Here is a 114725-nt window from a genome sequence, read left to right as displayed (position 1 = left end):
GCGTGTGCCAGGTGACGCAGCACGGCGGGAAAGTACGCCACGGGCACGAGCAGGCCGCCGAGCACCGACAGGCCGAGAAAGACGAGGAAGTTGACCGACTGGGCGAACTGCGGGGTGAGGCCGTACCCGATGGCGAGCCCCAGCAGCGCGAACGGCACCGTGCCCACCCACATCAGCAGCAGCAGCGCCGCCCACCGGCCGGCGCCCAGCTCGACGTGGTGCTGGATCCGTCCGGCGCAGCCGACCGCCAGCACCGACGGCACGCCGCTGAGCGTGCAGACCAGGGCCTTCGCGGTCACCGCCTGCCAGGCGGGCAGCGGGGTGACACGCAGCTGGCGCAGCCAACCCGACGCGCGCTCGTGGGCGACCGACGCGCCCACCGAGAGCACACCCGCCACCGCGCCGTAGCCGGCCAGGCCGACCATGAGGGCGGCGGCGGCGTCGACGCCCTCCAGCCGGTCGTCGCCGGGGCCCACCGACGAGAAGATGACGTACGTGACCACCGGTGCGAGGACGGTGAACAGCAGCAGCCGTGGGTCGCGGGCCAGCCGGCGCAGCTCGAATCGCAGGTACGCGCGCATGTCAGTGCTCCGTCGAGGTGGTGGTGAGGGTGAGGAAGGCGGCTTCCAGGGCGACGGCGGTGACCTCCAGGCCCCGGAAGCCGCGGGTGCCGGCCAGTGCGAGCACCGTGGCGTCGGCGTCGTCGGTGGTGAGCACGACCCGCTCGCCCCGGAGCTGCACCGACCGGACTCCGGGGAGCGCGTCGAGGCCGTCGACCGGCCCGCCGGCGAGGTCGAAGGAGACGGTACGGCCGCCGGCCAGCGTCCGGATCTGCGCCGGCGGTCCGTCGGCCACCACCCGCCCCGCGGCGAGCACCACGACGCGGTCGGCGAACTCGTCCGCCTCGTGCAGGTGGTGGGTGCTGAACAGGACGGTGTGCCCGTCGGCGGTGTACCTGTGGATGGCCGCCCAGAACGCCTGCCGGGCGGCGACGTCCAGCGCGGCCGTGGGTTCGTCGAGGACCAGCAGGTCCGGGTCGCCGGCCAGCGCGAAGGCGAACCGCGCCCGTTGCGCCTCACCGCCGGAGAGCTTGTCGAGGCGGCGGTCGGCGCGTTCGGTCAACCCGGCCAGAGCCAGTACGCGGTCGGTGGCCACCGCTCGGGGGTAGAGCGCCCGGGCGAGGTCGACGACCTCCCGGATCGTCGCGCTCGGCACCCAGCCGGCGTCCTGGAGCATCGCGCCGACCCGTCCCGCCCGGACCGCTTCGGCGGGGGGCCGACCGAACAGGGTCACGGTGCCGCTGTCGGGCCGGTCCAGACCCAGCAGGAGCGAGAGGGCGGTGGTCTTGCCGGCGCCGTTGGGGCCGAGCAGGGCCACCGTGCTGCCCCGCGCGATGCTCAGGTCGAGCCCGTCGACGGCCCGGACGGGACCGAACCGCCGGGTGAGGCCGCTGAGGCGTACGGCTGTGTCATCCATGCCCGTCACGCTATGCACGCTCCGGCGGCGCGGGCAGAGCCACCGGTACGCGGTCGGCCAGGACATTTGTCCCGCGGATGGCCGTCCGTCCACTGTGCGGGCCGGGTCGGGCCACGGATCCCGGGGGACCGCGGGCCCGGCCCCGGACGGATTCCGGGGCCGGGCCGCACCGTCGCCGGTGGGCTACCGCGTCAGCTTCTGGTCCACCGCTGGCTGGTCCCGCCGTTGCAGGTGGAGAGGACCACCGGGCTGCCGTTGGCGGTGCCGGCGGAGTTCGGGGTGAGGCACAGACCCGACTGGACCCCGGTGACCGTGCCGTCGGATCCGAGGTTCCACTGCTGGTTGGCGCCACCGTTGCAGTCCCAGATGATCACCCGGGTGCCCGAGGTCGTCCCGGCGCCCTCGGCGTCCAGGCACTTGGTGCCGTACACCTGGAGTTGCCGACCGGCCGTCGACGTCCACTGCTGGTTGGTGCCGCCGTTGCAGTCCCACAACGCCACGTGGGTGCCGTTCGTCTGCGAGCGGGACGGGACGTCCAGACACCGGCCGGCGTTGACGTTGCGCAGGGGCGCGGCCGTGCCGCCCGGCGGCGGGCTGCTGGGGGTGGTGGTGTCGAAGCCGAGGAAGCGGATGGCCTGGGCGGCGTCGAACGGGATCGAGTGGCCGTAGCCCTGGAAGCTGATCGCCTCGACCGGGGCGGTCGGGCCGGTGCCTCCGTAGCGGGTGCGGGTGGCGCTGGTCTGCGGGTAGTCGGTGTAGCTGGGGGTCTGCGAGACGCCCAGCACGTTGGTCCACTGTTTGATCTGTTCGCCGAAGTTGACGTAGCTCAGCGTGGTGTCCGTGGTGCCGTGCCAGATCTGGACGCGGGGGCGGGCGCCGGTGTAGCCGGGGTAGGCGTTGCGGACCAGGTCACCCCACTGCTGGGGGGTGCGGGTGATCCGTCCGCCGGAGCATTCGCTGTTCCATTCCGCGCCGTTGGTGGTGGCGAAGCAGCCGAACGGGACTCCGGAGGAGCTGAAGCCGGCGCTGAACACGTCCGGATAGAGGCCGAGCATGACGTTGGTCATCATGGCGCCGGAGGAGAAGCCGCCCACCGCGATCCGGGTCGGGTCGACCGGGTAGCGGGCGCGGACGTAGTCGAGCATGGACTTGAGGCCGACGGGGTCGCTGCCGCCGTCGCGGCGCAGGGCCTGCGGGGAGGAGACGTCCCAGCACTTGCTGCTGCGGGTCACCGACGGGTAGATCACGATGAAGCCGTAGCGGTCGGCCAGGGCGCTGAGGCCGAAGCCGGTGTGCACGGCCGGGCCGCTGCCCGTGCAGTAGTGCAGGGCGAGCAGCAGCGCCGGGCGGGCCGCGACCCGGTCCGGCACGTACAGGTGCATCTGCAGGTTCGTCGGGTTGGTGCCGAAGTTGCTCACCTGGGTGAGCGTCGCGGCCGACGCCGGCGTGGCGAGCGTGACCACTGCCGTCATCGTCGCCAGGGCCGTCGCCAACCCGGCGGCCAGCAGCGCGAGCCTTGTTCTCATCGGCGGTTCCTTCACAGTGTGCGTGCGGCGGTGGCGGTGAAGCGTGCGGAAAGAAGGCCCGGACGCATCGACTGTGAGCGATAACATTCGGTTCGTCAAGGCGTGCCGTATGACGTCAATTCACCCGTGCGAGCGGGTCCACTTGAGATCCCCGATTCGACCATGACATTCTTGGCCGTCGATAACTCGCTGCGCGCGGGGCTGACGCCCGTCCACTGGGCAGCCGGGACCGGACCACGGATCCCGGGGGACGGAGCACGAGCGATGGGGCGCCGGGGCCTGTCCGTCCACGAGTCCGCCCGCCGCCGCGTCGCTGCATGCCGGCCGGGTGACCCACTGTCGTTCACGCAAAGGAACCCGACCATGCGCAAACCGATCCGCCGTGCGGCGCTCCTGGCGGGCGTGCTGCTCGCCGCGACCGCACTCCCCGGCATCGACCCACCCAACGCCAGCGCGGCAGCCGACCCCGACACCGTCGCCGTGACCGTGAACGCCCGCGCCGGGCTGGCGCGGGTGTCCGACACCGCGTTGGGCGTCAACCACGCCATCTGGGACCAGAACCTGGGCACCGCCGAGACGTCCGACCTGCTGCGCGACGCCGGTGTGCAGATGATGCGCTATCCCGGCGGCTCGTACGCCGACATCTACCACTGGAAGGACCACAGCGCGCCCGGTGGGTACGTCGCCCCGGACACCGACTTCGACACGTTCATGGCGGCGGTCAGGCGGGTCGGCGCCCAACCGATGATCATCGCGAACTACGGCACCGGTACGCCGGCCGAGGCCGCCGACTGGGTGCGCTACGCCAACGTGACCAAGGGCTACGGCGCGAAGTACTGGACGGTCGGCAACGAGAACTACGGCAACGGGCACTACGGGTCGGCGTGGGAGGCGGACGACCACCCGGACAAGAGCGCCAGCCAGTACGCGCGGCTGGTCGTCGAGTACGCCGACGCGATGAAGGCGGTCGACCCGAGCATCAGGGTGGGCGCGGTGCTCACGATGCCGGGGAACTGGCCGGACGGGATCACCGCCGGCAGCGACCCCGGCTCCTGGAACCAGACGGTGCTCTCAATCGCCGGCCCGAAGATCGACTTCGTGGACGTGCACTGGTACCCGGGTGGCACCGCCGCCGAGTCGCTGACCCGCACCAACCAGCTACCGGACGCGACGTACCTGCTCCGGCAGCAGCTCAGCAGGTACGCGGGCCCGAACGCCGACCGGATCGGCATCAGCTTCACCGAGCTGAACGTCGGCGCCGGCCAGAACACCCAGCCCGGGGCGCTGTTCCTGGCCGACGCGTACAGCGGGCTGCTGGAGAACGGCGTCTTCACCGCCCAGTGGTGGAACGTGCACAACGGCATCGGCACCGTGAGCGAGGTGGCGGGCCAGACCGACTACGGCGACTTCGGGATGCTGTCCAGCGGCGGCTGCACGGCGGACGGCTCGGTGTGCGAGCCGCCGTTGAACACGCCGTTCGCGCCGTACCACGCTCTGACGATGATGAAGCTCTTCGCGAAGACCGGCGACCAGTTCGTGCGCGCCGGCACCGACGAGCCACTGGTCAGCGCGCACGCCGTCCGGCGGGGCAACGGCGACCTGGCCGTGCTGCTGATCAACAAGGACCCGGAGGCGGCCCACGACGTCGCCATCGACTACGCCGGGTTCACGCCGTCGACGGCCGCGCCGACGGTGTCCACCCTCACCAACGGCGCGACGGGCATCGCCACCGACCAGTCCGGCTCGGCGACCAGCAGGACGCTTCCGCCGTACTCGCTGACGACGCTCGTGCTGCGCCCGGCCGGCACGACCGCCGGACGGCCGTCGGCCCCGGGCCAGCCCACCGCCAGCGGCGTCACCGACCGGGGCGCGACGATCACCTGGCCGGCGGCCACCGCCGGCAGCAGCCCGATCGCCAAGTACGAGGTGTACCGGCAGAACGGCGCGGTCAGCGAGCAGCTCGGCGAGACGGCGACGACGTCGTTCACGGTCGGCAACCTGGTGCCGGGCAGCAGGTACACCGTCAACGTGCTGGCCCGTGACACGGCCGGCCGGGTGTCCTGGGCCTCACCGCCGTTGACGTTCGCCACCGGCAGCCCGGCGACCAGCGCGTGCACGGTCCGCTTCACCGCCGCCAACGACTGGGGCAACGGCTACATCGGGGGCGTCGAGATCACCAACAACGGGACGAAGCCGATCACCGGCTGGACGCTCACCTGGACCTGGCCGACCGGCTGGCAGCAGGTGAGCAGCGGCTGGAGCGCCGGCTGGGAGCAGGTCGGCACGGCAGTGCGCGTCACGCCGACCGACGACAACCGGCAGATCGCTCCGGGCGCGAGCGTGAGCGCCGGCTTCGTCGGCGCCTACAGCGGGCCGAACGTGCTGCCCACGGCGTTCACCCTCAACGGCACCGTCTGCACGAGCGGCTGACACCGCCGCGATGAGCGTGATGCCTGTGCGTCATCTAGATGACGCACAGGCATCACGCTCGTCAGGACAGGAACTGCCCGCCGTGGTCAGCCCGCCTGTCGTACGGTCACCGTGGCCGTCCCGGTGTCGTCCGCCCACGGGTCGAGAACCAGGGTGTACGTGCCCTTCTTCGGCAGCGGGCCCGCCTCGAACCTGCCGCTGCCGCCGATCACACAACCGGTGGCCACCGTCGCACCGTCCGGACCGTTCAGCAGCAGGATTCCGCACCTGTCGGACAGGCTGGCGCCGGTCACCTCGACGGTGACGCGGCGACCGGCGTCGGCGGGGAACCGCAGCCGGCTCACCGCGCCCGGCCGGCCGACGGTCAACGTGACGGCCCGCCCGTCCGCCACGGTGTCGGCCTGCTCGTCGTGCGCGTCGCGCAGCCGCACGTCCGCCCAGCCGGTGTCGGTGGAGGTCCCGTCGACCTCCAGGACGTAGCGGCCCGTGGCCGGTAGGACGAACCCGTCCACGTTGCCCTGGCCGCCGATCACGCAGCCGGTGGCCACCTCCACTCCCGCCGGGTCGCGCAGGCCCAGCACGCCGCACCGGTCCGGCAGGGTCGCGGCGGTGACCTGGAGGAAGACCTTCTGGCCGGCACGCCCGTCGAACGCCAGGCGGCTCACCGCCCCCGGTTGGGCGAGCGTCGCCCGCACCGCCGGCCCGTCCAGCGTGAGTGTCTTCTCCTCGTCGGTGACGGTGACGACCCGTACCGTCGCGCGGCCCAGGTCGGCGTCGGCCGGGTCGAGCACCACCTGGTGGTCGCCGGTCTCGGTGAGCGTGGTGGTGTCGATGAAGCCGACACCGGAGATGACGCAGCCGGTCGCCAGTTGACGCCCCTGCGGGTCGAGCAGCAGCAGGATGCCGCACCGGTCCGGCGTGGTGGCGGCCGGCACCTCGACGAAGATCTTCTGACCGGCGCGGCCGGGCACCTTCAGGGCGGCGGTGGCACCGGGTCGGGTGACCTCCAGGGTGACGTCGCCGACGCCGGGGACGTCCCGCTGGGCCCGCGCGGCGTCGGTGGCGAACGCGACCTGTCCGGTGAGGGCGACGTCGAGTGTGCAGTCGGCGAGGGTCCGCGGGTCGGTGACGCCGGCCCGCCGGCAGATGAGTTCGGCGGTGGCCCGGTTGGGAAGGTCGCCGACGGTGAGCAGCCGGTCGGGGAAGCGCCGGTCGGTGAATGTGCCGGTGTCCTGACCCGGTTCGTAGTCGAACAGCGACCGGGGGGCCTCGACGCGCCAACTGTCGGCGAAGCCGGGGTAGAGCGCCTCGAACGTGGGCGGCTGGGCCACCCGCTTACCGTCGCGGACGGTCAGATCGTCGCCCGGGTCACCGTCGTGGTCACCGAGCAGACCCTCCAGCGTCCCGGCCCGGGCGTCCGGCGCGCTGACGCTCACGCTCAGCCCCCACACGCCGAGGGGGTGCGCGGTGAGCCGGGTACCGTCCGGCCAGTCCACCGTCACCGTGCCGTCCCACCAGGTGGTGACCGTGCCGCCGTGCGGCAGCTTCGTCCCGGTCGGCGCGACGGTCGCCGGTGCGCCGTTCACCCGGACGACCGGGCCGCCGGGCGTCGCGTACACGGCGACCCGGTCGCCGCGCACCCGTGCCGCGACCGCGGAGTTGACGGCCACCGTCGAGCTGGCCGGGAACATCGTCTGTCGGGTCTGGACCTCGAAGTCGTCGGTCGTCGAGCGGCTGAGCACGAACTCGCCGGCGGCCTGGAAGTCGTACCGGAGGCCGTCGTAGGTCAGCAGGTGCGGGTCGCCGTTGCTGTTCGCGCAGCGGTAACCCTTGCCGATCACGGAGATCGAACAACCCCCGCCCGAGGGCGGGCGCGGCGCGGGCGGATCGCAGTCCTTGCCGTTCGCCGGCAGCTTCATGCCGCTGTACGTCGTGCGAAGCGGCAACCCGGCGCCTGCGCGGTACGCGTTCTCCGCCAGGACCGCGTGCACCTCGCCGGGATCCACGCCGCTGGCGAACTGGCCGCCCTGGGTGCAGAACTGACCCCGATCGGTGTCGTTGGCCAGGTCTAGGGCGTGGTTCATCTCGTGGATGAGGGTGGCGCACTGGTCCTCGGTGAAGTCCTTCCCCTCGCCCGGCAACGCGCGCCCGTCGTTCTCCGGCACCCAGTTGATCTGCACGTCGCTGCCCGGGACGTACGTCGTCGTGTCGCTCTCGTTGCCGACGATGGGCCGGCGCACCTTGATCGTCTTCTTGTGGGCCTGCAACGCGTCGAGCACCGCGCCGTTGCCCGAGCCGCGGATCTGCCCGACGCAGCCCGCGTACTCCGTCTGCACGTCGGAGTTGACGCTGATCACGGCGGACGCCGACTGGGGGGCCAGCAGCACCAGCACCCCGGCCAGGACCACGCCCAGACGGATCGCGCGCACGCCGGTCACCCGCCCCTCACCTCGAAGTCGACAGGGCCCTGCTCGGCCGTCGCGGCGCAGGCGTCCGCCGGCACGTCCGGCAGGGGTGCCCGCAGGTAGCCCACCACCAGCCGGTACGCCCCCGGCTGGTCCACCGGCCACCACGTCACCGTTGCGCCGCCGCGCCCGTCGGAGGCGGAGGTGGTCAGCGCCGCCCCGACGGGGCTCTGCGGGTCACTGCCGAGGGTCAGCTCCACCGAACCGCGCGGTGGCACCGGGACCAGGTTCTCGATGAGGTACGCCGTGAAGTCCCGGTAGTAGGCGGCAGCACCGATGGCGGGGGCGACCGGCGCTCCGTCGCGCGTGAGCGACAGCACCGTCACCGCCCCGTCCGGCACCCGGCTCAGCCGGCACTCGGCGTCCCGGTTGTTGACCAGCTTGAGCCGCAGGTTGACCTGTTCACCCACCCGGTATGCGGGCTGCGACGCCGTGACGGTGAGGCCGACAGTCGCCGTACCGCCGGAGGGGGCCGGCGCGGGACGCGACCGGCGGCATCCGACAGTCGTGGCCAGTAGCAGCACGGCGAGGCAGCCGGCGAGCGCCGCCCGCCCTGCCGACCCTGCCCGGGGTACGCCCATGGGCCGCGCGCCTCCTCGGACCGACGTCCGTCGTCGGCGATACCGGCCAGCCTGCGCCGCAGGTGCGGGTGAGCGCTGTCGTCATCCGGCCCGGCGGATGTCCAGTAGCCGACGCGCCCGACGGCCGGGCGCGGCCGTCAGGGGCGCCAGATCGCGGCCGCGCCGGCCAGTGCGGCTTCGTGGTACGGCGTCCGCGTTGAGCCGTCGGCGATGACCTCGACCGGCCACTTCTGCCGCAGCGTCGTCCACAACTGCGCCATCACTCTCGAGTACGTCGCCAGCTCGTCGGCGCCCTCGGCCACCTGCAACACGTACAGCCAGGCTGCGTTGTCCGGTGCGCCGTCGAGCGGCGCCCGCCAGACGCGGTGCAGGCTGCGGCCACCCCGACGCGGGGCATCGGTGGACAGAAGGTCGTCGGCCGGTGTCGGGTCGGGGGCGTCCGCCGGGCCGGTGGGGCTGAACCGGTAGGGCGGGGCCGGCACCTCGGCGATGATCGGCACCTCGGCCAGGTCGCTGCCGTCCGGGTCACCGAGGAAGGAGCGCATCAGGGCCTGCTCCTCGGCGGTGATGCCGACCCCGTGGTACGCGAGGTTCAGCAGCAGCGTGTCGTCGGCCAGGTCCAGTTCACCTGCGGAGTAGTGCTCCCGCACGGTGCCGAGGGTGTCGTCGGCCAGCCGCCCCGCGAGGCGGCGGCACACCTCGGCGACCGCCGCGTACGACTTCACATCCATGGTGTTCATCTCTTGTTGTAGGGGCCGAGATCGGTCGTCGTGACGTTCCCCTGGGCGTCCTGGACAACCCTGACAATCCTTCTGCCCTTCGGGCCTTCCCAGGTCCAACTGCCGTCGCCGCCGACAGCGGGATTACTGTAACGAGGCGCGACGCTGCCCGGGACTCCCCGGGGAGCGGGGGTCGGCGCATTCGGGTTCTTGATGACGCCCGGGTCGCTCGGGTCCACCGGGTAGGACGTGCGTATCTCGCCGTCGGCGAGCACCGTCGTCTTGACCTTGACGCCGTCTACAGCGCCTTCGTAGTCGTACGCCCACCGCCGATTGCCGTCCGCGTCCTTGGTCAGGTACGGCCCTTTCACCGGTGGGCCCTGCTGCGTCACCTGAATCGCGGCGTCGCGAATCTTCGACTCGTCCCAGGTCTTCGGGAACTCCGTCTTGTCGCGCAAGCCGGTGCCCGCGAGGTGGCCGCCCTGCCGGCCGCCGTCACCCTCGATGATGTGCTTCTTGGACGCATCGGTGTACCGGATGTCGCCCGGGTTCGGCGGCCGCGTCGGCTTGGCTGGCTGGGTGGGCTGCGTCGACGCGGGCGGCGTGCGCGGGGCGCTGCGCTGCGTCGGGGCGGAGTTGGTGGCGCCCGAGCCGCTCGACCCGGCCCGGGGCCGCTGCTGCGACATCCGCACCGTCGTCGGGGGGCCACTGGAGATCGGCGAACCTCCGGGCTGCGGACGGCCGAGGGGCGCCAGCGCCGCGCGGATCGCGGTGGCGCAGCGAGCCGCCGCGGCCTGATAGAGGCTCTTCGCCGCAAGCGCGGAAGCCCGAGCCTGCTCGCGTTCCGCCTCGCACAACCGCGCGGCCTGCCCGATGCGGACGACCATCGTGAAGACCGGCTCTCGTTGCCCCGCCGCGTACGACTCGTTGAGCCCGCGCCAGACACCCGGCCCGTAGGTGCGCCGACCGGTCAGGCCGCAGAACTGACCGAGCAGGTTCCGGTACTGACTGTCCGCGGCCATCGCGAGGCGCAGCGCGGCCCGGGACTGTGCCTGGGCACGCGCCAGCTCGTTCGCGAAGGCGGACAGGGCCTGTGCGCCGGCGAGGTAGGCGTCGGCCAGGGCCTTCGCCTGGTCGGGCAGTTGCGCGAGTTCGCGGTCCACGGTCGCGGCGAAGTCGCCCCGCAGGGCCAGCGCGCCGCTGCTCGCCGCGATGGACCGCAGTCGGACGTGGTGCCCGTTGGCCGCCGCGGCCCGGCGCTGGAGATCGGCCGCCATGGCCTGGATCGAGGCTGGTTCGCCGGGGGTCGGATCACCGTCGTAGAGGTCGAGGACCTGCCAGTCGTCCATGTCGGCAGGTGCTCAGCCGTTGATGCCCCCGGCCAGCCGGGCGTCCAGCTCCTGGTGCTCGCGGACGACCCCCACCAGGAACGACGACATGCCCTCCAGCCCACCGATCATGTTCTGGGCGCCGGTGGTCCACTGCTGGTAGGAGTCCTGGAAACGGCCCGACGCCAGCTGGGTGCGGAACTCGCTGTTGACCAGTTGGTCGATCATCGCCTTCAGGGCGTTCAGCTTCTGGGTCATCTCCTCCTGCCCGCTGGTCAGGCTCCGGGCCGCCGACTGGAGACCCTCGTAGCCGACGCTGACGTCACTCATGAGTCTTCCCCTTCGAAGGTTGGTTGGTTGGCAACTGACTGCCGAGTGCGCTGTCGAGCTGGGCGTGGCCCGCGACCACACCGTCGAGCCGGGCCGCGGCCGCCGCCACGGCAGCCAGCAGGCCGGCCCGGTGCCGCGTCGCCGCCGTCGTGAAGTCCGTGAGGGCGACGTCGACGTCTCGCGAACCGGTGGCCGCGAGGCGCGGGGTCTGCTGCCCGGTCGACTCCAGATCCGAGCGTACGTGCGTCAACTGTCGGGCGGCGTCGACGACCGCGTCTCGATCAAAACCGAACCCGGTTGCCATCGCCCCGTGACCCTTTCGGGAAGCCGTGTCTCCGGCGATCGGAGTCGGCCTCGCGGACCACTGGCGACGGACCCACCGGGCGGGTCGGTCTGTTGTGGACGGACACCGGCCCGTGACCGGGCGGAGTATCGTACGCGCCGACTGTAGTGCTCGACGGCAAGGAGCGCGAGGGTGTCAGATCCCCAGCCGGCGCAGCGGCTCGTCGCGGGTCGCTACCGGTTGGAGAGCGTGCTCGGCCGGGGTGGCATGGGGGTCGTGTGGCGCGCGACCGACGAGCTGATCGGGCGCGTCGTCGCGGTCAAGGAGGTCCGCGCACCGGCCGGCCTGACCGGTGAGGAACGCCTGCTGTTCGGCGAGCGGGCGCTGCGGGAGGCGCGGACCGCCGGGCAGATCAACCATCCGGCGGTCGTGGCGATCCACGACCTGGTGCCGGCCGGCGGTGACGACGAGGCCGTCTACATCGTGACGGAGCTGGTGGACGCCCCCACGCTGGCCGACCTCCTCGAACGGGAGGGGGCGTTGCCGCCGGCCCGGGTGACGGCGATCGCCGTACGCATGCTGGACGCGCTGGACGCCGCGCACTCGGTCGGTGTCGTGCACCGTGACGTCAAGCCCGGCAACATCATGGTGCTCCCCGGTGACGCGGTGAAGTTGCTCGACTTCGGCATCGCGCAGGCGGTGGGGGACGCGCGCCTGACCCGGCACGGCATGATGGGCTCGACCGGGTACCTCGCACCGGAGCTGTTCCACGGCAGCGATCCCACGCCGGCGGCCGATCTCTGGTCGGCGGGCGTGACGCTCGCCCAGGCTGTCACCGGTGAGCTGCCGTTCGAGCGGGCGTCCACCGCGGCCACCCTGCACGCCGTCCTGTACGACGACATCCCGGCCATGACGTGTGGGAATCCGCTGGCCACGGTGATCAGTGGCCTGCTCACGCGGGATGTGGCGCACCGGCTCACCGTCCAGCGGGCCCGCGATCTGCTCGCCGTTCCGGTCGACGCCGGAGCGACCGGCCGCCGGGACACCACCGCCTCCACGGCGGCCGCCGACCCGGACCCACCCGCCTCGGTCGACGCCGACGCCGACGCCGACGCCGACGCCGACGCCGACGGTGAGCCGGTGGGCGAGTCCTGGGAGCGGCAGGCCACGACCGTGCACCCGGACCGGTCCACGCCACCTCGCCAGCGGCAGAGCGCGGCGTCACCACCACCGTCGACCGGGGCGGTGGCGACCACGTTCCCGGTCGAGGTGCCGGAGAAGACCCGGGGCGCCCTCGTCCTGGCTCAGCTGGCCCTGATCGTCCTCACGATCTGGGCGGTTGTCCTGTTCGTCGAGGTGGTGACGGCAAGCGTCCTACCCGAGTGGATGCCGATCCCCGCCGCCCTCACCATCGGAGTGCTGGCGTTTTGGACGGCTGCGGAGGCGATCGTCGACCCGTGGCACGGCACGCTGCGGTTCGGCCCGGATTCCCTCCGCTTCCAGGGCGCGCGCGGATCACCGCCCGACCTGCCTTTCGAGCATGTCGCCAGCATCGCGGTGTGGCCCGGCGCCGGGTCGTCGACCGGCACCTCGCGGCTGGGGATCGAGCTGTCGGCGCGTACGCCCGCGCCGGCGCACGGGAGGGTGTTCCAGGGGCCCCCGCAGCGGGACGGCCGAGGGCCGATGTGGATCGTCGGGGACATCGGCATAGGCCCGAGAACGATGGCAGCCAGACTGGGCACCCTCGTCCCTGAGGACGTCCGGATCGATCAGTCCCGGGAGGTGCCGGTCTGGTCGGCTCGGGCGTTCCAACCGCTCGGCCCCCGGCGGCCGGGGCTGCTGCTGCGGTTCGTGGTGGTCGCCAGCCTCATCCTGTGCGGTCATCTCCTTGTGCACCAGCGGAATTCCACGATGGTGACGCTCGACGACGCCGAGGTCAGCGCGGTGGCGTTCAGCCCGGACGGCGTCACGCTCGCCAGCGCGGACGCCGGGACCTTCGCGATCACGTTCTGGGATGTGGCGACGCGCAAGACGGCAGCCGTCGCCGCGGGGCACCGCGAGGAGATCAAGGTGCTCGTCTTCAGCCCCGACGGCAAGACCCTCGCCAGTGGTGGGCGGGACGGTGTCGTCAAGCTCTGGGATGTCGCCAGCCGGCAGGTCCGGGCGACACTCGTCTTCGGCGAGTACGACACGGTGACCCGGCTGCTGTTCTCTCCCGGTGGGGACAGCATCGCGGCCGTCGGTTCCGGCGACGTCAAGGTGTGGCCGATGGCGTCGTTGGGCAAGCCGGTCGACCTGTCGGCGGGGGACATGGGGGTGCAGACGATTCGCTTCACTCCGGACGGACGTGTTCTCGTGGGCATCGACGGGCAGGGCGGGGTGCGTGCCTGGGAGGTGGCCAGCGGCCGCAGCGCCGCCCGGATCACCGGGCCCATCGCGCCGTGGGCGGAATTCAGGTCCGACGGTGACACGGTGATCCGTGCCTCCGGCACCGGCGCCGTCGTGGCGACCCTGGACGGCGGGACGACGCCTCCCGACGCGGCCGCGTTCGGGCCGGGCGACCTCTTCGTCACGGCTGAGCGGGGCGAGGTGCGGATCTGGCACACCACCACCGCCCGGACAGTCCACAGGTACAAGGAGGGCTTCCTGGACTCCGACGTCCTGCCGTCCGAGGCGGTGGTGATGGCGCCGCGCGGCGAGGTCGTCGCCCTCGGCGGCGACGAGGGGCTGCGGCTGTGGACGTACGGCCCGTCCCGGTGAGGACTCGGCGATGATCCTGCGAATGACCGTGCGGGACGCCGACACGGGGGCGACGCACGACATCGAGGTGAGCGCCGCACCGGCCACCAGCGTGCGATCCCTGCTGGCCGCGCTGCCCATCGCGGCCACCGGCCGGCGCTGCTTCGCCGGGGCCGTCGCGCTGGATCCGGCCGCGCGTCTGGCGGACACCCCGCTGCTGGCCGGCTCGGTGCTCAGTGTGGGTGGCCCCGGACCGGCCGGTCGTCTCGTCACCGACGGCGCGGTGGGCGTACTCGAGGTGGTTGCCGGACCGGACGCGGGCCTGGCTGTCGCGTTGCGGCCCGGAACCCACCCGATTGCTCGCACGTCCTCGGCGGCGCTGCCGCTGCGCGACCCGGACGTCTCGCGCCGCACGCACGCCCTGCTGGAGGTGTCGGCGGACGGCACGGCCACCCTCACCGATGGCGGATCGAGCAACGGCACGTTCGTCGACGGTGCCCGGATCACGCACCTGACCGCCGTGGCGCCGACCAGCGCACTCCAGATCGGCGGGAACGAGCTGCGGTGGACACCCCTGCCCGCCGAGGCGCGGCGGACGGTCCGGGCCGCGGATGGTCGGGTCGACTTCGACCGCGCCTTCGCCCGCGCACCGGTGATCGGAGTCGTCGAGGTGTCCATGCCGGTGCGACCGATCGTCGCCCGGGGGCCGGTGGCCGCCGGGATCCTGCTGGGCGGCGCGGGGTCCGTGGCGGCCGCCCTGTTCACCCACACGCCGATCCTGCTGCTCGGCGCGGCGATCTCCGTCGGCGCTCTCCTGCTCAACCAGTCGGCGCAGGAGAAGCAGGACGCCGAACGCCAGGCCGAGTTCACCAAGGCGAAGAAGGCAGTCGAATCGGCTGTCGCCGCCCAGGTCGAGGCCGAGCAGCGGGTACGCCGGACGCTCGCGCCGAGCCCCGCCGAGATCGTCGAGATCGCCGGCGGTGTGCGGTCCGGCCTGTGGACCCGCCGCGCCGGGGCACCGCACGCGCTGGCGCTGCGGGTTGGCGTCGCCGACGAGCCGGCGTCGGTGACGGTCCGCGGCGAGCCCTGGCCGGAGTTCCGCACCCCGAAACTGTCGGCGGTCCCGATCACCGTGGACCTGGGCGTCGTCGGTGTGCTCGGCGTGACCGGCGCGGACGAGGCGGTCCACGACGTCCTGCGCTGGCTGCTGCTGCAACTGGCCACCCTGCGCGCCCCCGACGATCTGCGGATGGTGCTGCTCAGCGCCGCGGAGGTCGGCGGCCTGACCTGGGCGCGCTGGCTGCCGCACGTCGACGCGGGTGACGCGGCGGCGTACTCGTGCCGGATCGGCAACACCGCCGCCACCCGCGCCGAGCGGGTACGGGAGCTGCGTACCCTCGTCGCGTCCCGGCGTGCCGAACGCGACCCGCAGCGGTTCGTGGACGTGGTCGTCGTCCTCGACGGCGCGCTGGCGCTGCGCGACCTGCCCGGGATGGACGAGGTGCTGCGGGACGGGCCGGCGGTCGGGGTGTACCTGATCTGCGCCGACCGGCACAGCATGAACGAGTGCCGGGGGCTGATCGAGACGTCGGGCGACCCGACGCGCCTCACCGCCAGCCCGGACGGCCAGGCGGTGACTGTCGACGCCGACGGGGTCGACGCGACGACCGCCGAGCGGCTGGCGCGGGCGCTGGCGCCGATGCGGGACCGGGCGACCCGCGGGGCGGCCCAGAACGCCATCCCACGGTCGGTACGCCTGCTGGATCTCCTCGGCCTCGGCACGCCCACCGCCGCCGACGTGCTGGAGCTGTGGGAGCGGGGTCGGGGTCCGCGGACCCGTGTGCTCCTCGGCGCGGATGCGACCGGGCCGGTGGCCGTCGACCTCGCCGGCCAGGGCCCACACACCATGCTGGGTGGCGCGACGGGCGCCGGAAAGAGCATCCTGCTGCAAACCCTGGTCACGTCGTTGCTGCTGGCCAACCGGCCGGACGAGCTCAACCTGGTGCTCGTCGACTTCAAGGGTGGCAGCGCCTTCCTGCCGTTCGAACACTGCCCGCACGTCGTCGCCCTCATCCGGTCCACCGGTGAGACCCCCGCCGACGTGTTCGACGACGCGGCGGCGGCCCGGGTCCTCGCCTCGCTCCGGGCGGAGGTGAGCCGGCGCGAGTCCCTGCTGGCCCGCCACGACGGCGAGATCGACAGGTACTGGCAGAAACGCCTGGGCGGGACGGCCCTGCCGCCGCTGCCCCGACTGGTGCTGATCTTCGACGAGTTCGGCCGGGTGCTGGACGCCTCTCCCGACTTCGTCAAGGAACTGGTGAACGTCGCCGCGAAGGGCCGCTCGCTCGGCATGCACCTCGTGCTGGCCACGCAGTCGTTGCAGGGCAAGCTGTCGCCGGAATTGAAGAACAACGTGTCCCTGCGGATCAGCCTGCGGCAGAACGAACCTGCCGACAGCACCGAGGTCCTCGGCGTGCCGGACGCCGCCAGCATCCCGGGCGTGCTGCGCGGACGCGGCATGATCCTGTGCACCACCGCCGAAAGCCGCGTCCCGCAACCGTTCCAGTCCGGCTATCTCGGCGACCCGCCGCCGGCGGGCGGGGCCACCCCGGCTCTGGTCCGGGTCCTGAGCCCGACGGACCTCGGCGCCGCGCGACCCACCGCCGCGCCGACGGCCGGCAGCGGGCCCACCGACCAGGAACTCGCCATCGCGGCGATCGAGGAGGCCGCACAGCGGTCCGGGCTACCGGCCCCCTTCCGACCGGTGCTGCCCCCGCTGCCCGCCACGCTGACGGCGGACGAGCTTCCCGCACAGTGGACCTCCGCCGCGCCGAGGACAGCCGTACCATTCGGCCTCGCCGACGACCCGGCACGCCAGGCGCAGCCGGCCGACTTCCTCGACCTCGCCGGGGTCGACCGGCTCCTCGTCGCCGGTGGCCCGCAGTCCGGGCGGACGACCTTCGCCCGGACCCTGATCACCGGCCTGGTCGGCCGCTTCCAGCCCGACCAGGCCCACCTGTACGTCGTGGAACGGCACCCGGCGGGCCTGGCCGAGTACGCGGCGCTGCCGCACTGCGGCGGGGTCTTCTCGCCCGCCGAGCCCGACCGGATCCGTCGCCTGGTCACCTGGCTCGACGAGGAGATCCAGCGCCGCTCCGGCAGCGCGTCCCCGCCGGACGCGGCGCGACCGTACATCGTGGTCGTCATCGACGGCTGGGAGCACTTCGAGGACCACGGCGACCCGACCTTCGTCGAGACGTCCCTGGTCGCCACCCTGCGCGGCGTCATCAGCGCCGGCACGCCGCTCGGAGTGCACGTCGTGCCGATCGGTGGTCAGGACATGCTCACCCACCGGTTGCCGACCCTCTACAACCGTCGGCTGCTCCTGCCGTTTCCCAAGGAGGAGACCCGACGGATGCAGCTGCTGACCAGCATGACCAGTCCGCCCGTCCTCTCCGGGAGGGCCATCGACGCCGGCAGCGGACGGCACGTGCAGATCTGCCTACCGACCCGGTCGGTAGCGGACCTCGCCGCCGAGCCGCACGACACGCCTGCGCACCGGCGGCCCCGGCGGTTCCCCGCCCTGCCGTCCCGCGTCGACCTCGCCGCGCTCGACACCACCGCGGCGGCCCAGGGCCGGTCGACGTGGATACCGCTGGGTGTCGGTGGGCCCGACACGACCACCATCGGCGTCGACCTGTTCGAGGCCGGGCCGCACCTGATGCTGATCTCCGGGACCGGCGGGACCGGCCGTACGACGGCCGCCGCCACTGTGGTCCACGCGCTGCGCCGACGCGGCATCGGCGTACTCGCCATCGCGCCGCCACAGTCCCCGCTGCCGGGGCTGCTCTCCGACGACCCCGGGCTCCGGCTGGTCACCGGCGTCGCGATCAGGGACACCGACCTCCGCGAGGCCGTCGTGGCCTTCGGCGACAGGCCGTACGCGGTGGTCGTCGACGACGTCGACCGGATCACCGTGCTGCCCACCGAACAGGGCTTCGCGAGCAGCCCCACGCTCCTCGACGACATCGTCCAACCGGCGGCTCGCGGCCGGCGGGCATTGATCGTCAGCGCCGACGCCGCGCCCCTGTTGACCGGTTTCCCCAGCCCGCTCACCCGCCTGGTCAACGCCGTCATGCTGGCCGGGACACGCCTCGTGCTGGCCCCGGGCAACCGGACGACGGCAGTGGCCCACAACATCACCCTGGAACCCGACCAGTACCTCACCGGCCCACCCGGGCGCGGCTACCTCTCCACCGGTCGTACCCCGGTGTTGGTGCAGGTGGCAGCACCCTGAGCCGCGCCGGACCGCGCCGGGCCGGGTGGTGTCGATCTGGCGTCGACCGCAGCGGCGGGCGGGCGTAGTCGCCCGGTCCGTTCGGGATCAGCGGGTACGTCGCGCCGGCCGTACCTCGGAGTGCGTTGAGGTTGGGGTCCAGCCGCCCGCGACGAGAGCCCGGCGGACGGCTTCGGCGACCTCCTCGGGGCGGGCGCGGACCAGCCAGGCCGGGAAGCGCAGGATCCGGTCGCCGCTGGTCCAGACGTCGTTCTGCCGACGCATGTCGGCCGCCCACTGCCGGGCGTCCATGTGGTGCGCGCCGTCGATCTCCACCTGCACCCGCCATTGTTTCCAGTACGCGTCCAGCCAGCGGTTGCGGCCCGCCGCGTCGACCCGGTGTTGTTGCAGGTCCGGTGCGGGCAGCCGATGCTGTCGGCACAGCCGCACAAAGTTGATCTCGGACAGCGCCTGCGCGCCGCCGCTGATGTCGCCGACGGTCTGCCGGATCAGTCGTCGGCGGGGTGCCCGGGGCAGGACGTCGAGCACGGCATCCAGCTCCGCGGGCAGCACGCGGCGCTGTTGGCAACCGGCGGCCAGCACCCCCTGCGCCTCGTCCACACCGGCCGCCCATCCGGCGGCGTCCACGAGGGCGCGTGCGGTCGTCGTGCGCGGCGGGCGGGCGAGCTGGAGATGAGCGTCGGGGAGGACCGTGGTGCGATGGACCAGCACGGCGGGCATGTCGATCGGAAGCCGCCGCAGGCTGGTCCGCGCGGCGCGACGGTCGGCGGGCACCAGCACGTGCAGGGGTTCACGCCGCAGTCCCCGTACCCCGGCCTCGGCGGCGGCGGTTGCCCCGGCCAGGACTGCTCCCGCGCCCGCCGCCAGCACGGCCACCCACAGTTGCTGGTCGCGGGTCAGCCGGCCGTTGCCGGTCAACAGGACCCCTCGGCACATCGACCGCCAGCGGCCGGTGCGGATCCGGCTCCGCACCACCCCCTCGCCGAGCAGTCGCGCGGCTTGCGCGGTCGTCAGCACGCCCGCCTGCTCGAAGGCGAGCCATTCGAGAGCGTCAGCGTCATCGGCGGGCAGCATGTCGTCGAGCGTTGCGGTTGGTTGGTCCCCGCGCCACCAGATCTTGGACAGTTACCGTCCGCAGAGGACGGTAACTGTCCAAGATCTGCGCGGACGCTGTGAGGGGAGCCCCAGGCGGTGAAGCGTTCGGTCAGTTTGGCGGGTGGGGGTGGGGTGCTCGGGTTGAGTGCGGCGAGGTGGGCGGCGGCCTCGGCCTGAAGCGCCGCCAGGTGGGCCAGTCGGGCCGGGCGATCCAGCCGGTATGTCGCGAGGAGGCGGAGCTTGGCGGGCGAGCAGGGCCACGCGATGCCGCACGTGCCGCAGCGCCACGTCGGACGGGCCGGCTGGTGGTTGGGAGCGCGACGGGGCATCAGCCGACCCGTACCGGGCCGCGCCGGATCGGTCGCCGAGCACCGGGCGGGGCGGGCGCGGCGGGTCCCGAGGACGTGGGCCGGGTGGGTGCGGAGGGCCGGGAGGGCGCGGTGGGCGGGGAGGTGAGCCAGCATCAGGTACAGCTCGCGGCGGGCGATGGCGTCGCCGTTTGGGCCGAGCTGGTAGGCGTCTATCCACAACAAACCGTGGTACGTGTGCCGGTCGGTGAGGGCGCGGATCACGCGAACGGTGATGGGGCGGGTGAACTGCGGGCTCGCGGCGCGGGTCAGGTACAGAAGGTCACCGGACCGCACCTGCGGTGGCTGGTCGATGGGCATGGTCATCCCCCTGGCAGGCGTTGGGAGGGGCCGCCCCTTGAGTGCTCGCCCAGAGGGCGGCCCCGGTACGAACGCGTCCGCCGGGTCTCGGGTCCTCCACCGGCCGCGCCGCTGGTGACACTCTGCTGTGGAGTCCATTACGCTCGGAAGGTGGTTCGCCGGCTCGGGCTGAGCTGGCGAAACATTCCACGCCGGGCAGTGGCGTGAGTAATTGATCTTCCGGCTTGGGGAGCTTTGAATGGCTGATCTGCCGCACCCGCTCGCCGCGTTCATCGTGGGCGAGATCCGTCGCGCCCGAGGAGCCGCCGGGATGACGCAGGAGGCGTTCGGTCGGGGTGCCGGCTTCAGTGCCTCGCATGTCAGTGCCGTCGAGGGCGAGACCCGGGCGCTCACGATGGACTTCATCAAGGGCGCCGACCGCGCCTTCAAGAACGGCGGCCTGTTCGAACGCATGGTCGCGAAGCTCGGGGCGCCGTCCTGGTTCCTGCCGTGGTTGGACGCCGAACGCGTCGCGACTCAGCTCCGGTCCTGGCAGCCGTCCCTGGTACCCGGCCTGCTCCAGACCGAGCAGTACGCCCGAGCGGTCATTCGCTGCGACGACACACTCAGCGATGAGGAGGTCGATAAGCGGCTTGCTGCTCGGCTCGACCGGCAATCGATCCTCACTCAGCCGAACGCACCGCAACTTGTCGCGGTCATCGGGGAGGAGGTGCTGCGGCGCGCGGGCGAGGACTTTCGAGGAATCATGGCAGGGCAGATCACGCACCTGACGGCCATGGCGGAACGCCCAAACGTCAGTGTCCACATCGTGCCGGGCGATGTGAGCATGCACGCCGGGCTGACTGGTCCGTTCATCCTGGCTCGGGCCGCCGATGGCAAATGGGTCGGCCAACTGGAGAATCAGCTTGGCGGGCTGGTCATCAGCAACGACGATGACGTGGCTACGCTTCTGTCGAAGTGGGAGACCGTACGGAACGAGGCCCTACCTCGGCGGCAGTCAACCGACCTGATGAAGGAAGTGGTGACGTCATGGACCTGATTGGCGCTACGTGGCGCAAGTCCACTCGCAGCGGCTCCAGCGGGGGCGATTGCGTCGAGGTTGCGGACAACCTGCCGGGCATCGTCGGTGTGCGGGACTCCAAGGACCCCGACGGGCCGGCCCTGGTCTTCGGGCAGGCGTCGTGGCAAGCGTTCGTCACCCAGGTCGCCGGGCGGTCGTAGCCGGCGGGCGGAGGACCGCCCCGGTACGGGAGGGCGGCGCCATCCAATGAACGCCGTGGAGCTGATGTCGCGCCTGATTCGTCGACGACATCAGCTCCACAGCCTCCATTGCCGCCCCGGGTGCCAACGCGGGGCGACGTGGTCGACATCCTCGGTGCTGGCGAGCGCCTTTCGTCAGCCGTCGATGCTGCGGAAGGTGTTGGAGGCGCAGGAGTAACCCGAGTAGTCCTGAGGACCGTTCGCCCCGCAGATCTCCATCCGGACCACGTCGTTCGCGTAGACCTGAGCCGGGTCCCAGATGACCGAACTCCCGGAGCCGCCGCCGTTGTACCTGGTGCCCCTCAGAACGCCGTTGACGTAGACCCGACCCAGGACTCCGTCGCCGTTGGCGCAGGTGTCCCGCACGACGAAATAGTCGTCGTTCATGCCGCCGCCGGGCGCACCCTCGCCGTAGTCGACGAAGTCGAGCCGACCGCCCTCGCACATCGCGTAGTCGTCCCAATAGGTCACGTCATGGTCGTCGTTGCCGGCCGCGGAGGCCGGGGAGGCGCCGACGACCAGGGCACCGGCGACCGCCGCGATCGCCATCGACATTGTGAGCGCGAGACGCTGGACCTGCATGTGCGACCTCCACGAGTGGTGCTGTCTGGCCGACGGATCCGCCGGCCCGACCCCACGGTATTGGCGCGCTTTGGCACGTTTCCAGAGGCGACGTCTGTTCCGCACGGGCCGCGTCTGTCCGCCCCGGTCAGGGGTGAGTTCGGTCCTGTCCCGAACAGGTCGTTCGGGACAGGACGTCGCTCGGCGGATCGTCGTGCGGGTCAGTCAGGCGACCACCGACCGCAGTGGCACTCCGGCGGCGCGCAGCGCGCGTACCAGATCGTTCGTGAAGGGGTGTTCGTCGGCCTGGAGGCCCTGCGGGTTGGGGAGCACGACGTACGCCGAGGTGCCCTTCGCGGACGTCCGGGCGTCGGTGGTGAAGCGTTCGACGATGGCCCTCGTGCGGGCCAGGTCCGTCGCCGCGACCTCGATGGTGATCGGCCGCCATCCGCCGCCCAGGTCCGCCGCGACCGGCGCTGCGGCGGCGCTGGCGCGCGCCGCGTCGGTGCCGGGCGTGCGTCGGGCGTCGGGTGCGCCCGGCGGGTAGAGCAGCGCGTTGGCCACCAGGTGCAGACCATTCTCGTTGTACGCGCGGAAGAGCGGGTTGAACGCGAACAGCACCGACCTGCCGGTGCCGGTCGGCTCGTCGACGACCGCCGCCGTGCCCTTGAGGATGTCCGCGCCGACGGTGTAGCCGTTGGCCCAGAACGTGTCGCCGGCCGGGTAGGTGAGCACGTTCGTCCCGGTGGTGCTGGGGTTGAGGATCGGATCGCTGTTGTTGAACTCGAAGTCCTCGGCGGGGCGGCCGAGAGCGACCGGGTTGTCGGTTTCGACGTCGACCCGCAGGTGCGAGCCGATCACCAGGTAGTCGGCCGGTTTGGTCTTCTCCGTGGTGGAGGTGAGCCCGGCGGCGCGGGCCAGCCGGGTGCCCTCGTTGCGCAGCCCGACGTAGGTGTGGCCCTGGGTGATCCAGTCGCGCAGGTTGGCCTGCCCGGCGGCGGTCAGTCCGCCGGTGGCGCTGCTGCCGTCGGGGACCAGCAGCACCGTACGCCCGGTGAACGCCGCGGTGTTGTCGTTGATGTCGGCAGTGGTGACCGGTGTGAGGTCAAGTCCCCACCGCTTGCCGAGGACGTACCGGGCCTCGCCGTGCGAGCCGGACGTGGTGGAGATGCCGGTGCCCTGGAACAGCCCGACGTCGGGCAGGTCGAGGCGCGTCCCGGTGGGGCGCCCACCGGGGGTGAGGGTGACCCCGGCGGCCTCGGCCAGGTCGTCGACCGTACGGCTCAGCCGGCTCGCCGGGATCGCGACGCGGCTGGTGGCCAGGTCGCGCACGAGCGGCACGCCGCGGCCGAGCAGGGTGAAGGTGAACTCCGCGGCGGCTGCCGAGTCCAGCGGGTACGTGTAGGAGCCCCACGGCCACGCCAGGCCGCTCCGGCCGCCGGTGATCTCCCGGACGAGCTGGGCGTTCGGCCGGACGTCGTCGCCCGTGTAGATCGTGGACACGCCCATCAGCAGCGGGTTGCTCCAGGAGGACACGTCGTAGAAGTACGGGAACGGCACGTACGGGTCCTCGCCCATGATCGCCTGGATCCAGTGTTTCTGCGGCTGGTCCATCGGGATCCAGTACGCCCCCTTGGGCACCGTCACGTTTGTGGCGCTGCGGCCGCCGAAGACCCGGGCGGTGGGCACGCGGGTGGGCTTGCGCACCTCGTACACCTCGACGTCCATGCGGCGTAGCCGCTCGACGAGCCGGCGGACGTCGGCGAGCTGCCGGTCCGGCAGCAGGAAGTACGAGCGGATCGTGATGTCGGGCACCGGGAACTGGACCTCGTTGGTGGGCTGCACCACCTCGTTCGGCTCGAGGGCGCCCGCCCGGCCCTCGGCGAGCGCGTCGGTCCAGATGTCGAAGTAGCCGTCCAGCACCTCCCGCTTGTTGGCGGCGGCCCAGCCGAGCGTCGACCACTGGGTGTGGAACTGCTGCTGCACCCGGTCGGCGACGGCCGAGGCGCTGCCCTTCTCGTACGTCATGCCGGCCGCGCCGAAACCGGTGGTCGGCACGGTGTCGCCGTACCCCATGAAGAACATGTCGTACGTGTCGTAGTTGAAGTAGCACTCGGTCGTGACGGTGTCGTCGCACGCGCCGTTGTAGCCGAAGCCGGCCTTGTTGGCCTCGCCGATCCGGTTGATCCAGTCCACCGCCTCGCCGGCGATCTCGTGGTGGATCGGGTCGGCGTTGGGCGGGAAGAAGTACTCCCGGCCGCCCATCTCGTGCGCGTCGATGAAGACTTGCGGCGGGTAGCGGCGCAGCAGTTCGAGTTTGCCGTCCGTCTCCTGCTGGGTGCGGGCGAACCAGTCCCGGTTCAGGTCGAAGCCGTACTCGTTCTGCCGCCGGGTCGCGTCGCGGCCGTCCGGGTTCTGGGTCGGGACGATGATGGTGACCAGGTTGTCGTTGCGGCGCGCGACCTCGCAGGACAGGCCGGCGGCCAACTCGTACAGTGTCTTGAGGGCCGCGTCGGTGCCGCTCTTCTCACCGCCGTGCACGTTCGCGGTGACCCAGACGATGGCGGGGCTGTCCTTAGCCGTCCGCGCGGCGGTCCGTGCGCTCGTCCGGCGGGGGTCACGCAGGTCGCGTACGTCGTCGGCGATCTTTCGCAGCGCGGACGGCCGCACGTGGCGCTCGTTGGACACCACCGCGTACGGCAGGGGCTGGCCGAGCACGCTGGTGGCCGTCACGCCCGTGACGACGCGGTCGGAGGCCCGGTCCACGGCCCCGAGGTAGGTGCGGACCTCGTCGTTGGTGACGACCCGCTCCTGTCCCGTTCCGAGGGGGAAGCCGAGCACGGCCTCCGGGGTGGGTACGCCGCCCAGCCGTGCGCCCGGGTCGGTGCTGCATCGCGACGGTGGGGCGGCGCTCGCCGATGGTGTGCCGCCGAGCAGGGGAGTCGTGCCGAGAAGGAGCGCGATCGCGGCGACGCCTGCCAGCCGCCTGGGAGGGACAGTCCAGAACGGACGCGATGATGGGGCCATGTCTCGGGTTCCCTTCTTGGGGGAAAGCCTCGCAGTGGCCGGAGCCTATGAACGGGCCGACGCGGCGGTCAAGGTCTGATCGACACCGATGACTGCATGGGATGCCGGCTCCGGGAGCGACTGGCAGGATGGTGGTGTGACTCAGCGTCGTCCTGGAGGGAGCAGAACGTGCCGGAGGCGATAACGATCGCGGTTCGTCCGGATCTTCCGTCCGCCGATGTCCAGCGCTCGTTGGCGTCCTGGCTGCGCGCCGACGACCGCCTCCGTGACGGGGTCGCCCTGACGCCACCGGAGGGGACATCCGAGGGCGGCGCGGACGTGCTGCGGGTGGCGGTCGAGGACGCCGGCACCGCCATGGTGCTCGTCCAGGCGGTCGCCGGGTGGCTCACCCACCGCCGCGACGACGTGTCGGTGGGGTTCAGCCGGCGGGACGGCTGGTCGGCCGACCTGGACGTGTCCCGCGCGCGGGACATGACCCAGGTGACCGCGCTCATCGAGGCCACCGTGCGCGCGGTGACGCCGGAGGCACGACGCCCGTGACCCCGTGCGGCGCGGGCCGCACGTGATCACGGGCGTCGGGTACGCCTACCAGGTGGTCAGGCCGAGGTCGATCGTCCTGGTCAGGGTGGCGTTGTCGTCGTCGCCGTCGAGTGACCAGACCATCGCGCCGGCCAGGCCGGCCCGCCGGATGTAGAGCGTCTTCTGCAACACGACCGCCGGGTCGTCGTACGTCCAGAAGGTCGTACCGTCGAAGAGCCAGGCGTGCCCGGCCCGCAGGTCGCGGTGCACGGTGTAGCCGTTGCCGGCCAGGGCCTTGAGGTTCTTGTAGTCCTCGTAGCCGGCCTCGAAGGTCGCCGGCGCGGGCCCGGCGGCCGGCTGGAACAGGCCGTTGCCGCCGCCGGTGACGCCGGTCCAGCCGCGACCGTAGTAGGGGATGCCCAGGACCAGCTTGCCGCGCGGCGCTCCACGGTCGATCCAGCCGTCGATGGCCACCTCGACAGAGAAGTCCGGGTTGTCCGGCGAGCCCGCCGGCACGCGCAGCGCGGACTGCTGGTTGGCCACGGCCTCCCAGCCGCCGTGGAAGTCGTACCCCTGCACGGTGGCGAAGTCGAGGTACGTGAAGATCTTGCGGCCCTCGTAGCCGGCGTCCATCGTGGCCGGGTTGGCCGGCAGGAAGGCCGTCAGCGGGTGGTGCGCGCGGGTCGTGCGCCCGTACGCGTCGAGCTGCCGGCGGAACTCGGCCAGCAGCTTGGTGAAGTTCTCCCGGTCCTGCGGGCGGATGACGTTGCCGGGCTCGCCGTCCCAGTTCGGCCACTCCCAGTCGAGGTCGACGCCGTCGAAGACGCCCGCCGCCGCGCCGGGTGCGCCGGGCAGGTTGCCCTTGAGGTACAGGTCGATGCAGGACGCGACGAACGCCTTGCGGGAGGCGTCGGTGCGGGCGGCGTTGGAGAAGTACGTCGACCAGCTCCACCCGCCCAGCGAGATCAGCACCTTCAGGCCGGGGTGCTTGGCCTTGAGCTTGGCGAGCTGGCCGAAGTTGCCGTTGAGCGCCTGGCCGGGGGCGTCGGCGACGCCGTCCACGCTCTCGTCGGCGGAAACCGGCCGTTGATAGTCGGCCCAGGCGTCGCCCTCGCCCGGCCCGCCGTCCACATAGCAGCGACCGTCCTCGCTGACGTTGCCGAAGGCATAGTTGAGGTGGGTGAGGCGGCTCGCGGCCCCCGAGGCGTCGAGCTTCTTGATCGTGAAGGCCCGGCCGTAGATGCCCCACTGGGTGAAGTAGCCGACCCGGTGGTAGCCGGGCTGGCGGTCGGGCCGGGCGGCGGCGCTCGCCGCGGTGGGCGGGGCGGCGGTGAGCAGCAGGGTCGCCACGGCGAGGACGGCGGTGAGGCGGCGGTGACGCAATTGTCGCATCGGCACTCCCACGAGGGATCAAGCAGAATTAGTAAAGACACTTATCTGATTGATGAAGTTAAGCCGATCACGCTCTGCGGTCAAGAGCCGCCGCTGTGCCGCCGTCCCCGCGTCGGACGGTCAGCCGACCTGGCTGTTGTCCTTGAGCGAGCCCCAACCGTGCCAGCGGTCGATCTCGATGAGGGCGCTGACCCGACCCCGCTCCCGCCGTGGGTAGGCATTGCCCGTGTAGTGCCGGGACAGCCTGTCGATGTCGGCGAGATCCTCATCGGCGCGCAGCTCGGCGACGTGCCCGATGATGCTGACGTGGGTGTACCAGCCGGCCTCGTCCAGCACCGTGAGCGACACCCGAGGATCGTTGCGGACGTGCTCCAACCGGCGGCGGCTCTCGTCCATGTTGACCAGGATCCGGCCGTCTTCCCACAGGTACCAGGTCGCGGCGGACACCGGCTGACCACCGTTGCGGAGCGTGGTCATGACGGCCGGGTTCGGCTTGCGCAGCATCTCGACCGCGGCCTCGGGAAGCGGTGGCTTGGACATGAAGGCTCCTCCTCGCATGAGCGTTTACCCCTGCACGGTACGCACCCGCCCGGCCCGCGCACGGCAGGACGCGGATCGCGGCGGGCAGGAGGCCGAAGGGCTCAGTCGAGCCAACTGCCGTCGCGCATGAGGACGCGTCCCCGCAGCTCGTTGGCCTCCCGCCAGGCCAGGATGCGCCGCGGCCGGATCACGAAGTACTGGTAGGGCTCGGCGATTCCGCTCGGGTCGAAACCGGTCCTGGTGGCGAACGCCGTACGCCTCTCGTCGCCCAGTTCGGCGGTGTCCACCGGCTCGGCGGCACCGTCGACGATGACGACGTCGCGCGTCGTCCCCAGGCTGAGCCGCACCCGACCGTCCCCGAGCAGGTTGCGGCCGGTGACCGAGGCGCGCGGCGTCGAGATGAGAAACACGCTCCCGTCCCAGAGGTAGGAGAGCGGGACGAGGTGCACGCCGTCCGGGGAGCCCGACGTGGCGACCCAGAGGTCGACGTCGTTCTCCAGTCTCGCGCGCGTGTCCCTCAGCCGCTCCTCACGCCCCCGCGGTGGCGTGCTCGCCACGTCTGCCCCCGTCGACCTCGTGCTCCCCGATCGGTTCGGTCGCCCCCGCCGCGACCAACGGCACGTCCGGCACGTGACGCAGCCGTGCGAGGTCGTTCAGGCTCTGCTCCTCGGCGCGTGCGCGCCCCCAGGCGGCGAGACACATGGCTCAGCGCACCTCCTGGATGCGGACCATGTTGCCGGCGGGATCGCGAAAGGCGCAGTCGCGGATGCCGTACGGCTGCTCGGTCGGCTCCTGGACGACCTCGGCGTCGCCGGACTGGATCTTCTCGAAGGTGCCGTCCAGGTCCCGGGTCGCCAGCAGGATCCACCCGTAGGTGCCCTTGGCCATCATCTCGGCGATGGTGCGCCGCTCGTCCTCGGTGATGCCGGGGTCGGCGGCCGGCGGGGCCAGCAGGATGGACGTGCCGGGCTGGTCGACGGGGCCGACGGTGATCCACCGCATCGTGCCCTTGCCGACGTCGCTGCGGACCTCGAAGCCGAGGACGTCGCGGTAGAAGGCCACCGAGGCGTCCGGGTCGACGTGCGGAAGAACTGTCGTGTGAATGGTGATGTCCATGCTGGCCATGCTAGGTAGGGCCGTTGGCGCGTACTTCTCGATTCCTGATCGATGCGGCGGTGCCGGGCGCGGATGCACCCGCCTGCGGCGTGCCCGAGCCGGCCGGAGAGGATGGGGTCATGACCGATCCCGTACTGCCCGGACGCGTCGTCGTCACCGGCGCCACCGGCAAGCTCGGCCGGGCCGTGGTCGCCCACCTGCGCGGCCTGGGCGTGGACGTGCTGGCGATGGACCGCGTCGGCGGGCGCGACCCCCGCGACGTCGACGGCGAGTTCCTCCTGTCCGACCTGACCGACTACGGGCAGGTGGTCGAGGCGTTCACCGGGGGCACCGACGAGCACGCCGGTGGCGTCGAGGCGGTCGTGCACCTGGCCGCGGTCCCGGCGCCCGGGCTGCTGTCCAACGCGGCCACGTTCGCGAACAACTCCGCCGCGACGTACAACGTCTTCGCCGCCGCCCGCGCGGCCGGCATCAAGCGGGTGGTGTGGGCGTCCAGCGAGACGGTGCTCGGGCTGCCGTTCGACACCCCGCCGCCGTACGCGCCTGTCGACGAGGAGTACGCGCCCCGGCCGGAGTCGACGTACTCGCTGAACAAGGCCCTCGAGGAGGAGATGGCGCGGCACTTCTGCCGGTGGGACCCGGAGCTGGTCATGGTGGGCCTGCGGTTCTCCAACGTGATGGACGTCGAGGACTACCTGCAGTTCCCCTCCTTCGACGCCGATCCGCGCTCGCGGCGGTGGAACCTGTGGGGCTACATCGACGCCCGCGACGGCGCCCAGGCGGTCGAGCGGGCCCTCGCGTACGACCAGCCCGGCGCGGAGGTGTTCATCATCGCCAACGCCGACACCGTCATGACCTCCTCGAGCGCCAGCCTGATGGCCGAGGTGTATCCGGGTGTCGAGATCCGCAAGGAGCTGGGCGAGCACGAGACCCTGCTCAGCATCGACAAGGCGCGGCGGCTGCTGGGCTACGACCCCCGGCACTCGTGGCGCGACCACGTCGACCAGTTGTAGGCCGTCTCAGCACGTAACCCGGTTGTGCCGCACGGTCAGAATGTATGCGTGAGCCTCGATATCGATCACGTGTACGTGCCGGTCAAGTTCGACCTCGGCGGCACGGTGCAGGACGTGGAACCAGCGCTCCCGCTGCTGGCCAGACTGGGTGCCACCTCCGTCGATGTCGTCCAGCACGAGGAGACCCGGGCCTACAACATCTCCTACCTGGCCACCCATCCGCCGGTGTTGCAGATCTCCCTCGGCACGTCGGCGGTCCGCATCGGCCGTACGACGTGGGCGACCAGCACCCAGATCGTCATCTACCCGGCGCTCGGCGTGATCTCGGTGGACCTGCGGTTCGCCGCGCCGGAGCCCGCCGTCAGCACGGAGGACATCTGCCGGTTCTACGACGACCTCGTCCGCGAGAACACCCTCGACTACTTCCGGCACCTGCGCGACCTGGACACCTTCCCGCCGAACCTGGCCGGGCACCTGAGCATGATCGAGGCCGAGCCCCGGGAGCACGGCGGGCTGACGGTGTCCGCCCACGTCCAGGCGGTGCGCGCCATCCTGCGCGAGTCGGCCGGCTTCGAACCCCGCGAGCGCCGCTACCCGTTCCAGAACATGCGTCAGTTCTTCGTCCTGCGCGGTCCCGAACGGTCCGAGAACGACCCGCTCGTGGAGTCGCTGCTGCGGCTCTCCGCCCTGCCGGTGACCGCGGGCGCGGCCGCCGACGACGGGCCGCTGCGCCTGCCCGGCCTGCTGGTCCGCACCACCGGCTGGTCCACCGTGGCGGTCCTGCACGACGGGGTACGGGGAGCGTCGGCGGCGGCCCGCATGGTCCAGGACATGTACGGCCAGATCCACGCCCAGTGGTTCTTCTGCCAACTGTGGGTGGGTGTGGACCCGAACGACCGCGACGAACTCGTCGGGCCGGGTCACTCGCTCGGCGCGCGCATCACCCAGCTGGCCCGGGTGCAGTTGCAACTGAGTCGAGGGCTGGCCGAGGTCGGCAACGTGGACCTCATGTACCGCGACCCCATGCGCATCGCGGTGGCCACGTTCCTCATCGACGGGCTGCGGGTTCCCCGGCACCTGCAGGCCGCCCGGCAGCGCCTCGAACTGCTGCGCAGCAATCTGAGCCAGCTCTTCGGGTTGCAGACGGCGCTGTTCCAGCAGCGCCTCCAGTGGTTGTTCTCGGTCACCGCGGTCGCTGGCGTCGCGGCGCTGCTGCCCGAGATGCTCCAGGTCAACAGCATGCGCTGGCGGATCGTGACCATCGCCCTGTTCGGCACGCTGGCGCTGTTCTGCTGGCTGCTGATCCGGCTGCTCGGCCGCGCCGGCCTGCGCGCCGACCGGCGGGCCCGGCGGACCCGGACGAGGCGGCGGACCGCCCGAACGAGGCGCTGGGGACGCGGCGCCGACAGTCCTCCAGGCGATCCGGCATAACCACCGGGCGTACCGACAGACCGGGATAAAGTCCCCTCAACGGGTACGAGGCGGGACCGGTCGGCGAGGGGGTGCGGCCATGCTGACGCGCACCTGGATGCGCGGGCTGGCCGACAGCAGGAGCCCACGCTCGGCGACCGTCCTGGAACTGCTCTTCGACATCGTGTACGTCTTCGCGCTCGCCCGCCTCGCCGGGCGGGTCGCGGACGACCTGACCATCGTCCGGCACACGCTGCTGTCCGAGGCGGGCCAGACGCTGCTGTTCTTCACGGCGATGTGGATGATCTGGTCGCTGAACGCGTTGCTGGCAAGCACCTACGACCCGCGCCGGGTCGAAATCCAGGTCGTCCTTCTCGCCACCATGTTCGGCACCCTGGTGCTGGCGGTCTCGCTGCCGCAGGCGTTCGGCCAACGCGGCATGATCTTCGCCTGCACGTACGTCGTCATCCAGCTCGGCAGACCGCTCTACCTGGCGTTCGCCCTGCGGGGTCACCCGGCCCAGATGTTCTCGTACCGGGTGTTGGCCTGGCACACGGTCTCCGGCGTGTTCTGGATCAGTGGCGGCATCGACGGCGGGCTCGGCCGTGGCGTTCTCTGGACGCTCGCGCTCGCCATCGAGCTCGTCGGCGCGGCCTCCGACTGGCCGGTGCCGCGTATCGGCCGGGTGCCGCTGGCCAACCTGGTCACGGTCTCCGAGGTGCACCTCGCGGAGCGGTACAACCAGTTCTTCATGATCGCGCTGGCCGAGGTGGTGCTCGAAACCGGCGCCGCCGTCAGCTTTCCGGGCTTCTCGACCGAGCGGACCATCACCCTCGTGGCCGCCTTCGTGGCCGTGGTCTCGTTCTGGCGGATCTACTTCTACCACGTGGGGCCGGGCCGCCAGGCCACCGGCAGCGCCGGCGGTGAGGGCCTGCAACTGTCCCGGTGGGCGAGCTACAGCCTGCTGCTCATCGTCGGCGGCATCATCTGCACCGCAGTCGGCTTCGGGCAGGTCATCGAGGATCCCCACCCGCCCATCGACTGGGCTCTGGTGGCCATCATCTTCGGCGGCCCGGTGCTGTTCCTGATCGGGCGGAGCTACCTGGAGCGGACGCACCGCTCCGCGCCGCGCTGCTGGATGTTGTTCGTCGGCGCGCTGGCGCTGGTCGTGGCGGCCCTGCCCAGCGTCCTTCTCCCGCCGGTCGCCGTGACCGCCGCGGCGGCGCTGATCCTGGCCGGGATCGCCCTCGCCGACGGGCGGCTCCACCAACGCGGCGCGGAGACCAACCCGACGTTGTGAGCCGGGCCCCGCGCAACGTTGTGGGACTGCCGGCGCTTCGCGTAGGTTGGCGGGCACGCCGTCGAGCCGAGAGGAGGTCAGAACAATGTCCGATGTTCTGCGCCCCCTCCGCGCACCGGCGTCCACGCGGATCTGACCCGGGGCGCTCGCTTTCCGGAGGTCCGCCATGACCAGTCTCGTCATCCGCCCGCTCTCCGCGGGCGAGGAAAACCTGTTCGACTCCATGACCGACCCGCTGCCCCAACTGCGGCAGATCGCGTACGCCGACGGCATCACCGGCGGCGGCTACCGACCCGAGAACACCTGGATCGCCCTGCGCGACGGCCGGGTGGTCGGGCGGGCGGCCTGGCTCCTCCCGCCCGGAGCGGTGGGCGCTCCCTGGCTGGAGCGGTTCGACCTGGCCGCCGAGCCGCAGGTCGGGGCCGCGCTGCTGCACGCCGCCCACGAGGCGCTGGGAGGTCCCGGTCGGTACTACGCGGCCCTGCCCGCGCACTGGCGGCGTCGACCCGAGGTGCTGGCCGTGGTCACCGCGCCGATGGAGGCGGCCCGACTCGCCGGCCTGGTCGAGGTGGGTGAGCGGCTGCGGTGCTCGTGGACGGGCACGCCGCTGCCGACGACCTCCGGCCGGTACACGTTCCGACCGCCCGTCGACGTGGCGGAGATCAACGCCCTGGTCGCCCGGGTCGCCCAACCGGACGTGCTGACCGGCGCGGAGATCGCGCGCGCCGTCAGCGGCGTCGACCTGGCCACCGATCCGTTGGCCTGGCTGGGGGAGTCGACCGACCAGTGGCGCGTCGGCGTGGCGGGCGGGCAGCCGGTCGGCCTGGTCGGCACGGCCGGCGACGCCTGCTACCCACTGCTGGCGTACCTCGGCCTGCTCGACGACGCGGCGCGCGGTGAGCTGCTGGCCGAGGCGGTCCGGGTGCTCGCCGCCGGAGGCGCCCGGGAGGTGATCGCCGACGTGGACGCCCACCGCGTCGCGGTGCTTGCCGAGCTGGAGCGGACCGGGTTCCGGCAACTCCGCTCGCGCGTGCTGTTCGCGCCGCCGGCCGAGAAGGCGTAGCCCGTCGGGGGTGCGCCCCGCGTCACCCGGGGCGCACCCCGCACCGGCGACACCGCCGGCTCCTGCCAGGATCTGTGCCCATGCCGGAGATCATCGCCCTCATCGTCGGCGGATCGGCGCTGGTCGTGGCGGCGGTCGCCGGGCTCTACCTCTGGCCGCTGCGCCGCCGTGAGCTGCGGCTCGCACCGGGCGATCCGCTGGACTTCGCCGCCGCCACCCGCATCGCCGAGACCATCAGGGCGGCGGAGACCGCCGATCCGGAGATCCGGCCGGAGTCGCGCAGCCGCCTGCTGAGCCACGGCTCCCGTACCGGCAGGGCCGTGCTGCTGCTGCACGGATACACCCTCGCGCCGGAGCAGTACGACGCGTTGGCCGAGGTGTTCTTCGCCCGGGGCTACAACGTGTGGATTCCGCGGGCCCCGCACCACGGCACCGTCGACCGGCGGGCCCACCACCGGGTCGAGGCCGCCGAGCTGACGACGTACGCCGCCCAGGCCGTGACCGTCGCGGCGGGCCTGGGGGACGAGGTGGGTGTCGTGGGCATCTCCGGCGGCGCGGTGCTGGCCGCGTGGCTGGCCCAGGTCCGTGGTGACGTCGTCCGGCGGCTGTTGCTGCTGTCGCCGTTCTTCGGCCCGGATCCCCGCCAGGCCCCGGCCTTCGCGGTCCGACCACTCATCACGCTGTACGGGCGCCGCCTCCTGCGCGACCGCGTCAACTCGCGGGGATACTCGTTCTCGGCCGTCACCCAGTACCTGACGATCGCACGGACGCTGCCGCGTCCGCCACGGCGCACCGGACTGCTGAGCGCGGCCGTGGCGATCAGCCCGCTCGACGCGGTGGTGGACCCCGCCGCGGCGGTGCGGGGGCCGCGCCGCATCGCGCGGGCGAACGGCGTCGCGCTGCGGGTCTGCGCGCTGCCGCAGGCGTGGGGTGTCCGCCACAACACCCTCGACCTCACCGCACTCGGCACCGACGCCGACGAACTGCTCCGGCTGTACGTCGACCTCTACGAGGGCGGTCCGGCGTCGACGTCCGGGCTCGTCGGGACCGTCAGCGTCGGCGGCTGAACGCGATCGTCGCCCGGCGGCGCACCGCGGAGTCGTCCACCTGCCTCCGCGGCGCACCGCCGTCCGCGGCGACTACCGCGCCGCCGCCTGTCCCGCTTCCCGGGCACCGTTGAACACCGGCGGGGCGTAACCGGCGGGCTTGTCGCCGACGCCGAGGCCGGGGCTCACCACCCAGGACTGGTACTGCGGGGTGAACATGCCGTAGGGCGGCCCGAGGGTCGGGGCACTGGCCTCGTCGAGTCGGCGGCGGGCGTCGGCCGGGATCTCGAAGTCGAGCGCACCGAAGTTGCCGCCGACCTGCTCCGGGCTGCTCGCTCCGATGATCACCGAGCCGACGGCGGGCTGGGTGACCACCCAGTTGATCGCGACCTGCGCCATGCTGCGACCCAGGTCGGCGGCCACGCTCTCCAGCGCGTCGATGACCTTCCAGTCGTTGGGGCTGATCTCCCGACCCGCGGCGTTGGGGGTGGTCAACCGTCCGGTACCGCTCAGGCCCTCGCTGGTGCGCCGGTACTTGCCGCTGAGCAGGCCGCCGCCGATCGGGCTGAACGCGGTGATGCCCATCCCCAGGGTCTGGGCCATGGACACGAACTCCGCCTCGATGTCCCGCATGACCAGGGAGTACGGCAGCTGCACGTTGATCATCGGGGCGAGCCCGTGCGCCTCGGCGTAGCTCTGCGCGCGGGCCGCGTACCAGGCCGGCACGTCGGAGAGGCCGGCGTACCGGATCTTGCCGGAGCGCACCAGGTCGTCGAGTGTGTGCACGACCTCCTCGACCGGGGTGATCCGGTCCCAGGTGTGCAGAAGGTACAGGTCGATGTAGTCGGTGCCGAGCCGGCGCAGCGACGCCTCCACGGCCCGCATGACGTGTTTGCGGCCGTTGCCGCTGGCGTTCGGGTCGGTCGGGTCGACGGTGTTGGTGGCCTTGCTGGTGAGCACGAGTCGTTCGCGGACGCCTGCCTTGTCGATGAGACGGCCGAGGATCTTCTCGCTCTCCCCAGCGGTGTAGAAGTCCGCCGTGTCGATGAGGTTCCCGCCCGCCTCCAGGTACCGCCGGAAGATCGGCTCGGCCTCCTCCTCGGTCTTGCCGTACGCGGCGTGGAACCCGTCGACGCCGAAGTTCATGGTGCCCAGCGCCAGTCGGCTCACCCGCAGGCCCGACCGTCCGAGCAGGTAGTAGTGGTTCATCGTGGTGCCCTCTCGATCGTGATGGGGGCGCGGAGCGGACCGCGCGGACCCGACCTTTGCTCGCCAAAAATGGACCTGCAAGTCCAAAACCGCGCTACGGTGGGGGCCATGACACGCGCGTTGACCCGCAAGGGTGCGGCGACCCGGGCGCGGATCGTCGCCGGCGCCGCAGCCGAGATCCGCGAGCGCGGCGTCGACGAGGTACGCCTCGAAGACGTGATGGCCCACACCGGCACCAGCAAGGGCCAGCTCTTTCACTACTTCCCGGACGGCAAGGAGGAGTTGCTGCTCGCGGTCGCCCAGCACGAGGCCGACCAGGTGCTCACCGACCAGGAGCCGATGCTCAGCAACCTGACGTCCTGGCCGGCCTGGCAGGCGTGGCGCGACCGGCTCATCGAGCGCTACCTCGCGCAGGGCGTGAAGTGCCCGCTCAACGGCCTGCTCGGCCAGACCGGCCGACGGGCGCCGGGCGCGCAGGCCATCGTGACCGGGCTCATGTGGCGGTGGCAGGAGGCGATCGCCATGGGCATCCGGCACATGCAGTCGACAGGTGACATCGCCCCGGACGTGGACGCCGACCGCGCGTCGGCGGCGTTGCTGGCCGGTATCCAGGGCGGCGTCCTGCTGCTGCTCTCCACCGGCAGGATCGACCACCTGGAGGCCGCCCTCGACCTCACCATCGACTCCCTGCGGGCCGGCGGCGACAGCCCTTCCCGCGCCTGACGGGAGGGTGGGACGATCGCCCGTCTGCCGGTCTGCTGAGTGTGGAGGTCGAGGATGTCGATGGGAACGATGGCGGCGCTGCTGGGCGGCGGAATCGTGCTCGGTGCGGCGCTCCTGCTGACGATCATCGGGGTGCTGGGCCGTCGCGCACGCGCGGGACGACTCGCGGGTCGCTACACCTCACGCCGGGGCAACTCGTCGGACAACAGTTCGTCGAGCATGGGCGGAAGCTGAACCTCCGGCTGTCGCGGAGGCCGCATGTCGCCGGTCAGCCGCTACCACTGGCAATCCTCATCGCGGTCATCGCTGCCACCAGGGCTGGCATCGATCACCTCGTCCGTCGTCACCGCCCCGAGGTGCGCCGAACGCCAGCTCTGGGCAGACGAGCAGCTCACCCGCACCGCACGCCCACCGATCCACCGGTGATCAAGAGGTTCGCGTCACGACACGCCGCTGGGATGACGCGAACCTCTTGATCACCGGGGCGGGGTGGGGGCGAGAGTGTTCAGGTTCTGCTGGTGGGTGGTGTTCGATCGGATCACCGTGGTGGCCAGTGTGGTGGTGGCCGGGTGGACGCCGTTTTCAGCTCGGCGGTGGCGACCCGGACGGTCTGCGTGAGGTACGCGCGCAGGTGCGCGGCGAGCAGGCGGTGGAACGTCGTCCCGGTGGCCGACCGCAGCGCGGTCAGCTCGTCCGTGGTGATCATGCCCGGCATGTCGTGGCCCTCGTGCGGGTTGGTCGTCGGCGCTCCCGCCTCGCGCAGCAGTTGGCGGGACCGGGTCAGGTCGGATCGGTTGCTGGCTCGCACGTCGGCGGCCAGCCGTCGCCAGGCGGGGTCGGTGGTCCGGGTCGGCACCAGGTCCAGCACCGGTAGCAGCCGGTCCGTCATCGCGGCGGTCAGTTGCAGCCAGGCGATGTCGGTGGGGCTGAAGGAGCCCGCCGATCCGACGCTCGACGGTGTGGACGCGGCCGGCGCGACAGTGGGTGGCCCGGCGCTGTCCGCGGGTGTCCCGCCGGCGCAGCCGGCGAGGAGCACCGCCGTCGTGAGCAGCGCGGCGCGGGCGCGCATACGGCCTCCTTCCGCCCGCGGCGGGCGGGCCCGGCGTGACCGGACCCGCCCCCCTCGGGTGCGACGGTGTCGGCTCAGATCGGTCGGCCGTCGTGCCCGCACTTGATGACCGGCCGGATGCAGTCCTGGACCCGGCGGGCCATCTCGGCTGTCGGCCAGGCGTTGAAGAAGTCGCCGTGCATGGTGTAGCCCGGCCCGGAGGCCAGCCGGAAGTGCGACGGGTCGCCGTTGACCGGGTACCGCAGCACCTGCCGCAACTTCGGCACGTGCACCGGGTGGGTGCTCGGGCAGGCCTGGTTCACCGGGTACGCCAGGTGGCTCTTGTGGTCCGGCGAGTCCAGGTCCCGACCGTTCCAGCACTGCGGGAAGTCCAGGTACGACTCCAGCATCGTGCCGGCGGGGCAGGTGACGAAGTCCTTCGACGGCGGCACCTGCCCGGCGTGCAGGCAGGACCAGCGGGCGATGCTGTCGTTCGGCCCGGTGGCCTTCGCGTTGCCCGCGACGAGTCGCAGGCCCTGCGGGATCGGTTGGGTGTTGGCGACGACGTCGGCGCGGACACCTTCACCGAGGTAGTAGAAGGTGGCGATGGCCGGTTCCACCGCGACGTTGTCGCGGTAGAGGGTCGGCACCCAGTAGGACGAGACGTCCACCGCCGGGTTGCAGGTGCTGGTGGATTTCACCAGGTCGGGAAGCGTGGTGTTGCCGTTCGTCACCGTGCTGCCGAAGAAGCTGTGCATGTGTGAGGCCCCGGGCAGCCCGGGAAAGACGATCGGGTCGTCGGGCAGCCGGTGGCTGTACGCGCAGTCGGCGGGGAATTCGGCGACCCGGATGACGTTGGCGACCGGGGCGGCGTCGGCCCGGTCGGTGGTCCAGGCCAGGTACGTGCCGAGGAGCGTCAGCAGGGCGCCGATCGCCGTGGCGAGGCGTAGCCGGCGGGGGACGTGGGAGAGGGGTGCGGCCCTGTCCATCTCGTGACTCCTGTCGGGGACGGGTCAGGGACAGCTCCGACGCCGCCGCCGAAAGACGTCGGAGGGTGTCCTGGCCGAAAGGGGATGGTGGCCCGGGAACCGGGGCGAGAGAGCGCTCTCACCACATCAGACTGTGCTCCGCGTCGACGGTTGTCAATACGTACGCGGTTGGTGGAAAACGCCAGAAGGGGCGGCCCGACGTGTCGGACCGCCCCTTTCGTGAGACGAGGACGTCAGAAACCGAGGACGCCCCGCCCGCCGACCACGGGCAGCCGCACCTCGCTGTCGTTCGGAGCGACCCGCAGCTCGGTGCCACCCAACGGCAGCAACGTGTACTCCTGGTCGCTGGAGAAGACGACCACGCCGATCCGGTGCCCCGCCGGGAAGATGTAGTCCTTCGGCTCCATCGTCCACCGGTAGTCGTACAGCTTGCCCTGCTTGACCGGCTCGGTGCGCGCGGCGCTCTTGCGGTTCTGCGGGTCCATCCAACCCCGGGTCACCACGGTCGGCGCGGCGCTCGACCCGGCCGGGCCGTAGTCCACCAGGTACGCGGTCAGGTTCGCGTCGGGCTTGTTGTCGATGGCCATCCGCAGCCGCATCTCCGGTCGGCCCGAGATGCGCACGCTCTGGGTCAGCTCGGGGGAGCGGTACGCGAGCCGGTTGGGGCTGGCCGTGTCCGGATCGGCCACCAGGGTGTCCGGGTGGATGGTCCGGCCCTCGTCGACGAAGCTCTGCTCGATCTTGGCCTTCGGCGGCTTGCCAGTGGTCAGAGCGCCCGGCGCGGTGGCGTCGGTCGCCGCGAACCGCAGCCCGACCGCACGCGCTGCGGGGTCGGGCCAGTTGGCGTACGTGGTGTAGGCCCGGTCCTCGCGCTGGAGCACCGCGGTCGGCTCGTCCATGATGCCGTTGCGCACGTTCCACAGCCAGAAGTCGAACCAGCGGTTCTCGGTCTGCTTGTAGGTCCAGGTGTGGCCGTCCGGCAGGGTCACCGAGGCGTTGCTGCCCGGACCGCCGTGCCCACCCTGGTGCAGCCAGATCTTGCGCGGCACGTCGCGCTTCGCGAGCTCGTCCCACCAGCCGGCGAAGTGCTCGGTCTTGACGTTCCAGTCGTTGAGGCCGTGCACGACGAAGACGCTCGCCTTCACGTCGCGGGCGTCCAGGTAGTCGCGGTCCTTCCAGAACGTCGAGTAGTCGCCGGTGACCCGGTCCTGCTCCTTCGTGATCGTCGCGAGTTCGTCGGCGCACTGCCCCTCGGCGCGCGCCTGCCCGGCCGTGTACTGGGCCAGGATGTCCAGGTCCTCGCCCTGGAACGTCCCGGGCGCGACTACCAGGCCGTTGGCCCGGTAGTAGTCGTACCAGCTGCTGATTGCGGAGACCGGCACGATGGTCTTGAGGCCCTTGACCCCGGTGGTGGCCACCTGGTTGGGCAGCGTCCCGTTGTAGGAGACGCCGGTCATGCCGACCGCGCCGGTGGTCCAGCCGGCGGTGACCGGGGCGCCGTTCACGTCGTACGCCCTGGCCCGCCCGTTGAGCCAGTCGATGACCGCCTTGGTGCCGAGCGTCTCGGCCTGGTCGCCGCTGGTTGGGCAGCCGTCCGAGTCGCCGGTGCCGACACTCTGGCCGAGCACCACCGCGTATCCGCGGGGCACGTAGTAGTCGTCCAGTGAGCCGGGCAGGTTGGCCTTCGCCTCGGCCCGCTGGATGCCCATGTCGAGCGCCCGCCGCCCGGAGCGGTCGGTCACCCCGTTCTGCGGCAGGTCGTCGACCAGCACGCTCGGGTACGGCACGTCACCCCAGGTGTCCTTGCGGTACGGGCTGTGCTCGAAGATGACCGGCACCTTGAAGCCCTGGGTGGCGGTCTCCCGGGGGCGGGAGATGTCGATCGCCACCCGGTCGGGGCGGCCGTCGTGGTCGGTGTCCACCGGGGTCTGGACGTACACCCGCTCCTCGATGGCGTCCGCGAGCGAGAACACCGGTTGGGTCATGCCGTCGGCCACCACGATGCCGGTGGGCGTGGCAGGCGCGGGCGGCGCGGCCGTCGCGGTGGGGGCTGCGCTCAGCACCAGGGCGCCGGACACGCCGACGCTGAGAAGTGCGAGATGGCGGGGTCGACGCATGCGCGTCTCCCTTCGGTCGGGCTGGCTGCCGGGTCTCGGCACGGACCAATCGCGAAGATCCATTCGTCGCCATGCTAGGTGCGGGTGGGCGTCGCGTCGATCCCCTCGGGTGGTCACCGCCGGCCGTTTTCCGGGCCGGGGAGGCGGTCGCAATCGAACCGACATCGAACCGGGCACGGTGCCGACACACGGCGGAAACCCTTGCCCGGTGGGAAGAAAAAGTGCTCGTCGCAGGCTGCCGAAGATCGCGTACCGAGACATATGATCTTGCAAAAGTCGCCCAAGAGGCGCATTTGTCCACATGAGACAGGGAGCGAAATGCTCAGAAGAACACGCTGGCTGCTGGCCGTCGCCGTCACGGCCACGGCGCTGACCGCCGTGCCCGGCGGCACCGCCACAGCCGGTCCCGGCGCAGGAGTCCTGCCGGGCACACCCGGCGCCTCCGCCGACTCGAAGACCCACACCGTCACCCTGCTCACCGGGGACGTGGTGACCGTCCGAAGCACCGGCTCGGGGTGCCCGCAGGCCACGGTACGGCCCGTCGACGCGAACACCGTGCTCCGCCAGACCTGCGGCCCGGACGGCCACCTGCACGTCCTTCCCGCCCGCGTCGAGTCCCAGATCGGCTCGACCCTCGACCCCGACCTCTTCGACGTCACCGCGCTGATCGCCGACGGGTACGACGACGAGAGCACCTCCACGCTGCCCGTCATCGTGCAGCCCGCCACCGCCTCGGCGCGGGTGGCCGCACTCGGCGACGTGCGCTCCCTGCCCAGCATCGGCGCGGTGGCCGGCCACGTACCCAAGAAGAGCCCGGCCTCCGCGAAGCTCGCGACCAACTCGCTGCTCGCCGGCGCGAAGAAGGTCTGGCTCGACCGCAAGGTCCGCGCCACCGCGCTGACCGGCGGCGCGAAGCCCGCCGGTCTGGACCGCAACCTCGACCAGATCGACGCGCCGCAGGCGTGGAAGGCCGGCTACACCGGCAAGGGCGTCCGGGTCGCGGTCCTCGACACCGGCGCCGACTTCACCCACCCCGACCTCGCCGGCCGGGTCGTCGAACGGGCCGACTTCACCGCCGAGGGCGGTGACGCGGTCGACCACAACGGCCACGGTACGCACGTCGCGTCGACAATCGCCGGCACCGGCGCGGCCGCCCACGGTCAGCGTCGCGGTGTGGCGCCGGACGCCGGGCTGGTGATCGGCAAGGTCCTCGACGACCACGGCTCCGGCGCCGACTCCGGCATCATCGCCGCCATGGAGTGGGCCTCCACCCGGGCCGACGTCGTCAACATGAGCCTCGGCGGCAGCGAGGCCGACGACGGCAGCGACCCGCTCTCGCTGGCCGTGGACCGGCTCAGCACGTCCACCGGCGTCCTCTTCGTCATCGCGGCGGGCAACAGCGGCGCGCAGATCTCCTCGCCCGGGTCCGCCACCAGCGCGCTCACCGTCGGCGCCGTCGACCGCGACGACAAGCTCGCCGACTTCTCCAGCCGCGGACCGCTGGTGAACAGCCACGCGGCCAAGCCGGAGCTGGTCGCGCCCGGCGTCGACATCGTCGCCGCCCGTGCCGCCGGCACCAACCTCCAGGACCCGATCGACAGGTACTACGAGGGCCTCAGCGGCACCTCGATGGCCACGCCGCACGTCGCCGGTGCCGCCGCGCTGCTCGCCCAGCGTCACCCCGACTGGACCGGCGCGAAGCTCAAGGCGGCGCTCGTCGGTGCCGCCGACCCGCTCAGCGGCGTCGACGCGTACGCCGTGGGGGCCGGCCGGCTCAACGCGGCCCGGGCCCTCGGCGGCCCGACCAGCGACCAGCCGGTGGTCAACCTCGGCACCTTCGCGTACCCGCAGTCCGGCAGCAGCACCACGACGCTGAGCTGGACCGGCGGCGCCACCCCGGCCACGACGGTCCTCGACCTCGACGTGTCGGTCGTCAACCACGACGGCCAGCCGGTGCCGCGCGGCGCGGCGTCGCTGTCGACGAGCCGGGTGACGCCCAGGCGCGGAGCGACGGCGGAAGCGACACTGCGGATCAACCGCGCGGCGTTGGCCAGCCGGCCGGGCTTCTACCTGGCCACCGTCACCGCCCGCACCGGGCGCACCGTCGTCGCGGTAACCCCGGTGAGCTTCTACGTCGAGCCTCCCAGCTACGACCTGACGATCAACACGAAGCCGCTGCCGGGTCTGCGGGACGGCGCGGAGACCTGGATCAACCTCATGGTCGCCAACCTCACCGACCCCCAGATCTACTACGGCGGCGGGTCCGGCACTCCCGGGGAGACCTTCACTCTGCGGGTTCCGGCCGGCCGGTACTCGGTGCTCGGTGCCTCCGTCGCCTACTACGTCGACAGTGACGTGCTGGAGACGACCCTCACCGCCGACGCCGACCTGGACGTACGGGCCGCCCGGACCGTCACCCTCGATCCGGCGGAGGCCAAACCGGTGACGGCCACTGTCGACGGGGTTCCCACCACGCCCACCCGGGTCGACTTCACCAATCTCCAGACCGCGGCGAACGGCCTGTCCTGGTGGCACCAGATCAGCGGCTTCGGCAAGCTGACGACGGTCCGCAGCACCGCGCTGCCGCAGCCCTCGATCGGGTCGCGGCGGACCTGGGCGGCAGTCAACCTGGACTCGCCCGCCGGCACGGCCGAGCCGTACCGCTACAACCTCGTGCACGAGTACGCGGGCGGCGTACCGGCCGACCCGGCGTACCGGGTGACCAGGGCCGAGCAGGCCAGGCTGGCCCGCATCGACGAGCGGTTCCACCAGACCGACTCACCGGAGATGTACACCCAGCTGGTGCGACTCGGCTCCACAGTCGACGGTGTGCCGGTGACCCAGACGTACGAGGGCCCGCTGCCGCCGACGCGCACCGACTACCTGACACCCGAGATCGTCTGGGCCGACGAGGGTGTCTACGGCGGGTTGGCGGCCCAGGAGGCGCCCCGCAGCTACCAGCCGGGCAGTCGACAGAGCAAGGTCTGGGCGCGGCAGCCGCTGCACTCGGACTGGTACGACGACCCGGCGGGCGTCGACTCCAGCTGCGCCACCGCACCGGCCCGGACGCGGGGCAACCTGCACCTCGACCTCGTGTCGTTGACCGACCAGCACCAGCGGGCCGACTGCCTGCGGGGCGAGGCGATCGGTGTGAAGCGCACGCTGTCGCTGTACCGCGACGGCAAGCTTGTCGAGCAGCGGCAGGGCCCGTTCGGCGACTTCACGGTGCCGCAGGCGATGGCCGACTACCGGGTGACCCTCGACGTCGACACGAGCCTGATCCTGCCGATCTCGACCAGGGCCACCACCTCGTGGACGTTCCGGTCCGCCGGGCCGGACGGGACGCAGAGCGTGCCACTGCCGCTGCTCGCTGTCGACTACGCCCTGCCCATGGACCACGACAACCACCCGGTCGGCGGAACGGCCGAGCTGACCGTCCGCCAGGCGCACGGCGTGCGGGCGCAGAAGGTGACGTCGATGCAGGTCTGGACGTCGACCGACGACGGCGCCACCTGGAAGGCCGCCCGGGTCACCGGCAGCGGCGACACCTACCGCGTCGACCTGCCGAAGGTCGCCCCCGGGCAGGCCGTCTCGCTGCGGGTCAAGGCCGCCGCCAACGGCGGTAGTGGCATCGACCAGACCATCATCCGGGCGTACCACGCCGGCTGACGGTCACCGCGCGGGTGCGGTCCGGCTCCGGCCGGGCCGCGCCCGCGCTCGTCACTGGCCCTCCCAGACCGCCTTCGCGCCGGAGTCGCCGGTACGGACCACGTAGTACACGGCGATGCCGGCGGCCACCACCGACAGCACCTGCAACACAAGCGTCAGCGCCCGACCGCCGCGCGCGCCCTGCACGCCGCGCGGCGCGACGAACCAGACCAGCGCCAGCGCCACGACGCCCAGCCCGATCGCGGCGTAGAGGGTGAGGTCGCCGAAATCCTGGTGCGCCTCCAGCTTCGGCACGAACTCGGGCGTGACGCGGTTCGCCGAGCGCATCCGCGCGAAGAACGCGTCGCCGGTGAGCTTCGCCAGCAGGGCGGCGACCGGTGCGCCCACGGCGAGCAGGCCCAGCACCCAGCGCGTGTGCGGCCGGATCGGCGCGACCAGCGCGTACGCGATTGTCAGAAGGGCCAGCAGCGGCACGAACACGACAGCGGCGTGCAGCACGAGAGGGTGAGCGGGGATGCCCAGGAACTCTTCGAACATTCGGCGACTCCTCCGGCCAGAGCGGATCTCGATGATCCAGGCTTGGAGGCTATCGGTACCGACTGGGCGTGCCCAGAGCCAACTGTCAGCTCCGCGACCGCGGGAGACAGTCCTTCTTGTACTTCAGGCCGGAGCCGCACCAGCACGGATCGTTGCGCTCCGGTGGCCAGGGCACCCGCGAGCTGGGTCGCGCCGACACCTCGGCCGCGTAACCGGCGCGGATCGCCGCGTCGGTCGGGTCGCCGTCGCGTCGACCGGCGAACGCGTGCAGGCCCGCCACCGTCGCCCTGAACACGCCCAGCCCGGTCCGGCCGGCACCCGTCAGCCGTACCAGCTCCTTCTCCAGCCGGGCCCGGTGCGCGTCCCAGTCCGGCCCGTACACGTCGGTCAGCTCGGGGTGCGCGGCGAGCAGACTGTCGAACTCCTCCCGGGGCCAGAGGAGCAGATCGGTATCACCGCCCTGACGCTCCGCCGCGCGGCGGACGAGCTGGTTCTCCAGGCGGTCGGCCAGATCGTCCTGCCGGTCGTGGGTCAGGTTGAGATTCCGGCGTACCCGGTGGCGCTGTTGCAGCAGGGAAAAGAGCACACCTGGCGCGTCCGGCGGACCGACCTCCGGGTCGGCCGTCACTCCGGTCCGCTCACCCAGCAGACTGTCGACCGCCTCGCTCAGCCATGTCTCGGCGACCGCCGAGCGGCCTGCCGCGTCCAGCGCCGCGCTGACGTAGGCGGGCGCGTCGGGCTGCGTGAGCAGCAGCGGCCGCAGCGCCGTCAGCTCCGCCATCGCCTCGTCGTCGCGGTCGCCGGCCTGGAACATCACCCGGGCCCGCAGCGCGCGGACGACGCCGGCCCGGGGATCGTCGGCGGACGGGTACGCCGCGAGCGCCTCGTCCGCGTACCGCATCGCGGCATCGGGCCGGGCCCGGATCTGGGCGATCTCGGCGGCCAGGGTCAGCGCGTCCCCGGCGTCGTCCGGATCCTCCAGCCGGCCCTGCCGGGCCGCCTCGGCGACGTCGGCGGCGACACCGAGCGGGTCGGCCGTCCCGAGCACCGAACGGCGGAGTTCGGCGAGGTCAGCCTTGGTGAGTACGTCTCTCGTCGGCACGACCTCACGGTACGTCGGCGTGCTTCCGCCCGGCCGAATTATGGCCATCTGCCGTCAACCAGACCTCGATAGCGTCCGGTCGCCAGTTTCTCGACCAGATCGCACAAAGGCGGAGTTATGGGCACGGTGGATCGCCGTACGTTCCTCAAGGCAATGGGTGTTCCCGCGATCGGTGCGGCGCTCCCGCTGGACCTCAGCAAGGCGCTCGCCATCCCGGCGAACAACCGGACCGGCTCGATCAACGACGTCGAGCACGTGATCATCCTGATGCAGGAGAACCGGTCCTTCGACCACTACTTCGGCACCATGCGCGGCGTACGCGGCTTCGGCGACCCCCATCCGGCGACACTGCCGTCCGGCAAGGACGTGTGGCACCAGCCCAACGGCGCCGACGAGCTGCTGCCCTTTCGCCCCGAGGTGAAGGACCTCGGCCAGACCTTCCTGCCGGACCCGCCGCACGGCTGGAACGACGGGCACGCCGCCTGGAACGACGGTCGGTTCGACGGGTGGGTGCCCAACAAGGGCGTCACGGCGATGACGTACCACACCCGCCAGGATCTGCCCTACCACTACGCGCTCGCCGACGCCTTCACCGTCTGCGACAGCTACCACTGCTCCCTGATCGGCCCGACTGACCCGAACCGCTACCACATGTGGAGCGGCTGGGTCGGCAACGACGGCAAGGGCGGCGGCCCGGTCATCACCAACGCGGAGGCCGGCTACGACTGGTCGACGTACCCGGAGCGGCTGGAGCGCAACGGCATCTCCTGGAAGATCTACCAGGACGTCGGCACCGGCCTCAACGCCGCCGGATCCTGGGGCTGGACGAACGACCCGTACATCGGCAACTACGGCGACAACTCGCTGCTCTACTTCCACAAGTACCAGAACGCGCAGCCCGGAACGCCCCTCGCGGACCGGGCCAAGACCGGCACCGAGATCCGCACCCAGGGCCGCGACCCGGAGGCGCTGCTCGCCGACTTCCGGGCCGACGTGGAGGCGGGACGCCTGCCGCAGGTCTCCTGGATCACCGCGCCCGAGGCGTACACCGAGCACCCGAACTGGGAGCCGGCGTACGGCTCCTGGTACATCTCGCAGGTCATCGACATCCTCGCCGCGAACCCCGAGGTGTGGAGCAAGATGGCGCTCTTCATCACGTACGACGAGGAGGGTGGCTTCTTCGACCACGTGGTGCCACCGACGCCTGCGCAGACGCGCGAGCACGGGCAGTCGACAGTGCCCACCACCAACGAGATCTTCCCCGGCGACGCCGACCACCCGGCCGGCCCGTACGGCCTGGGCATCCGCGTCCCGATGATCATCGTGTCGCCGTGGACCCGCGGTGGCTACGTCAACTCCCAGGTCTTCGACCACACCTCGCTCATCAAGTTCCTGGAGACGCGGTTCGGGCACGGCCGGCCCGACCTGGTCGAGAAGAACATCACCCCGTGGCGGCGGGCCGTCGTCGGTGACCTGACCACGGCCTTCGACTTCCGGCACCCGAACCGGTCGCGCGAGGTCAAGCTGCCGGACACGGACGACTTCAAGCCCGACGACCTGGTCCGGCACCCCGACGAGGTGCCGGTGCCCCCGGCGAAGGGGCGGCTGCCGAAGCAGGAGCGCGGCGTACGCCCGGCACGGCCGATCCCGTACACCCTGCACGCCGACGGCCAGGTCACCGACGGCGCGTTCCGGATCGACTTCCGCAACACCGGCGGCGCTGGCGCGGTCTTCCAGGTCCGCCAGGCGGGCAGCACGGCGGCCCCGCGCAGCTACACCGTCGAGCCGGGCAAGCGCCTCACGGACACCTGGGCGATCGAGTCCTCCTACGACCTGTCGGTGCACGGGCCGAACGGCTTCTACCGCCGGTTCACCGGCGGCCGGTCACCGCTCGACGTCACCGCCGCGTACGACGAGCACGACCACAAGATCGTCCTCACGCTGGGCAACCGGGGCGCGAAGCGGGTCGAGGTGACCGTCCGGGACGGCTACCACTCCCGTCCGGTGACGCTGGCGCTGCGGCCCGGCCAGGCGGAGCGGGCGACGTGGGAGCTCACCCGCACCCACGGCTGGTACGACCTGGCGCTCACCGTCGCGGGTGACGCCGGCTTCGAGCGCCGGTACGCCGGTCACGTCGAGAACGGCAAGGACAGCATCAGCGACCCGGCCCTCGGCGGGCTCGTCTGACCGGCGCCGCGCCACCCGGGTCGTTACCGGCCCGGGTGGCGCGGCGTTTCAGTCGTCGTCGCCGTGCCCGGCGGAGGCGGCCGGGGTGTTGCCCCACACGGCCTTGGCCCCGGAGTCACCCACCCGGTAGACCTGCACCAGGTTCGCGACCGCCACGACCACGGCCAGCACCGCGACCACCACCGCGAGCGCCCTCGGCGTCCGGCGGGAGTCGCCCGGCCGGGTGTCGCGGCGGTGCAGCCAAAAGAGCGCGACGGCGGCGACCAGCAGGGGAATGGCGAACCAGAGCAGCGTGTCACCGAGTTCGGCGTGCTCGCCCGGGTCGCCGACCCGGTGCTCCAGGCTCTCCCCGCTGGAGGTGGCGAGCGGGATCGCGGCCGTCGCCAGCGCGGTGATCAGGACGACGAGCCCACCGTAGCGGCCCCGCCACGACGGTCGGACGGCCAGCGCGACGACACCGAGCGCGGCCAGCGGCAGGAGGACCACCACCGCGTGCACGACGAGTGGGTGCAGCGGCAGTCCGTTGACGGTGTCGGGCACGGGGTCTCCTCGGCGCTCGGGATGTCACTGCCCGTCACCATATTGCCGATTTCTTGCGAAGTTCTTGCGGCGTCGAACGTCATCCGACCCAGCGACGGCGTCGATGGGTCGCTCAGGCTGCCGGCAGCAGCAGCGTGAACGTGGCACCCCCACCCGGAGCGCCGGCCACCGTGATCGACCCCTGGTGCGCGTGCGCGACCTGCTGCACGAGCGCCAGGCCCAGCCCGAACCGGCGGCCCGCCCCGGCCGTGCCGTGCGCGAAGCGCTCGAAGAGCCGGTCCGCCTCGGCCGGGTCGAGGCCCACACCGTCGTCGGTGACCTCGACGGCCACCTGACCGGCGTGCCGTCGCACGGTCACGGTGACGTGCCCGCCAGCGGCCACGTGCCCGATCGCGTTGTCCACCAGTGCGGTCGTCGCTCGGCGCAGCGCCGTGCGCGCTCCGCGGACCGGGGTTTCGCCGGAGGCCTCCACGCGCAGCTCGACCGTCCGCTCCCGGGCGTACTCCCGCATGCTCGCGACCACCTCGCGGGCCACCTCGCTCAGATCGACGACCGCTGCCGGTGGCGGCTCATGCTCGGCAGCGGCGGACACCAGCAGGTCCTCGACCACGTCGCCGAGCGCCCGGGTGTCCGCCACGAGCTGGTCGAGCTGATCGGTGAGTCGCGCCGCCGGCCCCGTCTGGGATCGTCGGGCCAGCACCTGCGCACGGGTGTGCAACACGGTGAGCGGGGTGCGTAACTCGTGCGAGGCGTCCGCGACGAAACGGCGTTGCAGAGTCAGCGCGGTGGCCAGGGGCGCGACCGCCCGCCGGGCGAGCAGCGCCGCGGCCACCAGCGCTCCCGTCAGGCCGGCCAGTTCGGCGACCAGCAGCGCGATGCCGAGTTGCCCCTGGCGTTGGCGCAGCGGCGCGAGATCGGCGGCGACGGCCCAGCGGCTGCCGTCCGCTCGGTCGGCGACCAACACCCGTACCCGCTGGTCGTCTCCCGCGTCCGTGTCGAATCGCCCCGGCTGCCGTTCCAGCGCGTCGCCGAGCACGCGGGCCAGCTCCGGCGAGGCGCTCTCGGTCACCTCGACGGCACCGGAGCCGGCTGCCCGCTGGGCCAGGAACTCGCCGGGCGGCGGGTCGTCGGTGTCCTCGGCCATCGTGAGCACCTGCGCCAGCTCGGTGTTCAGCGCCCGCGATTCCTGCCGACTGGTGAGGACGAACATCAGCGCACCGACCAGCAGCAGCACCACGCCGATCGCCCCGGCGGTCTGCGCCACACTGCGCCGTCGGGCCTGAACCAGCCGGGCCTCGTCCACGCCGTCAGACCGCGCCGATCCGGTAGCCGAGACCGTGCACCGTACGGATCGCCCCCCGACCCAGTTTGCGACGCAGGTGGTGCACGCAGGCGTCGACGCTGCCCGGCGCGTCGGCGTGGTCGAACGCGCTGCTCAGCAGCTCGGCACGCGTGAAGACCTTCGTCGGCCGGCCGGCGAGGGCGCGCAGCACGGCGAACTCGCGGGCGGAGAGCGGAATCTCCTCGTCGTCGTCAAGCACCTGTCGGTTTCCCACGTCCAGCCACCGTCGCCGCCCCAGCGGCAACCGGCCCGCCGCGTCCTGGTGTCGACGGCGCAGTGCCCGCAGTCTGGCCAGCAGTTCAGGGACCTCGAAGGGCTTGACGAGGTAGTCCTCGGCGCCCGCGTCGAGCCCTTGCACCCGGTCGTCCAGGGTGCCCCGGGCGGTGAGCAGCAACACCGGGCACGTCACACCCCGCGCCCGCAACCGGGTGACCAACCCCAGCCCGTCCAGCACGGGCAGCCCTCGGTCGACCACCAGCACGTCGTAGTCGCGGGCCAGGGCGCGGTGCAGGCCGCTCTGCCCGTCGCCGGCCACCTCGACCTCGTACCCCTCCTCGGTGAGCAGGTCGGTGAGCAGCGCGCTCAGCGCGTTGTCGTCCTCGACCAGCAGCAGGCGCGGGCGGTCAATCTCCACCCGCCCAGTATTCCCCCTGGCCACGATCCCGCTTGGGAGGCTCAGAACTCCTCGTACACCGCCGGGTCCTGGTCCGCGAGCCGCCCGTCCGGGCGGCCCAGCGCGGTGATGGCCTCGACCTGCGCGTCGCTGAGCGTGATGTCGAAGACGTCCAGGTTCTCGATCTGCCGCTGCGGCGACGCGGCCTTGGGCAGCGGGATCACCTGGCGGGCCACGTGCCAGGCGAGGATGGTCTGCGCCGGGCTGACGCCGTGGGCGTTCGCGATCTCGGTGATGACGGGATGCCGCTGCAGGTCGTTGCCGTGGCCGAGCGGGCTCCAACCCTGCACGAGGATCCCGTGCTCCCGGTGGTAGGCGAGCGCCTCCCGCTGCGGGAAGTACGGATGCACCTCGATCTGGTTGACCACCGGAGCGACCCCGGTCTCGGCCACCAGCCGGTCGATGTGCTCGGGCAGGAAGTTCGACAGACCGATGTGTCGCACCAGCCCGCGCTCCCGTGCCTCGATGAGCGCGCGCCACGCCTGCACGTACCTGTCGACACTGGGGTTCGGCCAGTGGATCAGGTACAGGTCGATCCGGTCGAGGCCGGTGCGGAACACACTCTCCTCGATCGTCGTCAGCGCCTCGTCGAAGCCGTGGTGCCGCCCCGGCAGCTTCGAGGTGACCACCAGTTCACCGCGTACGTCGCCCGCCGCCCGAGCGGCCCGACCCACCGCGCCCTCGTTCTCGTAGTTCACCGCCGAGTCGAGCAACCGGTAGCCCGCCCGGATCGCCTGCCCGATCGCGTCGACACCCGCCGAGCCGTTCAGCCGGTACGTGCCGAGCCCGATCGCCGGCAGTGTGGTGCCGTCGGCGGCCGTCAGGTGCGGAATCGTCATGATCGAAACCCTACCCGCGCGAGCCGCCCGTGGGCCGTGCCTCCCGCCCGGACGATCCCTCAGGCCGACCTGTCACCAGTGGGGGAGTCTCGGATGGCGAGCGCGGCCTGGATGAGGGCGGCGTGGGTCAGCGTCTGGGGGTAGTTGCCGAGGTGGGCGCCCGTCGCGGGGTCCACCTCCTCGGGATAGAGGCCGAGTGGGCTGGCGTAATCAACAACGGCCTGGAACAGCTCGACGGCCTCGCCGCGACGCCCGGTGCGGGCAAGTCCCTGAACGAGCCAGAACGAGCAGGGCAGGAACGCGCCCTCGGTGCCGGGGAGGCCGTCCCGGCCGGGCGGATAGCGGTAGAGCAGCGGACCGCCGGCGGACAGCCGACCCCGGATGGCGTCGATGGTGCCCCGTACCCGGGGTGACCCGGTCCCGTCCAGGCCGAGCAGCGGCAGGACGAGCAGCGCCGCGTCGAGGTCCTGCGACCCGTAGCTGCGGACGTAGCTGCCGGCCGTCGGGTCGAAGCCGCGCGTGCGGACCTCGGCGGCGATGGCGTCCCGGGCCTTCTGCCAGCGCCGACGTTGGCGCTCGGGCAGGCGGTGCCGGTCGGCGATGGCCAGGGCGCGGTCCAGCGCGAGCCAGCCCATGAGCTTGGAATGGACGTGGTGGGCGGGCTCGCGTACCTCCCAGATGCCGGCGTCCGGCTCCTGCCAACAACCGGCGACGACGTCGGCGAAACCGCGCACCGCCCGCCACGTCTCGGGATAGAGGCGGTGCCCGGCCTGGGCGAACGCCCAGGCGGCGTCGATCACCCAGCCGTAGCCGTCGAGCTGGTGTTGGCCGGCGGCGCCGTTGCCGATCCGCACCGGACGGCTGTCGAGGTAGCCGGGCCAACCCACCAGTTCCCGTTCCGCCGGCACGTGCCGGCCGTGCAGGGTGAGCAGCGCCGGCAGGCGTGGCCGTTGCAACCGGCTGGCGTGCAACAGCCACGCGAGGAAACCTTGGGCCTCGTCGGTCTTGCCGACGCTGAGGAAGGCGCTCACGCCGATGCTGGCGTCACGGGGCCAGACGTAGCGGTAGTCCCAGTTGCGTACCCCACCGGGGTCCTCGGGCAGTGACGTGGTGGGCGCGGCCACCGGCGCTCCCGACGGCGAGTAGGTCAACAGCCGCAACGTGAGCAGGCTTCGTGCGACGTGTTCGCGGAACGGCAGCCGGTCGTCGATCTCCGCCGTCCAGGATCGCCACCGGGCCTCGTCCGCGACGAGCAGTTCCCAGGCGACAGGTGGCTCGACGTGGATCACCGGTTCGCGGTGCGCCACAGCCAGCACGAGGGTGACCGGCCGCCCGGGCCGGACCGTGATCGAGGTGGGCCGACCCGGTTCGATCCGGAACCTGGGCGTGCTGTCCAGCGCGACCGCGAGCGCCCCCCACTCACACACGAGGCCCTGGCGTCGGTGGTGGACCCGGGGCCGGCGGCGCCGAGCGCCAAGGCGGGGATCGAACTCCACCACCGCGTCGACCGCTGCCTGCTCGGCCGACAGTCGTCGCACGACAAGTGTCGTGGGCAGCAGACGACCGCTGACCTCGGCCACCATCGCCTCCGTGAGGCGGAGCCGGCCGCCGCCCACCGCCCAGGTCGTCTCCAGAGTGGCGGTGTGCTGCCGGTAACGCCGCTCGACGACAGTGGCCGGTCCGACCGGGCCGACCCGGAACGTTCCCGCGTCCGGGCCCCCGACCAGTCTGCCGAACAGGGGATCGCCGTCGAAGCGGGGCACGCAGAGCCAGTCCATGCCGCCGTCACTCGCGACCAGGGCGGTCGTACGCGTGTCACCCAGCAGGCCGTAGTCGCCGATCGGCGGCCTATCGGTCATGGAGATCGCCCCGTGCCAACTCGGGTGGGGTCACCGGGCTTGCAGGAGCAGCCCGAGAAAGACCCCGTAGACGACGTGGACGACAGCAGTGACCACGGGAGTCTGGATGCCGTAGTTGACGGCGAACAGACCGGGCGGCTCCAACACCGCAGTGCTGGCCGGCCCCGCTCGCTGCGAGGCCATCCGCGGGTGGACACCGGGAAGCAGCGGCAGAATCACCGTCAGCGCGATCCCGACGTGCACAATCCCGAACAGCGCCCCGATCCACCAGGTCGCCCGGTGCAGCAGCGCGAACGCGGCCGCGTAACCGAGGGCGAAACCCTGACCGGTGCAGAGGTGCAGGAAGAACCCGACGACGCGCGCCCGATCGGGATCCTCGGTGACGAAGGTCCCGAGCACCAGGGGAAGGTCGAGCCGCGTCAGGCCGGCCAGTTGAGCCGTGATCATCGCCGCGGTGAGCGCCGCGGTGGCCACCAACCCGAACAACGCCCATCCGGCCCAGTCCATCTCAGCAGTCGACGACGTCGCGGGCGTTCTCGGTCATCGGTCCACCCTCCGGCTGAGCAGCGTGAATCCCACGGCCCGGACCAGGCACCCGCCCACCGGGTGCCCGGTTTCTCACCATAAGCCACCGCAGGGGTCGCCCTGACCCGCTCCCGCAGACGTCCCTTCGACGAGTTTGCAGCGCGACGGGGCAGCCAATCAGGGCCGTGCCCCTACCTCAAGCAGGATCTCCACCACGTCAGCACGCAGCGACCGGGTGGCGAGTGTTCTTCGCACGTGATGGGCAGCCGCTCTCAACCGTTCGTCAGCCGAGGTCGCCTTCGATGGCCGTCTCGTACACCGTCTCGACTGGCCGGGTCGCCTTGACCATCGAGGCGAGGTACTCCCGTGTCTCCCGATCGGTCGAGTAGATGATCGTGCCCTTCATCCCGCGAGTGAACAGGACCTTGTAGGTGTTGCGGATCAGCAGATCCGCTTCGGCGTCGCTGACCGTCTTGCGACTGCGGAACGCCGGATCCTTCGACTCCTCGCGTCGGGTCACCAAGTAGCCGTCCCTGGCAACCAGGTCCGGCCCGATGATGACGCCCGACCAGTCGTACTCGAAGCCCTGCGCCGTGTAGACGCAGCCCACCTGGCCGAAACCGTTCGGATCCGTGGCCCAGAACGCGCTGCCTGGTGCATCTCCGACGCTGCGGTCGCTCTTGACGTTCCATGGCCGCGACCAAGCGCCGATCTGGACATCCGGCACCAGGCTGTCGTCCGGACGCGGATCGCTCCACGGCCAGCAGTACCCAGCGGACATTCTGGCGTTGACGCCGGACGCCTGTCTGCTGGCGAGGAAGGCTTCCATCTCCTCCGGAGACTCTGCGAGACGCAGGTCGACCCTGCCGTCGCCGGTCCAGACCGACGGCTCACCCCCGTCGAGACCGAGAAAGTCGACGACCCATTGCTCGTACGTTTCGCTGCCTCCGCAGCGGAACTGGCTGTGCAACGACACGACCTCAACCTCAAGGTCGAGCTGCCTCGCGTACGACGAGATGACCTCGACATTGCCCAACTCTCCCGGCTTCACCACTTGGTGCTCGTCGAGTAAGAAAACCGGCACCCGAGCGGCGGCGATGAGTTCGTCAATCTGCCGACGAGACTTCTCCCGCTTGGCTTTCGGGGTGAACCGGTTGACTGAGGTCTCCCGGATGCGGTGGGCCTCGTCGCAGATCAGGACGTCCAGCCCGTTGCGTTCGGCGGACATGAAGCTGTTGAAGTAACCAAAAAGATTCTTCAGCCGGGTCGACCCCTTGCCGGCGTACCGACGCAATGTCTGAGTGAACGACCGCGAGCCGGTCGCGTGCATGACGGAGCGGTTCTGACGTGCCAACTCACCGAGCACCGACAGCGCGATCACACTCTTGCCGCTGCCCGGTCCACCCGAAACGACCACGACAGACTTGCGATCCGCCGATCGCGCCCGCTCAACGGCATGTAGGACCAACTCGTACGCCACACGCTGCTGGTCCAGCAGCGTGAAGTGCGAACGGTCCTTCAGCTCCTGTGCGGCGTACCTGAGTAGATGGCGGCTGGGCCGGACAGAGCTGGTCAGGAAACGGTCTGCGGCGCCTGCGCCTGATGCTGGGGCTAGGTGGCTACGTAGGTAGTCGAGAAACTGGCCACGCCGCTGTTTCGTGAAGATCCGGCTCTGCTCGGTCGCCGGCCGGTCGAACAGGTCACTGATGTCGCGGTCGACCGCGTTGTGCAGGTAGGCGACCCCACGCACCGGGTGGTGATGCCCGGCGAGGATGCCGAGGAAGTCCGTCAGGTACTCGCAGTACTGCTCGACCTGGACGCCGGGGTGCAGCCGCGGGCCACTCGCGTGCTCGATCGCCACGAGTGTGTCGGAGCCCTCGTAGGACTCGGCGTAGGACCACTGCTTCAGCTCTACAACCACGTACGAGTCGTCAGACGTCCTCGGGTCCACACCAGCCAGCACCACGTCGACCCGCTTGCTGGTCAGCGGTAGCTGGTACTCGATGAGCATCTCGACCCGGCCCAGCCCAGCGTCGGCGAGATCCTGACCCAGCACCTCAAGGCTCCGCGACCAGGCACGGCGTTCCGCCGGGCTCACGTTGCGGCCAATCTGCTCCACGATCCGGTCTGCGAGTGTGCTGCTGGCAACCAGACGCAGCAGACCGTCGGCGGACGTACGGAACGCTGACAACACTTGCCCCCGGGCAGCACGAAGTGATCGTGCGCATGGGGGGCGTGTCCGGTAGCCGCCGGAAGCCCGTCGTGACGCGCTCCTACGTGATGGACTGTAGCGGAGAGATCAACTCAGCGCCATGTTGACGCTGCCGCCAGCTATCGCTTCGCGGCCGACCCGCGAGCCTGGTCGACCGGGTAGCGACGGGCCACGTCCTCGAGTTTGGTCGATGCCGCCTCGACCAGGTCGATGCCGAGGACATCAGCGAGCCGGGTTAGATAGATCATCACATCGCCGATCTCGGCCTTGACCCGGTCACCGGCCGTCCTGTCGGACATGACGGCCTCGGCCTGCTCAGGTGTGAGCCACTGGAATTCGGCGATCAGCTCACCGACCTCACCGGCGAGAGCCATCGCCAGGTTCTTGGGCGTGTGGAACTGCTGCCAGTCCCGCTCTTCGGCAAACGTCCGTACGCGGCCTGTCAGGTCATCCATGGCTGGGAGCATCGCAGATGTCATGTACCGCCCGCGTTCTCTTACTCGGGGAGGCTGGCCGATTTCACGGCGGCTGTGAACATGAGCCAGGCACGGTGCTCGAAGCGAAGAGCTGGCCCATCAAGATGTTTGGAATCGCGTACGGCGACCAGGCCGGGCATGTTGGTGGCGACCTCGACGCAGTCGCCGCCGTTGTCGCCACTGCGGGTGCTCTTGCGCCAGACGGCGCCGGTCAGGTCAGTCATGCCGCATCTCCCCAGCGATCCGCTTGATCATGTCAGTCGATTCTGCCTCGCTGAGGGCCAGCGCATCCAGCCCTCGCCAGACGCGCTCGTAGGCGGCCAGCTCGTCAGGCTTGTCGAGGTACAGGGCACCAGTCAGCGACTCGCTGTAGACCACGGACGGTTCCGGCGCGGTACGACCGCCCTTTGTCGCCGGGAAGTCGAGGATCACGAAGGATCCCGCAACCGCGCCAGGCTGTGGGCCTGCTGCCAGGGGCAGCACCCTGACGCTGACGTTCGGTAGCTCGCACAGCTTGGTGAGGTGAGCGAGCTGCTCGGCCATGACCGGCGAGCCGCCGACGCCACGTCGAAGCACCGCCTCAGACAGCACGGATTCAACCCCGGGGGCTGCCGGCAAGCGCCGAAAGAGCAATGCCTGCCGTTGAAGTCGGACCTGTACCGCCCGCTCGCGATCCTCCTCATTCAACATCCCGCCAAGGCGATAGAGCGCGCGAGCGTACTCCTTCGTCTGAAGGATCCCAGGGATGAGCGACTCGTCATAACGGCGGAGGTGGGCGGCGGCGGATTCCAGACCGACGTACAACTCGAACCAGTTCGGCACCGCGTCCCCGTACGCGTGCCACCAGCCCTTCGACTTTGTCTCCACGGCCAGCCCGCGCATCGCCTCGGTCATCTCGGGCGACACCCCGTACAGCTCGCACATCGCCTTGACGTCGAGCACCCGGACGGAGCCCTGGCCGCATTCGAGGCGCCAGATCTTCTGCCGGCTGTATTCGAGGGCCTCGGCGGCGGCGTCGAGGGTCACCCCGGCCTCGTTGCGGAACTGCCGCAGCAGTCGGCCGAGCTGCCGACGCGGCACTGTCGATCCGATGTCTTCGGGCATCCGCACACTCCCTGGTTCCATGACGCAACGCTGCGTGACGTGCTCATGCAACTCCTACGGGTTTCAGCAAAGAAAGTCAATGCACAACGGCGAAATTGCGGTTTAGAACGTTGCGTTTCCACTGCGGACTGTCGCAGGCTGGTCACAGCACGGCGGCCGTCCGGTCCCCGAACGGCCGCCGTGCCTCCCAGCGCACCCTCGCCCCTCCGCATGAGGAAGGCAGGCAGGCATGAACGCCAGAAACCAGCGACCGGAGCCGAGCGGTCCAACGGCGTACTGCTCCGCCCCGTACACCAGTCTGTTGCCGTGGCAGGTGCGTGAGCGCCGCTTCGCGCCGGTCGGGCTCGGACGTCGCGGACTGAACCCCGACGACGTGTACGCCTTCCTCGACCGGGTCGCCGCCGACATGGCCGCCGTCTACGCTGCTCTCGCCGAGAGCCGCCTCGAGACGGCCCGGATCAAGGCCGGCCTGCGTCGCCGGCAGGCCGACCACGCCGGTGCCCGCAACGAGCAGGGCCGGGCCTGATGAGCCAGCGGTACGTCATCCACCTGCCCGTCGTTGCTAACGACCTGCCTGCCGCGCAACGTCTGGCCCGGGTCATCGGTCGGTGGATGCTGGTGCTGCCGATGGCGGACCCGGGGGAGACCACCGTCTCCGAGGAGGACCAGCAGTTCCTGCGCCACCGGGTCTTCTGCGACCTGCTGATGCCCGGTGGTCGGCGCTGCCTCCTGCGCGACGGACACGACGGCGAATGCTCCCGCCGTTTGCGCCGGTGAGGGAAGCGCAGCCGGCCACGCCGGACGAAAGGCCAGCGACCGGGAGTGCGTAAATCAGGAGGTGAAGGTCCAGAGGAAGTAGAGCCCGGGTGCGGTGGGGCCGTACTGGCGGTACTCGCAGTAGTACCAGCTCCACTGGCCAGCTTGAGCGCCCTCGCTGCCGTAGCTTTTGCAGAACTGGCCGTCGTAGTAGACGCCGCGTAGCGTGCCGCCCTGCGGGTCCGCCGTTGCCGGAGTGGCGCTGGCCCCGATCAGCCCGCCCAGGGCGAGGGTCACCGTCGCCAGCAGCATCGCCCATCTGCGTCCGCGCATGGAGTCTCCTTCCGTCGCTTCCACGGTGCACGGTTCAGCGTCGAGCCGCGACCGGGGCATCGAAGTTCGTGAAAGTAAGGCTGGCATGGGCGCGGGCGGCCCGACCCCCGACAACGGGCGGCGTCCCGCAATGATCCGTCAGGGCGGCCTCCGACGAACGGGCAGCCGGCGCGACTGGAGCGACGGCCACGAGAACGTGGCCGGAATTCAGACCGGTCAGCGATCAGGCAGAGGAGATATCCCTGTGACGAGAAGCAATCCGCATCGGGAGTGACCCCAGCGAACGGCCCGGGAGTTGGTTAACGTCGCCATCGACTTCCTGATCGGCGAGGCGCTTGAGGCGGTACTTGGGTAGGCGTGGCCGCAAGGGCGTCGGCTGGATCCTCACCGGCGGCACCGACCTCGCCAGCGCCACCGGACGTAAGGAGCAAAGTCTTGCTCAACCTCGCACGTACCCTCGGGATGCGGGCGAGCGCCGCAACCGAGGGTTTCTACCTAGCCGAGGGGGGACCGAGTCCTCTCAGCGTGCGCCAACCGGTTCAGCTTGCGAACAACATCCTTGTCGGGAACTCGCCGCTGGCCCGCCAGGCCTTCACGATCTTTGCCGTGATCGCACCGGCAGCGGAGTTGAAGTCGCCATCTTCGACGCGGGCGTCGAGGGTGGCTGGATCGATCGTGAGAATGCGGTCGAACTTGTCATCCAAACCGAACTCGTACCGCACCTCGCCCGCACCAGCCTCGACGCGTCGGGCGGTCACCATCATTCCCATGCCCTAGCCTCCCATGTCGGCGTAGTCCTCGTAGGTCGGCCCAGGAATCGACGATCCCCAGTCGGACACCTGGTTGGCGGCAAGATGCGCCTCACGGTATGCCGCCTGCGGGTGTGCCCGGTAGTACTGCAGCTCCGCCAGCTCGTGCTCCAGCAGAGCGTGATCCTCGGGCAACGGGCTGCCTCGCCGCAAGCGTAACCATGCTTCAGCCATGGGAGGGCTCGGATCATATCGTTGATGGATGATTCCGCCCGCGTAGTCATCCATCGGGTGCTCATCAAAGAAGATGTGCCGACGGATCTGTTCGATCTCCTCCCGCGAGAATCCGCGGGAACCGTCAAGGCGAGGGGCATCCGCGACCTGGCGGGCTATGAGTTCGGCATCGTCCTGACTGCGGATGGCGTCGTAGGCATCCTCTGCCCAACGGTCCTGCCGTCCATAGTCCGCCAGATCGCGGGGGCGAGTGGTGTGGCCCCCATGTAAGCCTCGTGCCCCCACTCTCGCGCTCCCTGACCGGGCAGCCGGCGAATCGCGCAGCCGCCCGAGCGCCTGCTGGAGTTTCTCGATGAGGTCGCCGAGCCGGCGTACCTCCGGGATCAGTCGGCGCAGGCTGGCCAGCAGCCCCCGCAGCAACCGCGCGATCCGCGCCGCCCACGACGCCACCAGTGTCGAAACCTGTTCCACGACCAGTGGTGCGGCAAGTCCGCCGGTGACGACGAGTTCGCCCGCGTACGTGATGAGGCGGGACACGCAGGTGGCGATGGCGTCGCGGACCAGGAGCCGGACGGCGGCCACCAGGCCGGCGGCGCCTTCGGTGATCGCGGCCATGGTGTCGGCGCCCTGGGCGAGGCCGGTGATGGCCTGTTGTTGTTCGGCGGCCCAGGCGCGGTAGGCGGGGCCGGCGCTGCCGCCCCAGCCGGCGACGTCGTCGCGGACGGCGCGGGTCAGTTCGGCTGCTTCCTCGCGGAGCGAGGCGGCAACGTTGCGCCAGGTCTGGGCGTGTGCGGTGATCTGTGCCGGGTCGCCGGCGAGCCAGTCGAGCGCCTCACTGAGCGGCTTGACGTGCTCGATGAGCCAGGCGATCCCGTACTGGAGCAGGGCGCCGACCGGGTCGGAGACGAAGACGAGGGCGTCGAGGCCCGCGCTCACCACGCCGAGGCTGCCGTCGATCCAACTGCCGGTGCGGACGCCCTGCGCGATGAGTTCGATGTCCTCGCAGATCCACACACCCGCCCAGGCGCTGGGCGGGGTGTCCGCTGCGGCGGCGACGAGCGGGTTGGACGTCACGGGCGCTGCCGCACCTCGTCGAGCAGGTGCTTGGCGTGGGCGTCGGAGCTTCGGTAGTGGTCTGCCCCGGCCCGCAGCCTGCCGGCGGTGTCCCGTACCGACGCGGCGGCGGCGCCGATGCCGTCGACCAGGGTCCGCTGGAGGCCGTCGAGCAGCGTCGGCATCAGGGCGCAGAGCTGACCGTACGCGTCGGTGCCCAACCGGACGTGCTGGCCGGCCTGTTGGGCGGTGTCGAGGCTGCCGGCGCAGCGATCGAGGCGGGCCGCGTGGGCAGTCAGGTCGTCCGGGTCGACCTGGATGCCGTCACCGCCGGGCATCGCTGGACCCCTGATCGTGGCTCAGCCGGCTGCGGTAGGAGTCGATGATGGCCCGGGTGCTCGCGTCGTCGCCGAGGAGTTCCCCGGTCACCTCGCGGACCTGGCGGAGCAGGTCGGTGCGCGCGGCCCTGGTGGTCTCCAGGATCTGCCGGGCGGTGTGTGCCGCGGACTGTTGCCGGACGCGTTCGTCGAGTCGCAGGTCGATCAGCAGGCCAGCCCCGTCGACGGTGACGTCGACGGTCCGGTCGGTGTTGTGCGCGGTGCCGGTCAGCTCCTGAATCCTCGCCGACAGTGTCTTCGCCTGCTCCGCCCGCGCGGCGATCGACGACTCCCACTCGTCGAGCCGGCGTCCAGCCGCGTCGAGCGCGGCCTCGTCCGCCCACATGTGACCCTCCCCAGGGGACCACCGCCGACGGCAGTCGGCGAGATCACCGGCACGTTATCAACCGGTGGCGCTCCGTGCATGCCCTGAATGAGGAGGACGTCACACCGGCCATCGCCAGGTGCCCGAATCCGAACCACGTGACGGTCCGGTCAACGAAGATTGACCCCGTGACGAGCGACAACCCGCACCGCGGCTGGACCAGCAGGACCAACTGGGAGGGGCGGATCAACGCTCCGCTGCGCGCGTTCCTGCGCACCGAGACCGGCGGCGCACGGGTGGTGCTCGTCGCGGTGGTGGTGGCCCTGCTCTGGGCCAACCTGGACGTGTCGTCGTACGAGTCGCTCTGGAGCACCTCCCTCTCCGTCCAGCTCGGCGAGTGGCACCTGACACACGACCTGCGCACCTGGGTCAACAGCGGTCTCATGACGTTCTTCTTCCTGGTCGCGGGGCTGGAGTTGCGACGCGAGTTCGACATCGGCGAGCTGCGCGAACGGCGGCGACTGGCGTTGCCGATGCTGGCCGGGTTCGGCGGCATGCTCCTGCCGATCGGGATCTATCTGGCGATCAACGCCGGGCGTCCCACCGCGGCGGGTTGGGGCGCGGTGATGGCAACGGACACCGCGCTCGCGCTCGGCGCGCTGGCCGTCTTCGGGCCGCGCTTCTCGGATCGGCTGCGGGGTTTCCTGCTGACCGTCGCTGTCGTCGACGACGTGGTGGCGATCGCGGTGCTGGCGATCGCGTACCCCGAACACCCCTCGCCGACGGCGCTGCTCGTCGCGGCGGCGATCTTCGGTGTCGTTCTGCTCGTCCGGGGCGTCGGCGTGCGGTTCGGGCCGGTCTACGCGCTGCTGGGGGTGGCGGCCTGGGTCGCCGTCTCGGAGTCCGGTGTCGACCCGGTCGCGGTGGGCCTGGTGATGGGGTTGCTGAGCTACGCCTACGCTCCCGGTCGCGGCGACCTGCAGCGGGCCAGTGACCAGTTCCGCCTCTTCCGGGAACAGCCCACCCCGCAGCTCGCCCGCATGGCCCAGGCCGGGCTCACCTCGGCGCTGTCGCCGAACGAGCGGTTGCAGACGCTCTACCACCCGTGGGCGAGCTACGTGATCGTGCCGCTCTTCGCCCTGGCGAACGCCGGGATCGTGATCGACGGGGAGCTGCTGACCAGGGCCGTCACCTCCCCGGTCACGCTCGGCGTCGTGGTCGCGTACGTCGTGGGGAAGCCGGCCGGGATCGTGGCCACCTCGTGGTTGGTGGCCCGGTTGAGCGGCAACCGGTTCCGGCCTCCGGTCGGCTGGCTCGCCGTCGCGGGGGTCGGCACGGTGTCCGGCATCGGGTTCACCGTCGCGCTCCTGATCGCCACTCACGCCCTGAGCGGCCCCGCCCTGGATGAGGCGAAGCTGGGCATCCTCGTGGCGACCGTCGGTGCGTCAGTTGTCACCTGGCTGGTGTTCCGCTGGATTGCCCGGCTCTCGCCGGCACGGCGTGCGCGCGGGCTGCTGGGCGTCGCCGAGGCCATCGTCGACCTGAAGCTGCCTGTCGATCCGGAGCGCGACCACATCCGCGGATCGCTCGACGCGCCGGTGACTGTCGTCGAGTACGGCGACTTCGAGTGCCCCTACTGTGGGCAGGCCGAGCCGGTGGTCCGGGAACTGCTCGCCGACTTCGCCAACATCAGGTACGTCTGGCGGCACCTGCCGCTCACCGACGTGCACCCGCACGCGCAGCTCGCCGCCGAGGCCGCCGAGGCGGCGGGGGAACAGGGCGCGTTCTGGGGGATGCACGATCTGCTTCTCGCCCATCAGGACGCGCTCGGTCCCGCCGAGCTGCTCGGTTATGCCGAGCAGCTCGACCTGGACCTCGACGGGTTCCGGGAGCACATGGCGAAGCGGATGGGCGTCGACCGGATCGCCGAGGACGTCGACTCCGCCGACCTCAGCGGCGTCACCGGCACCCCGACGTTCTTCATCAACGGCCGGCGCCACCACGGCGCGTACGACATCGCCGCGCTCTCGGCGGCGGTGAAGTCGGCGTTCGCGAGCGTGCGCCTCCAGCCCGAGTATCACCGACGCGAGCGTGGCCAGCGTCAGGACAGCTAGCCCGCTCCCGAGTGGACAGGACGCGGGCTCTTGACTCCCGGGGAACATCAGGCCACCATCTGACAACGTTGTCACCGACTTCCCCGCCATCTGACAACGTTGTTATCCCTGGAGGCGCAATGTCCGAGCCATCGCCCGTTTCGCGGCGTACCTTCCTCTCCGCCGGAGCGACGCTGCTGGCGTCGGTCGGGGTGGGTGCCGTCCTGCCGGACGTGGCCGCCAGCGCCGCCGCGCCGCAGACCGGCGGCCCGTCATCCACCGATCTCGCCAGGTACCGCCCGGTGTCGGTCTCCTCGACCGACTACGCGCCGACGCCCGCCGCGTTCGCCGTGGACGGTCTGCCCCAGGTCGGCGTACGGGGCAGCGGATGGCGCGCGGCGAACGGCGATCCGCAGTGGATCTCGGTGGACCTTCAGGCGCAGTGCCGCGTCGAGGCCGTCACCCTGGTCTTCGAGGCGACCCTCGCCGACAGACCGTTCGACGGTAACTACACCGACACCGACACCGACGGCGACGAGATCCTCTCCAGCGCCGCGAAGGCGTACCGCATCGACGTCTCCACCGACGGCCACGACTGGCGGTCGGTGTACGAGACCAGCGACGGTCCGGGTGGTGTGCAGGCGATCAAGCTCCCGCAGCCCGTCACCGCGCGCTGGGTCCGGATGACCGTCACCGCACGGTCGAACAGCAACCCGGTCGGCCTGAACGGCTTGCAGGTCTACGGCGTCGCCCTGTCCCCTCGCCCGAGGGCCGCGGGCTGGACGAGCTGGGAGGGAGGCAACACCGGCCGGACCCCCGAGCTCACGGTGGCCCCGGACGGCACTGTCGCGCTGGAGTCCGGCTGGTCGCTGACGATGGACGACTTCGCGGGCACCACCGACGGCGCCGAGCTGTCCCGCGCGGGCGTCGACGTCAGCTCCTGGCTGCCGGCGACAGTGCCCGGCACCGTGCTGGGCACCCTGGTCGAGCAGGGACACCTGCCCGACCCGGTCGCCGGCTTCAACAACCTGCGCATCCCGGAGGCGCTGTCGCGGCACACCTGGTGGTACCGGCGGGCTCTGCGGCTGCCACGCGGCCTGGACACCTCCGCCGGCCGCCGGATCTGGCTGGAGTTCGACGGCATCAACCACGAGGCCACCGTCTGGGTCAACGGCGTGCGGGTCGGCAGCGTCAAGCACCCGTTCGCGCGGGCCGCCTTCGACATCACTGACGCTCTCGCGGGCCACCGCGACCACGTGCTGGCCGTGCGGGTCACCCCGATGCCCCACCCCGGCACCCCCGGCGACAAGGGCGCCGACGGCCGTACCTTCCTGCAGTCGGCCCACCACTACCTCGACGCGCCCACCTACCTGGCGGTGTCCGGTTGGGACTGGATGCCCGCCGTCCGTGACCGGGTCACCGGCCTGTGGGACCACGTGCGGCTGCGCAGCACCGGCGCGGTGGTCGTCGGCGACCCGCACGTCGAGACCACGCTGCCGAAGCTGCCGGACACCGGCACGGCCGAGGTCACCATCCGGGTGCCCGTACGCAACGCCACGGCCACCGCGACCACAGTCACCGTGCGCGCGGAGTTCGACAAGGTACGCGTCGAGTCCACAGTGACCCTCGCCGGGCACGGATCCGCGACGGTCACCTTCACCCCGGAGCGTTTCGGGGCCCTGCGCCTCGCCAAGCCCCGCCTCTGGTGGCCCAACGGCTACGGCGAGCCCCACCTGTACGACCTGACGCTCACCGCCACTGTCAAGCGCGCGGTCAGCGACCGGCGCGAGCTGCGCTTCGGTGTCCGCGAGTTCGGCTACGACTGGCATCAGCCGATCGTGATCTCCCCGCCCGGCCAGCCCCCGCTGGACTTCGTCGACGGCGCCGCCACGCAGACCGTCACGTTCAATCGGCAGCACGCCCGACACGTGCGCATCCAGGCCGGCCAGCGCGCCACCGGGTGGGGCATCTCCATGTACGCGCTGTCGGTGGCCGACGGCGCCGGCCCGGACCTCGCCCGGGGGCGCGACGCGACCGCGTCGTCGTCGGAGAACGACACCAACGTGCCCGCCAGGGCCGTGGACGGTGACCCCGCGACCCGCTGGGCCTCGCGGGCCGAGGACGACCAGTGGATCCAGGTCGACCTCGGCGCGGCCGCCGACTTCGACCGGGTCACCATCGTCTGGGAGCAGGCGTACGCCCTGGACTACCGCGTCCAGGTCTCCGCCGACGGGAACGCCTGGACCGACGTGAAGGCCGTCAGCAACGACACCCCGCTGGGCAGCCGTGCCACCCAGGTCGAGACGTTCGCCAGCCGGACCGCCCGGCACCTGCGCATCCAGACCGGCGCGCGGGTGACGTCGTGGGGCGTGTCCATGTGGGCGCTCTCGGTGCAGCGCCAGGCCGAGCCGGGCGTCGACCTGGCCCTGCACGGGACGGCCACCGCGTCGTCGTCCGACGGCGACTCCAACGGTCCGGAGCGGGCCGTCGACGGCAACCCGCGTACCCGGTGGTCGTCGGCGTTCGAGGACAACCAGTGGATCGCTGTCGACCTCGGTGCTCTGGTCGCCTTCGACCAGGTGACGATCGTCTGGGAGCAGGCGTACGCCCGCGACTTCGTCATCCAGGTGTCCGACGACGGGCAGCGGTGGACCGACGTCAAGGCGGTCAGCAACAAGATCACCGAGTTGAAGATCAGCGTCAACGGGGTGCCGGTGTTCGCCCGGGGCGGCAACTGGGGCTGGGACGAGCTGCTGCGCCGGGTGCTGCCCGACCGGCTGGCCGACACGGTCGAGATGCACCGCGACATGAACTTCACGATGATCCGCAACTGGCTGGGCAGCAGCAACCGCGAGGAGCTGTACCGGGCCTGCGACGAGCAGGGCATCCTGGTGTGGAACGACTTCTGGCAGGCGGGTGCCTTCCTGCCCAACCCACCGGGCTACGTCGACATCGCTGCCGACACCATCCGGCGTTTCCGCCACCACCCCAGCATCGTCGTGTGGTGCGGCGCCAACGAGGGCGACCCGCCGCCGATCGTCGACGCCGGCCTCAAGCAGGCCGTCGCCACCGAACACCCGGAGATCCTCTACATCCCCAACTCCGCCAGCGGCATCGTGAGCGGGCGCGGGCCGTACGGCTGGGTCGACCCGACCACCTACACCGACGCGACGATCTACGAGGCCGACTCGTTCGGCTTCCATACCGAGATCGGCATGCCTGTGGTGTCGGTCGCGGAGAGCATGCGCAACCTGGTCGGCGACGCGCCGGAGTGGCCGATCGGCGAGGTGTGGAACTACCACGACTGGTCGACGATCGGTAACCAGCGCGTCGGCACGTACCAGGCGGCGATCGACGCCCGGCTCGGCGCGTCCGGCTCGCTCGACGAGTTCGCCGCCCGGGCGCAGTTCGTCAACTACGAGAGCCACCGCGCCATGTTCGAGGCGTGGAACGCCAACCTGTGGCAGGACGCGACCGGCCTGCTGCTGTGGATGTCGCACCCGGCGTGGCACAGCACGGTCTGGCAGACCTACGACTACGACCTCGACGTCAATGGCGCCTACTACGGCGCCCGCAAGGGGTGCGAGCCGGTGCACGTCCAGGCCGACCCGGGCACCTGGCAGGCACGGGTGGTCAACCACACCACTGCCGCCCTCACCGGCGTGACGGTCACCGCCCGCCGGTACGACCTCAACGGCCGCTCGCTGGGTGCCGCCCAGCGCCAGCGGGTGGACGTGGCCCGCTCGTCGACGACTCCCGTGTTCGCCGTCGCCGCGCCGGACGGCGGTGGACTGCACCTGGTCCGGTTGGAGCTGCGCGACGGCAGTGACCGGCTGCTCGCGGAGAACACCTACTGGCGCTACGACAAGGCCGAGCAGATGCGGGCGCTCAACACCCTGGCGAGCCCTCGCCTGGTGACGTCGACCAGCTCCGTACGCGTCGTGGACGGCCGCAACACCGTCACCACGACGGTCCGCAACCAGGGCCGTACGGTCGCCGCGATGATCCGGCTCGCCGTCCGCGACAAGCACGGCAAGCGGGTCCTCCCGGCCCGCTACGACGACAACTACTTCTGGCTGTTGCCGGGAGAGACACGTCAGGTGGGGATCTCCTGGCCGGCGCGGCCGGGCCTCGCCCGCCAGGCCACCGTCACCGCCCAGGCGTACGGCACGCCATAGCATTGCGCGCTGGGGAGCGGCTGCCCGGAGCCGCTTCCCAGCGCCACCGGACCCCCAGTGAGGTGTTGTCATGACGTTCACCACCAGACCGACCCTGCAGGGAACCTTCGGCATGGTGTCGTCGACGCACTGGCTCGCCAGCCAGTCCGCGATGGGGGTCCTGGAACGCGGCGGAAACGCTTTCGACGCCGCGGTGACCGCCGGGTTCGTCCTGCACGTCGTCGAGCCCCACCTCAACGGCCCGGGGGGCGAGGTGCCGGCCATCGTGGCGACCGCTGCGGATCCTCGCCCGAAGGTGCTGTGCGGGCAGGGCCCGGCCCCGGCCGCCGCGACCATCGCCCACTTCCGGTCCCTCGGCATGGATCTCATCCCGGGGGCCGGCCCGCTCGCGGCAGCCGTGCCCGGCGCGGTGGACGCGTGGCTCCTGCTGCTGCGCGAGCACGGCACGTTCACCCTCGCCGACGTGCTGGAGCCGGCGATCGGCTACGCCGCCGCCGGCCACCCCCTGGTGGGCCGGGTCGGTGAAACCGTGGCGGCCGTGCGGTCGCTGTTCGAGGAGCACTGGCCGACGTCCGCCCAGCTCTGGCTGCGCGACGGCCGGCCACCGGCAGCGGGGGAGCGGTTCACCAACCCGGCGTACGCGCGCACGCTGCGCCGACTCGTCGAGGCCGGGCAGGCGGCCGGCGGCGACCGGGAGGCGCAGATCGAGGCCGCGCGCCGAGCCTGGGGTACGGGTTTCGTGGCCGAGGCGATCGACGAGTTCAGCCGGCGGCCGTTCCGTGACTCCAGCGGCCGCGCACATGCGGGGCTGGTCACGGGCGACGACCTGGCCGCGTACTCGGCGACCTGGGAGGCCCCGACCACCCTCGACTGGCAGGGCTACTCGGTGGCGAAGACCGGGTTCTGGGGCCAGGGCCCGGTGCTGCTCCAGACGCTGGCCGTCCTCGACGCGCGCAACGACGACGGCGCGTACGACACGGCCACCGCCGCCGGCGTCCACGCCCAGGTCGAGGCGCTCAAGCTCGCCTTCGCCGACCGCGAGGCGTGGTACGGCGACAGCGCCGACGTGCCCGCCACCGCGCTGCTCTCCCCGGCGTACGCGCGGGAGCGCGCGGGGTTGATCGGTGACCGCGCGTCGACCGAGCTGCGACCCGGGCGTCCCGCCGGGGCGCAACCGCGCCTGCCGGCCCACGTCCGACGCGGCGCCGGCAGCCGCGTCGACGCGCCGGACCCGACCACGGGGGAGCCGACGGTGCGCTCCGACGGGGTGACCCGGGGCGACACCTGCCACGTGGACGTCGTCGACCGCTGGGGCAACATGATCTCGGCGACGCCCAGTGGTGGCTGGTTGCAGAGTTCGCCAACGATCCCGGAACTCGGCTTTCCGCTGGGCAGTCGACTGCAGATGTTCTGGCTGGAGGAGGGGCTCCCCTCGTCGCTCGCCCCGGGCCGCCGACCGCGCACCACGCTGAGCCCGACCATGGTGCACCGCGACGGGGAGCCGATCCTGGCGTGCGGCACGCCCGGCGGCGACCAGCAGGACCAGTGGCAGGTGCCCTTCCTGCTGCGCCACCTCGTCGGCGGTCAGCACCTCCAGGAGGCCATCGACGCGCCCGCGTGGCACACCGTCAGCCTGCCGGCGTCGTTCTATCCCCGCGACTCGGAGCCCGGCGTCCTGCTCATGGAGGACCGGTTCGACGCCGACGTGGTGACGGCCCTGCGGGCGTACGGGCACGAGGTGCGGCTCGTCGACGCGTGGAGTCTGGGCCGGCTCTGCGCCGTCAGCCGGGACCCGGGCACGGGCGTGCTCGCCGCCGGCGCGAACCCGAGAGGTATGCAGGGCTACGCCTGCGGCCGGTAGCGGTCAGGTCCCGCGCGCGAACAGCGCCAGGCGTACGCGGTTGGGGCTGTCGGTCTTGGTCATGAGGCTCGTGATGTGGGTCTTGACGGTGGTGACGCCGATGTGGAGGCGTTCGGCGATCTCGCTGTTGGACAGGCCCTCGGCGACCAGGGTCAGCACGTCCTGCTCGCGGGCGGTAAGCCCCTGCACGGGTCGGGGTGGCTCGGCGCGGGCGTGCACCGCGCGTTGGACGAGGCGGTGCAGCACCTCCGGGGTGAACGGGCTGTCGCCCGCGGCGGCCCGGCGGATGCCGTCCAGCAGCTCGGTCGGGGGCGCGTCCTTGAGCAGGAAGCCGCACGCTCCGGCGCTCAGCGCGGGATAGAGGTGGTCGTCGTCGCCGAACGTGGTCAGCACCAGCACCCGGGTGGCGGGACGCTCGGCGAGGATCCGCGACGTCGCGGTGATTCCGTCGACGCCGGGCATGCGCAGGTCCATGACGACGACGTCGGGGAGGAGCCGCGCGGCGAGGACCACCGCCTCGCGGCCGTTGTCGGCCTCACCGACGACCTCGATGTCGGGCTGCGCGTCGCACAGCATGCGCAGCCCCGCGCGGATGAGGTGCTGGTCGTCGACCAGCAGGACGCGGATCACGCCGGCCTCCGGGTGGGTGTTCCGGCCGGGGCCGCGCGGGCCCGGGGCGCCGCATCGGCGGCGGTCTCGGGGAGCGTGTTCGGCAGGACGGTCCGCACGCGCCAGCCCGTGCCGGTCCGGCCCGCCTCCAGCCGGCCGCCGAGCACCTCGGCGCGTTCGGACATGCCGGTGATGCCGTGGCCGCCGCCGGCCGGCACGTGCGTCGGCGCACTGTCGCCGTCGACGCCGCCCCCGTCGTCGGTGACCTCCCAGTGCACCGCCCCGTCGCGCAGGGCCACCACCAGGTGCGCCCGCGCGGCCGGCCCGGCGTGGCGTGCCACGTTGGTCAGCGCCTCCTGGGTCAACCGCAGCACCGCCAGGCCACGTACCGCGTCGAGGGAGCCGATCGCCGCGTCGATGTCGGCCTCGACGGCGATGCCGGCCTGGCGGGCCCGGTCGACGGCGGCGCCGAGCGCCGAGGGGAGCGCCGAGGGCTCGATCGCGGTCAGCGCGGCGTCACCGCGTACCCCGTCGGGGTTGCGCAGCACCGCGACCAGCCGGCGCAGCTCCGCCAGGGCCGCGGTGCCCGTGCCGTGCACGTCGTCGAACACCTCGTCCACCCGGGGGTCCAGGTCGGTGAGGACGTGCCGGGCCACACCGACCCGCAGCACCATCGACGCCACGTGGTGGGCGACGACGTCGTGCAGTTCGCGGGCGATGGCGCTGCGTTCGTCGGCGCGCGCCGCGCGGCTCTCCGACTCGCGCCGCCGCTGCTCGGCCAGCGCCCGCTCGACGGCCTGCCGGCCCAGCTCCCGGCTGGTCCGGATGACCAGGCCGAGCAGCACCGGCACGCCGACCTCCAGGGCCAGTCCGACGATCCCGGAGGCGACCTGGCGCAGCGGGTCGCCTATCGAGTCGGTCAGGTCGACCACGGCCAGCAGCCCGGCGCTCAACCAGATGGTGCGGGCGCGACCTGCTCGCATGGTGACTTCGAGCAGGGCCCAGCTCGCGCCGACCTGGTTGATCGTGATGTCGTCGATCAGGCAGATCGCGGCAGCCAGCAGCGCGGCCTGCGCCACGAGGTTGACCACCGGCCGACGGTGCGACACCAGCGCGACGCTGAACGCGGCGACCGCGAGGGCCCACTGCGTCGCCGTCGGCGCGGGGCCGGCGTGGGGCACGAAGAGCAGGTAACCCACTCCGGTGAGGTCGAGCAGCACCATCCGCAGGAGCGTGTCCCGCGCCCCGAACAGTCGCTCCGCCCATCGCACAGGGTCAGCCTAGGTGCTGCGGATCGGCGGTACGAGCACGCGTCCACCGGGTGCGGACGCCCAGGTAGGCGGCCAGGCCGAGCGGCCCGAGCAGGATGGTCAGCACCAGCACCGGAGCCATGACCAGCGCCGGCACCCCCCGTTCCCGGCTGTCCAACCATGCCCAGCGGCCCACGAACAGATCGAACGCGATCAGGTGCGCCCAGCCCGCCGCCGCGCCGTCGGGCGTGCCGAGCAGTTCGCGTACCCCGGCCAGCGTCGGCGACGCGACGGCCGGCAGCACCTCGCCGAACGCCGGGATGACCAGCAGCGCGTAGATCACCACGACGGGCAGCACGATCAGCGGTGAGCCGATGATCCGGGCGGTCCAGGACCACCGCGGCACCAGGATCATCAGCGCCCAGAACGGCGCGGCCACCGCGAACGTCAGGGAGAACAGCGTCGTGGTCATGCCGCGAGCGCCAGTTCCGGGCGGCGCCGGCGGGCCAGGACCAGCCCGCTGGCGGTCGCCGTCGCGACCACCAGGGCCGCGACGGCGACCAGCGTGCGGGCGTCCGGGCGCAGCAGCGGCTGCCCGCGCAGGGCCTGCCAGGTCAACAGCATCGTGAGTACGCCGTACGCGCCGCCCGCGATGACCAGCAGCCGGACGCGGGTGCGCGCGTCGAGCCGGGTAGCGAACCGGGTCAGCAGGATCGCCAGGATCGGCAGGGCCTGCAGGGCGTGCAGCCCCACGAAGTGCCCGATCCGCAGGTCGCCGCCGGTGGTGCTCCAGCCGACGACCGGCAGCCCCGGCCCACCGTCCGCCACGCCCACGCTGTGCGCCCCGGAGATGCCCTCGATGCCCGGGTCCTGCATCGGCAGCGCCATCGGTACCGCCGCGAGCATCCCCAGCAGGGACAGGCCGAGCCCCCACCCGACGGCGGTCGCGGCGACCCGGTCGGGTATCCGCCGGATCAGCACGACGATGCCGATGACGAGGTGCGCGACGAACAGCACCATGATCGCCGCACCCATCGCCGCGAACAGGGCGGTGTTGAGCGGGGTGGTGTCGTTGAAGTGGCTGGTCTGCCCGCGCAGCACCTGGCCGACGATCCACACGTTCTCCAGGACCGCCACCGTGACGATGACCGCGACCGCTCGTTCGGCGATCCGGCTGCGGCGGGGCAGCAGGGAGAGCATCCAGGCGAGCGTAGCGCCGTACAGCACGAAGGACACCGCGAACTTGAACGGCTTGAGCCAGATCGGCGCCCCGGTGAGGACGCGCGGGTCGACGAGGATGCCGACCGTGGCGACGACGGCGAGCACCGCCATCGCGCAGACGAGAAGCATGAGGGGGCGGTTCCAGTGTGTCGCCCGACGCAGAACTGTTGTCATGCCTGTAGATGCTCGTGACCGTTCCCGCCGGTCGCGTCCGACCGCGGGCCCCGGTTGCGGCCCCGGGTCGGAGCGCGCCTCCTCCCCGGGTAGGAGGCGGGATCCGCCCGCAGCGCCGCCGGTGCTGGCACAATGGCCGGCCTGCCGAGCGGACCGGAGTGACGATGACGACCAATGAGGACCGTGTCCAGCCGAACGAGACCACCGTGCCGTTGCTGCCCTGCCCGGCGCCGGAGGAGACCCTGGCCTTCTGGCGTGCGCTCGGCTTCGAGGTGACCTACGAGCAGATGCGGCCGTACGTTTATCTCGTCGTCCAGTGGAGCGGGTTCGCCCTGCACTACGGGCCCGCACCGAAGGGCCTCGACCCGGCGAAGGAACAGACCGGCGGCTGCCTGGTGATGGTCGACGCGGTAGCGGCGTACCACGCGGCGTTCGTCGACGCGATGCGCGGCGCGTACGGCAAGGTGCTGGCCAAGGGACTGCCCCGGATCACCCGCTACCGTGCCGGGGCGTCGCGGTTCAGCGTCGTCGACCCGTCGGGCAACACGGTCGTCTTCATCCAGCGCGACGAGCCGCAGGATCTGGAGTACGGCGGGTCGTCCGAGCTTGAGGGGCTGGCCCGGGTGCTCGACAACGCGCGGATCCTGCGCGAGTTCAAGATGGACGACCGGGCCGCCTACCGGGCGCTGGACTCGGGGATGCGTCGGCGGGCCGAGGACGCTCCGACGGTCGAGCAGGCGACGGCGCTCGCCGGGCTGATCGAACTGTCGGTCGCGCTGGGCAAGACCGACCGGGTGCCCGAATGGGGTGCCCAACTGCGCGCGCTCACGTTGACCGAGCCGGAGCGCGCGCAGGTCAGGGGCTTCGTCGCCGACCCGGCTCTGCTCGAACCGTGGTGGCGGCCTCAGGAGGCCTGATGTTCAGTGTCCGTGGGTATGCTCCGCTCATGGAACTCGACGATCTTCCACCTGCCGAGTTCGCGTTTCCGGGTCCCCTGCGGGACCGGCTCGTGGCGGCGATCCTCTCCGGAGCGAAAACCTCCACGTCCGCCCTGCTGGTCGGCTACGAGCGAGCGAACGAGCCACTGCCCGAGGTCGGCCAGCAGTCCGCCGTGGTGAACTCCGCGGGCCAGCGGGTCGCCGTGATCGAACTGACCGACGTGCGGGTCGTCCGACTCGGCGACGTCGATCTGCAGCACGCCCTCGACGAGGGCGAGGGGGACGAGTCGGTGGCGCAGTGGAGGGCCGGGCACGAGGCGTTCTGGCACAGCGCCGAGGTACGCGCCGAGCTGGGCGACCCCGACTTCACCGTCGACGACGACACGTCGGTGGTGGCCCAGCGCTTCCGGCTGGTGCACGCCGTCTGAGCGGGCGATCTCCGTCCTGCGCGTCCGTCGGCAGTGTCAGGACTCGCGGCGGGTGCGTCGGCGTACCAGGGCGAGCCCGGCAACCAGCAGGACACCGAGAGCAGCGGCGCTTGCCCCGAGTGTCGTGAGGGCTGTCGGACGGCTACCGGTGACCGGCCTGGGTGGAACGGGCCCAGCGACGGTGAACACGGGTGTGCCGAGCTGGGGGTCTCCGGGCAGGCAGCCCCGCAGCCCTCGGTTCAGAAGGGCCAGCGGTCGTCGGACCCGGCCTCGATCAGCGGGATCATCGCGAACGCGGCGTCGGACAGCCCGCCGAAGGTGTGCCGGTTCGTGCTGGTCGGCGTGTGCCCGATCCGGTATCCGGCCAGGTTCCAGGTGTAGACGGGCACCTCCGCCGGTACCGCCGCTACGACATTCGTCGAACCGTGCCACTGGGCCTGCTCGTCGGTGAGGATGATCAGACGGTCGTGCCGGTCGTAGTGCTCGCGGACCGCCTTCTCGGTGTCGGTTCCCCTGCCGAGGAAGTAACCGCCCTCTCTGAACCGCCGCACCGCCGCGAGGACCGACTCGCCCGCCACCTCGGGAAACACCAGGCGGTCGTCGGAGAATGACACCACGGTGGCCGACTGTGCGCGGGCCGCCAGCGCGAGACCGAACACCGCTGCGGCGTCCCAGCAGAGCAGCGTGCCGTCCTTGCTGAACGGGTTCTGCATCGAGCCGGACGTGTCGATGAGGATCAGCGTCCGCCCGTCCAGGGCGGGCACGTTCGCCAGGGCGTGCTGCAACGCCCTCTCCAGCGGGTACGACCAGCGCAGGCTCGGCGCGGCGTTGTACGCCGACAGGAAGCGCATCGGCAGCACTCGCGACCTCGCCACCTGCGCGGGGTCGGCGAGCGTGGCGGCCACGGTCTCCGCGACGGTGTCACTGACCCCGGCCCGGTCGAAGTTGCGCAGGTTACGCAGCAGCGCCAGGTAGCCCATCGTCGGGATGACCGACTCCCATGCCACCGCGTCCATCGCGCTCTGTCGCCAGCCGGCCAGCGCCTCCCACGTCATGGCGGCAGCGTCAAGCATCGCCGGATCGGTGAATTCCCGGCGCTGCTCGACAGGCATCGCCATGAGCGTTTCCCGCGCCCTGAGCATCTGCAGGGACGGGGGGAGCGGGTTGTCCCGCCGGTGCCGCCGATCCAGCGCGTGCCGGAACAGGTCGCCCTGCCGCTCGTCCCGGGCGGTGGGGTGGGTCAGCTCGATGACGTCACCAAAGCGGACCTGGCTGGCGACGGAGTCGTACTTGAGCAGACTCCGCTCGGTGTAGAGCCGGACCGCCGCGTCGGCGATGCCTCGCTTCACCGGCTTGGGCAGTGCCCGGCCATGACGAGCCAACCAGTACGCGAGGGCCTCGCCCGGCTCGTCCGCACGCTGCAACGCCGCATCCACCACGGCGCGCGAACCCGGGATTCCCGCCGCCACCTGGGCGCGGGCACCCTCAAGGGCCGCCACCACTGAGGCTGAGCGCATCATCGCTCCGGTGCGGAGCCACGGTACGAAGCGCGCGAACCAGTCGGGATCAGTGACGGCGACGGTGGCGACCAGGTCCCGGAAGCGGCCGTCGCGGTCGGTGGCGCGCTCGTAGAAGCTGGCCTCGCCCACCATGTTCGAGACACCGAGCAGGAACAGTTCGAGGCGCGGCTCACGGACGAAACCGGGTGCGCCCTCGCCGGTCGCCGGCCGATGCCGGCCCGTGCGCAGCTTGAGGTTGAACTTGGCCATGACGTCCCCCACGTCAGTCGGCCGAGAAGACGCCACCACAGCGCACACCCGAGATCAGAGTCGGCCACGGACTAGTCCGCCGTTCTGTCCGTTGAACCACCCACCCGAAGGCGTCGGGGGGATTCGAACCCCCATCTGCGGAGCCGGGAAGTAACCGTTGCCTGCGCACCGGGTGTGCGTGTGGTCGCGCTTTCCCGAGATCGAGGTTGGCGACGGATGTCCTTCACCGGGGCCGGAACCCCTCCAGATGTAGCCGTCGCCCACGCACCGGGAAGTGCGGTCACGACCGTAGCGGCAGCTGTCGCGGACGGGCAACAACTTTTGCGATCTTGTGATCGGAGGCGGTGTGGTCGCGCCGCACGCCCGAGATCAAAAGTGGACACGGCGTTCGCGGGCTCGAACCGCAGGCCCTTGCCGGACCTTTACCAGAAGTAGCCGTATCCGTCGCACCGGGCGTGCGGCGAGAGCGCACCTCCCGAGATCGAAGCGGCGACGGCGACCGGCCCTCGCGGGCCAAGGTGACCTAGGCCGCTGGTCGACGCCACCCGAAGTGGCGGTGGGATTCGAACCCCCGTCTCCCCGATTGGATGCGGAAGTAGCCGTTGCCTGCGCACCGGGAGGTGCCCCACGACAGTAGGGCCGCCCTGCCACGCGGACAACCCCATTACGTGTCCGCCGTCGGGGACTCCGGGCGGCCGAACCGCCGAGGAGCCGGGACCTCAGATCATGGACAGGACCAGCGCGGACGAGGCCGCCAGTTCCCGGTCGAACACCTCCTCGCGCGGGACGAACACCATGGCCTGGCCCTCGCCGAGCACGACGTCCTCCTGTCGCGCGGTGGTGGTGCCACGGAAGACATGCACCGTCACCGTGTGCTCGAAGCCCGCCTCGTACGGGCGCGGACCGCTCCACAGCAGGTGCAGCTCACCGGCGCTCAGGCCGGTCTCCTCCAGCAACTCGCGGCGGGCGGCCTGCTCGGGCGACTCGCCGGGCTCAATGTGGCCGCCGGGAAGGCTCCACTGGTTCGGCGAGATGGGCGCGTGGTCGTCGCGATGCTGCATCAGCACCGCCCCACAAGGGTCGACGAGCAGTACGAGGGCGACGTCGTAGATGGCCATGCGGGAGACCCTGCCACGCTGGCCGGCGGAGTCGGAGGATCTCGGCGCCCAGGCTGGTCTTCGGAACCCGAATCCGCGAGACTCCCCGTATGGGTGATCGTTCCCGCCGGTGGGCGTGGGTCGGAGTGCTCGTCGTCGGGCTGATCCTGTATCTCGCGGTGCTGCGGACCCTCGTCCGCACCCAGAACCCGAACTTCGTGCCGGCACTGATCCTGCTCGGCGCGACAGTGGCGCCGCTGACGTTCCTCACGTTCGCCCAGGCCCGTACCGGGCGCTGGCAGGTGCCGGCGTCGGTGCTGGTGACCTCGGCGTTCTTCGGCGGGGTGATCGGTACGGTGGTCGCCGGCACCCTGGAGTACGACACCCTGCGCGGCCTCGGTGCCCTGCCCATGCTGTTCGTGGCGCTGATCGAGGAGTCGGCGAAGCTGATCGTCCCCGTGGTGCTGCTGTTCACGGCGCTGGCGCAGCACCGTCGTCGCCTGCCGTCCGACGGTCTGGTCATCGGTGTGGCCGCCGGCATGGGTTTCGCCGCGCTGGAGACGATGGGGTACGCCTTCACCGCGCTGCTGAGTTCGCAGGGCAACATCGGTGCGGTGGAGCAGACCCTGTTCATCCGTGGTCTGACCGCGCCCGCCGGGCACACCGCGTGGACCGGGCTCACCGCCGGAGCGCTGTGGGCGCTGCTGGCCAGCCCGAGCGTCGGCCGGCTGTTCGGGTTCCTCGGCACCTTCGGAGGTGTCGTCGTCCTGCACACCCTCTGGGACACGTTCTCCGGTTGGCTGGTCTTCGTCGTGCTGGCGATCGTCAGCATCGGCTGGCTGTTCTGGGAGCTGCACCGCTACCGCACCTTCGGTGACCGCCTGGTGGTCCAGCGTCCGTCGAGCTGATCGCGACCCTTCTACACCATGCCTCCCCCGGCCAGTGCGAATTGGCCGGGGGAGGCATCGCTCTGCTGATCCCGCTGCGGCCGGGCCGGCACCTCAACTACTGTCGGACTGTTCACATTTAGTAGCTTTCGTCGGGAAGGTGCAGCGATGGGGGTGCGCCGCTGGGTCGAGAGCTGGCCCCTCTACCGCCAGCTCACCGGCACCGACCCGCTCGGGCGGGGCGCGGCGGCCAAGTCCGCCCAGTCACTGTCGCTGACCGCCCGCACCGACACCGCCGACAGCGTGGCCCGTTCGGTGTGCCCGTACTGTGCGGTGGGTTGTGGCCAGCGGGTGTTCGTCAAGGACGGGCAGGTCACGCAGATCGAGGGCGATCCGGACAGCCCGATCTCGCGGGGCCGGCTCTGTCCGAAGGGTTCGGCGAGCAAGAGCCTGGTGACCAGTCCGCTGCGGCAGACGACGGTCCGCTACCGGCGGCCGTACGGCACCGAGTGGGAGGACCTCGACCTCGACACGGCGATGAACATGATCGCCGACCGGGTCCTGGCTGCCCGGGACGAGACCTGGGAAGACCGTGACGACGAGGGCCGGCCGCTCAACCGGACGTTGGGGATCTCCAGTCTGGGCGGGGCGACGCTGGACAACGAGGAGAACTACCTCATCAAGAAGTTGTTCACCGCGATGGGGGCGCTCCAGATCGAGAACCAGGCCCGTATTTGACACTCCGCCACCGTCCCCGGTCTGGGGACCAGCTTCGGTCGCGGCGGCGCCACCCAGTTCCAGCAGGACCTGTCGAACTCCGACATGATCGTCATCCAAGGTTCGAACATGGCCGAGGCGCACCCGGTGGGTTTCCAGTGGGTGATGGAGGCCAAGCGTCGCGGGGCGAAGGTCTTCCACGTCGACCCGCGGTTCACCCGGACCAGCGCGGTGGCGGACGCGTACCTGCCGATCCGGGCCGGCACGGACATCGCACTGCTCGGCGGCGTGATCCACTACATCCTCGACAACGAGCTGGACTTCCGCGAGTACGTCGTGGCGTACACCAACGCCGCCACCATCGTGACCGAGGAGTTCCGGGACACCGAGGACATGCACGGGCTCTTCTCGGGCTTCGCCGAGGAGAACGCCAGCTACGACCAGAGCAGCTGGCAGTACGAGGGCGCCGAGGAGAACATCTCCCCCCAGGACACCGAGACGCAGCGGGAGACGGCGGCCGGGCTGGAGCACGAGTCGCACGGCGCCCCGGTGAGCGGCGACACCCAGCGGGACGAGACGTTGCAACACCCCCGCTGCGTCTACCAGATCCTCAAGCGGCACTTCTCCCGCTACACGCCGGAGATGGTGGAGCGGGTGTGCGGTATTCCGCAGGCGAAGTTCCTCGAACTGGCCCAGGCATGGACCGCCAACTCCGGCCGGGACCGGACCAGCATGCTCGTCTACTCGGTGGGGTGGACGCAGCACAGCGTGGGCGTGCAGTACATCCGCGCCGGGGCGATCATCCAGCTGCTGCTGGGCAACATGGGCCGCCCGGGTGGCGGCGTCATGGCCCTGCGGGGCCACGCCAGCATCCAGGGCTCCACCGACGTTCCGACGCTGTTCAACCTGCTGCCCGGCTACCTGCCGATGCCGCACCACGCCGACCACCCGACCTTCGACGAGTGGGTGGACAGCATCCGGCACCCCGGCCAGAAGGGCTTCTGGGGCAACGCGCGCGCCTACGCCGTGAACCTGCTCAAGGCGTACTGGGGGGACGCCGCGACCGCGGACAACGACTACTGCTACGACCACATGCCCCGGATGACCGGCGACCACGGCACCTACCAGCAGGTGTTGAACATGATCGACGGGAAGATCAAGGGGTACTTCCTGCTCGGGCAGAACCCGGCGGTCGGCTCGGCCCACGGCCGGGCGCAGCGCCTGGGCATGGCCAACCTGGACTGGCTTGTCGTCCGGGACCTGTTCATGATCGAGAGCGCCACGTTTTGGCAGCGTGCCCCGGAGATCGAGACGGGTGAGATCGTTCCGGAGCAGTGTCGTACCGAGGTGTTCTTCCTGCCCGCCGCCTCGCACGTGGAGAAGGAGGGCTCGTTCACCCAGACGCAGCGGTTGTTGCAGTGGCGCGAGAAGGCCGTCGAGCCGCCGGGCGACGCCCGCTCCGAGCTGTGGTTCTTCTACCACCTCGGCCGCATCATCAGGGAACGGCTGGCCGGCTCGACCCGGGCCCGCGACCGCGCGCTGCTTCACCTCACCTGGGACTACCCCACGCACGGTCCGCACGCCGAGCCGAGCGCGGAGTCGGTGCTCTACGAGATCAACGGGTACGAGGTGGCCAGCGGTCGACCGCTGTCGAGCTACACGGAGATGACTGACGACGGTTCCACCGCCGGCGGCTGCTGGATCTACACCGGCGTGTACGCCGACGGCGTCAACCAGGCCGCGCGCCGCAAGCCCGGCTCGGAGCAGTCCCTGGTGGCGCTCGAGTGGGGCTGGGCGTGGCCGTCCAACCGCCGCATCCTCTACAACCGTGCCTCGGCCGACCCGGACGGTAGGCCGTGGAGCGAGCGCAAGAAGTACGTGTGGTGGGACGCGGAGAAGGCCGAGTGGACCGGCTACGACGTGCCGGACTTCGAGAAGACCAAGGCGCCCTCGTACCGGCCCGAGCCGAACTCGTCAGGCGTGGCGGGCATCGCGGGGGACGACCCGTTCATCCTTCAGGGCGACGGCAAGGGCTGGCTCTACGCGCCCAGCGGCGTGCTTGACGGGCCGCTGCCGACGCACTACGAGCCGGTGGAGTCGCCGGTACGCAACCCCCTCTACCGCCAGCAGGCCAACCCGGCCCGCAAGGTCTACACCCATCCGATCAACTACCTCAACCCGAGCCCGCCGGAGCAGCACAGCGACGTCTTCCCGTACGTCTTCACGGTCAGCCGGCTCACCGAGCACCACACGGCCGGTGGCATGAGCCGGACCGTCGCGCACCTCGCCGAGCTGCAACCGGAGATGTTCGTCGAGGTGTCACCGGAACTGGCCGCCCACCGCGGCCTGACGCACCTGGGATGGGCGCACCTGGTCAGCACCCGCGCGGCCATCGAGGCGAAGGTCCTGGTCACCGACCGGGTCACTCCGCTGCGGGTGGACGGTCGGATCATCCACCAGGTGTGGCTGCCGTACCACTTCGGTTACGAGGGCCTGGTCACCGGCGACTCGGCCAACGACCTGTTCGGCATCACCCTCGACCCCAACGTCCTCATCCAGGAGAGCAAGGTCGGCACCTGCGACGTGCGGCCCGGTCGGCGTCCGAGGGGCCAGCGGCTGCTGGAACTCGTCGTCGACTACCGGCGACGGTCGGGAGACCTGAGCCACCGCTACCCGCCGCTGATCACGACCGACGTCGCCGACAGCAGCAGTGACCGGGAGGACTGACCGATGCCGCACACCAACGCCCTGTACGGGCCGCTCGATCCGGCGCCGGATGCCGGTTACGTGGACGCGCCGCCGCGGATGGGGTTCTTCACCGACACGAGTGTGTGTATCGGGTGCAAGGCGTGCGAGGTGGCCTGCAAGGAGTGGAACGGTGTTCCGGAGAGTGGCCTGGATCTGTTGGGCATGTCGTACGACAACACGGGGGCGTTGACCGCGAACTCGTGGCGGCACGTCGCGTTCGTCGAGCAGCCGCGTTCGGTCGGGCCGGAGATACCGGCGTTCGAGGGTTACCCGGACGGGCCGACGGTCAGCCCGACGACGGCGGCTGTGGGTGCGCGGACCAGCGCCGACACCGGCACGGATCCGGGCCTGCCACCCGGTTCGCCGGTCGCGGCGGCCCGCATGTCAGGTGGGCCCGAGTTTCTGGGGATGCCGGGTGGGCAGCCGCCGGGGCGGGGTACCGGTGTGGAGCAGCGGTCGGATTTTCGGTGGTTGATGATGTCGGATGTGTGTAAGCACTGCACGCATGCGGCTTGTCTGGATGTGTGTCCGACGGGTTCGTTGTTCCGGACGGAGTTCGGGACGGTGGTGGTGCAGGAGGACATCTGTAATGGGTGTGGGTACTGCATTTCGGCGTGCCCGTACGGGGTGATCGATCAGCGCAAGGGTGATGGTCGGGCGTGGAAGTGCACGCTCTGTTACGACCGGTTGGGTGCGGGGATGACGCCGGCGTGTGCGCAGGCGTGTCCGACGGAGTCGATTCAGTACGGGCCTCTGGAGGAGTTGCGGGAGCGGGCGGCGGCGCGGGTGGCGACGTTGCATGAGCGGGGTGTGCCTGAGGCGCGGTTGTACGGGGAGGATCCGAACGACGGCGTGGGTGGTGATGGTGCGTTTTTCTTGTTGTTGGATGAGCCGGAGGTGTACGGGTTGCCGCCGGATCCGGTGGTGACGACGCGGGATCTGCCGGCGATGTGGAAACGCGCCGGCCTCGCCGCGCTCACGATGGCTGCCGTCACGGCGCTCGCGTTCCTGGGCCGGCGGCCATGACCGACACGACACCGCTCGACGGGCACCGGCGGCGGAGACGCGGCGGGGACGGCGAACAGCTCACCGTGCCGCCTGCCGACTTCAGCTCCTACTACGGCCGGCCGGTGCTCAAACCACCGGTCTGGAAGCACGACATAGCGGGCTACCTGTTCACCGGCGGCCTCGCCGCCGGCGGCTCGCTGATCGCCGCGGGCGCCCAGGTGACCGGTCGTCCCGAGTTGCGCACGATCGGCCGGTGGACGGCCCTCGGCGGTGTCACCGCCAGCACGTACCTGCTCATTCACGACCTCGGGCGGCCGAGCCGGTTCCACCACATGCTCCGGGTCGCCAAGGTGACCTCACCCATGTCCGTCGGCACCTGGATCCTCGCCGCGTTCGGGCCACTGGCCGGCGTGGCGGCGGTCGCCGAACTCGCGCCGCTGATCCCACAGCACGGCGTGCTCGGCCTCGCCCGCCGGCTGGCGCCCCCGGTCGGCCACGCCGCCGGTCTGGCGGCCGCCGCTGTCGCACCGGCGCTGGCCACGTACACCGGGGTGCTCCTCGCCGACACGGCCGTGCCGTCCTGGCACGACGCCTACCCGTCGCTGCCCTTCGTCTTCGCCGGGAGCGCGCTCGCCGCCGCGTCCGGGGTCGGCCTGATCGCGGCGCCGGCCACGCAGACCGCCCCGCTGCGGCGACTCGCCCTCGCCGCCGCAACCGTCGAGCTGGTCGGCGGACGGCGGCTGGAGCGGCTGGGTCTGACCGGTGAGCCGTACCGGCGCGGCCGCAGCGGGCGACTGGTCACCGCGGGGCGGGCGCTGCTCGCCGTGGGCACCGCCGCGGCACTGGTCAGCCGCCGCAGCCGGCTTCTGGCGGCGATCTCCGGCGCGGCCCTCGTGGCCTCGTCGGTCGCCACCCGGTTCGGTGTCTTCGAGGCGGGCCGGGTCTCCGCGCGCGATCCGAAGTACACGGTCGTGCCCCAGCGGGAGAGACTCGACGAGAAGAACGGCCCCGCGCTCCGGCCCTGAACTGGCGCGACGCGTCAGCCGGTGAACAGTTTCGCCGCGGTGATGGCGGTCTGGACGATGCCGTATCCGAGCAGCGCCGCGACCAGCAGCCAGGACACCCAGAGTCGACCGGTCTGGGTGCCGACGTGCTCGGGCACCGCAGGGGTGCTCTGCGGGCCGAGGGCGACCGGCTCGGTGACCGTGGCCTTGGCCACCGGCGACGTCGGTCCCCGGTCCGGCTCGTGGAACCGGTCGGGCACGGGACGTACCAGCAGGTTGGCGATGAAACCGATGGCCAGGATGCCGACCATGGTGAACAGCGCGGGCCGGTACGCCGAGGCGGTGAGGGTGCCGGGCTTGCCCTGCGTGTCGAGGATCCCGTTGACGATCAGCGGCCCGGCGACACCCGCGGCCGACCACGCGGTCAGGATCCGGCCGTGGATGGCGCCGACCTGGAAGGTGCCGAACAGGTCGCGCAGGTACGCGGGCATGGTGGCGAAGCCGCCGCCGTAGAAGGAGATGATCGCGGCGGCGACCAGCACGAAGACGGCCGTCGCGGCGTGGCCGGCGACGGCGAGCAGCACGTACAGCACCATACCGACGCCGAGGTAGACCATGTAGATGGGCTTGCGGCCGATGAGGTCGGACGTCGTCGACCAGACGAACCGGCCGGCCATGTTGAACAGCGACAGGACACCCACGAAGCCGGCCGCCGCCGACACCGACACCGCGGTGGAGCCGTTGTCCCGGAAGAAGTCCTGGATCATCGGGCTGGCCTGCTCCAGGATGCCGATGCCGGCCGTGACGTTGCAGAACAGCACGATCCACAGCAGCCAGAACGATCGGGTACGTACCGCGTTCGTCGCGGACACGCTCGCCCGTGTCACCAGGGGGCGGCTGGCGACGCTGGCGGGATCGAACCCGGCGGGCCGCCAGTCCGGTGCCGGAACCCGGACGTTGAACGGGCCGAACATCATGATCACGAAGTAGCCGAGGCCGAACGTGACGAAGAGCGCCACGAGGGCGTGGCCCGACGCGACGGCTCCCGGATTGTCCGGGTTGTAGTTGGAGTCGTACAGCGAGAGCAGCTGGCGTGCGAGCGGGCCGGCGACCAGGGCGCCGCCGCCGAACCCCATGATGGCGAGGCCGGTGGCGAGACCCGGCCGGTCCGGGAACCACTTGATCAGCGTGGAGACGGGCGAGATGTAGCCGATGCCCAGCCCGATGCCGCCGATGACGCCGTAGCCGAGGTAAAGCAGCCAGAGTTGCTGGGTCGCGATGCCGATCGCGCCGACCAGGAATCCGGTGGCCCAGAAACAGGCGGAGACGAACATGGCCCGGCGGGGGCCGTTTCGCTCCACCCACCGGCCGCCCACCGCCGCCGACGAACCCAGCATGACGATGGCGATGCTGAAGATCGCCCCGATCGCCGTCTGGCTGGTGTCGAAGTGCGCGATGAGGGAGTTCTTGTAGACGCTCGTCGCGTAGACCTGGCCGATGCAGACGTGCACGGCCAAAGCCGCGGTCGGGATGAGCCAGCGGCTGTATCCCGGGGGAGCGACGGTGTGCCGAGGGTTGAATACCGACAGCATGGGGTCCGCACCTCCTGCGACTGAACGGGCAGACGGCGGGGCAGAGCTGCCCGTGCCGGTAGCCGACAGAGCGGTGCCGCCCCCGGTGGCGGCCCGGTGCACGCCTGCGTCAGCCGCTGACCGGCTGCATTCTCACGTTACGTGGCGGCAGGTTCGCACTTCGTCATAACTCCGAAACGCGGAAGTGCTGGTGGCGGGCTCGCGCTCCTGCTCCGTGCCAACCGGCCTCGCTAGGCGGCCACCGACGGGTCCGGTCCCGGTGTGCGGGGAACGGCGCCGGTGGTCTCCAGGATGAGCGTGGCGACCAGATCCGGGTCGTCGCTCATCGGCACGTGCCCGCAACCGGCAAGCGTCACCACGCGGGCCGCCGGCAGCCCGGCCCGGGCGCGCTCGGCCTGGTGGACGGCGAAGATGCGGTCATGGTCGCCCCAGCCGATGGTCACCGGCACCGCCGCGTCGGCCAGCCGGAGGCAGTCGAAGCGGTAGTCGCGGGAGGCTCGGGCCACGGCGTTGAAGCCCACCGCTCGCCGCAGGGCGAGCGCGTCGCCCACCGCGCGGTCGACGTCCAACAACGTCGGGCGGGCCATCAGCGGCGCGAAGCACAACGCCCGCAGGTACGCCGAGCGCAACGCGACCCGCATGATCGGGGTGGGCAGGCGCGAGTTGGCCCGCAGCATCCTGAGGATGGCCAGTGCCCGGCGCCGCTCGGCCGGTGTGAAGAAGCCGGCGGGGGAGAAGGCGGTGGCCGACGCGACCGCCCCGGTCGCGGCCAGCTCCAGACCGATCGCCCCACCGAGGCTGTAACCGGCCACATGTGGACGCTCCAGCCCCCACTCGGTCAGGACGGGCAGCATCGCGGCGACGGTGGCGGCCATGTCGGCGGGCATCCCGGTGTCGGGCACCGGTGAGTTCCCGAAGCCGGGCAGGTCGAGGGCGATCACCTCGTGGTGGGCGGTGAGCCTGTCGAACACGGGCTCCCACGCCTGGTGGCGGTGACCGATGCCGTGGATGAGCACGAGCGGTTCACCGCTGCCCGCGCGACGGAAGTGGATGCTCATCTGCGCCCCTCCACCGACGACCTGCCGAAGGACCGGCCGAGCTGGCGTACCTCGTCCTCCATCTGACCGACCATCGTGCGGCCGCCCAACCTGGTGATCAGCGCGTCCGAGAGGCCGCTGAGCACCACCGGCCGCAGCGCCTGCACCAAGGCCAGCGACCGTGGCACGTACACCTTGCGTCTGCGGCGTTCGATGCCGCTCAGCAGTGCGTCGGCGCACTGCTCGACAGGGACGACTGTGGACAGCGGCCACGGCAGCCGGCGCAGCGTGGCGTTGAACGACGCCAGGTCGGCACGGATGTCGCGGACCAGGTCGGTGTCGATCCAGATCGGATGCGCGGTGCCGACGGTGACGCCAGCCGAGCGCGTCTCCAGGCGTAGCACGTTGGCGAACTGCTCCACGCCCGCCTTGGACGCGCAGTAGGCAGCCATGCCGGGCATCGCCGTGAAGGCCGCGGCCGACGAGACGATCAGGACGTGACCCCGCGCGGCGGTGACGTGCGGCAGCGCCGCGCTGACGGTGCGGATCGCGCCGCAGAGGTTCACCTCGACGGTACGCACCAACGCGTCGACCGGCCCTACGGCAACGGTGCCGAGGTTGGCGATGCCGGCGTTCGCCACCACCACGTCGACACCACCGAATCGGTCCACTGTGGAAGCCACCGCGGCGTCCAGCGCCGCCTGGTCGGTGACGTCGCACTCGTACCAGTGCGCGCCGAGCTCGTCGCCGAGCTGCCGGAGCCGCTCGCCCTCCAGACCCGCCAGCGCGACCCGGGCGCCCCGGGCGACGGCCGCGCGGGCCAGTTCGGCGCCGATGCCGCGCGCCGCGCCGGTGATGAAGATGGTCCGGCCCGCCAGGTCATACCGCATCGGCGTGCTCCCGTTCCGGTTCGTTGGGGCTGTGGCCGGCCGTGATCAGCCGGTGGTCGGCGGGGTGGAACCGGCGCAGGCGCATCCGGAAGCTGGTGGCGAAGCCCGGCCAGATGGTGGTGTTGCGGCCGGTGGCGTCGAGATACCAGCTCGAACAGCCGGTCTGCCAGACGGTCCCGGCCATCTTCCTGTCGATCTGTTCGGTCCAGCGTCGTTGGGCCTCCGTGGTCGGCTCGATGGCCTGCGCGCCGGTGGCCCGCAGGTGGCGCAGAGCCGCGAGCACCAGGCGCAACTGCGCCTCGATCATCAGCACCACCGAGGTGTGCCCGAGCCCGGTGTTCGGGCCGAGCAGGAAGAACAGGTTGGGGAAGCCGGCGATGGTCGTGCCCCGGTACGCGTGCATGCTGGGCGTCCAGGCCGTACCCAGGCTGCACCCGCCGCGGCCGTGGATGCGCCGCACGACGGGGGAGTCGGTGACGTGGAAGCCGGTGCCGAGGATGATCGTGTCCGCCGGGTGGTGCACGCCGTCGGCGGTGACCAGGCCGTCCGGCACGACCCGGGCGATGCCCTCGGTGACCACGTCGACGTTCGGCCGGGTGAGCGACGGCCAGTAGTCGTTCGAGATCAGGACCCGTTTGCAGCCCATGGCGTACCGGGGGGTGAGCTTGTCGCGCAGGGCCGGGTCGGTGACCTGACGCCGCAGCGTCCGCAGGGACAACCGGGAGGCGAGGCGGTTGACCGTCGGGTGCAGGAAGCCCAGACCCATGGTCTCGCGGAGCAGGTACAGCCCGGCCCTGGCGGCCCGCTGCGCGCCGGGCACGGTGCGGAACGCGGCCTGCTCGACCCGGCTGATGCGGCGCGAGCGCCTCGGCATGATCCAGGCGGGGGAGCGCTGGAACAGCGTCAGTCTGTCGACGGCCGGCTGGATCCGCGGCACGAACTGGACCGCCGACGCGCCGGTGCCGATGACCGCGACACGGCGGCCGGTCAGGTCGTGGTCGTGCCGCCAGCGGGCGGAGTGGAAGACCGTACCGGCGAACTCGTCGATGCCCGGCAGATCGGGCATGGCGGGCTCGCTCAGGGGGCCGGCCGCGCAGATCAGCACCCGGGCCGTGTGATCCCCGCCGGAGGTGCGCAGCAGCCAGCGTTGGCGCTTGTCGTCCCAGCGTGCCTCGTGCACCTCGTGGCGCAGCCGCAGCTTCGGGCCGATCCCGAAGCGGTCGACGCAGCCGCGTAGGTAGTCCCTGATCTCCGGCTGGCTGGAGAAGGTGGTGGACCAGCGGGGATTGGGGGCGAAGGAGAAGGAGTAGAGGTGCGACGGGACGTCGCAGGCGCAGCCGGGGTAGGTGTTGTCCCGCCAGGTGCCGCCGACGTCGTCGCCCCGGTCGAAGACGAGGTAGTCGTTGAAGCCGGCCCGTTGCAGGGCGATGGCCGCGCCCAGGCCGCCAAAACCGGCCCCGACGATGGCAACGTCCGTGTCCATCAGTCCTCCAGATGCTCGGACGCGACGTCCGGTCCGGCTTGCGAGGGCCAGGGCGGATCACCCACGCCGGTGATCCGTACGCCGCCCCACGGGTCGACCTCGGCCAGTCGGGCGGGCCGGGCCCGGTCGGCGATGCGCAGCTCGACGTCGCGGCGACCGGAGCGCAGCAGTCGTGCCACGGTCGGGTCCGGCTCGATGCGCCCACCCCAGTGGAAGCGGCCGTCGACGGGTTCCCACCGTCCGCTGAGGTGTGCCCGTACCGCGTTGCCCGCGATACTCGCCGGACCGTGATAGCTCACGGCACGATCCGTTCGTGGGCGCGGGTCAGCTCGGGTGGCAGGTCGGCGCTGGCCCGGACGCCCTCGATCCCGCTCCAGAGCAGGGTGGTCAGGTAGCCGGTGAGGGCGCTGCGGCTGAGCGGCTGTCCGTGTGTGGTCCACCAGTCGCCGACCGCCTGCACGAACCCCACCAGGCCGTACGCCCAGGGTTCGGCCGGGCCGGCGTCCAGGCCGAGCGCGCGCAGCCGGTCGCCGATCACCCGGGCCAGCCCGGCGGCCACCTGCCGGCTGGTCCCGGCGACGACCTGGTGGATGCCGGGTTGCCCGGACTGGCTCATGAGGAACCGGTAGAGCGCGGGCTGTGACTCGATCACGCCGAGGTACGCGTCGATAGTCGCCTCGACCAGGGCGCGTTCCTCTCGGACCTGCTCGATCGCGGGCGCGATGGCGTCCACGACCCGGGCCGCCACCACCTCGCTCACCGCGATCCAGAGCTGCGACTTGTCGGTGAAGTAGCGGTAGAGCACCGGCTTGCTGACGCCGGCGATGGCCGCGACCTGGTCCATGTCGACCTCGGGTCCGTGCCGCAGCAGGGCCTGTACGGCGGCGCCGACGAGCGCCTGTCTGCGCTGCTCGCGGTGGCCTGCCCAGCGGTCCCGGCGACCGTTGCCCTTCACTCTCGGGGCGTCGGCGTCGGATGCGCCCGGCGGGTCGGATCCATTGACATCCTTACGCGGCGATTGCATGCTACTACTCGTAACAGTTACCGGTCGTCACGTCAATATGGAGGAACCATGGAGACGGCGGAACCCCAGGGCGCTGCGGTCGCCGAACGGCTGCTCACGTCGTCGCTGCGGACCAGCTACGACCCGGTGGTCGAGATCGACTGGGACGCGCCGCACACCCCGGGCGCCTACTGGCTTCCGCCGCACCGCAGCAGCCTCTACGGCACCCCGCTCTGGTCCGGGTTGAGCGAGGAGCAGCGGATCGAACTCACCAAGCACGAGGTGGCCAGCGCGGCCAGCGCCGGTCTGTGGTTCGAGACGATCCTCATGCAGATGCTGATCCGGCACTACTACGACGCCGACCCGACCAGCCCGCGCGCCCAGTACGCGCTGACCGAGGTCGCCGACGAGTGCCGGCACTCGATCATGTTCGGTCGGCTGATCGAGGCGATGGGCTGTCCCGTCTACCGGGCGGACCCGCTCGACCACCTGCTCGGCCGGTTCCTCAAGGCGACCGCCAGCGGCCCCCGGATGTACGCCGCGATCCTCGTCGCCGAGGAGATCCTCGACGCGTTCCAGCGCGAGATCATGGTGGACGAGTCGCTGCAGCCGCTCATCCGGATGGTCTCGCGCATCCACGTCGTCGAGGAGGCGCGACACGTGCGGTTCGCCCGCGACGAGCTGGCCCGCCAGGTCGCGGCTGCCGGACCGGTGGGCATGGCGTACGCCCGCCTGCTGGTCGGTCGTGCCGCACACTCGATCGCCAACCGTCTCGTGCACCCCGACGCGTACGCGGCGGTGGGGATCCCGCCGGCGGTGGGCCGGGCCGCCGCCCGCGCCAACCCGCACTGGCAGGCCACGCTGCGGTGGTCGGCGGCCCGGGTGCACGACCACCTCGCGGGCGTCGGGCTGGTGGGCGGGCCGGGGCGGCGGTTGTGGGCCCGGGCCGGGCTGATCTGACGGCCGTCGTCCGGGCGGGCGCGGCGTCGACGGGTTCTGCCGGCGGCGGGACGGTGGCGATGAACTGCCCACATCAGGCAGCCGTCAGGCACGCCCGATCCGCGGCTCGTGCCGGCCGGTGAGGCGCAATCCGACACCGCGTACGGCCTCGATCGTGGCACCGGCGCCGAGGGCCCGCAACTTGGGGCGCAGCCGCTTCACCAGAGACTGCACGTCCGCTCTGCGCTCGCGTCCCTCGTCGTGCCAGACCGACCGGTGCAGCTCGGCGTAGCTCCAGATCCGGACCGGCTCGGTGATCAGGCAGGTCAGCAGGTCGTGCTCCAGCCGGGTCAGGTCGACCTCGCGACCCGCGTACCGGGCGGTGGACCGGGCCGAGTCGATGACCAGGGCGGGCTCGGGCTCGACGGTGGGCGTCGGGCTCGACTGTGGTTCGCCGAGAGGGCCGGCTCGTTGCTGCGGCACCGCGATCAGCCGGCGCAGCTCGTCGAGGTCGGCCACCAGCAGCAGCGGCGCGATCCCGTCGAGACGCTCCGCGAGCCGGATGCGCTCGGTAGGGGACGGCGTCACCGCGATCAGCAACGGAAACGGCTCGTCGGTCGGGTCGGACCCGTCCGCCGCCGTCTCGTCGTCCTCGGCCACCACACCGCCCGGGATCGATGGGCATCCCTGCCCAGCTGTCGTCATGGTCCTGACAATGATTGGCAAGCGCGCCGCCAGCAGGGCAACCGTTAGCGACAAGTTGCTCACAGCAAGTTCTTGATCGTCCTTTCCTCTCGATCATAGTGTCCACTCGGGCAACCGGCGTGACCCGCGCGGTGCATGGGGAGGCATGAGGGGGTCCGTTCGCTCGGCTCCACCGAGCTGGATCTCGCGCACTCTCACCATGGCCCACTACACCCCTGGGTCGTTCTGAGGGAGGCAGCACCGATGTTCAGACGTCCACAATGGAGACGCACGGCCAAATCGCTGGTCAGCGCCAGCGCGGCGACGATCCTCGCCGCCACATGCCTGGTCAGCGTCAGCTCCGGCGCGCAGGCCGCGCCCGGTTCGCTGGGAGCGGGCACCGCCGCCGGGGACAAGATCCGCCCGGAGCTCGCCCGGCAGCTTGAGGCCAAGACCGCAGGGGACTTCTGGATTCGGTTCAAGGACCGGGCCGACCTGAGCAAGGCCAGTGCCATCAAGGACTGGACGAAGCGCGGCGCGGCAGTCGCGCAGACGCTGCGCGAGACCGCCGCCGGGAGCCAGGGCAAGATCCGCGCCGAACTCGACAGCTCGGGTACGAAGTACCAGACCTTCTGGGCCACCAACGCCATCAAGGTGAACAGCGGCTCCCTGGCGATGGCGCAGAAGTTCGCCGCCCACGCCGAGGTCGAGGGCCTCTACGCCCCGGTCGCCTACAAGCTGCCCGAACTCACCAAGGGCACCGACGAGAAGACCGTCAACTCCGTCGAGTGGGGCGTTGCCAACATCAACGCCGACGACGTCTGGTCCCAGTACGGCGTCACCGGCGAGGGCGTCACCATCGCCAGCATCGACAGCGGCGTGCAGTACGACCACCCGGCGTTGGTGAACTCCTACCGCGGCAACAACGGCGACGGCACGTTCGACCACAACTACAACTGGTTCAACGCCGCCGGGACGTGCGCCGACGCGCCCTGCGACGACGACGGCCACGGTACGCACACCATGGGCACCATGGCCGGCTCCGCCGGCGCGAACCAGATCGGTGTCGCGCCCGGCGTCAAGTGGATCGCCGCGAACGGCTGCTGCCCGACCGACGCGGCGCTGATCGAATCCGGCCAGTGGATGCTCGAACCGACCGACCTGCGCGGTCAGAACCCGGACGCCAGCAAGCGGCCGAACATCATCAACAACTCCTGGGGCACCCGGAACCCGTCGAACGAGCCCTTCATGGAGGACGTGACGCTGGCCTGGGCCGCGTCCGGCATCTTCGGGGTCTTCTCCAACGGCAACAGCGGGCCGGCGTGCCAGACCAGCGGCTCACCGGGAAGCCTCGCCAGCAACTACTCAGCCGGCGCGTACGACGTCAACAACACCATCGCGAGCTTCTCGGCGCGCGGCGTCGGGCAGAACGGCGAGATCAAGCCCAACATCTCCGCGCCCGGCGTGAACGTCCGGTCGAGCGTTCCCGGCAACGGGTACGCCGCCGCCAGCGGCACGTCGATGGCCGCCCCGCACCTGGTGGGCGCGATCGCCCTGCTGTACTCGGCCGCGCCGTCGCTGATCGGTGACGTCGACGGAACCCGCGCGCTGCTCAACGGCACCGCTGTCGACAAGGCCGACGACCAGTGCGGCGGTACCGCCGCGGACAACAACGTCTGGGGTGAGGGCCGGCTGGACGCCCTCGCGCTGCTCAACGCCGCCCCGACCGGCGACGTCGGCACCCTGGCCGGCACGGTCACCGACGCGGCCACCGGCGCACCGATCGCCGGCGCGACAGTGACCCTCACCGGTCCGGCGTCGCGTGAGATCACCACCGGCGCCGACGGCACCTACTCGACCCAGGTCCCGACCGGCGACTACCAGGTCGTCGTGTCGGCGTTCGGCTACGGCAGCACCACGAAGTCCGCGACTGTCGCCAACCGCGCGACCACGACGCTCGACGTCGCCCTGACGGCGGTGCCGCGCGTCAACGTCACCGGCTCGGTCACCGACGGCTCCGGCCACGGCTGGCCGTTGTACGCGAAGGTGACCGTGAGCGGCCCGTCCGGCGTGTACGACTACACGACGCCCTCGAACGGCCGATACAGCATCACGCTGCCGGCCGGGCAGACGTACACCCTGACGTACGAGGTGCAGTACCCGGGCTACCAGAGGGTCACCAAGGAGGTCGTGGTCGGGACGCGGAACGTGACCGCCAACGTCGCGGTGCCGGTGGACACCACCAGGTGCACGACGGCGCCCGGCTACACGTTCGGCTCCGACGGCGAGTACGAGACCTTCGACGCGACGACCACCCCGGCCGGTTGGACGGTGGTGGACAACGCGGGCAGCGGTCAGGTCTGGAAGTTCACCGACGACGGCGGTCGGGGCAACCTGACCGGTGGCACCGGCAACTTCGCGATGATCGACAGCGACGACTACGGCGCGGGCACCAGCCAGGACACCTCCCTGGTCAGCCCGGTGGTCGACCTGACCGGCGTCACGGCCCCGGTCATCCGGTTCAACCAGGACTTCAACCAGCTCAACGACGACACCGCAGACGTCGACCTGAGCATTGACAATGGCGCGACCTGGACGAACGTGCTCCGACAGGAGACCGACGTCCGGGGCCCGAAGCTCACCGAGATCCCGATTCCGCAGGCGGCCGGCAAGGCGCAGGTCCAGGTGCGGTTCCACTACTACGACGCCTCGTACGAGTGGTGGTGGGAGGTCGACAACGTTCTCATCGGCAGTCAGGTCACCTGCGTGCCGGTCGACGGCGGTCTGGTCGTGGGCAACGTCCGCGACAAGAACGACAACAGCTACGTCAACGGCGCCACCGTCACCAGCAACGACCGGCCCGCCGAGAAGGCGGTCACCGTGGCGACCCCGGACGACCCGGGACTGCCCGACGGGTTCTACTGGATCTACTCGACGCTGACCGGCACCCACAAGTTCACCGCGACGGCCGGCAACTACGTCAGCCAGAGCAAGCAGGTCGACGTCGAACCCGACTGGGCCACCGCCGCGAACTTCGTCCTCGCGGCCGGCCGGTTGTCGGTGACACCCACCCAGTTGAGCGCGACGGTCCAGATGCCCAGCGGCAAGGCCACCAGGACGTTCACCGTGACCAACACCGGCGGAGCACCGGTCGAGGTCGGCTTCGGCGAGCGGGACAACGGCTTCGAGCTGCTGCGGGCGGACGGTTCCCGGGTGACCCGGCAGCAGGTGCTCGGCGCGGCCGGCGCACCGGAGCAGCGGCTGAGCGTCCCGACGTCGTTCGCGGCCAGGGCGTCCGGCAAGGCGACGTCGGCGACCACCGCCGCGGCCGGCCCGCAGGCCGCCCCGTGGACGGACATCACCGACTTCCCGACCAACATCATGGACAACCGGGTCGTCACCCTGGACGGCAAGGTGTACTCGATCGGCGGTGGCGACGGAAGCGCCTCCACCGCGAAGACCTACGCCTACGACCCGGTCGCGCAGACCTGGACGGCGGCGGCCGACCTGCCGGGCGCCCGTAACGCGCTGACCGTTGGCGTGGTCGGCGGGAAGATCATCGCAACGGGTGGCTGGGGCGCCGAGGGCCCCGACGCCGCCACCTGGTCGTACGACCCGGGGGCCAACAGCTGGACCGAACTGGCCGACAACCCGGCGCCGCGTTCCGCGGCCGGGCAGGCCGTCGTCGGCGGCAAGCTCTACGCCGTCGGCGGCTGCACCACCGCGGAATGTGTGCCGATGTCGAACACCGTGGTCCGCTACGACCCGGGCACCGACGCCTGGGAGACGCTGGCGAACTACCCGAAGTCGGTGGCCTTCGCCTCCTGCGGCGGGATCGACGGTGTTCTCTACTGCACCGGTGGCAACGACGGCACCGCGGCGCAGAAGGCCAGCTACGCCTACGACCCGGGTGCCAACACGTGGACCGCCATCGCCGACGCGCCGACGGACAACTGGGCCAGCTCGTACGCGGTGGCCAGCGGCAAGCTCCTCGTCGTGGGTGGTTCGCAGGGCGGCGCCATCAGCAACGCCGGCTTCGCCTACGACCCGGCCACCAGCTCGTGGTCGAACCTGCCGAACGCCAACACCGCCCGGTACCGGGGTGGCGCGGCGTGTGGCTTCTACAAGATCGGTGGCTCGTCGGGCAGCTTCAACGCGGCACCGGACAGTGAGGTGCTGCCGGGCTTCGAGGGGTGTGTCGAGGCGGCGGCCGACGTCAGCTGGATGACGATCGACAAGTCGACTGTCACCCTCGCGCCGGGGGAGAAGGTCACTGTCACCGTCGGGATGACGGCGAACGTGGACCAGCCGGGCACCTACTCGGGTGCGGTCACGATCAAGGAGAACACGCCGTACTCGGTGGCGCCGGTGGCGGTGACCATGACGGCGACGCCCCCGAAGACCTGGGGCAAGCTGATGGGCACGGTGACCGGGACCAGTTGCCAGGGCGCGACCTCGCCGATCGCCGGCGCGGTGGTCCAGGTGGACTCGTGGGCGATGTCGTGGACGTTCGCGACCGACAGCGCCGGCAAGTACGCCTACTGGGTGGACCGCCGGAACAACCCGCTCACGATGATCGTCGCCAAGGACGGCTGGAAGCCCCAGACCCGTCAGACGAGGATCGACACCACCACTCCCGCGGTGGAGAACTTCGCGTTGGCACCCATCCGGTGCTGACACCCTGCGGTAAGCGGTAGCGCACCATCCGGCCCGCCTGGTCCTCGACCAGGCGGGCCGGACCGGCCTTCGCGACGGCGGGGCGCGCGCTCAGACGGGCGCGAGCCGGAAGCCGACGCCGCGGACCGCGTGGATGGTGGTGGCGGCGTCGAGCCGGGCCAGCTTGCGACGCACCCGACGAACCACGGAGTGCATGTCGGACCCGCGGCCGAGGTGCCGGTTGCCCCAGACCTCAAGGTGCAGTCGCTCGTAGGTCCAGACCTGCCCGGGAGCGTCGACCAGGCAGAGCAGCACGTCGTGCTCCAGTCGGGTCAGGTCGATCTCCTGGTCGCGCCAGCGCAGCACCCGGCGGTCGGAGTCGACGCTCAGATCCGGCGGCGGCTGCGGGCTCGGCGCCACCTCCGCGAGCACGGTCTGGGCGGGAGGAGGTGCGACGGGGGGCATCTCGACCACCCCGAGGAACTCCCGCGCCTGGTCCACGTTCGAGACGATCAGGAAGGCGTCGGTCCCGCCGAGCAGGCGGGCCAACTGCCGGCGCTCAGCCGGCGAGGACGCGATGCCGATGACCAGCGAGGCGACCGGAATTCCCTGCATTGCCCAACCCCTTCCGGTTCCCCACAATCACTCCGGATGGTTTTCGCACCGCCGAGGACGACCATCGATCGGCGTCCTGACCCTAGTGGTGGCTCGTCTCGGCTGGGTAAAACATAGTTGCATGTAAGCATGTGAATGACTGTCGACGTCACGGCCGTGCGGACGGCTTGGCGACAACGAAGGGTCGGCGGGGGTTCGGGAAGCGGGATCGCCCGGTTTTCTCCGGTGGTGACCGGCGGTTGTGACAGAACGAAGACAATCCACGGACGGCGTCCGGACCTGGCCGGCCGAACATGGTCGACATGCCTCACGGATCGTCGTACCCCGTCAGTCGGTCCTCGCCTCGACCCGCGCGGGCGCTGCCGTCCGGCGGCGCCGCCGTTGCGCCGGGCCTGCGGCTGCTCGCAGCGGCTGTCTGTTTCCTGTTCGCCCTGGGCCTCACCGGCCTGTTGTTCGTGTGGACCGACCGGGGTCAGTTGATCGACGGGCTGCTCCTGCCGCGTGCCGAACGGGGTGGCGGATACGAGCAGCCCGGCGATCTGTTCGGGCCGGCGACTGTCGTCCTGCGGCACTTCGGCCGGCCCTCGACGCTCGCCGCCCTGCTCGGCGGGGTGCTGGTGGTGGGTCTGCTCGGTCGTCGACTGCTGGCCGGCCTCACGGGTGTGGGCCTGGTGCTGTGCGCGGTCGTGACGGCCGGTGCGGTGAAGTCGGCACTGCCCCGTCCGGACTTCGCGATCGAGGGCTCGACCACCCACAACAGTTTTCCCAGTGGCCACGTCGCGGTCGCGACGGCTCTGGTGCTGGCCTACCTGCTGGTCCTGCCGGGCTGGGCCCGACGGTGGTCGGTCGTGCCGGGCGCGGCGGCTGTCTCGGTGATCGGCGCGGCCACGATGATCGCGGGCTGGCACCGGTTCAGTGACGTGCTCGGTGGCGTCCTGCTGAGTGCGGCGCTGTTCTGCCTGGCCGCGGCGGCGCTGACGCTCCGACGTGGCGGCGACGCGCCGCGCCCAGGTGCCATGCCGGTCGCCGGTCGCGCCTGGCGCGCGTTCGCCGAGGCGGCGGTGGGGTTGATCGTGCTCGGCTGGGTGGTTCGGGTGCTGCTGCCCGGTCCGGCCGCCGGACTGCCGTGGGGGCCGCTCGTGGCCATTTCGGCGGCGGCCGTGCTGACGGCGCTGGCGGTGGGCGTGGCGGTCTTCCTGGTGGCGTCGGTGGAGTTCACAGGGCCGGTGGATCGGCCGCAGCGGGAGGCGGCCCACCCGGGGTCCATGGAGCGCCTGCTGGCGACGGACAGCAGGACGGCAGGGCGCTGACGGGTCGATACCCGACCCGCGAGACATCGACCAAAGGCGAATAAATCTCATGATGGGATACTGGACGGCATGCCACAGGTCCTGCTGATCGAAGATCACCAGACGGTCCGCGACGGACTGCAGCTGGCGCTCACCCGGCAGGGCCACTCGGTCGTCGCCGTGGCGACCGGCGAACAAGGCTTGGAACGACTGCAGACGGCGGCGTCCGACGTGGTGGTCCTCGATCTCATGCTGCCCGGTATGGACGGGTTCGAGGTTTGCCGCCGGATCCGGCAGCAGGGCGACCTGCCCATCATCATGCTCACCGCCCGCAACGACGACATGGACGTGGTTGCCGGCCTGGAGGCAGGCGCCGACGACTACGTGGTCAAGCCGGTGCAGGCCCGGGTGCTCGAAGCGCGCATCCGGGCGGTGCTGCGACGCACCGGCGGCGACTCGCGGCGCCCCGGCCCCGAGCGGCCCGGGCTGCACCAGCACGGCGCCCTGACCATCGACCGGGCCGCGCTGGTGGTCAGCAAGGACGGGGCGCCGGTCAGCCTGGCCCCGACGGAGCTGCGGCTGCTGCTCGAACTCTCGCACACGCCAGGCCAGGTGCTCAGCCGCCAGCAACTGCTGGAGGCCGTGTGGGAGCACGGGTACCTCGGCGACTCACGGCTGGTGGACGCCTGCGTCCAGCGGCTGCGCGCCAAGATCGAGGACGAGCCGTCGGCGCCGGTCTACATCCAGACGGTACGTGGCTTCGGATACCGGTTCGGGCCGCTGTGACCCCCTGGCACTGGGCCTGGGCCATGGCACTGGGCCTGCGCGTCCGCCTGCTCCTGGCCTTCGCCCTGCTGGGCGTGACCACCACGGCGGTGGTGGCCAGCGGAAGCTACTTCCAGGCCCGGACGGTCATCCTCCAGCAGGCGCAGGACGCGGCTGTGGCGTCGCTGACCGACGAGCTGTCGAAGGTGTATCCGATCGTCGGTCTGCCGCCGAACCAGGAGGAACTCGACATGCTGGCCCAGCGCCTCTCCGACCGGGAGGGGGACGCCGTGGTCCGCTACGGGGATCTGTGGGCGCAGAGCGTCGTCGACGAGTCCGACGTGCTCACCCCGGAGCTGCGGCAGGAGGTGGCGGGCGGTCGCATCGCCTGGCAGCGCGTCGATCGCCACGGCAAGCACCTGCTGCTCATCGGCACGCAGCTCAGGTTCGACAGGTCCGACGGAACGTCCGTGCCGTCGGGCGTGGAGGTCTACTCGGTGCGCAGCCTCGACTCCGAACAGCAGAGCATCGACCGGCTCGCCATGCTGGCGTGGGTGACTGGCGGTCTCTCCCTGATCCTCGCCGTCCTGCTGGCCCTGCTGGCCGCGCGGGGCGTGTTGCGGCCGGTACGGGAGCTGGGCCGCGCGGCACGCCGGCTCGGCGAGGGCGACCTGTCCACCCGGTTGACCGTTCGGGGTGTCGACGAACTGGCCGACGTGGCCCGCACCTTCAACGACACCGCTGGGACCCTGGAGCGTCAGGTCGGGGAGCTGCGGCGGATGGAGGCCGACGCGCGGCGCTTCGTGGCCGACGTGTCGCACGAACTCCGTACGCCCCTGGCCGCGATGACGGCGGTCACCGACGTGCTGGACGAGGAGGCGGACCGGCTGCCGGGGGACGCCGGCCAGGCCGCCCGGCTCGTCAGTCAGGAGACCCAGAACCTCACCCAGCTGGTCAACGACCTCATCGAGGTCAGCAGGTTCGACTCCGGCACCGCCCGGCTCGCCCTCGACGACGTCGACGTCGCGGCGGCGGTCAACGCGACCCTGCGGCTGCGCCGGTGGGCCGATCGGGTGGAGGCGGATCTGCCGTCCGGTGTCATCGCCCGGCTCGATCCCCGCCGGCTGGACGTCATAGTCGCCAACCTGGTCGGCAACGCCTTCCGGCACGGCCACGAGCCGGTGTCCGTACGCCTGCGCGCCGAACCGGACTGGATCACCATCGAGGTCGCCGACCACGGGCCGGGGCTGGACCCGGAGGTGCTGCCGCACGTCTTCGACCGCTTCTACAAGGCCGACACCGCGCGGACCCGCTCCGAGGGCAGCGGCCTGGGCCTCGCCATCGCGTGGGAGAACGCGCGACTGCACCGGCACGCCGGTCAGCCGGGAAGTCTGGTGGCGGGCAACACCCCCGACTGCGGAGCGGTGTTCACGCTGCGCCTGCCCCGGGTGGCGTCGGAGACCGTGGACGCCGGAGGCGTACGGTGATCGGCGCGTGGCGGACACGTACGGCGCCGCGCCGACGCGTGACGCGGACGCTGCTCGCGGTCGGGCTTCTGCTCACCCTGCTCACGGCCGGCTGCGGAGTCCGGCCCAGCGACGTCATCACCGGCCGCGCCGCGGTGAGCGGGCCGTCCGCGGGCGCGGGTCTCTACCTCATCTCGCACGGCGAGCTGGCGCTCGTCCTGCGCGCGACGAAACCCGGCCCCGGTCCGTCGTCGCCGGCCGACGCGCTCGCGCTGCTCGCGGCCGGTCCCACCCCGACCGAGCGGGAGGCGGGGCTCAGCAGCGAGGTGCCATCCGACGCCGCGCCGGCCAAGGTGGCGCCGAGCGTCGACGAGCCCGGCATCACGGTGACGATGTCGGGTGCCGTGCTGCCGCTGTCGACAGTCGCGGCCAACCAGATCATCTGCACCGTGGTGTTCTCCATGTCGGGAAACGGTGCCACCCCGGTCACCCTCGTCGGGCCGGACGGCACCCGGCCAGCGTGGCCCTGCTGGCTCGAGTGACCGGGGCGAACGCCGCTCACACCAGATCGACAGCCCGTGCCGGCCGGGGCAGCCCGAACGAGGCGACCCGAGGACTGTCGACGAGCGCGCCGGAGATCAGGATGTCGAGCAGGGCGGGAAACTCGATCCCGGCCCGCTGCCAGATCTGCGGGAACTGCGACGCGGCGGTGAATCCCGGGAAGGTGTTGACCTCGTTCACGATGGGCTCCGCGCCCTCGCCGGAGAGGAAGAAGTCGACCCGCAGCAGGCCTCGGCAGTCGAGGGCGTGGAAGGCGCGGATCGCCCGGTCCTGGAGCACCTCGGTGGTGGCCGGATCGAGCGGGGCGGGGATCTCAAAGACGGCCCCGCCGTCGTACTTCGCGTCGTAGTCGAAGAAGCCCGCGCCGTTCACCCGGATCTCCAGGGGCGGCCCGGCCTGCACCCGGCCGTCGGGGTACTGCAGGACGGCGACGTCGATCTCCCGTCCGCGCGCCCCCTGCTCGACGAGCACCTTCGGATCGACCTCGCGGGCCTGCTCGACTGCGGCGGGCAGCGCCGCCCAGTCCGTCACCCGGACCACGCCCAGGCTGGAGCCGGCCCGCGCCGGCTTGACGAAGACCGGCAGGTCCAGTCGCTGCCGCTCGGCCGGCGACAGGTGCTCCCCGGGTCGCAGGGTCACACCCGGGCTCACCCGCAGGCCGTCCGCGGCGAGGAGCCGCTTGGTGACGCCCTTGTCCATGCCCGCCGCGCTGGCGAAGACACCGTTGCCGACGTACGGCACGCCGAGCCATTCCAGCAGCGACGCGACGGTTCCGTCCTCGCCGTACGGACCGTGCAGGGCCGGGAACACCACGTCCTGGGCGCGCAGCACCCGAAGCGCCTGCGGCAGGGGAGTGGGACGGCCGTCGACGTGCCACCCGCCGTCGGTGTCGATGAGCACCTCGGTGACCTGGTACCGCTCGTGGTCCAGCCCGGCCAGAATGCTCTCTCCCGAGCGCCGCGACACCTCGTGCTCGCCGCTCTGTCCGCCGTACAGCACTGCCAGTCGCGTTGTCATGCGACGTCCGCCCTTTCGTGGAGATGATCGCGGCCCACCCGGGCCCCGATGCCGGTCAAGATCTCGTTTGGGTTGGTGCCGGCCCAGCGCGCCCACTCGGTGGCGGTCGGCGGGGTGGCGTCGTCGCCGGCGGGGCCGAGCACGACGACCGGATCGCCGATGGTCACCGGCAGGTCACCGGCGTCGACCACGCACTGGTCCATGGCGATGCGCCCGACGATCGGGCAGCGCCGGCCGCCGAGCCACACCTCGGCGCGGCCCTCGGTGGCCCGGGGCAGCCCGTCGGCGTAACCGAGTGGCAGCAGCGCCAGCGTCGTCGGCGCGGAGGTCACGTGCTCCGGCCCGTAGGAGACACCCGTGCCGGCGGCCACCCGCTTCACGTTGACCACTGTCGTCCGCAGCGTCAGGGCCGCCCGCAGCCCGAACGCGCCGGGGCCGAGCGCGCCGAACGGGTCGACGCCATAGAGGGCCAGCCCGATCCGGCAGAGGTCGAAGCGGGTCCGGGGCGCCGACAGCGCCGCCGCCGAGTTGGCCAGGTGCACGAGGTCGGGATCGAGGCCGGCGCCGCGGGCGATGTGCAGCGCCTCGGTGAACGTCCGCACCTGACGGGCCAGCCCGGGGGTGCCGGGCACGTCCGCGTCGGCCAGGTGCGACCACACGCCGCGCACCCGGACGGCACCCTCCGCCTCGTACTTGCGGGCCCAGGTGACCAGGTCGGGCCAGTCGTCGCGGCCGGCGCCGTTGCGGGTCAGGCCGGTGTCGGCCTTGAGCTGCACCGTCGCGGGCACGCCGAGGCGCACTGCCGCGTCGGCCACGGCGTGCAGGTGGGTGATCGTCGAGACGCCGACGTCGACACCCGCGTCGATCAACGTGTCGAAGTCGTCGTCCGGTCGGTGCAGCCAGCTCAAGGTGGGCGCGGTGATGCCCGCGTCCCGCAGGGCCAGCGCCTCGGACGCCGAGGTCACCCCCAGCCAGGTGGCGCCGGCGCGCAGCGCGGCCCGGGCGACCGGCACCGCCCCGTGGCCGAACCCGTCCGCCTTCACCACGGCCATCAGCTCGGTGTCGGTGACCGCGGCGACCGTACGCACGTTGTCGGCGATCGCCCCGAGGTCGATCACCGCCTCGGCCAGCGCGCTCATCCGGCCACCGCCGGGCGGCGCGTGCCGGGAAGCGCGAACAGCCAGTGGCCGTGCAGCCGCAGCACGCCGCGGTGCACGGCGAGGCTCAGGCCGATCACGAGCGCGGTCAGCAGGATCGGGTAGCCGAGCACGAGCAGGCTCTGGGCAACCGGGTCCAGCCCCGAGACCGGGGCGGACAGCAGCCGGTGCAGCAGCGCGAGGAGCGGCATGTGGATGACGTAGATGGGCAGCGTGACGCGTCCGAGCGCGGCCAGCCGGTCGCTGAGGGCGGGCCGCCGCGCCAGCCGGGCGGCGGCGGTGACGCCGAACGCCACCGCCACGACGGAGACCACCGGCCACACGCCGAACCACCGCTGGGCGCCGGCCGCCGCCATCGCGACGAGCGCGACGGCGTACGCCCCGGACGTCAGCACGAGTCGCCGCCGGGTGGCCGTGGCCGCCCACCGCTCGATCCACGGCCGCAGGTACAGGCCGGCGAGGAAGAAGACCAGGTTCTGATAGAGGCCCGCGCGGTTGCCCGGGGTGGCCAGCAGGCCGGCGGCCGCGACGGCGGACAACACCGCCGCGGGTACGCCCACCAGCAACCGGGGCAGCCGGCGGGTCGCCTTGGCGAGCGTGAAGTAGAGCGCCAGGGCGTACAGGTACCAGAGGTTGGAGGGCGTGAGGGTGAGCTGCGCCAGCAGGCCGAGGACGGACGTGGCCCGGTCGGTCGGGAAGTCCGGTGTCAGGGCGAGGACCGCCGTGTGGATCAGCAACCACACCGCGTACAGGTAGAGGAACCCGGCGATGCGGCCGCGGCCGACGGTGCGCCAGGGCCGCTGCACGGCGTTGGCCGCGAAGACGCCGGAGATGGTGAAGAAGAGCGGCATCCGCAGCGGCAGGAACTGCTCGCCGAGCGTGCCCCACAGGCCGGGCACCGGCAGGCCGACGTGCCAGTCGATCTGGAGGTAGTCCTTGACGACGACGTGCCACGCGACGACGAGGATGATGCACACGCCCTTCGCGGCGTCGGCCCACTGCACGCGCGGTGACCGGCCCGAGGCGACGCCGGCCTCGGGCCGCCGTCGGTGGCGGAACCGGACGCGCGTGTCGGCGTCGTACCCCTCGGGCCGCGATTCGGTGAAAGACAGCTCTTGGATCACTCAGCAGAAGGTGCCAGCCGGATATCCGCGCCCGATCCACGAATTGTCATGAACCGGTAATGGACTCGGCCGGATCGTCGTGCGGGAACCACGACCATCGAGCCGGCGACGCGTTGGGAACCGGGGGGAGCGCTACTAGGCTCGATCGCGGAGGTGCCGAACATGAAGCTCGGGCTGCACTACTGGAATTTCTCGACTCCGGCCGATCCGGCCGCCATCGCGCCGACCCTCACCGAGGCGGCGACCGTCGCCGAACAGGCCGGCGTGGCCTCGTTCACGGTCATGGACCACTTCTTCCAGATGGAGGCGCTGGCCCCGGCCGAGGAGCCGATGCTGGAGGCGTACACGACGCTGGGCTACGTCGCGGCGCAGACCCGCCGCATGACGCTCGGTGTGCTGGTCACCGGTGTGATGTACCGCTATCCGGGGCTGCTGGCCAAGACCGTGACGACCCTCGACGTGCTCTCCGGCGGCCGGGCCCGGCTCGGCATCGGGGCGTCCTGGTACGAGCGGGAGCAGCGCGGGCTCGGCGTGCCCGTGGTGCCGGTCGCCGAGCGGTTCGAGCGGCTGGAGGAGACGCTGCGGATCTGCCGGCAGATGTGGAGCGACGACAACGGGCCGTTCGACGGGCGGCACTACCAGCTTACGGAGACGATCAACTCGCCCCAGCCGTTGCGCCGTCCGCACCCGCCGATCATGATCGGCGGCAGCGGCGAGAAGAAGACGCTGCTGCTGGTCGCCCGGTACGCCGACGCCTGCAACCTGTTCGGCACGGGCGCCGAGGGGATCGCGCACAAGCTGGACGTGCTGCGCGGGCACTGCGCCGCCGAGGGCCGCGACTACGACAGCATCGAGAAGACCGTGCTGGCCAGCAAGCCGCCGCTGGAGGATCTCGACGCGTTCCTCGCCGAGGTGTCCGACTACGCCGCGCTCGGCGTCAGCGAGGTGCAGGTCACGCCGGACCGGCACCCCGTGGAGTTCGCCCGGCGGCTCGGCGACGAGGTGCTGCCGCGGCTGGCCGACATCGGCTGACGCGGGCGTGGCCGAGCATTGTGAACGCAAGGCCAATTCGCGGTGGATTGCTGGTGCGGCACCCGCCGAGTCGCAATGACAAGGTTCAAACAAATGGCTGCTCCGCCCGTCGGAAATTGTTTTTCCGGCGGGTCGGGCAGCCTCGCCGACCGCCACCGATCTGGAGTCGCCCGATCCAGGGCGAATTGCTGACGAGGAGCCGGCTGCTCGCCCACGACGACGAGGGCCGCCCTCCCGCCGGAGCGGGGGGACGGCCCTCGTCGGTGACCGGTCAGCGGACCGAGGCGGGGAACCTCTCCCACACCCGGTGCGCGGCCATCAACTGCTGCACTCCGGTCAGCGCCTCGGCGCCCGAGCCGGCGGACACGATGCCCGGGGTGCCGGCCACCCCGGCCTGCTCCAGCACGGTGACGCCGGCGCCCCAGGCGCCGATCGCCTTGGCGTGCCGCCAGCACTCCTCGACCAGGAGCAGCACGCGGGGATCGACTGTCGACGCGTCCGGCCGGCCGGCCTTGGCGTCGCGGGCGGGCAGCGCGTCCGGCGCGGGCACCGGCGCCCCGGCCAGCAGGAGCGCGTCCAGCTCGACCGACCGGCCGGTGGCGAAGGTCCGCTGGACGGGCATGTCGCCCACCATCCCGCCGTGCGGGGCGATCAGCAGCGGCACCATGCCGGCCTCGAACACGGCCCGGCGGACCTCGTGGACGCCGTCCAGGTCACCGTCGGGGTCCACGACGATCCCGACCATGCGACCGTCGGCGGGCCATGCCTTGCCGACCTGCGACAGGGCCGGGCTCGGCGCGACGTCGGCCAGCGGCACCGTCGGCTGCGGCGCGGGCAGCCCCAGGCCGGTGGCGACCTGCTCGCACAGCACCGGGTCGATGTTGGCGAGGCACTGGAGCTGGCGCTCCTTGATCGCCTGGTGGTAGCACTTGCCCAGCTCGAAGGTGTACGCCCGGATGATGTGCTCCTTCTCGACCGGCGACATGCTCAGCCAGAACAGGCGGACCTGGCTGTAGTGGTCGTCGAACGAGGCCGGGTTGGCGCGGACCTTGGGCGCCTGCGCCACGGTCACCGGCACGTCCAGGAACGCGTGCTGGGCGTCGCCGGCCGGGAAGGGGTTGCCACCGTCGAGCGAGTTCGGCCGGTACGGCGCCACTCCGGCGTGTACGGCGTGCTGGTGGAAGCCGTCGCGCAGCATGTCGTTGACGGCGGCGTGCGGGCGGTTGATCGGGATCTGCGCGAAGTTCGGCCCGCCGAGGCGGGTGAGCTGCGTGTCGACGTACGAGAAGAGCCGGCCCTGCAACAGCGGGTCGTTCGTGACGTCGATGCCCGGCGGCAGGTGGCCGAGGTGGAAGGCGACCTGCTCGGTCTCGGCGAAGAAGTTCGTCGGCGTCCGGTTGAGGACGAGCCTGCCGATCGGCTGCACCTCGGCCAGTTCCTCCGGGACGATCTTGGTGGCGTCCAGCAGGTCGATCCCGGCGAAGGTCTCCTCGGGGGTGTCGGGGAAGACCTGGATGCCGAGTTCCCACTCGGGGAACGCGCCGGCCTCGATCGCGTCGTAGAGGTCCCGACGGTGGAAGTCGGGGTCGATGCCGCCGAGCATCTGCGCCTCCTCCCAGGTCAGGGAGTGCACGCCGAGCTTCGGCTTCCAGTGGAACTTCGCCAGCACCGTCTCCCCGGCCTCGTTGACGAGGCGGAAGGTGTGCACACCGAAGCCCTCCATCGTCCGGTACGAGCGCGGGATGCCCCGGTCGGACATGTTCCACATGGTGTGGTGCTGCGCCTCGGTGTGCAGCGAGACGAAGTCCCAGAAGGTGTCGTGCGCGCTCTGCGCCTGCGGGATCTCCCGGTCGGGATGCGGCTTCGCGGCGTGGATGATGTCGGGGAACTTGATGGCGTCCTGGATGAAGAAGACCGGCATGTTGTTGCCGACCAGGTCGAAGGTGCCCTCGTCGGTGTAGAACTTCGTCGCGAAGCCACGGGTGTCCCGGACGGTGTCGGCCGAGCCGCGCGATCCGAGCACGGTGGAGAACCGGACGAAGACGTCCGTCTCGCGCCCCTTGGCGAGGAAGCCGGCCCGGGTGACCGCCTCGGCGGTGCCGTAGGCCGTGAACACCCCGTGCGCGCCGGCGCCCCGGGCGTGCACCACACGCTCCGGAATGCGCTCGTGGTCGAAGTGCGTGATCTTCTCGCGCAGGTGGTGGTCCTGGAGCAGCACCGGCCCCCGGGGTCCGGCCTTGAGCGAGTGGTCGGTGTCGCGCAGTCGGGCCCCGTTGGCCGTGGTGAGGTACGCGCCCTGCTGGCCCTTCGCGGTCGAAGGCACGCCGGTCTCGGCGCCGGTCGGCGTACGGGTCTGCGGTTGGCCCTGCTCCGGCTTCGGCGGCAGCGGGTCGTGGGGCGTGGTCGGTTCCTCGACCGGTGGGGGTGCGCTGCCCGGGGCGCCGGGCACCTCGGGCGTCAGAGCGTCGGCGATCTTCTCGGAGGCGGTCTTCACGACGTTCTTGACCGCCTCGGCGGGCTTGCTGGAATCCACTGGGTGAACCTCTCCATGGAGCGTTTGGGCAGGCCCCTGCACCCCTACCCCTGGTCGGAGGGTCGAAACGCGCGGTAGATCCGATCTGCGGGTGGGACTGGTGATTTCACCGATGCGGGGGTCGAGCGAAGCGGCGAAGACTGACGAACGTCGATATCGCTCGACTCTAGGGAGTGCCCGACGTGTCGTCACCAACCACCACCCGTCCCCGTTCCGGGCCCGCTCGGGCCGTCCGGCTCGCGCTGGCCGCCACTCTGCTCGCCGCCGGCGTCCTCGCCGGTCCCGCCCCCGCGCAGGCGGCGAGCCCGTACGAGCGGGGCCCCGCCCCGACCGCCGCGATCCTGGAGGCCAGCCGCGGCCCCTTCGCCACCGCCTCGCAGAGCGTGTCCTCGCTGAGCGTCACCGGCTTCGGCGGCGGGGTCATCTACTACCCGACCAGCACCAGCGAGGGCACGTTCGGCGCCATCGCCATCTCGCCCGGCTACACGGCCGCCTGGTCCAGCATCAGCTGGCTCGGACCGCGCATCGCCTCGCACGGCTTCGTGGTGATCGGGATCGAGACCAACACCCGGCTCGACCAGCCCGACAGCCGCGGCCGGCAGCTGCTCGCCGCGCTCGACTACCTCACCGAGCGCAGCTCGGTGCGTAGCCGGATCGACAGCAGCCGCCTCGCGGTCGCCGGCCACTCGATGGGTGGCGGCGGCACCCTGGAGGCCGCGTCGGCCCGGCCGTCGCTCCAGGCCGCCGTGCCGCTGGCGCCGTGGAACCTGGACAAGAGCTGGTCCGAGCTGCGGGTGCCCACGCTGATCATCGGAGGCGAGAGCGACACTGTCGCGCCTGTCGCGTCGCACTCGGTGCCGTTCTACACCAGCATCCCGGCCTCGGCCGAGAAGGCGTACCTGGAGTTGAACGGCGCGAGCCACTTCTTCCCGCAGACGGTCAACACGCCGACGGCCCGGCAGATGGTGGCCTGGTTGAAGCGGTTCGTCGACGACGACACCCGCTACGAGCAGTTCCTCTGCCCGGGCCCGAGCGGGTCGGCGATCGAGGAGTACCGCAACACCTGCCCCAGCTACTGAGCGGGTCGGTTCGGGGCGGTCGCCGGTGGCGGCCGCCCCGGTCGCGTCGGCGCATTGAAGGTCTTGACGCCGCAACCGAGAAACGTACACTGCGAGTGTAAATAACACCCGCCACGGCAGAGGGATGGGTGATGGAGCGCGGGCTCGAACTGCACGGCATCGGCGTCCGTTTCGGCGGCCTCACCGCCCTCGACGACGTCTCGCTGCAGGTGCCACCCAACCGGGTGGTGGGCGTGATCGGGCCCAACGGCGCCGGCAAGACCACGTTGTTCAACGTGATCTGCGGCTTCGTGACGCCCGAGTCGGGTTCGCTCACGCTGGACGGTCGTCCGCTGCGACCACGGCCGCACCGGCTGACCAGACTGGGCATCGCCCGGACGCTGCAGGGGACCGGGCTCTTCGCCGGTCTCAGCGTCCTGGAGAACGTGATGACCGGCGCGTCGCACACCGCCCGCGCCGGCTTCGCGTCGGCGCTGTTCGGGCTGCCCCGCAGCGACCGCGACGAGCGCCGGCTGCGCGAGCACGCCCTGGAGGTCCTCGACGACCTGGGGATCGCCCGGCACGCCGACGCCGCGCCGGGCACGCTGCCCTTCGCCGTACGCCAGCGGGTCGCCCTGGCCCGCGCGCTCGCCGCGCGGCCCCGGCTGCTGCTGCTCGACGAACCCGCGGGCGGCCTCGGCGCCGACGACATCGCCGAGCTCGCCGAGCTGGTGCGGCAGCTTCCCCGGCGTGACGCCGACCCGTGCGCGGTGCTGCTCGTCGAGCACCACATGGACCTGGTGATGGCCGTCTGCGACGAGCTCGTGGTGCTCGACTTCGGTCGGGTGATCGCCGCCGGCACGCCGGACGAGATCCGCGACGACACGACTGTCGCCGACGCCTACCTCGGCGCCCTCGTCGAGGAGGCCGCACCGTGAGCGCGAGGAGTGAGCCGGGTTTGCGAGCCCCGCAGTCGCGAACGAAAGGTGGCTCACCGTGAGCGCGAGGAGTGAGCCGGGTTTGCGAGCCCCGCAGTCGCGAACGAAAGGTGGCTCAGCGTGAGCGCGGCCGAGCTGCTCGTGGTGCGGGGGCTGGTGGCGGGTTACGGTGCCGCGCCGGTGTTGCGGGCCGTCGACCTCACCGTGCCCGCCGGCACGATCGCCGCCGTCGTCGGCGCCAACGGCGCCGGCAAGACGACGCTGCTGCGCGCGCTCTCCGGCATGATCCGCCCGTCCGCCGGCCAGGTCGTCCTCGCGGGGGAGGACCTGGGGGGTACGCCTGTGGAGCAGCTCGTCCGGCGCGGCATGGCGCACGTGCCGGAGGGGCGGGGCGTGATCAGCGAGTTGACCGTCGACGAGAACCTGCGGCTCGGCGGGCTGTGGCGGCGGGACCGGGCGGACGCCGGCCGTGCCCTCGACGAGGTCTACCAGCTCTTCGAGCCACTCGCCAGGCGTCGCCGGCACCTCGGCCACCAGCTCTCCGGTGGTGAGCGGCAGATGCTCGCGTTGGGCCGGGCGCTGGTCGGCCGGCCGCGCCTGCTGCTGCTCGACGAGCCGTCGCTCGGCCTGGCGCCCCGGGTGGTCGCCCGGACCATGGCGCTGCTGCGCCACCTGCGCGACCGCACGGGCCTGACCGTGCTGCTCGTCGAGCAGAACGTGCGCAGCGCGCTCGCCGTGGCCGACCAGGGCGTCGTGATGTCACTGGGCCAGGTGGTGATCGCCGCCCCGGCGGCGACGCTGCGGGACGACGACGACCTGCGCCACGCGTACCTCGGTTTCTGACCCACCTCGTCCCCTGGAGGGAGGACTGTTGGACCGCTTCGTCTTCCTCACCGTCGACGGTCTGTCGCGGGGCGCGGTGTATGCCGCGTTCGCGCTGGCGCTGGTGCTCATCTGGCGGGCGGCGCGGGTCGTCAACTTCGCCCAGGGGGCGATGGCCGTCGCCGCCGCGTACGTCGCGTACTCGGTGTCCGCCGCGACCGGCTCCTACTGGCTCGGCTTCCTGGTCGCGATCGTCGCCGGCCTGCTGCTCGGCGCGCTGGTGGACCGGGTCGTGATGCGGCACGTCGACCACGCGTCGCCGCTCAACCCGGTGATCGTCGCGCTCGGGCTGGTGCTGGTGCTCCAGGCCGTGCTGGGCATGGTGTACGGCAACGAGTTCCGACCCGCCGACGTCCCGTTCAGTCGGTCCGCCCTCACCGTCGGCGGGGTCGCCGTGCTGTCGCCGTACGACCTGTTCGTCTTCGCCACGATCGGGGTGGTGGTCAGCGCGTTGGCCTGGATGTTCGCGCGTACCGCTGTCGGGTTGCGGATGCGCGCGGCGGCCTTCGCACCGGAGGTCTCCCGTCTGCTCGGTGTCAACGTCGGCGGGATGTTGACGCTCGGCTGGGCGCTCGCCTCCGGGGTGGGCGCGCTCGCCGCGATGCTTGTCATCCCGACCGAGTTGGGCCTGCACCCGCACGCCATGGACCTGGTGTTCGTCTCGGCGTTCACCGCGGCGGTGGTCGGCGGGCTGGACAGTCCACCGGGCGCGGTGGTCGGTGGCCTGGTGGTGGGTCTGCTGCTCTCCTACGTCAGCGGGTACGCCGGCAGCGACCTCACCCCCCTCGCCGTGCTCGTCCTGCTGCTGGCGGTGCTGCTGGTCCGGCCCGGCGGGTTGTTCGCCCCGGTCGCGGCGAGGCGGGTGTGAGCGCCACCCGGGCGGCCCTGCCGCCGAGGCAGCGGGCCGCCGAGACCGGCGATCGTCCCCTCGACCGCGGGCGTCGCGGTTCCACGCTGCTGCGGCACCTCGCCGTGCTGCTCGTCGTGGGGCTGGTGCTGGTGGCGGTCAGCTACGCCGTCGAGCCGTTCCGCAACTTCCAGCTCGCCACCGTGGCGGCGTATCTCTGCGCCACCGCCGGGTTGACAGTCCTCACCGGGCTCAACGGTCAGCTGTCGCTGGGGCACGGGGCGTTGATGGCGACCGGCGCGTACACCGTGGCCCTGTGCCAGAACGCGTTCGCCGACCGGGGGTTGACCGGCGGCTGGCTGTTGCCGCTGTCGCTGGTCGCGGCCGTCCTGGGCACTGTCGCGGTAGGCGCGGTGGTAGGTGTGGCGGCGGCCCGGCTGCGCGGGCCCTACCTCGCCGGGGTGACGCTCGCCGTGGCCGTCGTGGTGCCGGCGTTGGCCGTCACCTTCGACGGCGTCTTCAACGGCGAGCAGGGGCTGTCGGTGCCGGTGGAGCCGCCGCCGCTGGCGCTCGGCGCGTACTTCCCGTACGAGCGGTGGCAGCTCTGGCTCTCGGGCGCTGCCACCCTGCTGGCCCTGCTGCTGGTGGCGAACCTGGTCCGCAGCCGGTACGGGCGGACCTTCCGGGCGGTCCGCGACGACGAGGTGGCGGCCCGGCTCGCGGGCATCCACGTGGCCCGCACGCAGGTTCTCGCCTTCGTGGTCAGTGCCGCCACCGCCGGGCTCGGCGGCGGTCTGCTCGCGATGCTCGCGCAGAGCGTCTCGCCCGGGGCGTTCTCGTTGACCCTGTCGCTCTTCCTGCTGATGGCTGTGGTGATCGGTGGCCTCGGTCGCCTCGCCGGCGCGCTGTGGGGGGCGGTGCTGCTGGTCGCCCTGCCCGATCTCACCCATTCCGTGACCGAGCTGCTCACCCTCTCGCCGGCGGTGGCGCAGCGGCTGGAGGGCAACCTCCCGTTGGCGATCTTCGGCGTCACGCTGATCGTCGTGATGATCGCCGCGCCCGGCGGTGTGCAGGGTCTGCTGTCCCGTCTCGGCCGAGGGCTGCTGGCCCGCTGGCCGGCGCGGCGTTCCTGAGCTGTCCCCGGCCCGGCCTCGGCCGGGCGCCTCACCACCACACCGTTCCCAGAAGAACCGGACCGAGAAAGGTCGGTGTTTCCCATGCACCGTACGGCACGACGCGGTCTCGCGATCGCCAGCACCATCGCCCTGCTCGTCACCGCCGCGGGCTGCAGCGGCGACGACGGCCCCACCTCCGGCGGGGGGTCGGTGCCGGGGGTCACCGACACCGAGATCGTCGTCGGCACCCACATGCCGCTCACCGGGCCGGCCTCGGCCGGCTACTCCAAGATCGCCCCGGCGACGAAGGCGTACTTCGACTACGTCAACGCCAACGGCGGCGTGCACGGCCGCAAGATCACCTACAAGATCATGGACGACGGCTACAACCCGGCGAACACCCAGCAGGTGGTACGCCAGCTCGTCCTGCAGGACAAGGTCTTCGCCGTCCTCAACGGCCTGGGCACGCCGACGCACACCGGTGTGCTCGACTTCCTCAAGAGCAACCGGGTGCCCGATCTCTTCGTCGCATCCGGCAGCCGCAGCTGGGACCAGCCCGACAAGTATCCCGGCACGTTCGGCTTCAACCCGGACTACACGATCGAGGGCAAGATCCTGGCCAACTACGCGAAGACGAACCTGGCCGGCCGCAAGGTCTGCTTCCTCGGTCAGGACGACGACTTCGGCCGCGACAGCCTGGCCGGCGTGGAGAAGGTGCTCGGCGCGGGGGCGGTGGCCGTCAAGCAGACGTACGTCACCAGCAACACCAACGTCGCGCCGCAGATCGGCGCGTTCAAGGCGGCCGGCTGTCAGGTCGTCATGCTGGCGACCGTGCCCGGCTTCACCGCGCTGTCCATCGGCACCGCCGCACGGCTGGGCTTCAAGCCGCAGTGGCTGGTCTCCAACGTCGGCGCCGACCACCCGACCCTGGCCAAGCAGCTCGGCGCCGCCGCCCCGCTGCTGGAGGGCATGGTCGGCACCAACTACCTGCCGATGCAGAACGACACCGCGAACCCGTGGATCCAGCTCTTCACGAAGATCAACAAGACGCACAACGGTGACGCGCCCTTCGACGGCAACACCGTCTACGGCATGTCGGTCGGCTACCTCTTCGTGCAGGTGCTGCTCGCCGCCGGCAAGGACCTCACCCGCGAGAAGGTGCTCGACGCGGTCCAGAAGGGCGGCTTCACCGGCCCCGGGCTCGCGCCGCTGCGCTTCTCCGCCGACGACCACTCCGGCTACGGCGGGCAGCGGTTGAGCCGGGTGAGCGGGGGAGTGCAGAGCTACTTCGGGCCGACGTACGAGACCGACGAGGGGGACGGCCCGGTCACCGAGTACACCGCCGCGCCGGTCGCGCCGCCGGCGAACGGGGTGCCCACCGTCTCCTGACGGGCCCGCCATCGCTGTCGTACGACCCGGGGGTCACCGCCTCCGGGTCGTACGACAGTGCCCGGACCCGGTGCGCCGTGCCGGATGCCGGCCGTTGACCGACACCGATCAGTCCTCCTACTATCTGCACTGTGGATGCAACTTCAGGTCGACTCGCCGGTCGGGTCGCCATCGTCACCGGCGCCAGTCGCGGGATCGGCCTGGCCATCGCCCAACGCCTCGTCGCCGAGGGCGTCCGGGTGGGTCTGACCGCCCGCCGCCCCGAGGCGCTCGCCGACGCGGTCGTCGCCCTCGGCGGCCCCGCGTACGCCGTGGCCGTGCCCGGCCGGGCCGACGACCCCGAGCACCGGGCCGAGGCGGTGCGGCAGGTCGGCGCGGCGTTCGGGCCGGTGGATCTGCTGGTCAACAACACCGGCATCAACCCCGTGCACGGCCCGCTGGTCGAGCTGGACCTGGCCGCCGCCCGCAAGATCCTCGACGTCAACCTCGTCGCCGCGCTGGGCTGGGTGCAGGAGGTCTGCGCCGCAGGCATGACCGAGCGGGGCGGCTGCGTGGTCAACGTCTCCTCGATCGCCGGCCTCGCGCCGTCGCCGGGCATCGCCTTCTACGGCGTGAGCAAGGCGGCGCTCATCCACCTCACCGCAGGTCTCGCCGTCGAGCTGGGGCCGACGATCCGGGTCAACGCCGTCGCCCCCGGTGTGGTCAAGACCCGCTTCGCCGCGGCGCTCTACGAGGGTCGTGAGGACGAGGTCGCCGCGCGGTACCCCCTCGGCCGGCTCGGCGTCGCCCCGGACGTGGCGGGCGCGGTCGCCTTCCTGGCCGGCCCCGACGCCGCCTGGATCACCGGGCAGACGATCGTCTGCGACGGTGGCGTCACGCTGGCCGGCCGGGCCGGATGACACCGTCCGTGCACGCTCGCCGGTGCCTGATCATCGCCTGTCTAGACTCGGCGGGGAGCCGGGCGACGTCGTGGCGGTGAAGGGGCGGGGGCGGATGAACAGGGTCGAGGCCCCGGGGCGGGTGGACGGGCGGACGGCCCGGGCCGAGCGCACCCGGGCAGCCATCGTCGAGGCGCACCTGGCGCTCATCGCCGAGGGCGACCTGCGGCCGACCGGGGAGCGCATCGCCGAACGGGCCGGCATCTCGCTGCGCACACTCTGGACCAACTTCAAGGACATGGAGACGCTCTTCGAGGCCAGCGGCGCCGAGGTGCTGCGCCAGCAGGATGCCGCCTACCGGCCGATCTCGCCCGCGTTGCCGCTGGCCAAGCGGGTCGACGCGTACTGCCGGCAGCGGGCGCGGCTGCTCCAGCTCATCGCGCCGTCGGCGCGGGCCGCGCAGATGCGCGAGCCGGTCTCCGACCAGCTGCACCGCAACCGCCTCAAGCACATCGACCGGGTGCGCGACGAGGTCGAGCACCTCTTCGCCGCCGAGCTGGCGCAGGCCGGGCGGGGGCGCGAACAGCTGCTCAACGCGTTGGTGGCGGCGAGCATGTGGCCGGCCTGGTCG

The 114725-nt window shown here is 71.5% G+C and carries 97 protein-coding genes (2 of these 97 only partly in view); 41 read left to right on the top strand and 56 right to left on the bottom strand.

Annotated features, from left to right (window positions below; all coding sequences use genetic code 11):
• From AB0B39_RS10490 to AB0B39_RS10480, 3 genes are all read right to left on the bottom strand, one after another.
• On the bottom strand, positions 1-581 hold the 5' portion of the coding sequence (locus tag AB0B39_RS10490; protein ID WP_357574121.1) for an ABC transporter permease. Its footprint begins 151 nt before the window's first position; the window shows 581 of its 732 coding nt (coding positions 1-581); it begins with the start codon at positions 579-581; the stop codon falls past the left edge of the window.
• 1 nt (position 582) lies between these two features.
• Complete coding sequence (locus tag AB0B39_RS10485) at positions 583-1476, bottom strand: ABC transporter ATP-binding protein (protein WP_357574120.1); 894 nt, start codon at positions 1474-1476, stop codon at positions 583-585.
• A 191-nt stretch (positions 1477-1667) separates the two neighbouring features.
• Positions 1668-3002, bottom strand: coding sequence for a PHB depolymerase family esterase (locus AB0B39_RS10480; protein ID WP_357574119.1), 1335 nt, complete (start codon positions 3000-3002; stop codon positions 1668-1670).
• Positions 3003-3365: 363 nt separating this feature from the next.
• Here AB0B39_RS10480 and AB0B39_RS10475 point away from each other — a divergent pair, with 363 nt between their 5' ends.
• Positions 3366-5432, top strand: a complete 2067-nt coding sequence (locus AB0B39_RS10475; protein ID WP_357574118.1) for a cellulose binding domain-containing protein — start codon at positions 3366-3368, stop codon at positions 5430-5432.
• An 86-nt stretch (positions 5433-5518) separates the two neighbouring features.
• Here the strand turns inward: AB0B39_RS10475 and AB0B39_RS10470 are convergent, their stop codons facing one another.
• The 6 genes from AB0B39_RS10470 to AB0B39_RS10445 all read right to left on the bottom strand — a co-directional run bounded on the left by AB0B39_RS10470 (position 5519) and on the right by AB0B39_RS10445 (position 11159).
• Positions 5519-7861, bottom strand: coding sequence for a VWD domain-containing protein (locus AB0B39_RS10470; RefSeq protein ID WP_357574117.1), 2343 nt, complete (start codon positions 7859-7861; stop codon positions 5519-5521).
• A gap of 5 nt (positions 7862-7866) precedes the next feature.
• The gene (locus AB0B39_RS10465) at positions 7867-8478 is read right to left on the bottom strand and encodes a hypothetical protein (protein WP_357492580.1); all 612 of its coding nucleotides are present in this window, start codon (positions 8476-8478) and stop codon (positions 7867-7869) included.
• Positions 8479-8615: 137 nt separating this feature from the next.
• Positions 8616-9209, bottom strand: a complete 594-nt coding sequence (locus AB0B39_RS10460; RefSeq protein ID WP_357574116.1) for a hypothetical protein — start codon at positions 9207-9209, stop codon at positions 8616-8618.
• 5 nt (positions 9210-9214) lie between these two features.
• Complete coding sequence (locus AB0B39_RS10455) at positions 9215-10546, bottom strand: EndoU domain-containing protein (RefSeq protein ID WP_357574115.1); 1332 nt, start codon at positions 10544-10546, stop codon at positions 9215-9217.
• A gap of 12 nt (positions 10547-10558) precedes the next feature.
• On the bottom strand, positions 10559-10855 hold the full coding sequence (locus AB0B39_RS10450; protein WP_234582755.1) for a WXG100 family type VII secretion target: 297 nt from the start codon (positions 10853-10855) through the stop codon (positions 10559-10561).
• Positions 10848-11159 carry a hypothetical protein gene (locus AB0B39_RS10445; RefSeq protein WP_234582756.1) on the bottom strand — a complete coding sequence of 104 codons (312 nt, stop codon included), beginning with the start codon at positions 11157-11159 and terminating at the stop codon, positions 10848-10850. Before AB0B39_RS10445 ends, AB0B39_RS10450 begins: the two co-directional genes overlap by 8 nt.
• A 171-nt stretch (positions 11160-11330) precedes the next feature.
• Here AB0B39_RS10445 and AB0B39_RS10440 point away from each other — a divergent pair, with 171 nt between their 5' ends.
• Together AB0B39_RS10440 and AB0B39_RS10435 are read left to right on the top strand one after the other, a co-directional pair.
• Positions 11331-13898, top strand: a complete 2568-nt coding sequence (locus AB0B39_RS10440; RefSeq protein ID WP_357574114.1) for a serine/threonine-protein kinase — start codon at positions 11331-11333, stop codon at positions 13896-13898.
• Between the two features lie 10 nt (positions 13899-13908).
• Positions 13909-18174, top strand: coding sequence for an FtsK/SpoIIIE domain-containing protein (locus AB0B39_RS10435; protein WP_357574113.1), 4266 nt, complete (start codon positions 13909-13911; stop codon positions 18172-18174).
• An 87-nt stretch (positions 18175-18261) separates the two neighbouring features.
• On the opposite strand, the gene AB0B39_RS10430 is transcribed toward AB0B39_RS10435, so the two are convergent.
• The gene (locus AB0B39_RS10430; RefSeq protein WP_357492569.1) at positions 18262-19248 is read right to left on the bottom strand and encodes a DUF559 domain-containing protein; all 987 of its coding nucleotides are present in this window, start codon (positions 19246-19248) and stop codon (positions 18262-18264) included.
• A gap of 927 nt (positions 19249-20175) precedes the next feature.
• Between AB0B39_RS10430 and AB0B39_RS10425 the strand changes: the two genes are divergently transcribed.
• Positions 20176-20976 carry a helix-turn-helix transcriptional regulator gene (locus tag AB0B39_RS10425; protein WP_357574112.1) on the top strand — a complete coding sequence of 267 codons (801 nt, stop codon included), beginning with the start codon at positions 20176-20178 and terminating at the stop codon, positions 20974-20976.
• Positions 20967-21158, top strand: a complete 192-nt coding sequence (locus tag AB0B39_RS10420; protein WP_357574111.1) for a DUF397 domain-containing protein — start codon at positions 20967-20969, stop codon at positions 21156-21158. Before AB0B39_RS10425 ends, AB0B39_RS10420 begins: the two co-directional genes overlap by 10 nt.
• A gap of 174 nt (positions 21159-21332) precedes the next feature.
• Here AB0B39_RS10420 and AB0B39_RS10415 read toward each other — a convergent pair whose 3' ends face one another.
• Together AB0B39_RS10415 and AB0B39_RS10410 are read right to left on the bottom strand one after the other, a co-directional pair.
• Positions 21333-21779: a hypothetical protein gene (locus tag AB0B39_RS10415; RefSeq protein WP_357574110.1), complete on the bottom strand. Its 447-nt coding sequence runs from the start codon at positions 21777-21779 to the stop codon at positions 21333-21335.
• Positions 21780-21983: 204 nt separating this feature from the next.
• Positions 21984-24785, bottom strand: a complete 2802-nt coding sequence (locus AB0B39_RS10410) for a M14 family zinc carboxypeptidase (protein ID WP_357574109.1) — start codon at positions 24783-24785, stop codon at positions 21984-21986.
• 168 nt (positions 24786-24953) lie between these two features.
• Here AB0B39_RS10410 and AB0B39_RS10405 point away from each other — a divergent pair, with 168 nt between their 5' ends.
• On the top strand, positions 24954-25325 hold the full coding sequence (locus AB0B39_RS10405; protein WP_357574108.1) for a hypothetical protein: 372 nt from the start codon (positions 24954-24956) through the stop codon (positions 25323-25325).
• A 45-nt stretch (positions 25326-25370) separates the two neighbouring features.
• Here the strand turns inward: AB0B39_RS10405 and AB0B39_RS10400 are convergent, their stop codons facing one another.
• The 5 genes from AB0B39_RS10400 to AB0B39_RS10380 all read right to left on the bottom strand — a co-directional run bounded on the left by AB0B39_RS10400 (position 25371) and on the right by AB0B39_RS10380 (position 28352).
• Positions 25371-26696 carry a glycoside hydrolase family 18 protein gene (locus AB0B39_RS10400; RefSeq protein WP_357574107.1) on the bottom strand — a complete coding sequence of 442 codons (1326 nt, stop codon included), beginning with the start codon at positions 26694-26696 and terminating at the stop codon, positions 25371-25373.
• A 120-nt stretch (positions 26697-26816) separates the two neighbouring features.
• The gene (locus AB0B39_RS10395; protein WP_234582764.1) at positions 26817-27236 is read right to left on the bottom strand and encodes a PPOX class F420-dependent oxidoreductase; all 420 of its coding nucleotides are present in this window, start codon (positions 27234-27236) and stop codon (positions 26817-26819) included.
• 101 nt (positions 27237-27337) lie between these two features.
• Entirely contained in the window at positions 27338-27793 is a 456-nt protein-coding gene (locus AB0B39_RS10390) for a pyridoxamine 5'-phosphate oxidase family protein (RefSeq protein WP_357574106.1), read from the bottom strand.
• Complete coding sequence (locus tag AB0B39_RS10385; RefSeq protein WP_357574105.1) at positions 27765-27938, bottom strand: hypothetical protein; 174 nt, start codon at positions 27936-27938, stop codon at positions 27765-27767. The genes AB0B39_RS10390 and AB0B39_RS10385 overlap by 29 nt, the downstream gene beginning before the upstream one ends.
• Before the next feature lie 3 nt (positions 27939-27941).
• The gene (locus AB0B39_RS10380) at positions 27942-28352 is read right to left on the bottom strand and encodes a VOC family protein (RefSeq protein WP_357492550.1); all 411 of its coding nucleotides are present in this window, start codon (positions 28350-28352) and stop codon (positions 27942-27944) included.
• 119 nt (positions 28353-28471) lie between these two features.
• Here AB0B39_RS10380 and AB0B39_RS10375 point away from each other — a divergent pair, with 119 nt between their 5' ends.
• From AB0B39_RS10375 to AB0B39_RS10355, 5 genes are all read left to right on the top strand, one after another.
• A complete protein-coding gene (locus AB0B39_RS10375) occupies positions 28472-29365 on the top strand; it encodes an NAD(P)-dependent oxidoreductase (protein ID WP_357574104.1) in 894 nt (297 codons plus the stop codon).
• A 48-nt stretch (positions 29366-29413) separates the two neighbouring features.
• Positions 29414-30796: a hypothetical protein gene (locus tag AB0B39_RS10370; RefSeq protein WP_357574103.1), complete on the top strand. Its 1383-nt coding sequence runs from the start codon at positions 29414-29416 to the stop codon at positions 30794-30796.
• Positions 30797-30875: 79 nt separating this feature from the next.
• Positions 30876-32075: a low temperature requirement protein A gene (locus tag AB0B39_RS10365; protein WP_357492544.1), complete on the top strand. Its 1200-nt coding sequence runs from the start codon at positions 30876-30878 to the stop codon at positions 32073-32075.
• 166 nt (positions 32076-32241) lie between these two features.
• A complete protein-coding gene (locus AB0B39_RS10360) occupies positions 32242-33138 on the top strand; it encodes an acetyltransferase (RefSeq protein ID WP_357574102.1) in 897 nt (298 codons plus the stop codon).
• Between the two features lie 80 nt (positions 33139-33218).
• On the top strand, positions 33219-34205 hold the full coding sequence (locus AB0B39_RS10355; protein WP_357574101.1) for an alpha/beta hydrolase: 987 nt from the start codon (positions 33219-33221) through the stop codon (positions 34203-34205).
• Positions 34206-34277: 72 nt separating this feature from the next.
• On the opposite strand, the gene AB0B39_RS10350 is transcribed toward AB0B39_RS10355, so the two are convergent.
• Entirely contained in the window at positions 34278-35393 is a 1116-nt protein-coding gene (locus tag AB0B39_RS10350; protein WP_357492538.1) for an aldo/keto reductase, read from the bottom strand.
• A gap of 108 nt (positions 35394-35501) precedes the next feature.
• Here AB0B39_RS10350 and AB0B39_RS10345 point away from each other — a divergent pair, with 108 nt between their 5' ends.
• Together AB0B39_RS10345 and AB0B39_RS10340 are read left to right on the top strand one after the other, a co-directional pair.
• Positions 35502-36116: a TetR/AcrR family transcriptional regulator gene (locus tag AB0B39_RS10345; protein ID WP_357574100.1), complete on the top strand. Its 615-nt coding sequence runs from the start codon at positions 35502-35504 to the stop codon at positions 36114-36116.
• A 54-nt stretch (positions 36117-36170) separates the two neighbouring features.
• Positions 36171-36350 carry a hypothetical protein gene (locus tag AB0B39_RS10340; protein WP_357574099.1) on the top strand — a complete coding sequence of 60 codons (180 nt, stop codon included), beginning with the start codon at positions 36171-36173 and terminating at the stop codon, positions 36348-36350.
• A gap of 304 nt (positions 36351-36654) precedes the next feature.
• Here AB0B39_RS10340 and AB0B39_RS10335 read toward each other — a convergent pair whose 3' ends face one another.
• The 3 genes from AB0B39_RS10335 to AB0B39_RS10325 form a co-directional block, all read right to left on the bottom strand.
• On the bottom strand, positions 36655-37185 hold the full coding sequence (locus AB0B39_RS10335) for a DUF305 domain-containing protein (protein WP_357574098.1): 531 nt from the start codon (positions 37183-37185) through the stop codon (positions 36655-36657).
• Positions 37186-37259: 74 nt separating this feature from the next.
• Entirely contained in the window at positions 37260-38153 is an 894-nt protein-coding gene (locus AB0B39_RS10330; RefSeq protein ID WP_357492530.1) for a DUF1996 domain-containing protein, read from the bottom strand.
• A gap of 233 nt (positions 38154-38386) precedes the next feature.
• Positions 38387-40270, bottom strand: a complete 1884-nt coding sequence (locus AB0B39_RS10325; protein ID WP_357574097.1) for a Xaa-Pro dipeptidyl-peptidase — start codon at positions 40268-40270, stop codon at positions 38387-38389.
• 318 nt (positions 40271-40588) lie between these two features.
• Here AB0B39_RS10325 and AB0B39_RS10320 point away from each other — a divergent pair, with 318 nt between their 5' ends.
• Positions 40589-43939: a S8 family peptidase gene (locus tag AB0B39_RS10320; protein WP_357574096.1), complete on the top strand. Its 3351-nt coding sequence runs from the start codon at positions 40589-40591 to the stop codon at positions 43937-43939.
• A gap of 51 nt (positions 43940-43990) precedes the next feature.
• Here the strand turns inward: AB0B39_RS10320 and AB0B39_RS10315 are convergent, their stop codons facing one another.
• A complete protein-coding gene (locus tag AB0B39_RS10315) occupies positions 43991-44476 on the bottom strand; it encodes a DUF2231 domain-containing protein (RefSeq protein WP_357574095.1) in 486 nt (161 codons plus the stop codon).
• Between the two features lie 85 nt (positions 44477-44561).
• Complete coding sequence (locus tag AB0B39_RS10310; RefSeq protein WP_357574094.1) at positions 44562-45578, bottom strand: SEC-C metal-binding domain-containing protein; 1017 nt, start codon at positions 45576-45578, stop codon at positions 44562-44564.
• Positions 45579-45695: 117 nt separating this feature from the next.
• Here AB0B39_RS10310 and AB0B39_RS10305 point away from each other — a divergent pair, with 117 nt between their 5' ends.
• Complete coding sequence (locus AB0B39_RS10305) at positions 45696-47765, top strand: phosphocholine-specific phospholipase C (RefSeq protein ID WP_357574093.1); 2070 nt, start codon at positions 45696-45698, stop codon at positions 47763-47765.
• Between the two features lie 48 nt (positions 47766-47813).
• Here the strand turns inward: AB0B39_RS10305 and AB0B39_RS10300 are convergent, their stop codons facing one another.
• The 10 genes from AB0B39_RS10300 to AB0B39_RS10255 all read right to left on the bottom strand — a co-directional run bounded on the left by AB0B39_RS10300 (position 47814) and on the right by AB0B39_RS10255 (position 57335).
• Positions 47814-48305, bottom strand: a complete 492-nt coding sequence (locus tag AB0B39_RS10300; protein WP_357574092.1) for a DUF2231 domain-containing protein — start codon at positions 48303-48305, stop codon at positions 47814-47816.
• Between the two features lie 112 nt (positions 48306-48417).
• Entirely contained in the window at positions 48418-49608 is a 1191-nt protein-coding gene (locus tag AB0B39_RS10295) for a HAMP domain-containing sensor histidine kinase (RefSeq protein ID WP_357574091.1), read from the bottom strand.
• Positions 49609-49612: 4 nt separating this feature from the next.
• Positions 49613-50281 carry a response regulator transcription factor gene (locus tag AB0B39_RS10290; RefSeq protein WP_357574090.1) on the bottom strand — a complete coding sequence of 223 codons (669 nt, stop codon included), beginning with the start codon at positions 50279-50281 and terminating at the stop codon, positions 49613-49615.
• A gap of 41 nt (positions 50282-50322) precedes the next feature.
• Positions 50323-51159: an aldo/keto reductase gene (locus AB0B39_RS10285; RefSeq protein WP_357492512.1), complete on the bottom strand. Its 837-nt coding sequence runs from the start codon at positions 51157-51159 to the stop codon at positions 50323-50325.
• Positions 51160-51218: 59 nt separating this feature from the next.
• Entirely contained in the window at positions 51219-53018 is a 1800-nt protein-coding gene (locus AB0B39_RS10280; RefSeq protein ID WP_357574089.1) for a glycoside hydrolase family 15 protein, read from the bottom strand.
• A 30-nt stretch (positions 53019-53048) separates the two neighbouring features.
• The gene (locus AB0B39_RS10275) at positions 53049-53525 is read right to left on the bottom strand and encodes a hypothetical protein (RefSeq protein WP_234582790.1); all 477 of its coding nucleotides are present in this window, start codon (positions 53523-53525) and stop codon (positions 53049-53051) included.
• A 301-nt stretch (positions 53526-53826) separates the two neighbouring features.
• Positions 53827-55662, bottom strand: a complete 1836-nt coding sequence (locus tag AB0B39_RS10270) for a DUF2075 domain-containing protein (RefSeq protein WP_357574088.1) — start codon at positions 55660-55662, stop codon at positions 53827-53829.
• A 212-nt stretch (positions 55663-55874) separates the two neighbouring features.
• A complete protein-coding gene (locus AB0B39_RS10265; protein WP_357574087.1) occupies positions 55875-56210 on the bottom strand; it encodes a nucleotide pyrophosphohydrolase in 336 nt (111 codons plus the stop codon).
• A 41-nt stretch (positions 56211-56251) separates the two neighbouring features.
• The gene (locus tag AB0B39_RS10260) at positions 56252-56455 is read right to left on the bottom strand and encodes a DUF397 domain-containing protein (RefSeq protein WP_357574086.1); all 204 of its coding nucleotides are present in this window, start codon (positions 56453-56455) and stop codon (positions 56252-56254) included.
• The gene (locus AB0B39_RS10255) at positions 56448-57335 is read right to left on the bottom strand and encodes a helix-turn-helix transcriptional regulator (RefSeq protein WP_234582794.1); all 888 of its coding nucleotides are present in this window, start codon (positions 57333-57335) and stop codon (positions 56448-56450) included. The genes AB0B39_RS10260 and AB0B39_RS10255 overlap by 8 nt, the downstream gene beginning before the upstream one ends.
• A 229-nt stretch (positions 57336-57564) precedes the next feature.
• Here AB0B39_RS10255 and AB0B39_RS10250 point away from each other — a divergent pair, with 229 nt between their 5' ends.
• Entirely contained in the window at positions 57565-57861 is a 297-nt protein-coding gene (locus tag AB0B39_RS10250) for a DivIVA domain-containing protein (RefSeq protein ID WP_357574085.1), read from the top strand.
• Complete coding sequence (locus AB0B39_RS10245) at positions 57861-58112, top strand: hypothetical protein (protein WP_357574084.1); 252 nt, start codon at positions 57861-57863, stop codon at positions 58110-58112. Before AB0B39_RS10250 ends, AB0B39_RS10245 begins: the two co-directional genes overlap by 1 nt.
• A 54-nt stretch (positions 58113-58166) precedes the next feature.
• Here the strand turns inward: AB0B39_RS10245 and AB0B39_RS10240 are convergent, their stop codons facing one another.
• The 5 genes from AB0B39_RS10240 to AB0B39_RS10220 all read right to left on the bottom strand — a co-directional run bounded on the left by AB0B39_RS10240 (position 58167) and on the right by AB0B39_RS10220 (position 61183).
• A complete protein-coding gene (locus tag AB0B39_RS10240) occupies positions 58167-58424 on the bottom strand; it encodes a hypothetical protein (protein WP_357574083.1) in 258 nt (85 codons plus the stop codon).
• A gap of 539 nt (positions 58425-58963) precedes the next feature.
• Positions 58964-59194, bottom strand: coding sequence for a hypothetical protein (locus tag AB0B39_RS10235; RefSeq protein ID WP_357574082.1), 231 nt, complete (start codon positions 59192-59194; stop codon positions 58964-58966).
• A gap of 3 nt (positions 59195-59197) precedes the next feature.
• The gene (locus AB0B39_RS10230; protein ID WP_357574081.1) at positions 59198-60481 is read right to left on the bottom strand and encodes a WXG100 family type VII secretion target; all 1284 of its coding nucleotides are present in this window, start codon (positions 60479-60481) and stop codon (positions 59198-59200) included.
• Entirely contained in the window at positions 60478-60798 is a 321-nt protein-coding gene (locus AB0B39_RS10225) for a type VII secretion target (RefSeq protein ID WP_357574080.1), read from the bottom strand. The genes AB0B39_RS10230 and AB0B39_RS10225 overlap by 4 nt, the downstream gene beginning before the upstream one ends.
• Positions 60785-61183 (bottom strand): YbaB/EbfC family nucleoid-associated protein, encoded by a 399-nt coding sequence (locus AB0B39_RS10220; protein ID WP_357574079.1) that lies wholly within the window; start codon positions 61181-61183, stop codon positions 60785-60787. The genes AB0B39_RS10225 and AB0B39_RS10220 overlap by 14 nt, the downstream gene beginning before the upstream one ends.
• Before the next feature lie 167 nt (positions 61184-61350).
• On the opposite strand from AB0B39_RS10220, the gene AB0B39_RS10215 reads away from it, so the two are divergent.
• From AB0B39_RS10215 to AB0B39_RS10205, 3 genes are all read left to right on the top strand, one after another.
• The gene (locus AB0B39_RS10215; RefSeq protein ID WP_357574078.1) at positions 61351-63276 is read left to right on the top strand and encodes a Na+/H+ antiporter NhaA; all 1926 of its coding nucleotides are present in this window, start codon (positions 61351-61353) and stop codon (positions 63274-63276) included.
• A gap of 119 nt (positions 63277-63395) precedes the next feature.
• Positions 63396-67433 (top strand): discoidin domain-containing protein, encoded by a 4038-nt coding sequence (locus AB0B39_RS10210; protein WP_357574077.1) that lies wholly within the window; start codon positions 63396-63398, stop codon positions 67431-67433.
• Between the two features lie 70 nt (positions 67434-67503).
• Positions 67504-69294, top strand: a complete 1791-nt coding sequence (locus AB0B39_RS10205; RefSeq protein WP_357574076.1) for a gamma-glutamyltransferase family protein — start codon at positions 67504-67506, stop codon at positions 69292-69294.
• Positions 69295-69297: 3 nt separating this feature from the next.
• On the opposite strand, the gene AB0B39_RS10200 is transcribed toward AB0B39_RS10205, so the two are convergent.
• Genes AB0B39_RS10200 through AB0B39_RS10185 form a run of 4 tightly spaced genes read right to left on the bottom strand, consistent with a single transcriptional unit; the run spans position 69298 to position 72548 of the window.
• Positions 69298-69924, bottom strand: coding sequence for a response regulator transcription factor (locus AB0B39_RS10200; RefSeq protein ID WP_357574075.1), 627 nt, complete (start codon positions 69922-69924; stop codon positions 69298-69300).
• Positions 69921-71174 (bottom strand): histidine kinase, encoded by a 1254-nt coding sequence (locus AB0B39_RS10195; RefSeq protein ID WP_357574074.1) that lies wholly within the window; start codon positions 71172-71174, stop codon positions 69921-69923. Before AB0B39_RS10195 ends, AB0B39_RS10200 begins: the two co-directional genes overlap by 4 nt.
• Positions 71175-71178: 4 nt before the next feature.
• Positions 71179-71625 (bottom strand): ABA4-like family protein, encoded by a 447-nt coding sequence (locus AB0B39_RS10190; RefSeq protein WP_357574073.1) that lies wholly within the window; start codon positions 71623-71625, stop codon positions 71179-71181.
• Positions 71622-72548, bottom strand: a complete 927-nt coding sequence (locus AB0B39_RS10185; RefSeq protein ID WP_357574072.1) for a hypothetical protein — start codon at positions 72546-72548, stop codon at positions 71622-71624. The genes AB0B39_RS10190 and AB0B39_RS10185 overlap by 4 nt, the downstream gene beginning before the upstream one ends.
• A 164-nt stretch (positions 72549-72712) precedes the next feature.
• Here AB0B39_RS10185 and AB0B39_RS10180 point away from each other — a divergent pair, with 164 nt between their 5' ends.
• Together AB0B39_RS10180 and AB0B39_RS10175 are read left to right on the top strand one after the other, a co-directional pair.
• Positions 72713-73465, top strand: a complete 753-nt coding sequence (locus tag AB0B39_RS10180; RefSeq protein ID WP_357574071.1) for a glyoxalase — start codon at positions 72713-72715, stop codon at positions 73463-73465.
• A gap of 29 nt (positions 73466-73494) precedes the next feature.
• Positions 73495-73914 carry an ASCH domain-containing protein gene (locus tag AB0B39_RS10175; protein WP_357574070.1) on the top strand — a complete coding sequence of 140 codons (420 nt, stop codon included), beginning with the start codon at positions 73495-73497 and terminating at the stop codon, positions 73912-73914.
• Positions 73915-74153: 239 nt separating this feature from the next.
• On the opposite strand, the gene AB0B39_RS10170 is transcribed toward AB0B39_RS10175, so the two are convergent.
• Positions 74154-75683: a TROVE domain-containing protein gene (locus tag AB0B39_RS10170; protein WP_357574069.1), complete on the bottom strand. Its 1530-nt coding sequence runs from the start codon at positions 75681-75683 to the stop codon at positions 74154-74156.
• 719 nt (positions 75684-76402) lie between these two features.
• Positions 76403-76801, bottom strand: a complete 399-nt coding sequence (locus AB0B39_RS10165) for an NUDIX domain-containing protein (protein ID WP_357574068.1) — start codon at positions 76799-76801, stop codon at positions 76403-76405.
• A gap of 89 nt (positions 76802-76890) precedes the next feature.
• Here AB0B39_RS10165 and AB0B39_RS10160 point away from each other — a divergent pair, with 89 nt between their 5' ends.
• The 4 genes from AB0B39_RS10160 to nrfD all read left to right on the top strand — a co-directional run bounded on the left by AB0B39_RS10160 (position 76891) and on the right by nrfD (position 83165).
• Complete coding sequence (locus AB0B39_RS10160) at positions 76891-77688, top strand: PrsW family glutamic-type intramembrane protease (protein WP_357574067.1); 798 nt, start codon at positions 76891-76893, stop codon at positions 77686-77688.
• Between the two features lie 147 nt (positions 77689-77835).
• Entirely contained in the window at positions 77836-81111 is a 3276-nt protein-coding gene (fdh, locus tag AB0B39_RS10155) for a formate dehydrogenase (RefSeq protein WP_357574066.1), read from the top strand.
• Positions 81112-81114: 3 nt separating this feature from the next.
• A complete protein-coding gene (locus tag AB0B39_RS10150; RefSeq protein WP_357574065.1) occupies positions 81115-82158 on the top strand; it encodes a 4Fe-4S dicluster domain-containing protein in 1044 nt (347 codons plus the stop codon).
• On the top strand, positions 82155-83165 hold the full coding sequence (gene nrfD, locus AB0B39_RS10145) for an NrfD/PsrC family molybdoenzyme membrane anchor subunit (protein ID WP_357574064.1): 1011 nt from the start codon (positions 82155-82157) through the stop codon (positions 83163-83165). The genes AB0B39_RS10150 and nrfD overlap by 4 nt, the downstream gene beginning before the upstream one ends.
• Before the next feature lie 14 nt (positions 83166-83179).
• Here nrfD and AB0B39_RS10140 read toward each other — a convergent pair whose 3' ends face one another.
• The 6 genes from AB0B39_RS10140 to AB0B39_RS10115 all read right to left on the bottom strand — a co-directional run bounded on the left by AB0B39_RS10140 (position 83180) and on the right by AB0B39_RS10115 (position 89170).
• On the bottom strand, positions 83180-84736 hold the full coding sequence (locus tag AB0B39_RS10140; protein WP_357492422.1) for an OFA family MFS transporter: 1557 nt from the start codon (positions 84734-84736) through the stop codon (positions 83180-83182).
• A 230-nt stretch (positions 84737-84966) separates the two neighbouring features.
• Positions 84967-85794 (bottom strand): alpha/beta fold hydrolase, encoded by an 828-nt coding sequence (locus tag AB0B39_RS10135; protein WP_357492420.1) that lies wholly within the window; start codon positions 85792-85794, stop codon positions 84967-84969.
• The gene (locus AB0B39_RS10130) at positions 85791-86663 is read right to left on the bottom strand and encodes an SDR family oxidoreductase (protein WP_357574063.1); all 873 of its coding nucleotides are present in this window, start codon (positions 86661-86663) and stop codon (positions 85791-85793) included. Before AB0B39_RS10130 ends, AB0B39_RS10135 begins: the two co-directional genes overlap by 4 nt.
• On the bottom strand, positions 86653-88146 hold the full coding sequence (locus tag AB0B39_RS10125; protein WP_357574062.1) for an NAD(P)/FAD-dependent oxidoreductase: 1494 nt from the start codon (positions 88144-88146) through the stop codon (positions 86653-86655). The genes AB0B39_RS10130 and AB0B39_RS10125 overlap by 11 nt, the downstream gene beginning before the upstream one ends.
• On the bottom strand, positions 88146-88445 hold the full coding sequence (locus tag AB0B39_RS10120; protein WP_357574061.1) for a DUF4873 domain-containing protein: 300 nt from the start codon (positions 88443-88445) through the stop codon (positions 88146-88148). Before AB0B39_RS10120 ends, AB0B39_RS10125 begins: the two co-directional genes overlap by 1 nt.
• Positions 88442-89170 carry a TetR/AcrR family transcriptional regulator gene (locus AB0B39_RS10115; RefSeq protein WP_357492412.1) on the bottom strand — a complete coding sequence of 243 codons (729 nt, stop codon included), beginning with the start codon at positions 89168-89170 and terminating at the stop codon, positions 88442-88444. The genes AB0B39_RS10120 and AB0B39_RS10115 overlap by 4 nt, the downstream gene beginning before the upstream one ends.
• 48 nt (positions 89171-89218) lie before the next feature.
• On the opposite strand from AB0B39_RS10115, the gene AB0B39_RS10110 reads away from it, so the two are divergent.
• Positions 89219-90109 carry a diiron oxygenase gene (locus AB0B39_RS10110; RefSeq protein ID WP_234588841.1) on the top strand — a complete coding sequence of 297 codons (891 nt, stop codon included), beginning with the start codon at positions 89219-89221 and terminating at the stop codon, positions 90107-90109.
• Positions 90110-90193: 84 nt separating this feature from the next.
• Here AB0B39_RS10110 and AB0B39_RS10105 read toward each other — a convergent pair whose 3' ends face one another.
• Positions 90194-90793 (bottom strand): winged helix-turn-helix domain-containing protein, encoded by a 600-nt coding sequence (locus tag AB0B39_RS10105; RefSeq protein WP_357574060.1) that lies wholly within the window; start codon positions 90791-90793, stop codon positions 90194-90196.
• A gap of 243 nt (positions 90794-91036) precedes the next feature.
• Here AB0B39_RS10105 and AB0B39_RS10100 point away from each other — a divergent pair, with 243 nt between their 5' ends.
• Positions 91037-95449 (top strand): S8 family serine peptidase, encoded by a 4413-nt coding sequence (locus AB0B39_RS10100; RefSeq protein WP_357574059.1) that lies wholly within the window; start codon positions 91037-91039, stop codon positions 95447-95449.
• Between the two features lie 90 nt (positions 95450-95539).
• On the opposite strand, the gene AB0B39_RS10095 is transcribed toward AB0B39_RS10100, so the two are convergent.
• A complete protein-coding gene (locus tag AB0B39_RS10095; RefSeq protein ID WP_234588844.1) occupies positions 95540-96043 on the bottom strand; it encodes a winged helix-turn-helix domain-containing protein in 504 nt (167 codons plus the stop codon).
• Positions 96044-96345: 302 nt separating this feature from the next.
• On the opposite strand from AB0B39_RS10095, the gene AB0B39_RS10090 reads away from it, so the two are divergent.
• The 4 genes from AB0B39_RS10090 to AB0B39_RS10075 all read left to right on the top strand — a co-directional run bounded on the left by AB0B39_RS10090 (position 96346) and on the right by AB0B39_RS10075 (position 100105).
• On the top strand, positions 96346-97353 hold the full coding sequence (locus tag AB0B39_RS10090; protein WP_357574058.1) for a phosphatase PAP2 family protein: 1008 nt from the start codon (positions 96346-96348) through the stop codon (positions 97351-97353).
• 69 nt (positions 97354-97422) lie between these two features.
• A complete protein-coding gene (locus AB0B39_RS10085) occupies positions 97423-98118 on the top strand; it encodes a response regulator transcription factor (protein ID WP_234588846.1) in 696 nt (231 codons plus the stop codon).
• A complete protein-coding gene (locus AB0B39_RS10080) occupies positions 98115-99584 on the top strand; it encodes a HAMP domain-containing sensor histidine kinase (protein WP_357574057.1) in 1470 nt (489 codons plus the stop codon). The genes AB0B39_RS10085 and AB0B39_RS10080 overlap by 4 nt, the downstream gene beginning before the upstream one ends.
• A 38-nt stretch (positions 99585-99622) precedes the next feature.
• Positions 99623-100105: a hypothetical protein gene (locus AB0B39_RS10075; protein ID WP_234588851.1), complete on the top strand. Its 483-nt coding sequence runs from the start codon at positions 99623-99625 to the stop codon at positions 100103-100105.
• Positions 100106-100121: 16 nt separating this feature from the next.
• Here AB0B39_RS10075 and AB0B39_RS10070 read toward each other — a convergent pair whose 3' ends face one another.
• Genes AB0B39_RS10070 through AB0B39_RS10060 form a run of 3 tightly spaced genes read right to left on the bottom strand, consistent with a single transcriptional unit; the run spans position 100122 to position 103422 of the window.
• On the bottom strand, positions 100122-101141 hold the full coding sequence (locus tag AB0B39_RS10070; RefSeq protein WP_357574056.1) for a D-alanine--D-alanine ligase family protein: 1020 nt from the start codon (positions 101139-101141) through the stop codon (positions 100122-100124).
• A complete protein-coding gene (gene alr / locus AB0B39_RS10065; protein WP_357574055.1) occupies positions 101138-102280 on the bottom strand; it encodes an alanine racemase in 1143 nt (380 codons plus the stop codon). Before alr ends, AB0B39_RS10070 begins: the two co-directional genes overlap by 4 nt.
• On the bottom strand, positions 102277-103422 hold the full coding sequence (locus tag AB0B39_RS10060; protein WP_357574054.1) for an acyltransferase family protein: 1146 nt from the start codon (positions 103420-103422) through the stop codon (positions 102277-102279). The genes alr and AB0B39_RS10060 overlap by 4 nt, the downstream gene beginning before the upstream one ends.
• A gap of 162 nt (positions 103423-103584) precedes the next feature.
• Between AB0B39_RS10060 and AB0B39_RS10055 the strand changes: the two genes are divergently transcribed.
• Positions 103585-104454, top strand: coding sequence for an LLM class F420-dependent oxidoreductase (locus AB0B39_RS10055; RefSeq protein WP_357492396.1), 870 nt, complete (start codon positions 103585-103587; stop codon positions 104452-104454).
• Positions 104455-104725: 271 nt separating this feature from the next.
• Here AB0B39_RS10055 and AB0B39_RS10050 read toward each other — a convergent pair whose 3' ends face one another.
• Positions 104726-106987, bottom strand: coding sequence for a catalase (locus AB0B39_RS10050; RefSeq protein ID WP_357492394.1), 2262 nt, complete (start codon positions 106985-106987; stop codon positions 104726-104728).
• A 182-nt stretch (positions 106988-107169) separates the two neighbouring features.
• Here AB0B39_RS10050 and AB0B39_RS10045 point away from each other — a divergent pair, with 182 nt between their 5' ends.
• From AB0B39_RS10045 to AB0B39_RS10010, 8 genes are all read left to right on the top strand, one after another.
• Entirely contained in the window at positions 107170-108066 is an 897-nt protein-coding gene (locus tag AB0B39_RS10045; RefSeq protein ID WP_357492392.1) for an alpha/beta hydrolase, read from the top strand.
• 131 nt (positions 108067-108197) lie between these two features.
• The gene (locus AB0B39_RS10040) at positions 108198-108983 is read left to right on the top strand and encodes an ATP-binding cassette domain-containing protein (RefSeq protein WP_357574053.1); all 786 of its coding nucleotides are present in this window, start codon (positions 108198-108200) and stop codon (positions 108981-108983) included.
• A 120-nt stretch (positions 108984-109103) separates the two neighbouring features.
• Entirely contained in the window at positions 109104-109826 is a 723-nt protein-coding gene (locus tag AB0B39_RS10035; protein WP_357574052.1) for an ABC transporter ATP-binding protein, read from the top strand.
• Positions 109827-109854: 28 nt separating this feature from the next.
• The gene (locus AB0B39_RS10030) at positions 109855-110733 is read left to right on the top strand and encodes a branched-chain amino acid ABC transporter permease (protein ID WP_355066448.1); all 879 of its coding nucleotides are present in this window, start codon (positions 109855-109857) and stop codon (positions 110731-110733) included.
• On the top strand, positions 110730-111845 hold the full coding sequence (locus AB0B39_RS10025; RefSeq protein ID WP_357574051.1) for a branched-chain amino acid ABC transporter permease: 1116 nt from the start codon (positions 110730-110732) through the stop codon (positions 111843-111845). The genes AB0B39_RS10030 and AB0B39_RS10025 overlap by 4 nt, the downstream gene beginning before the upstream one ends.
• Positions 111846-111929: 84 nt before the next feature.
• Positions 111930-113216: an ABC transporter substrate-binding protein gene (locus AB0B39_RS10020; protein WP_357574050.1), complete on the top strand. Its 1287-nt coding sequence runs from the start codon at positions 111930-111932 to the stop codon at positions 113214-113216.
• 131 nt (positions 113217-113347) lie between these two features.
• Positions 113348-114115 carry an SDR family oxidoreductase gene (locus AB0B39_RS10015; RefSeq protein ID WP_357492383.1) on the top strand — a complete coding sequence of 256 codons (768 nt, stop codon included), beginning with the start codon at positions 113348-113350 and terminating at the stop codon, positions 114113-114115.
• 94 nt (positions 114116-114209) lie between these two features.
• A protein-coding gene (locus AB0B39_RS10010) for a TetR/AcrR family transcriptional regulator (RefSeq protein WP_234588875.1) crosses the window boundary here: on the top strand, positions 114210-114725 show its 5' portion. It continues 96 nt past the right edge of the window; only the first 516 of its 612 coding nucleotides appear in the window; its start codon is at positions 114210-114212; the stop codon falls past the right edge of the window.

The organism is Micromonospora sp. NPDC049114, from assembly GCF_040648635.1.
In the GTDB taxonomy this organism is placed as follows: domain Bacteria; phylum Actinomycetota; class Actinomycetes; order Mycobacteriales; family Micromonosporaceae; genus Micromonospora.
The sequence above is the reverse complement of the archived record's forward strand: the minus strand, read 5'-3'. Positions and strand labels throughout refer to the sequence as shown.

Excerpts from the sequence above, each read along its gene's own strand:
- AB0B39_RS10485 (WP_357574120.1), bottom strand. The coding sequence starts at position 1,476 with ATGGATGACACAGCCGTACGCCTCAGCGGCCTCACCCGGCGGTTCGGT.
- AB0B39_RS10480 (WP_357574119.1), bottom strand. The coding sequence starts at position 3,002 with ATGAGAACAAGGCTCGCGCTGCTGGCCGCCGGGTTGGCGACGGCCCTG.
- AB0B39_RS10475 (WP_357574118.1), top strand. The coding sequence starts at position 3,366 with ATGCGCAAACCGATCCGCCGTGCGGCGCTCCTGGCGGGCGTGCTGCTC.
- AB0B39_RS10465 (WP_357492580.1), bottom strand. The coding sequence starts at position 8,478 with ATGGGCGTACCCCGGGCAGGGTCGGCAGGGCGGGCGGCGCTCGCCGGC.
- AB0B39_RS10460 (WP_357574116.1), bottom strand. The coding sequence starts at position 9,209 with ATGGATGTGAAGTCGTACGCGGCGGTCGCCGAGGTGTGCCGCCGCCTC.
- AB0B39_RS10455 (WP_357574115.1), bottom strand. The coding sequence starts at position 10,546 with ATGGACGACTGGCAGGTCCTCGACCTCTACGACGGTGATCCGACCCCC.
- AB0B39_RS10450 (WP_234582755.1), bottom strand. The coding sequence starts at position 10,855 with ATGAGTGACGTCAGCGTCGGCTACGAGGGTCTCCAGTCGGCGGCCCGG.
- AB0B39_RS10445 (WP_234582756.1), bottom strand. The coding sequence starts at position 11,159 with ATGGCAACCGGGTTCGGTTTTGATCGAGACGCGGTCGTCGACGCCGCC.
- AB0B39_RS10435 (WP_357574113.1), top strand. The coding sequence starts at position 13,909 with ATGATCCTGCGAATGACCGTGCGGGACGCCGACACGGGGGCGACGCAC.
- AB0B39_RS10430 (WP_357492569.1), bottom strand. The coding sequence starts at position 19,248 with ATGCTGCCCGCCGATGACGCTGACGCTCTCGAATGGCTCGCCTTCGAG.
- AB0B39_RS10425 (WP_357574112.1), top strand. The coding sequence starts at position 20,176 with ATGGCTGATCTGCCGCACCCGCTCGCCGCGTTCATCGTGGGCGAGATC.
- AB0B39_RS10420 (WP_357574111.1), top strand. The coding sequence starts at position 20,967 with ATGGACCTGATTGGCGCTACGTGGCGCAAGTCCACTCGCAGCGGCTCC.
- AB0B39_RS10415 (WP_357574110.1), bottom strand. The coding sequence starts at position 21,779 with ATGCAGGTCCAGCGTCTCGCGCTCACAATGTCGATGGCGATCGCGGCG.
- AB0B39_RS10410 (WP_357574109.1), bottom strand. The coding sequence starts at position 24,785 with ATGGCCCCATCATCGCGTCCGTTCTGGACTGTCCCTCCCAGGCGGCTG.
- AB0B39_RS10400 (WP_357574107.1), bottom strand. The coding sequence starts at position 26,696 with ATGCGACAATTGCGTCACCGCCGCCTCACCGCCGTCCTCGCCGTGGCG.
- AB0B39_RS10395 (WP_234582764.1), bottom strand. The coding sequence starts at position 27,236 with ATGTCCAAGCCACCGCTTCCCGAGGCCGCGGTCGAGATGCTGCGCAAG.
- AB0B39_RS10385 (WP_357574105.1), bottom strand. The coding sequence starts at position 27,938 with ATGTGTCTCGCCGCCTGGGGGCGCGCACGCGCCGAGGAGCAGAGCCTG.
- AB0B39_RS10380 (WP_357492550.1), bottom strand. The coding sequence starts at position 28,352 with ATGGACATCACCATTCACACGACAGTTCTTCCGCACGTCGACCCGGAC.
- AB0B39_RS10375 (WP_357574104.1), top strand. The coding sequence starts at position 28,472 with ATGACCGATCCCGTACTGCCCGGACGCGTCGTCGTCACCGGCGCCACC.
- AB0B39_RS10365 (WP_357492544.1), top strand. The coding sequence starts at position 30,876 with ATGCTGACGCGCACCTGGATGCGCGGGCTGGCCGACAGCAGGAGCCCA.
- AB0B39_RS10360 (WP_357574102.1), top strand. The coding sequence starts at position 32,242 with ATGACCAGTCTCGTCATCCGCCCGCTCTCCGCGGGCGAGGAAAACCTG.
- AB0B39_RS10355 (WP_357574101.1), top strand. The coding sequence starts at position 33,219 with ATGCCGGAGATCATCGCCCTCATCGTCGGCGGATCGGCGCTGGTCGTG.
- AB0B39_RS10350 (WP_357492538.1), bottom strand. The coding sequence starts at position 35,393 with ATGAACCACTACTACCTGCTCGGACGGTCGGGCCTGCGGGTGAGCCGA.
- AB0B39_RS10345 (WP_357574100.1), top strand. The coding sequence starts at position 35,502 with ATGACACGCGCGTTGACCCGCAAGGGTGCGGCGACCCGGGCGCGGATC.
- AB0B39_RS10340 (WP_357574099.1), top strand. The coding sequence starts at position 36,171 with ATGTCGATGGGAACGATGGCGGCGCTGCTGGGCGGCGGAATCGTGCTC.
- AB0B39_RS10335 (WP_357574098.1), bottom strand. The coding sequence starts at position 37,185 with ATGCGCGCCCGCGCCGCGCTGCTCACGACGGCGGTGCTCCTCGCCGGC.
- AB0B39_RS10330 (WP_357492530.1), bottom strand. The coding sequence starts at position 38,153 with ATGGACAGGGCCGCACCCCTCTCCCACGTCCCCCGCCGGCTACGCCTC.
- AB0B39_RS10325 (WP_357574097.1), bottom strand. The coding sequence starts at position 40,270 with ATGCGTCGACCCCGCCATCTCGCACTTCTCAGCGTCGGCGTGTCCGGC.
- AB0B39_RS10320 (WP_357574096.1), top strand. The coding sequence starts at position 40,589 with ATGCTCAGAAGAACACGCTGGCTGCTGGCCGTCGCCGTCACGGCCACG.
- AB0B39_RS10315 (WP_357574095.1), bottom strand. The coding sequence starts at position 44,476 with ATGTTCGAAGAGTTCCTGGGCATCCCCGCTCACCCTCTCGTGCTGCAC.
- AB0B39_RS10305 (WP_357574093.1), top strand. The coding sequence starts at position 45,696 with ATGGGCACGGTGGATCGCCGTACGTTCCTCAAGGCAATGGGTGTTCCC.
- AB0B39_RS10285 (WP_357492512.1), bottom strand. The coding sequence starts at position 51,159 with ATGACGATTCCGCACCTGACGGCCGCCGACGGCACCACACTGCCGGCG.
- AB0B39_RS10280 (WP_357574089.1), bottom strand. The coding sequence starts at position 53,018 with ATGACCGATAGGCCGCCGATCGGCGACTACGGCCTGCTGGGTGACACG.
- AB0B39_RS10275 (WP_234582790.1), bottom strand. The coding sequence starts at position 53,525 with ATGGACTGGGCCGGATGGGCGTTGTTCGGGTTGGTGGCCACCGCGGCG.
- AB0B39_RS10265 (WP_357574087.1), bottom strand. The coding sequence starts at position 56,210 with ATGGATGACCTGACAGGCCGCGTACGGACGTTTGCCGAAGAGCGGGAC.
- AB0B39_RS10260 (WP_357574086.1), bottom strand. The coding sequence starts at position 56,455 with ATGACTGACCTGACCGGCGCCGTCTGGCGCAAGAGCACCCGCAGTGGC.
- AB0B39_RS10255 (WP_234582794.1), bottom strand. The coding sequence starts at position 57,335 with ATGCCCGAAGACATCGGATCGACAGTGCCGCGTCGGCAGCTCGGCCGA.
- AB0B39_RS10250 (WP_357574085.1), top strand. The coding sequence starts at position 57,565 with ATGAACGCCAGAAACCAGCGACCGGAGCCGAGCGGTCCAACGGCGTAC.
- AB0B39_RS10245 (WP_357574084.1), top strand. The coding sequence starts at position 57,861 with ATGAGCCAGCGGTACGTCATCCACCTGCCCGTCGTTGCTAACGACCTG.
- AB0B39_RS10240 (WP_357574083.1), bottom strand. The coding sequence starts at position 58,424 with ATGCGCGGACGCAGATGGGCGATGCTGCTGGCGACGGTGACCCTCGCC.
- AB0B39_RS10235 (WP_357574082.1), bottom strand. The coding sequence starts at position 59,194 with ATGGGAATGATGGTGACCGCCCGACGCGTCGAGGCTGGTGCGGGCGAG.
- AB0B39_RS10225 (WP_357574080.1), bottom strand. The coding sequence starts at position 60,798 with ATGCCCGGCGGTGACGGCATCCAGGTCGACCCGGACGACCTGACTGCC.
- AB0B39_RS10220 (WP_357574079.1), bottom strand. The coding sequence starts at position 61,183 with ATGTGGGCGGACGAGGCCGCGCTCGACGCGGCTGGACGCCGGCTCGAC.
- AB0B39_RS10210 (WP_357574077.1), top strand. The coding sequence starts at position 63,396 with ATGTCCGAGCCATCGCCCGTTTCGCGGCGTACCTTCCTCTCCGCCGGA.
- AB0B39_RS10205 (WP_357574076.1), top strand. The coding sequence starts at position 67,504 with ATGACGTTCACCACCAGACCGACCCTGCAGGGAACCTTCGGCATGGTG.
- AB0B39_RS10190 (WP_357574073.1), bottom strand. The coding sequence starts at position 71,625 with ATGACCACGACGCTGTTCTCCCTGACGTTCGCGGTGGCCGCGCCGTTC.
- AB0B39_RS10185 (WP_357574072.1), bottom strand. The coding sequence starts at position 72,548 with ATGACAACAGTTCTGCGTCGGGCGACACACTGGAACCGCCCCCTCATG.
- AB0B39_RS10180 (WP_357574071.1), top strand. The coding sequence starts at position 72,713 with ATGACGACCAATGAGGACCGTGTCCAGCCGAACGAGACCACCGTGCCG.
- AB0B39_RS10175 (WP_357574070.1), top strand. The coding sequence starts at position 73,495 with ATGGAACTCGACGATCTTCCACCTGCCGAGTTCGCGTTTCCGGGTCCC.
- AB0B39_RS10170 (WP_357574069.1), bottom strand. The coding sequence starts at position 75,683 with ATGGCCAAGTTCAACCTCAAGCTGCGCACGGGCCGGCATCGGCCGGCG.
- AB0B39_RS10165 (WP_357574068.1), bottom strand. The coding sequence starts at position 76,801 with ATGGCCATCTACGACGTCGCCCTCGTACTGCTCGTCGACCCTTGTGGG.
- AB0B39_RS10160 (WP_357574067.1), top strand. The coding sequence starts at position 76,891 with ATGGGTGATCGTTCCCGCCGGTGGGCGTGGGTCGGAGTGCTCGTCGTC.
- AB0B39_RS10150 (WP_357574065.1), top strand. The coding sequence starts at position 81,115 with ATGCCGCACACCAACGCCCTGTACGGGCCGCTCGATCCGGCGCCGGAT.
- nrfD (WP_357574064.1), top strand. The coding sequence starts at position 82,155 with ATGACCGACACGACACCGCTCGACGGGCACCGGCGGCGGAGACGCGGC.
- AB0B39_RS10140 (WP_357492422.1), bottom strand. The coding sequence starts at position 84,736 with ATGCTGTCGGTATTCAACCCTCGGCACACCGTCGCTCCCCCGGGATAC.
- AB0B39_RS10135 (WP_357492420.1), bottom strand. The coding sequence starts at position 85,794 with ATGAGCATCCACTTCCGTCGCGCGGGCAGCGGTGAACCGCTCGTGCTC.
- AB0B39_RS10130 (WP_357574063.1), bottom strand. The coding sequence starts at position 86,663 with ATGCGGTATGACCTGGCGGGCCGGACCATCTTCATCACCGGCGCGGCG.
- AB0B39_RS10125 (WP_357574062.1), bottom strand. The coding sequence starts at position 88,146 with ATGGACACGGACGTTGCCATCGTCGGGGCCGGTTTTGGCGGCCTGGGC.
- AB0B39_RS10115 (WP_357492412.1), bottom strand. The coding sequence starts at position 89,170 with ATGCAATCGCCGCGTAAGGATGTCAATGGATCCGACCCGCCGGGCGCA.
- AB0B39_RS10110 (WP_234588841.1), top strand. The coding sequence starts at position 89,219 with ATGGAGACGGCGGAACCCCAGGGCGCTGCGGTCGCCGAACGGCTGCTC.
- AB0B39_RS10105 (WP_357574060.1), bottom strand. The coding sequence starts at position 90,793 with ATGACGACAGCTGGGCAGGGATGCCCATCGATCCCGGGCGGTGTGGTG.
- AB0B39_RS10100 (WP_357574059.1), top strand. The coding sequence starts at position 91,037 with ATGTTCAGACGTCCACAATGGAGACGCACGGCCAAATCGCTGGTCAGC.
- AB0B39_RS10095 (WP_234588844.1), bottom strand. The coding sequence starts at position 96,043 with ATGCAGGGAATTCCGGTCGCCTCGCTGGTCATCGGCATCGCGTCCTCG.
- AB0B39_RS10090 (WP_357574058.1), top strand. The coding sequence starts at position 96,346 with ATGCCTCACGGATCGTCGTACCCCGTCAGTCGGTCCTCGCCTCGACCC.
- AB0B39_RS10085 (WP_234588846.1), top strand. The coding sequence starts at position 97,423 with ATGCCACAGGTCCTGCTGATCGAAGATCACCAGACGGTCCGCGACGGA.
- AB0B39_RS10070 (WP_357574056.1), bottom strand. The coding sequence starts at position 101,141 with ATGACAACGCGACTGGCAGTGCTGTACGGCGGACAGAGCGGCGAGCAC.
- alr (WP_357574055.1), bottom strand. The coding sequence starts at position 102,280 with ATGAGCGCGCTGGCCGAGGCGGTGATCGACCTCGGGGCGATCGCCGAC.
- AB0B39_RS10055 (WP_357492396.1), top strand. The coding sequence starts at position 103,585 with ATGAAGCTCGGGCTGCACTACTGGAATTTCTCGACTCCGGCCGATCCG.
- AB0B39_RS10040 (WP_357574053.1), top strand. The coding sequence starts at position 108,198 with ATGGAGCGCGGGCTCGAACTGCACGGCATCGGCGTCCGTTTCGGCGGC.
- AB0B39_RS10020 (WP_357574050.1), top strand. The coding sequence starts at position 111,930 with ATGCACCGTACGGCACGACGCGGTCTCGCGATCGCCAGCACCATCGCC.